Source organism: Pseudoalteromonas sp. XMcav11-Q (assembly GCF_040104525.1).
Taxonomy (GTDB): Bacteria; Pseudomonadota; Gammaproteobacteria; order Enterobacterales; family Alteromonadaceae; genus Pseudoalteromonas.
Map to the genome: position 1 here is coordinate 461,371 of NZ_JBECOX010000001.1, position 115,343 is coordinate 576,713.

Here is a 115,343-nt window from a genome sequence, read left to right on the forward strand (position 1 = left end):
TCATATAAGTCACCGGCATACTCAAAGGCGAAGTCGTAGGTATCCGAGGTATCTTTTTCTACCGTATAACTACCAATGATCCAAGGAAATTCAAGATTCCCTTCAGTGCCACCTGCGCCACTGGTAAAGTCCATGCCAGTCACAATCGTACCGGTTTCGTCTAGAGTAATACCGGTAAGATAATCTGGGTTGTACTTCCATTCTGGGATCCACATTTGTGACGTGGTGCGATTTTGCCCAAGCTCAAAATGAAAATGATTGAATGTTAAAGATAAATCATCTATTGGACGCCATTGAATGGTGGCTTGTAACCCCTGACGTTCACGTTTTTCTTTGGTTACCCCAATACCTGCAACTTGCGGTGCCCAAACACCATCATAAACGTTACCATATGCATCTTCTAACGCTGCAAATCGACGTGTACTATCGGCAATCACATTGCCCGCCGTGTCCGTTGCTGGCAAGTCTGAACTCGTTGCCCAACGCCAACCGCCACCGCCCGACATATCACCGCCTAAAGAGCGGTTGGTACGGTCTTGTTTGGTATAACCAACTAGCAAGCCAAAGGTTTCTTCTTCGTTCTTCCAAGAATAAACGCCGCTAAAATTAGGCTCGTACTCTTCAGTCACATCAGCGTAGGTATATTCAACATTCAACGCCCCAGAATTTGCCTCCATATCCAGCGGTTTCCGGCTGTGTAGAATAACCGTGCCGCCAACCCCACCTTCATCTAAACGCGCCTCAGAAGACTTAAACACCTCAACCGATTGCACCATGGTAGAAGGCAACAAAGAGTAACTAAAAGAGCGCGACGGCGAGCCCGGAGAAGACGCGATAAAGTTGCCGTTTAACTGCGTAAAAGTAAGATCAGAGGAAAGACCACGAATACTGACGTTTTCCCCTTCCCCGCCACTACGAGAAATCACCACACCGGGTACGCGTTGCAGTGAATCCGCCACATTTTTATCGGGAAACTTGCCAATGTCTTCTGCTGTAATGGCATCCACAATCGCGTTTGATAAACGCTTAATCGCCAAGTTTTCGGCCATAGATGCGCGGATCCCACGCACCTCAATCGTTTCGATTTCCTGCGCTTCCTCTTTTTCGGTTTCTTCAGCCATTGCCCAGTTAGTAGCTGATAACATAGCGAGGACCAGTGCAGACTTGCTAAATTGCCGTGACCTTCCTGTCACATGGCGTCTGTTATTATTATTGGCCATTCCTATCTCCAAGTTTTTTATAATTTGTAAAGCCACGACGTCCCTTGCTGCTCCATGACGCATGACTTTGTGACGACCCTTTTTTGTTTCCCTATAGGGGTTAATGGTTTGTGAAACACTCGTTCAGAATAGGAGCGCTCTACAAAAAGTGATAATAGAATTTCGGTTTGCACTAAGACAAAATCGGCGTTTAGGTCAAAAAAAGATCCAATTTCAATTTCCTTGGTTTATAGTCTGATTAACATAAAAACTCATTATTAGTTTCTATATTAGGCAATTTAAAAACGTTCCAAACACGTGTAACTAAATGTTTTTATTGAACTAATTAAATATTCAAAACCAAGCATTTTAAACTTTAAAATTATTCAACTTCAAGAGTGAAATATGAATTCGGCAAACTATTCAGGTAAAAACTTGGAAATATGCCTCAGCAGCGATAATCCTCATTTGTTGCAGCGAAATGCACAAATTGCTTTTGCATCAGGTGCAACAAGGATAGAGCTCTGTGGTGTTCTGAGTTGCGGTGGCTTGACCCCAAACCCGACGGCGATAGCGGCAGTTGCCCAGTATTTACCAAGCTTTGGCGAATGTATTGTGATGTTACGCCAAGCACCGCATTTTTTTATTGATGACACCATGCTCTATCAGTTACAAAAAGAGATAGATGGCATTGCTTGCGCGGGTGCAACCGGTATTGCGCTTGGTTTTATCGACGACAATCAGGAGATAGCGGCTGACCACTGTAGCGCACTCATTGCCACGGCAAAATCCTTAGGCCTTTCTGTCACCTTTCATCGCGCCTTTGATGCCGCTGCAAACTGGCAGCAGGCAGCCGAGACGCTGCTAGAGTTAGGCGTTGAGCGGGTCTTAAGCGCCGGCAATACATGGCAAAGTGGTAAAGGCGCAGCGTTTGGTACCAGTCAGCTCATTGTCTTACTGAAAAAACTCAATGCTGAAATCGAAGTGGTGATCGGTGGAGGGGTCAACACGAAAAACGCCGCGGATCTTTGGCTTTTAAGTGAATTTGGTCCACTCTCTCTACATACTCACTCTGGCGTGCATCATGGCGATGAAGTTTGCCCAAGGCTAGTTAATGCAATACTCACCGGATCAGAAAAGGCAATACAATGACAGCATCGAAGCTATTTTTAGGGATTGATGGTGGCGGTACGAAATGTAAAGTCCGCCTCGAGGATCAACATGGACAGCTCCTTGCCGAGGCCACCAGCGGCCCTGCAAACATAGCAACATCAATACATCAGGCCCAAGAGTCAATGTTGAGCGCAACAATGACAGCGCTGACAAACGCAAAAATCCCCCACCACGATATTGCCAACATCAGTGCTTTTGCAGGACTTGCCGGCGCGAATGTCACGACGGCTTGTGAGGCGATGCAGCAATGGCGTTCCCCTTTTGCACGTTTTCAATTTTCAACCGATGCACACATAGCTTGCCTTGGTGCGCATCAACACGAAGATGGCGGTGTAATCATTCTTGGCACCGGATTTTGCGCGGGTCTGGTGACGCATGGACAATTTAGGGAGTTCGGTGGCCACGGATTATTACTCAGTGATGGTGCAAGTGGCAGTTGGATCGGTTTGAGTTTAGTGAAGCATGCCATCGAGGTGCTTGATACACTATCCCCTAGCAGTCTGATGATTGAGTCGTTTTTGGCTGCCATGAATTGCCACAGTACCGAACAGCTAGTCAAACTCACGCTAAACGCCACTCCCCAGTATTTTGCCCAGTTTGCTCAACATGTTTTTGCTACGCCAAACGATCCCTATGCTGAGCAAATCTTAAGTAGCGCGGCACGGTTTATTGAGCGTTATGTCCGTCATTTGCAGAGCTTAGGGGCACAGAAAGTCGCGCTAGTTGGGGGCATTGCTATGCCTATACGCCCATGGTTAGCTGCCGAGTACGCAAATGCGCTGGTGACACCAGCATTACCACCAGAAGTCGCAGCGTTAACGCTCGCTCGACGTTAATTCCTTACGTAATTGCGACGGGATTTCACCAAATAAACGACGAAACTGCTTGCTAAAATAACTTGGCTCTGAAAAGCCACACTGATAAGCGACTTGTGATACTGGTAAACGTGTTTCGACCAATAATTTACGGGCATTTTCCAATCTCACTTCGTTGATAAATTGATTGGGAGTTTTGGCTAAATGCTTTTTAAATCTACGCTCCAGTGCGCTTACCGACAGGTGAGCAAGTTCCGCCAATTCTTCGATACAAATATGACGATGGTAATGTGCCCGAATAAATTCAACGGGCGCTTCAATGGCTCTTACGTGAGACAACGCCTTTGACGTTTTCGCTAGATGTCGTGTAACACCATAAGTGCCCATAATCGCATTTTCGCCATCAAGTAACACTTTTTTTGACGTGGAAAACCATGCCAATTCCCCATTTGCGGTTTGATTGAGTTCTAATCTATCCGTCACGATAAAGCCTTCCATCACTCGTTTATCATCGTTAACGTATTGGAATGCCAAGTGTTGCGGTGAAAAGTCAAAATCGGTTTTCAGTAAGATTTGATCTAGGGTTTTATAGCCCTGATGTTCAACAAAGTGTTGGTTCGCATGCACTATTCTACTTTTTGTGTCTTTGACCCAAAAGAGGATGTCTGGGATCAGATCAAATGCTGCAATCAATTGATTTACGCCAGCTTTATTCAATATTGTTTGCTCTTCCATTGCCCTACTTACCGCCTTTTTATAATTATAATAATTTATTTTAAACGCCGATTTTGTTGCATTGTCAACCGAATTTTTATTATCACTTTGGCGCCTCTGTTACCTATTATCAATAACATCAGATTAACTTACCTCGATAACTCGACGGAGACGGAGCTAAACGATGGATAATAACAAAATCCGCATGGCCATGATCGGTGGTGGAGAAGGCGCTTTCATAGGTGCTGTGCACCGCATAGCCGCGCGTTTAGATGGTCAAATTGAACTTGTTGCAGGCGCATTTAGCGCCGATCCAAACAAAAGCCTAGCAATGGGCCAGCAACTCGGGCTTAACCCAGCACGTTGCTATACCAGCTACCAAGCACTCTTACAACAAGAGGCGGAACTACCAGAGTCGGAGCGCATCCACTTTGTTGCCATCGTGACCCCAAACCATTTGCATTTTCCGATTGCCACAGCCGCTATCGAACACGGCTTTCACGTCTTGAGTGATAAACCTGCAACGCTCAATTTATCTGAGGCTCTGCGTCTACAAACACAGCTTCAGAAGAGCAATTGCTTGTACGGATTAACACACACCTATACCGGCTACCCAATGGTGAAAGAAGCACGCCACCGCATCGCAAATGGCGAACTTGGCAAAATACGCAAAGTCGTCGTTGAATATAGTCAAGGATGGCTTGCAAGTGCTGATGACGAAAACAGCAAGCAAGCCAGCTGGCGACTAGATGCAAGTAAGTCTGGCGTGAGTTGTTGTATGGGCGATATCGGTGTGCACGCAGCGAACCTCGCCGAATATGTGAGTGGCTTGGAGATAGAGGCGCTTTGTGCGGATTTAAACACGGTTGTGTCCGGCCGACAGCTCGACGATGACGGCACCGTGTTACTGCGCTTTGGCAACGGTGCAAAGGGCGTGTTGATGGCAAGCCAAATAGCCCTTGGCGAAGAAAATAATCTCACCTTAAAAATCTATGGTGACAAAGCCAGTATCGAATGGTCGCAAATGGAGCCTAATAGTTTGTGGTTACGTGCGGCAAATGCTCCAGCTCAGTTGATCCGCACAGGAGTGGGTTCACTTAGCCAAGCAGCCATTAGCGCAACTCGTGTGCCAGCCGGTCACCCTGAGGGATATCTGGAAGCATTTGCAAATATCTACCTTAACTTCGCCAGCCTTATTCGTGCACACCAACAGCAACTCAATGTGCAGCACGAAGAATTTGACGTGCCAAGTATTAACGCTGCAGTCCGTGGCATGGCATTTATTGAAAACGCGGTCGCTGCTAGTGCAAAAGACACTAAGTGGCACCCCTTTACCATTGGATAAAATAAGAATGAAGCAAATTAAAGGACCCGCTATTTTTCTCGCGCAGTTTGTCTCGGACGAGGTGCCATTTAACAATTTTAATAGTATTTGCCAGTGGGCAAGTAGCCTAGGTTATAAAGGTATTCAGCTACCAAGTTGGGAACAACGACTGTTTGATCTGCAAAAAGCCGCTGAAAGCCAAGATTATTGCGACGAGATCACTGGTATTGCTGCAGAGCATGGCCTTACTATTTCAGAGCTATCAACCCATTTGCAGGGTCAACTAGTGGCGGTGCACCCAGCTTATGACCAAATGTTTGACGGCTTTGCACCAGCAAAAGTGCATGGCTCGCCTCAGGCTCGTATGGAGTGGGCAACCGAGCAGCTAATGCTAGCGGCCAGTGCCAGTGCTAAGCTTGGGCTAACCAGTCACGCAAGCTTTTCTGGCGCCTTGCTCTGGCATACCTTTTACCCATGGCCACAACGTCCAAATGGCTTGGTAGAACAAGGGTTTGAGGAGCTCGCAAAACGCTGGTTGCCTATTTTAAACCGCTTTGACGAGGTTGGAGTCGATGTGTGCTATGAGCTTCATCCAGGTGAAGATCTACACGATGGCGTGACTTTTGAACGCTTTTTAGCGGCGACGAATAATCACCCGCGAGCCAATATTCTTTACGATCCAAGTCACTTTGTCTTACAGCAATTGGACTACTTAGCGTTTATCGACATCTACCATGAACGTATCAAAGCGTTCCATGTAAAAGATGCCGAATTTATCCCCAATGGCCGCTGCGGTGTTTACGGCGGATACCAAGGATGGCAACAACGGCCAGGACGGTTCCGTTCATTAGGTGACGGACAGGTCGACTTTAAGAAAATATTTAGTAAGTTAACACAGTACGGTTTTGATGGTTGGGCTGTATTGGAATGGGAGTGCTGTATTAAGCACCCTGAAGATGGGGCCAAAGAAGGTGCCGAATTTATCAAACAGCACTTGATAAGACCAACCGAAAAAGCCTTCGATGATTTTGCAGGAAGTAGCACCGATACCGAACGCAATAATCAAATCCTCGGCATAAAATAAACAGGACTACGACCATGAATAATAATAATCATAATCGGACCGTGTTTCAGCTCTGTTGCCTAGCACTGGTCGTCACATCAATGACGTTCGCTATTCGCGCAGGCATTTTGGGGCAATTAGGTGAGCAGTTTGGACTCTCAGATACAGAACTTGGTTGGGTTAACGCCATGGCATTTCTGGGCTTTCCCGTTGCAACCATGTTAGGTGGCGCAATCTACAACGCCATTGGCGCCAAAAAGTTAGTTGCCCTCGCCTTTATTTGCCACTTTGCAGGGTTGGTTTTAACCATTACCGCTGATGGTTTTTGGTTACTGCTGATCTCGACGTTTTTAATCGGTTTTGCGAATGGTTCAGTGGAAGCTGGCTGTAATCCACTGATTGCCGAAATGTATCCGAAAAACACCACGACCATGCTCAACCGATTTCATGTCTGGTTTCCAGGCGGCATTGTGATTGGTGCACTGGCATCGAATGCCATGACTGCATCGGGCTTTAATTGGCAATGGCAAGTTGCTTTAATATTAATTCCAACGCTGATTTACGGAGCGATGATGGTCAAGTCACAGTTTCCTGAATTTGACCGCACAGATCATTCCACCACCAGCAATCTCAAGCACCTGTTTTCTCCGCTCTACCTATTTTTAATTTGCTGTATGACCTTAACAGCAACAACCGAACTTGGTACACAACAGTGGATTGAACGCATACTGGGAGCGTCAGGCGCCTCTCCTATGATGATCCTCGCACTGATCACAGGCTTGATGGCTTTAGGTCGCTTCTTTGCCGGCCCAATAGTCCACCGCTTTAATCCAACAGGCGTGTTACTCGGCTCTGCGGTATTGGCAACCGCGGGGATTTTCATGATGAGCCAAGCACAAGGGTCAGCAATCTACTTGGCCGCAATATTATTTGCCTTGGGTGTCACTTATTTTTGGCCAACCATGCTGGGCTGTGTTGCAGAATATACCCCAAAAACAGGCGCACTTGGTATGTCTTTAATGGGCGGTGCGGGGATGTTCGCTGTCAGCATGTGGAATCCAGTAATTGGTAGTTGGATTGATTCGGCGCGACTCGAAGCCCAAGCAGCAAACTTAACCGCGCAGCAATCAGAACTAGTTGCAGGTCAAGCGGTGCTTGAAAATATCCTGTTATTCCCAGCTATTCTCATAGCCGCTTTTATCGGCCTTTACCTTTATATCAATAAAAATAAACGCGTTGAGAAATACGCGTAATACCCTTTGTATTAAGTAGCAACAAGTAAAAAGTGAACAGACGAGGTTCCAATATGCTCAACTCTATAAAAATACTAACGCTGGCATTGGCTGTTAGTTGTGCGGCTTGCGCTAGTACAACTGACAACCAATTGAGCCCGCAAGAACAACAAGCCGGATGGCAACTGCTTTTCGATGGCAAAGATATGTCGCAATGGCGCAACTTTAAAAGTGACGGCCTAAGTAGCCAGTGGCAAGTTAAGGACGGCGCGATGACACTTACCCAAGGTGGTGGCGGCGATATTCTGACCAAAAAACAGTATCAGAATTTTGAGCTCCAGCTCGATTGGAAGATTTCTAAAAAAGGCAACAGTGGGATCTTTGTATTGGCGGATGAAAAAGGTGGAGCTATATACTCCCACGCCCCAGAAATCCAGATTCTAGATAACAAAGAACACCCAGACAATAAAATAGACTCTCACCTTGCAGGTTCTATTTATGACCTGTTCGCCGCACCAAGTACGGCACATAAAGCTGCCGAAGCTTGGAACCAAGTTCGTATTAAGCTACAAGATAGTCACCTACAAGTTTGGCAAAATGGTGTAAGCACGACGAGTATCGTGATTGGCAGCACCACTTGGAATGCTTTGGTTAAGAACAGTAAATTTGCGACATGGCAAGGGTTTGCTGAAGGTAAAAAAGGCCACATCGGCCTGCAAGATCACGGCGACAAAGTCTGGTTCAAAAACATTAAGATCAAGGAGCTGTAACTATGGCAACATTTGATCATAAAGTATTGGTCGTTGGCTCAGGTGCCGGTGGCGCAATGGCCGCTTATACACTCACTAAGCTAGGCCACAAAGTTTTATTGCTAGAAGCTGGCAGAAATTACGACCCAAAAACAGAAAGCCCGATGTTCCGCCGCAATAGCGAAGCCCCACTCATGGGCGCTGGTAATAAGGATAAGAACTTTGGTTTTTACGACGCGACGATTGATGGCGGTTGGCAGGTGCCAGATGAACCATACACGCGCGCTGAAAACACCGATTTTTATTGGTGGCGTGCACGTATGCTCGGTGGCCGAACCAATCACTGGGGTCGCTACTCGCTGCGTTTTAGTGAGCACGACTTTAAGGGCAAAAGCCGCGATGGACATGGCGCTGATTGGCCGTTTGAATATCAGGACATTGCACCTTGGTATGATAAAACAGAAGAAATAGTCGGGATCTGTGGTACTAATACCGGCTTGGATGACATGCCCCCTTCTGCGCCTGGCGTGTTACAGCCACCACCAACACCAAGAGTACCCGAATTATTGGTTGCAGCTGCCGCGAAAAAAATGGGGATCCCAGCGGTTCCTATGCACAGAGCTGTGCTGACTCGTAATAAAGACGACCGCTTAGCATGTTTTTACGCCACACCTTGTGGCCACGGTTGCTCAATTGGTGCAGCATTCCAAACTACAACCTCGCTTATTCCGATGGCCAAAGCGACAGGAAACCTTGAAGTGATCACCGATGCCATGGTGAAGTCGGTGGCGGTGAATGAAGATGGCAAAGTAACTGGTGTGACTTATGTCGATAAAAAGTCTGCACAAGAACATGCAGTCAATGCAGATGTGGTGATTTTGGCGGCCAGCGCTTGTGAATCTGCCCGTATTTTGCTTAATTCTAAACATGCAAAACATCCCAAGGGACTTGCAAACTCAAGTGGTCAGGTAGGTCGCAATCTAATGGACTCTACAGGTGCTTGGCTTGGTGCGCAAATCCCTGCGTTAAAAGGTCGCCCGCGTTATAACGAAGACGGCCATACCGGGAACCACCTTTTTATTCCTTGGTGGGGACACAAAGCCCATGAGAAAGGTGAGCTTAATTTCCCGCGCGGCTATCACTTTGAAATTAGCAGCGGCTTTAATCAACCGGGCTCTGGCGTATCTGGCAATAAACAAGGTTATGGCCCCAAGTTAAAGCAACAAGTGCGTGACGCTTATGGCTCCTATGTTGGATTTGCACTGCGTGGAGAAATGCTACCGAACAAAGATTCTTACATGGAAATTGACGAAAACGTCAAAGATAAATGGGGGATCCCGGTTGCTAAGTTCCATTTCAAATGGTCTGACAGAGAGCTCAAGCAAATCGAGCATGGTCTCAAAACCGCGAAACAGATCCTTGAGAACATGGGTGCCAAAGTGGGCGAGCTGCCGCCTGCAGAAAAAGCCATTTCAAAAGGCGGTGAGATCATTCATGAAGTCGGCACGACGAGAATGGGCAGCTCAGCAAAAGAATCGGTAACGAATCAGTGGGGCCAAACATGGGACTGTAACAATCTATTTGTGATGGATGCCGGTGTCTTTGCGTCTAACCCCCATAAAAATTGTACCTTAACCATAATGACCTTAGCGATGCGAAACTCAACTTGGTTGGCAGCACAAATTGATAAAGGAGCACTGTGATGAATACACCTGATCGCGTTGATTCTTATAAATATATTTCAGGCATGACACGTCGCGAGTCATTAAAGTGGTTAGGCTTGCTTGCTGCTGGATCTGCGGTGACACTCACCGCTGGTTGCAGTAAGGCCATTGAAGGTGAAACGGCTGCAGCTGGGCACTGGCCAGATATTGAAATAAAGCCAGTTAGCGCTCAAGGGTATGGCACCGATCCAAACATGATCATGCCGCCAGAATCACCTTGGCCGCTCACCCTCACCGAAGCGCAGCTCACGTTAGTTGCAGTACTAGCTGATTTTATTGTGCCAAAGGAAGGAAATCATCCATCGGCTTCTGAAGTACAAGTACCGAGTGTGATCGATGAATGGGTAAGCGCACCGTATCACGGACAACAAAAAGACAGAGTGACAATACTCCATGCGCTTGCTTGGATTGACGATGAGTCGACTTTGCGCTTTAAAAAGCCATTTATACAACTTAGCGCAACGCAGCAAAGTAAGATTATGGATGATATTGCTTATTTTAATGCACAAACACCAGAGCAATTTCAGCGTATAGGTAAAGCATTCTTGCGCTTTAAAGATCTCGTTCTCGGCGCTTACTTCTGCACACCTGAGGGCTGTCAAGACATAGGTTATCTGGGCAATATGCCAATTGCAGGTGATTATCCAGGGCCTACTGCCGAAGCCAAGGCGCATCTAGATGGCGTACTCGCAGAGCTTGGGCTAAGCCAGTATGCGTACCGCGACTAACCCTTGAGTCATTTTGTTATGACTAACCGAAGCAGAGTCTAGCTCTGCTTTTTCTTTAGGAGTAGATCATGTTTGTTGAAAACACCAACCGATTAAAGCAAGTAATGCTGTTCATTGCTTTAATTTTTATCTCGCCACTGTATGCACAGCCTTCCCTTCAACCTTTGCCCGTTAGCGTTCAACTGTGGTCGGTAAAAGATGAATTGGCAAGAGACTTCGACGGCACCTTGCAAGCACTCGCTAGTATGGGATTTGATGGCGTTGAGTTTGCGGGAAACTTTGGCAGCTATGCCAATAACCCAAGTAAATTAAAACAAAGGTTAGCCGAACTCGGCCTAGTTGCGAGCAGCGCCCACATCGGCTTTGACGCATTAGCTGAAGAAAAACGAGCAAGCACCCTACTCTTTTACAAAACCTTAGGCGTATCCACGCTCTTTATTCCTTGGGATGAAAGAGCATGGGATAAAAACCAAGTGCAAGCATTTGTAAAACAGCTTAACCAAGTGCACCAAATTGCCAAACGTTATGATATGAGGATCGGATTTCATAATCATGAGAAGGAATTTAACCCATACGCTAATAGCACGTTTTGGGATTATATCGCCACCAATACCCCTAGCGATTTCCCACTGCAGCTCGATGTCGGCTGGGTGATTTACGCAGGTAAATCACCCAGCGATTATGTTAAGCGATATGCAGGAAGAACCGTATCGACACATATTAAAATACGTACTCATCAAGGAGATGACAAAAGCCCAATCATTGGCGAAAACCACTACCCCTGGAAAGCGCTCATCCAAACCATGCAGCAACACGGCGGTACACAGTGGCTGGTAATCGAACAAGAAGAATACCCAAGCGGCCTAACGCCCCTAGAAAGCGTCGCCCGCTCAAAAGCGAATTTAGATAAGATACTGAGTGAGTAACAAGCGGGAATATGTTTATCTGAAATAGCTAATAGTCACTGTCAGGTTTGAGCTTTAGGGTTAATCAAACCTGACTGCTGTAATGGTGCGAGAGTGGAAAATGGTAACGGCGACCACAGCGGCTGGCAAAGCTGACGGTTTTTGTGCAGCGAAGCGCACAAAAAGTGACTGGTTTTATAGTACGTTACTGACCCTAGCACTGTTATTTACACGGTATAGCAAAGTCAACATGGTAGTGTTCATCATGCCTGACCCAAGACCGTTTTTTGGAAAATTGGATATTATCCTTCAAATACTGCGCATACTTAGTTTTGTATAAATTTGGCTGTAATTTCGGGTCAAAAATCACTCGCCATAAATCATGCCCATGCGCCTTGGCTTGTTTGTGCAAAGCTACAACATGAGCTGCAATCGCTTCGTAATCTATGTACATACCATCATAATGGTCGTTAACATCAAACTCGATGTTGTAACCCAACTTATTTAAGGCATTTGTGGGCAAATGAATAGATTTCCCATTCTTGTCCTTTACAGGTGTCATAAAATCAACCGAAAGTCCATTTCTATGAGTTTTATGAGGTTTGAATTGCCCTCCATCCTTAAATCCTGTTTCTGCGTATTTGTAGACTTTCGTTGGCTGTTCATTCTCCAAGTCTTTATATGCAGATACTATGATATTTCTTACTTCTGAATGAACGTAGGTACGACCAACCAATCTTGCCATTATGCTGTAGCTTACATAGTTTTTTCCTTCGGATGGAAGTTTCACTCCATTAGTAAGGCTGCCATTGGAAGTAGTCCCAAAGCATGTACTGCTTTGTGCCAAAGCCATCAGCGGAAATAAAAATGTAATTATTAGAAGATACTTCATGTTCATGTTCATGTGGTGCTAACAGCCTATTAGCGTAATTTCTTGAATATCTCACTTATTCACAAGTAAAAAACAATTATCAAGCTAACTTTATTTAGTAATTTTAGTAACTTATCAGTCAAAGGTTATCATTTCAACACGCAAATCACCGGCTACACGCAAGGAGTGACCTATCCGGGTCTTCTGCTAGCTCGCTAGGCACAAATTGCACTTAGCTAACGCATTAAAAATGCTCAACTTTAAATGTTGCAAGTGATATACCCGCGACTTTTTTACTTGTCGTTATTTTAATAGTACCAACGCCCAAAGGTTATTTGTCGCCATAAATGCAAACCAAGTAACGTTATCATCAATTTTGCAATGGCAGGTAAATATCGGTGATCAAGTCGCACTCATCCACTTGATGCACAAAATTATGATATTCAAAAAAGCAGCAATGCGCATCTGGCAATTCGCCACTGTCTGCTAGCCAGTTTTGATACAACCAGCGTATAGTTTGCTCCATATTGTCGTGACTCCCTAAATGCCTTACCTTGGCGCAACGCATTTGTGGAATAACACCATTTTCGACGCCAAACGCGTTATCTGGTACTTCAGTGTTTACTGAGCCACACAATTTAAAACGAAATGCGTCTTCAGCCATGGCTTCAGGGTCGCCATTTGGCATGCCAAATGTTCGACTCGTATTAATTGGTGAAAGCCCGCTATTTTGTCGCCAAGCGATAAACTTGCCGGCACTTTCAAATATCTGTTTTGCTGACCCTTTGTGCTCTAAAAAAGCAATTTGAGTCTGTTCAAAGTTAATAATATCGACCTGCATTGTCTGCACTCCTAAATTTTGCGGTGAAAAATTAAAAATGTCATACCAACTAGGCCAATTTGCAGCTTTTCTAAACTGTGAAGGACTTTGTTCAAAAGTACGTTTAAAAGCTCGAGAGAAGGCCTCAGCACTATCAAACTTTGCTTCAAGTGCAATATCAATAATTCTAATATCGCGCTCAAATGCTAGGCGAAAAGACGCCCGCTTTAATCGCGCCAGCAAAATATACTTACCCACATTCACGCCCATAAAAGCCACAAATACGCGATGAAAATGAAATTTAGATAAAGCAGCAACATCACTAAGCAAACTCACCGTTAATTCATCATCTAAATGTTGATTGATGTAATCGCAAACGAGCGAAATACGCTGCTGTAAAAGATTGCTTTGCATAAAGCGCCTATGTGTTAGTAGAACTGCAGACAAGCTTAATCATATCAAAAGCAAGATACTTGATTGAAATTGCTCGATGTAAGAGAGAATGAGGAAATATCCATCCACAAAGATGGAAATAGCGAGGGGTGTCACTATTTTACCATTTAATCGCGCTATCGGGCCAGCTCGTGGTCGAACGCGCTAAACGCCCGACTACAAGCCCAGGGGATCCCTCGCACTACTTATAAGCGCAGCGCGAGGGGTTAATATTCAGAGGGTTACCCTTGCGTCTTTCCAGCTGCGATTCAAACTTGCTGGCCAACTGGTGTCGCCAGTACGGTGCCATCATCTCTTTGTTCGGCGCTTTGGGGCCAAGCGTAACGTACTCAATCGGAGTCAGATGATCGTCTCTGTGCAGCTCCAGATATAAGCGCGGTGCTTTGCCATTTGCAAAGTCGGGATCTTCACTCTTTATTTCTTTTGCGCCATAGTCCAGATGCGTGACTATCACCCTGTGTTCCTGCTCATCCTTATAGTTGGCATCTTTTAGGAGATAAGGCAGCGGGCCGAGTAGCCAAGCAAGTGTTTGTAATTTTTCAGGCGTAGGTTTCTTGCCAACAAATTTATCAACTTCTTTTTTGAGGTTTTTAAAGTCATCTTGCAGCTTTTTGGCACCCTGGCCCAGTATCTTAAAATTACCCTTTAGATAAACAACCCGGTAAAAAGCAGCACTTTCCTGAGGAGATTGTCCGGTATTGGCAAATGAGGGCACTCGCAGCTCTTGCTCAGTGTGGTTGCTCTGATCTTTCATTAAACGATAGTCAAAAAAGCGCCCGGTATTAAAGGTAATGGCGCAGCCGCAGGCATCGTCATTTAAGTGGTTTTTACTGTAAAAGCGCCACATATTTAGGCTGTCGCTGTCTGGTAAAAAACAACCAATAAACACGGGGTTACCCTCTTCCGGCTCGTAACCTAATTCCTGCCAGAGTAATTTTCCCTCATTAGGATCATTTACTGCGTTAATGTGCCCCAGCCTAAAAGGGCTTTTTTCCAACAAAATTGCGTGGCCAACGTCGAAAGCGGTATAGTGGGTCATCGTACGATTTTTACTGACTGTCAAATGAGAGAGTATCTCCTCTCTTAAAGCGCTAATTGACTTTGATTGTTCAAAACGCTCAGCTCGATCGTGAAGCTCATAGGCTTCAAAGCTGAGTAGAGGATCTTTGAACACTTGTTCACACAGAGCTTTGGTCTCTGTAAAGCTTTGAGTGACCCCTTTTCCCCGAAAGTAGCAATAGGCCAGAATAAATATAGCCCGAGCGTTTTCTTGCTCCGCAGCCAACTGAAAATACTCAACCGCTTTCTCATCACTTTGCGCTACGCCTTTTCCTTGCCTATACATATTGCCCAAGTTGCACTGAGCGAGCGCATTTCCCTGCTCTGCGGCCAACTGGTAATACTTAACCGCTTCCTTATCACTTTGCACTACGCCTTGACCATATTCATACGTAACACCCAAGTTGCACTGAGCGCGCGCATTCCCCTGATCCGCGGCCAACCGGTAATACTCAACCGCTTTCTCATCACTTTGCGCTACGCATTGACCATATTCATACATAACACCCAGATTGCACTGAGCATCTGCATCTCCCTGCTCTGCGGCCAACTGATAATACTCAACTGCTTTCTCATCACTTTGCGCGACGCCTTTTCCTTGTCTATACATAACACCCAGATTGCACTGAGCATCTGCATCTCCCTGCTCTGCGGCCAACCGGTAATACTCAAACGCTTTCTCATCACTTTGCGCGACGCCTTGACCATATTCATACATAACACCCAGATTGCACTGAGCATCTGCATCTCCCTGCTCTGCGGCCAACTGGAAATATTCAACCGCTTTCTCATCACTTTGCGCGACGCCTTTTCCTTGTTTATACATAACACCCACGCAGAACTGACCGCGCGCATTTCCCTGCTCTGCGGCCAACCGGTAATACTCAACTGCTTTCTCATCGCTTTGCGCTACACCTTGACCAAATTCATACATAATACCCAAAGAGCACTGAGCATTTGCATCTCCCTGCTCTGCGGCTAACCGGTAATACTCAACCGCTTTCTCATCACTTTGCGCGACGCCTTTTCCTTGACTATACATAACACCCAAGTAGCACTGACCGCGCGCATTTCCCTGCTCTGCAGCCAACCGGTAATACTCAACTGCTTTCTCATCGCTTTGCGCTACGCCTTTTCCTTTCTCATACATAACACCCAGATTGCACTGAGCATCTGCATCTCCCTGCTCTGCGGCCAACTGGAAATATTCAACCGCTTTCTCATCGCTTTGCGCGACGCCTTTTCCTTGTCTATACATAACACCCAAGTTACGCTGACCACGCGCATTTCCCTGCTCTGCGGCCAACCGATAATACTCAACCGCTTTCTCATCGCTTTGCGCGACGCCTTGACCATATTCATACATAACACCCAGATTGCACTGAGCATCTGCATCTCCACTTTGAGCTTTTTCAATCAGAACTTGAGTCTCTGGGGTTAATTCGGGGTTCTGTTCTACCATCAATATTCCTTTTAAACTGCTTAACCCCGTAAACATCATGATTGGGGCTGAATGCCCTTATTAAACGATATTTTGTGATGACTGACAATGGGATAGATTTTAATCAGTAAGTGTAGGTTGTCTGTACTAAGAGGGAATGCTTTCACGTAGTTTGGGCACAAGCGTGAAAATCGAAGAAGTCTCTGACCCCCACCTCAAATTTGGAAATCTTGTTATTTGATACTTCGCTTCGTTAGGCTAGGGCTAAGAACAAATTTCTTTTGTATCAGCATCGAAGTTATTAGTCGCCATAAATGGCGACCTACACAAAATCGTGGCGTAAAGCCACTCCCGTAACACTATTTGCACTGTGATGTAGGAGACATACCTTGACGCTAAATACTTTCCTCATAATCCAACACTTTCGCGTCATTGGCTTTGTTAAGCAGGCCTCGGCTTTGTGATAGAAAGTGTTTTGCGCTTTCTGAGAAATAATGTTTGGCTTGTGAGAAAGATTGCATTAGGCCTTCTTTATCGCCTTGTTGTAGCTTGGTCAATGTCTGCTCAAAGGTATCTTGATAGCTTGCCAATAACCCTTCTACATCATTAAATTGCGCGAGCATAATATCTGAATAAAGTTCAGGGGATTGCGCAAACAGCCGTCCCACCATCATCAGCTCTAATTGGTAGATAGGCGATGAGCAGCTTCTTAGCTCTTTTAATGAATGGCACTGCTTAGATAAAAACTGCCCATACACAAACGTGGTTAAGTGGCGCATCACTTGGATGATCTGCATGGATTGGTCGTGTTTTTTAGCGTCCATGGGTACCAACTGGCTGCCCCAGATCTTTAGTTGCTTGATTAATCCTTCACATTGCTTTGGCATACGCCCTTCGCACACCACGACAGTTTGCTTAACCCAATGAGATATATCTGGACCAAACATAGGGTGTAGACCGACCACAGGGCCGTTGTGCTTATTCATTAGTACTTTGAGCGGGGCTTGCTTTACAGAGGTAATATCAGCAAGAATACAATCATCAGGTAGCGCTGGTAACTCGTTAACGACTTGCTCTAGCGCGTTAATTGGTACGCTCACCAGCACCAATTTTGCATCACTCAGTAGCTCAGTAGCCTGTGATTGATTGTCTTTGTCTAAAATGCGTACTTCGTAGCCTGAGCGTCTAAACTGTTTCGCAAACAATTTACCCATGGCACCTTGGCCGCCGACAATAACGACCGGCGACATTTTTGGTGCAGCACAGGCGAGTTCACTTTGCTGGTTTTCGTAGGCTTCTCGCATCATACGACGCAGAATATCTTCGACTAAATCAGGGTTTACCCCTTTGGCATCAGCTTCTGCGCGCCGGGCTTTGATCAGCTCAGCTTCGCGCTTCGGCACATGTAGCGGTGCGCCCTTTTGCTGTTTTATTTTTCCAACCTGTTCGGTCAATGCTTTGCGCTTTGCAAGTAGCGCGACAAGCTCGCTATCGCAATCATCTATTGCAACGCGTATTGCTTCTAAATCGTTAGCCCCATTCATGATGTAAACTTATATATACAGTAGTAAATTAAATAATACACCGAGTCTAACAAGAAGTACGCCGCTTTAAAAGTAAGCAACCATGAAAATATCGTGACAAGACGCCTGATATGTCAGTGAGTATTCACAGAATGGAAATAATGAGAGGAAATAAAACCAAAACAGGCCGCATAAAGCGGCCTGTTTTATCTGCATTTGATAAATGCGACGTATTAGTTAAGTTTTTCTTTAATACGTGCAGATTTACCAGAACGCTCACGTAGGTAGTAAAGCTTAGCGCGACGAACCGCACCACGACGCTTAACTGCTACGCTGCTGATAAGAGGGCTGTGCGTTTGGAATACACGCTCAACACCTTCACCGCTTGAAATCTTACGAACAGTGAAAGATGAGTGTAGACCACGGTTACGCTTAGCGATTACAACACCTTCAAAGGCCTGTAGACGCTCTTTGTTACCTTCTTTTACGCGTACCTGTACAACTACTGTATCACCAGCGCCGAACGCAGGTACGTCTTGCTTAAGCTGTTCAGCTTCAAGCTCTTTAATAATATTTTGGTTTACTTTTGCCATTTTATTTCTCACATTCCTAGGTGTAACTGTCTTCTAGCCACAAGCTTGGCCATTCTCTTGCTGAAATTCAGCAAGTAATGCCGCCTGCTCCTCAGTCAGAGCTAGGTTACGCAACAAGTCAGGACGACGTTGCCAAGTTCTACCCAAAGACTGCTTTAAGCGCCATTTGGCTATTTCTTGGTGGTTTCCGCTGAGTAATACAGCAGGCACCTGTTTATCATCCAATGTTTCCGGCCGAGTATAATGAGGACAATCCAACAAGCCATCCGAAAATGAATCTTGTTCTGCTGATTGGTTATGACCTAACACACCTGGCACTAATCGCGCGACTGCATCGATTAATGTCATGGCTGGTAACTCACCACCACTCAGTATAAAATCGCCGATGGACCACTCTTCGTCTATATAAGACTCGATGATCCGCTCATCAATACCTTCATAACGACCCGCTACTAAAATCAACTTTTCAGATTGCGCCAATTCAGTCGCACCTTGTTGATCTAGCTTTCGCCCTTGAGGGGACATATAAATTACTTTAGCGCCTTCTCCTGCTGCCGCTTTGGCATCAAGAATAGCTTTTTTCAGAGGCTCAACCATCATCAACATTCCCGGGCCACCACCATAAGGGCGGTCATCCACGGTTCTATGTTTATCAGTGGCGTAGTCTCTCGGATTCCAACAATTAAACTCAATCAAGCCGTTTTTCACAGCTCGACCCGTTACGCCTTGCTGAGTTATCGCATTAAACATGTCAGGAAAAAGTGAAACCACTCCAACCCATAGCTTTTGCTGATCGCTCATTAAAACGCTGGATCCCAATCTACCGTAATTTTTCTCTCGTCATGATTAATATCCAAAATAACAGAGTCTGTTAAGAATGGAATTAATCTTTCCGATTGGCCAAATGCATCTTTTTTGTTTGCTTTCACAACCAAAACGTCGTTTGAACCAGTCTCCATCAAGTCATCAACTATGCCTAAGTCGTAGCCTTTATCGGTTACTACTGACATGCCGATGAGATCTCGCCAATAAAACTCCCCTTCAGGTAATTCAGGAAGCTGCTCAGCATAAACAGCGATTTCAGCATTGGTATAAGCCACTGCTTCGTCTCTGTCGTTTACCTGTGCAAATTTAGCGATATATCCCTTGTTGTGACGACGCCAGTCGCTCACTTCAAGGTTTTGCCATTTACCTTGTTGCCCTATCAACCATGGGCTGAAATCGAAGATCCCTTGGGGATCGTCAGTAAATGAATGCACCTTAAGCCAACCCTTGATGCCATAAGGAGCACCAAGCTTACCAACAACGATTGTCGAGGTTTTACTTTGACTCATGGTTACACTTACGCCTATTAAGCCGCTTTACGAGCGTCTTTAACCAGCTTCGCAACACGATCTGAAAGAGCTGCACCTTGACCTACCCAGTGATCAACACGAGATAAATCTAAACGTACTTTTTCTTCCTGACCTGCAGCGATAGGGTTAAAGAAACCTACCTTCTCGATGAAACGACCGTCACGCGAGAAACGGCTATCCGCAACCACGATTTGATAGAATGGACGCTTTTTAGCGCCGCCACGTTGCAAACGAATAGTTACCATACCGTCCTCTACATAGATTGACTGTTTTCATTAATAAGTTTGTACTTCCCATTACGGGAAGCTCGGGCATTTTACGCATTTTCACGCGCAATGCAAGTTAATTCCAAAGTTGATGCTTTATTAGACCCTGCTACAAAGTTACCGCTGAAGTTTCGCACGGCACATTCGTCCCAATAGTGGTACAAAAAATTGGCTTTTTCAGCACTGCTGGAAAGTCGAAAATCCCTGTTGTTTCATTTATAAGGAAAGCACACATATGAACCAAATGCGCAAAGCAAAACGTTCAATTAAACATCTACTTCTAGGTATACCACTCTTTTCTTTTGCGCTCATTGCTACTTCAACACTTGCAGCAAACAATGAAGAAATAACGGCTTGTAAACTGTTACGTTTTGGTGACTTCTCGCAGCTAGAGCAAGGTAATGCTGCAATGAGTATCACCAACGCAGAATATGTACCAAGCCAAACCCTAGATGCCGGCACCGAACTCTGGACATATAAGTATAGTCGCCTATTGGGTGCACCTATACCAAAAGGAATAAACTCTTTACCTGAGCACTGTTTGGTTGAAGGCTATGCGGCACCGACGATACGTTTTCAGCTTAGGTTGCCAATGAATCAAGTTTGGAACCAACGTTTCTTGCTCAATGCCTGTATGGGCTTTTGTGGCGAAGTATCCAACTACCCAACGATGGCTGGCGTTATGCGTAATTACGCGACCATGTCTCATGATGGCGGCCATACTGCTGCCGGATTCGATGGTTTGTGGGCTAAAAACAATGTGCCATTAAGGGAGGACTTTGCCTACCGAGCGAATCATGTGGTTGCTGTTGCAGCAAAGGCGGTTATTGAGCGCTTTTATAGTAAACAACTTACGTACTCATTTATATCGGGTTGTTCGAAGGGAGGTCATGCAGGGATAATGGCCGCAAAGCGTTACCCAAATGATTTTGATGGCGTGATTGCCAGAGGACCGACGATTAATTACACCAAAGTCAACCTAATTAACTGCATGGATAACGCAAAAGCTATTTTGGATGAAAACGATAACGCACTGCTCGATGCAAGCTACACTGACTTTATTTCACAGGCCGTCATGCAAGCATGTGACCATAAAGATGGCTTAGTTGATGGATTAATAAGCGACCCAAGACGCTGCGATTTTGACCCGCAAACGCTCCTGTGCAGCAACAACACCACGGGTAAATGCCTGACACCTCGCCAAGTTAACGCAATTAAGGACATATATGCACCATCCTACGACCAACAAGGTAACGTTATTTATGGCGGCCTACCCTATGGCTCTGAACCTGAATGGACAGGTTGGTTGTTTCCTGAAGCACCGTTTATCAAGCCTTATCACTATTATGCTGCAACCGAGTACTTAAAGTACTTGGCTTTTCCTCGAGAAAGATACAATCAAGGCAACTGGAGAGACTTTTCTTATAACAATGAGGTTGGCGAGCTTTCACCTATCTCAAGCTTTATGGACGCCGATCACCCTGATCTCACTGGATTTAAAAATAGCGGTGGCAAAATGATTGTATTACATGGATGGTCAGACGCTGCAATACCCGCATATGCAACTATTGATTGGTATAAGTCAGTTATCAACTATATGGGTAAAGACAACACCTACGACTTTGCTCGGCTATTCTTGCCACCAGGATTGGTGCATTGTGGTATCGAGGGACCTGGCGCTGAAACCTTTGATGCTATCACAGCGTTAGTGCATTGGCTTGATACAGGCATAGCACCGGATGCGCTTATGACGCAAAAAGAAGATCCGCAGGGTAATATTCTTTTCACTCGCCCTGTTTACCCCTATCCACAAGAAGCCCAGTACATTGGTACAGGCGACCCTAAAAAAGCAGAAAACTTTAGGCCAATAGTGCCCAATTTTAAGAGTAACTAAGTAAACAAAAAGGCAAGCCCCATGGCTTGCCTTCACATTATACAGACTATAAAACGGTGTTAGAACTTAGGCCCACCGCCACCGAACATGCCCGGCGGCATCATGCCTTTCATGTTCTTCATCATTTTCATCATGCCGCCTTTGCCTTTCATCTTCTTCATCATCTTCTGCATTTGGGTAAATTGCTTCAGCAACTTATTAATGTCTTGTACTTGCGTACCAGAACCCGCAGCGATACGCTTTTTACGCGAGCCTTTGATGATTTCAGGACGTGCACGCTCTTTTGGCGTCATTGAGCTTATGATGGCTTCCATTTGGTTAAAGGTCTTATCATTTACTTGACCTTTTACTGCATCTGGCAAGTTCGACATACCAGGCAGCTTTTCCATCATCGACATCATACCGCCCATGTTTTTCATCTGGCGCAGCTGCTCAGCAAAATCTTCCAGTGTAAAACCGTCGCCTTTAAAGACTTTCTCAGCCACTTTTTGGGCTTTGTCTTTATCGACTTTCATTTCGACTTCTTCAATAAGCGACAGTACATCGCCCATACCTAGAATTCGAGATGCAACACGGTCAGGGTGGAATGGCTCTAGAGCATCAGTTCTTTCACCCACACCGATAAACTTAATGGGTTTACCGGTAATATGACGAATAGACAGAGCCGCACCGCCGCGCGCATCACCATCCGTCTTAGTTAAGATAACACCGCTAAGTGGCAGCGCTTCATCAAACGCCTTTGCTGTATTTGCAGCATCCTGACCTGTCATTGAGTCAACGACAAATAAGGTTTCAATCGGATCAATCGCCGCGTGTAAATCTTTGATTTCGTCCATCATGTCTGCATCTACGTGCAAACGACCTGCGGTATCCACAAGTACCACATCAATGAACTTTTTCTTCGCGTGAGAAATAGCACCCGTTGCGATATCTACCGGCTTTTGTGAAATATCACTGGGGAAGAACTCGACGTCAACTTCTGCTGCTAACGTTTCAAGCTGTTTGATAGCCGCTGGACGATAAACGTCAGCACTCACCACCAACACAGATTTCTTTTTGCGCTCTTTAAGGAATTTAGCCAGCTTACCAACACTGGTGGTTTTACCCGCACCTTGAAGACCTGCCATCATGACGACAGCTGGCGGCTGCGCGTTTAGGTTCAGCTCCTCGTTGGCCTCACCCATCGACTTTTCAAGTTCTTCGCGAACAATCTTGATGAAAACCTGGCCTGGGCTCAGACTCTTTGTGACTTCTACACCAACCGCGCGTTCTTTTACTTGTTTTACAAAGTCGCGCACAACCGGCAAGGCAACGTCAGCCTCAAGCAATGCCATGCGTACTTCACGGAGTGTTTCTTTAATATTGTCTTCAGTTAGTCGGCCACGGCCACTGATGTTTTTAAGCGTTTTTCCTAAACGCTCTTGGAGGTTTTCAAACATGTATCGGTTCCAAAATCTCGAAATTGTCGGGCATTATACTGATATGCGAGCCACTAATACAGTATTCAAGCCGATTGTTCTGCTTTTTACGCTTTCGTTGAACGAAAATAAGAATAAGTTAACGGATTGAAATAAAACCCTATGCAAGCGCAGAGGCTTTAAATACAATAGCTAAAAAAGGAAAGCAAAAATTAGGCACTTATTTTTATGTTGATTGTTAGCTTGTCATTAATCGCCTGTCTCTTTTACGTCATGGCCACTAGCCATGTTTTATCGCGCTTATTTGACAAACAAGGTCCAGATCAAAAGAAAACCTTAATATTAAGCACCGTCGCCATTTTGACTCATATGCTAGTGTTGGTGAATTCAGTGTTTACGCATCAAGGACAAGATCTCAGTACCGTCAACGTTGCCTTGTTAACCTGTTGGGTTATCGTCGTTTCTGTAACGACCGTATCTTTGCGCTTCCCTGCAACACTATTACTACCTGTGGTGTATGGCTTTGCCGCCATTTTGTTATTAGCAAGCCTGTTTATTCCGCACCATATTATTATGCATACAATAAACATAGATGTTGGTCTCGTTTTGCATATTTCACTTTCATTGTTGGCTTACTGCGTACTTATCATCGCCACGCTCTACGCCATTCAATTTATGTTTATTGATAAACGTCTAAAACAGCGGGATTTGGCGATTATGACCAGCCATCTACCGCCACTTATGCAAGTGGAAAGGCAGCTTTATCAACTGTTATTTGTAGGCACAGGTTTATTAACGCTGGCATTGGCATCCGGTTTTTACTTTTTAGACGGTATGTTCGCTAAAGAGACTATTCACAAAACCATTTTATCTATCGTTGCATGGCTTATTTATGTCGTCGTCGCATTTGGGCATAAGCAGTTCGGCTGGCGCGGTAAGTCTGTGGTGATTTCAATCATAGCGGCTTCTGGCATCGTAACTTTAGGTTACTTTGGTAGTCGCTTTATACAAGAAGTGATTTTAGGCAGGTTTTAAACTTTAACTTGACTATCGTAACTCACTAACGCTTAATACTCTTTCGTAAGTAAAAAAGGGATCCACTGTTGGAAGACATATCGACCAGCGCCTTGTTTATCATACTCGGCGTGCTCATTTTGATGTCGGCTTATTTTTCTAGTTCAGAAACCGGTATCATGTCAATCAACCGTATTCGTCTACGCCATCTTGAAAAAGAGAATCACCGTGGTGCGAAGCGTGTAAGTAACCTCCTTAACCGTCCTGACAGACTGATTGGTCTGATCCTGATTGGAAATAACCTCGTCAATATTGCCGCTGCGCAAGTGGCTACCATCATTGGATTACGCCTGTATGGCGATATGGGTATCGCAGTTGCTACTTTTGGTCTCACACTTGTGGTTCTTATCTTCGCTGAAGTTACACCTAAGACTCTCGCGGCTTTATACCCTGAGAAAGTCGCGTTCCCAAGCTCTGTTATCCTCAAAGTATTGTTGAAGGTCTTGTTCCCTTTGGTTGTGGCAACCAACTGGATCACCAATGGTATGTTGCGATTGGTCGGGATCACACCACAAGAGATTGAAGAGCACAGCCTAAGTAAAGAAGAATTAAAAACCGTGGTAAATGAGTCGAGCGCTATGTTGCCCTCAAACCACCAAAACATGCTCACTTCTATCTTAGACTTGGATCACGTGACCGTAGAAGACATTATGATCCCACGCAGTGAAATCAATGCGATAGATATCAATGACGAGTGGAAAGATATTGCTCGCCAGCTCACGAATGCGCAGCACACCCGAGTGCTACTTTACCGTGACCAAATTGATGATGCGGTTGGTTTTATTCACGCTCGTGATGCGCTACGCCTACTGACAAAAGAGCAGTTTGATAAGCCGTCACTACTACGTGCGGTAAGAGAGATTTACTATGTACCAGAGAATACCTCGCTCAATACACAGCTAATTAAATTCCAAGAAGCCAAAGAGCGTATTGGTCTTGTTGTTGATGAGTATGGTGACATTCAAGGTCTGGTTACGCTCGAAGATATTCTTGAAGAAGTTGTAGGTGACTTTACCACCACGCAGACGCGTGCGCCGAGCGAAGACGTAAACATGCAGCGTGATGGCTCAGTTATGGTTGACGGCAGTGTAAACGTGCGTGACTTAAATAAGGAAATGAGTTGGGACTTACCTACCGAAGGTCCTAAAACCCTGAGTGGCCTGATTGTAGAGCACCTTGAAGATATTCCAGATGCGCCTCTTGGCTTAACGATTTCTGGTTATAAGATGGAAGTCATTGAGATAAAAGAAAACATGATCAAGATGGTGAAAATTTCTTCTAATACCAATTAGCTTAATTAAGTGGTCTATGTTGAGGCAAGAAAATCTTGTCGATAACACCGCTACCGCGTCCTGCTATCGCCAAGGTACCTACATCCATATAGGCAAGGCAAAAATTTTACTATTTAACCTGAGGTTTGGATAAGGAATGTTCCAACTCATTGTTGCTAAAGCACAACTTAGTTTTCTCCTTATCTAGCCAGAGAGTTTTAGGGAAAACAAGGCGAATTTACGCACCAATAGCTGGCTATTGGAAGTGAATTCAACGCAGTTAGCGCTAAAACTGGCTGCTAGAAAGGCATTAATTATCCGCAGCTCAGGTTATTTAGTTGTTCTAAATGAGAAATTTTTAACGCAGTTAGCGTCAGATTTTATCCTTCAAATTGGGCAAGTATTAAGACTAATTGGTATAACTCTTAAGCGAGTAAAAGCTAAACTCTAAACTCAATTGCGGTGTTGAAAGTAACACCGCAATTTACTCAAGAAAAAATTCTCTCGAACCAGTTCTTATCTAAATCATCTTCACAGCGTTTAAGTTGAACGGCATAGCGCGCAGCACGATGCTTTACCTTATTTGCGACTTGCATTAACCATTTCTTATTCTTATATGTACCACGACGATAACCGCCCCAACCTTCATGATAATTGAGGTATTGTGCATAAGCGTCCCATTTTGACACGCCGTTTACTTTGTGAGTTTTGTATACGAACCAAGCCATAAAATCGATGGCGTCTTCAAAGTCATCGCGATCTGCACCAGAGTTTCCAGTTTCACGAATATAATCAGACCAGGTCGGAGTTTTGGCTTGAGAGTAGCCATAAGCAGAGCTCACTCTGCCAACAGGAATAAACCACAGGAAATATTCCATAGGAGGAGCCGCATCGTGACGAAAAGAGCTTTCTTGGTACATCATGCTCATCAGTACATGCTTTGGTGAGCCCCATTTTTCTTGGGCATCACGAGCATCATAATACCAATCTTCTTTTTCCTCAAAAATTTTACAAATATCATGAGGTTGTTTAGGTGGTGCAGTAGCACATCCGGATAAAACGGCGACGAGGCTAATTAAAATTAATTTTTTTTGCATTTTTTCGAAACCTAATGAACTTTTACAATTTGCATTGGTCTGAACTTATGAATGCAGCAGTTTAGCATTGTTTCATCCCTGAAATTTATTTGCGCAGCCTTATGGCTGCGCTTTTTTTTGCCTTGTGCATTATGCCCTTGAAAAATAATCGTCAAGGAAAGCCGTGAAGTCTACCGTATCCGCAGCTCTAACCGCAGCCTCATCTTCGAAAGACTGACGTGCAAATGACTTCAGCGTATCTTCATCGTAATAACCATATTTGATATCTTGATGAAGTTGCTTATATTTTTTCGCAAGTTCAATGCCCATTGAGCCTTGTTCTAAGGTACGACTCTTCAGTTGAGATAGCAACTGCCCAGAAAAAGTAAGTGCAGGCGTTTCAATTGACAACATTAATTTTTCCACCGTCGCCACATAGACTGATTGTTCAGTACTCGCATCTAACATTTTTGCGACTTTGAGTAAGTCTGTAAAAATCTCTGTGCCCCACTGTTTCACACTCACAGGCTCACCCGCTTTACTCAGTTCAAGTGCTGTGCAGCGACCTTGGTTAACCACCTGATGTAAATTCTTACCAGCGAGCTTCTGCGCTTCAAACGAAAGTTCAGGGCTTGGCTTTAACAAACAATAGGTTAAAAACACGTCTAGGAAGTGGATTTGCTCCAGACTCACACCGGTGTGCTCGAATGGGTTAACATCCAGCGCACGAATTTCGATATATTCGATACCACCACGTTCAAGTGCCTGAGTCGGCGTTTCACCAGACTTGGCATTGCGTTTTGGTCTAATTGGTGAGTAGAACTCATTTTCAATTTGTAAAATGTTGCGATTCAGCTGTTTTGGCTCTGCTGCTCGATAGTCTGGAATTTCATGATATAAGTCGGAGCGGCAACGAATGGCTTGTCGCAAGCCTGCAATATACTCATCCAGATCGTTATACATCACCTTAAGCGAGCTTTGTGCGCTATTGGTATAACCTAAATCACCCAATCTAAGTGCGGTGCCATATTCAAGATATATGGAGCCATTTTCTAGCTTACTAAATGGCAAGTCGCTCTTTTTGCCTTGCAAAAATGACGGACAAAGCGCAGGAGATGCGCCAAACAGGTAGCTTATCAGCCACATTTCACGCTTGAAGTTACGAATGAGGCCTAAATACTGCTGGGAGATAAATGATTGTTGAGGATTATCATCTTCAGACATCACTTGCAGGCTTTGCCATACGGTCTCTGGAAACGAAATATTGAAGTGCACACCCGCAATGGCCTGCATCATGCTGCCATAACGGTTTTTTAGCCCTTCACGATATAGCGTTTTCATTTTGCCGATATTAGAAGTGCCAAACTGTGCTAGGACAATATCTTCTTCATCCTCAATAAAGCACGGCATCGACAAAGGCCACAGTAACTCATCACCCATGTTAGCCAAAGTAAACTTCTGTAGATCAGAAAGTTGCGCTAATGTCTCTTGTGGGTCCTCACTCACTGGAGTGATAAATTCGAGTAGCGACTCAGAAAAATCAGTGGTGATATGACCATTGGTCAATGCATGGCCCGTCTTTTCTGGATGCGGTGTTTTCGCTATTTTTCCCGACCCTTGGATCCGCAATGCCTCACGTTCGATACCTCTTTTGATACCTTTGAAAACGCCGCGATGCGCGCCGTCAGACAATAAGTCCAGCTTAGTGTTTAAGTCTAATTGTTTCAAAAATTCTTCCTCGAACCTACAGGCCAATTTCAAGTTTATGGGGTCGAAACCAAATTATACCAAGTGTATTCATTAAATGAGTGATTTAAACCGAGCAATCAATTTAAATATGGTTACTTTTAGTACACTTAGGCCTTAATAATAACTTTGCCAACATGCTTACCACTTTCCATACAGTGATGAGCCAGCGCAATATCCGCCATAGCAAAGTAATGACTTACATTTATGCTGATTTTGCCAGCTTGGTACGCCTGATACAAATATTTAAGATCGTCTAAATTACTCGCAACCAACATCCCCTCAGCCCTTACACCCCTTGTCGTAGCTCGCTCACAGACCATTTCTTTGGTGACGCTGGGAATAGTCACTAGGTGCGAATCCGGCTTCATCGAGTCGACACACTGTAATGCAATATCGCCACCAATTAAGTCCAGTAAATCGCATTCAACTTGGTGCTGATAAAATTCGTCATAACTTATTGCCGTTACCTTAAGCTTTGACAACAATTCGTGCTCAGGGCGGGTCGAGACAGCAACTACCTTTCGACCTTCAAGCTGTGCTAGTTGAACTGCTAAATGCCCCACGCCACCGGTTGGTGCCAATACATATAGTGGACGATTATGATTCGAAAATTTATCTAGCGCTTGTTTTGCCGTAAGACCCGCAAGACAAAGACCTGCAATATCTGGATTTTCTTGCAAAGAAACCTTAATGAGCTCTGGCTCAAGCGCCACGACATAATCACTATAGGTTCCGGGGTTACTTGCAAACCCAATCATACCGATGACAAGGTCGCCTACTTTAAATTGGCTATCTGGGCCATAAACCTCAACCACCTCACCATACAGATCATATCCGAGCGGCAAAAAAGCATCTGCGCTTTTTTGCGCTGCAACATAACCAAGGCCTTGTCTGGTTTTCACTTCAATAGGATTTATGCTGGTACTGTTTACTTTTATGCGCACTTGGCCTGAACTAAGCGCTGGCAAAGAAATGGTGGTACTACACAGCTGATTGCTATCACCAAATTCGTAGATACCGTAAGTGGTTGACTTATTTATCATGTGCGGCTTTCTTAGAAGACAGTTTGTTATCTTTGTAGAATACGCGAAAGGGTAAAGAGTTTGAAGAAATTTACAGTATGGGAAAGAAAAACGCTCTTACTGTATGGCTGTAAGAGCGTTTAGCCATATTAGTGATTGAACACTATCTGGTCGTCGACAACCTCGACTTTAATGGTATCTCCAGTCACAAACTTCCCTTGTAACAAGTCCTGCGCCAACGGGTTTTCAATGTATTGTTGCACTGCTCGTTTTAGAGGACGGGCACCATATACAGGATCAAACCCGCTTGCAGCGATTTTATCAAGCGCGGCGTCACTGAGCTCAAGCGCAAAGCCTTTTTCAGTTAAGCGTTTACTCAATCTGTCTAACTGGATACTCGCAATTTCTTTAATATGCTCATTGATAAGCGGGTGGAACACCACAGTTTCATCAATGCGATTAATAAATTCAGGCCTAAACTGACTAGCAAGCACGCCCATAACACGCTCCTTGAGTGTCGCGTAGTCGTTATTTCCTGCTTGCTCTTGAATGACATCCGACCCCAAGTTCGAGGTCATGATGATCACCGCATTTTTAAAATCAACCGTGCGACCTTGACCATCGGTCAAGCGACCATCGTCCAAGACCTGCAATAAGATATTAAATACATCTGGATGCGCTTTTTCGACCTCATCAAGCAAAATCACAGAATAAGGACGACGCCTTACCGCTTCTGTCAAATAACCGCCTTCCTCGTAGCCAACATAGCCAGGAGGTGCACCAACCAAGCGCGCAACTGAGTGTTTTTCCATAAACTCGGACATATCAATGCGCACCATGGCGTCTTCTGTATCAAACATAAAGTTGGCTAACGCTTTGGTCAGCTCCGTTTTACCGACCCCTGTTGGACCTAAGAACAAAAACGAACCAATTGGGCGATTTGGGTCTGCAAGCCCGGCTCGTGAGCGACGGATAGCGTTGGCAACCGCATTAACGGCTTCGTCTTGCCCAATCACTTTTTTATGGAGCTCGTCTTCCATTTGCAGTAACTTTTCACGCTCACCTTGAAGCATTTTTGCTACCGGGATTCCAGTCCAGCGAGATAAAATTTCTGCAATTTCATCTTCACCCACCTGATTTTTTAAAAGGCTCATTTCCTGCATTTCAGCCTGAGAAGCAAGGTCTAGTTTTCGCTCAAGCTCAGGGATCCGACCGTATTGCAGTTCGGACATGCGTTGCAAGTCACTTGCTCGACGCGCGACTTCTAGATCTAAACGCGCTTGCTCAAGCTCAGCCTTAATCACTTGTGTGCCTTGTAGTGAGGCTTTTTCGGCATTCCACACCTCATCAAGCTCACGATACTCAGCTTCTAATTCATTGATGAGCGTTTGCATCTCAGTGCGACGCTTTTGACTCGCTTCATCTTTCTCTTTTGCCAGCGCGTTATCTTCCAATTTTAGTTGGATGATACGGCGCTCTAGTCTATCTAATTGCTCCGGCTTTGAGTCAATTTGCAGCCGAATTGAAGACCCTGCCTCGTCTATCAAATCGATAGCTTTATCTGGAAGCTGCCGATCTGAGATATAACGATGTGATAAATTAGCCGCAGCGACAATCGCGGGATCGGTAATATCCACTGAATGGTGCAATTCGTAACGCTCTTTTAAGCCACGTAGAATCGCGATGGTGTCCTCTACGGTTGGCTCTGCAACAAATACTTTTTGGAAACGACGCTCAAGTGCCGCGTCCTTTTCAATATACTGACGATATTCATCGAGCGTGGTCGCCCCCACACAGTGAAGCTCACCACGAGCAAGTGCGGGTTTTAGCATGTTACCTGCATCCATTGCACCGTCGGTCTTGCCAGCCCCTACCATAGTATGGATTTCATCAATAAAGAGAATAACTTGACCTTCTTCTTTAGCCAACTCGTTCAATACCGACTTTAGGCGCTCTTCAAATTCACCACGGTATTTGGCTCCTGCCACCAATGCGCCCATATCTAGCGATAGTACGCGCTTACTTTTCAAACCTTCAGGAACTTCACCGTTGATAATACGCTGCGCGAGCCCCTCAACGATGGCGGTTTTACCAACGCCCGGTTCACCGATAAGTACAGGGTTGTTTTTAGTACGGCGCTGTAGCACTTGAATAGTGCGGCGAATTTCGTCGTCACGGCCAATAACAGGATCAAGCTTACCTTGCTCAGCACGCTCAGTGAGATCGATGGTAAATTTCTCAAGAGCTTGGCGAGTGTCTTCGGCATTAGGGTCATCCACTTTTTGACCCCCTCGAATAGCCTTAATGGCTTGCTCAATCTTTGGCTGGGTGATGTTAAGCGCTTTGAAAATCTCGCCTAATGGGCCTTTATCTTCGCACGCAGCAAAAACAAATAGCTCGCTGGAGATATATTTATCTTTACGCTTTTGTGCATATTTATCACACAGATTGATCAGCGAAATAAGGTTATTTGAAAGCTGTACATCACCACCTACACCTTCTACTTTAAATAGCTTTTCAATGGCTTGTGACAACTTAGTATTAAGCTCGTCGGCGCTCACACCTGCTTGTGCTAATAATGCGCGCACACTCGATCCGCTCTGTTGGAGCAAAGCATACATTAAATGAACAGGTTCAATAAATTGGTGATCGCGCCCAAGCGCTAATGACTGCGCATCAGAAAGCGCAGCTTGGAATTTGCTTGTAAATCTATCTAAACGCATGATTTATTTACCCATATAAAATATCGAATTACCTTATTTATGGGTATTAACTGAACGAAGATCAAGCGTAAAAGTAATAATTTACCCTGATTATTTGCGCCAAATCAAAGTTGCCATACGGCCCGTTGTTTTGTCTCTACGATAGGAAAAATACTGCTCGGACATAGTTACTGTACAGTGTTTATCGCCGTAAAAATTTTTTACACCTTGCTCGCATAGTAACGATTGTGCAAGCTCGAAAATATCCGCAAGATATTTACCGTCTTTTTTGGCAACAAATGCCGTATTTCGTTGTGCCTCAAAAGCCTGTACTACGTCTTCGCCCACCTCGAAGGCGCTAGGGCCAATCGCAGGGCCAAACCATACACAGATCTCTTCTGGTGCACAGTTAAATTTAGCCAGAGTTTGCGAGATAATTCCAGCCGCAAGAGGCTTCCAACCACCATGGATAGCGGCCACCTCTTCACCATCTTTTGATGCAAGCAGAATGGGTAAGCAGTCTGCTGTCATGATAGCCAGTGGTGTTTGACGCAAGCGAGTGTATAATGCATCGGCTTGATGGACCTGCGCGATTTCAAACTGCTCGTCGACCACCACCACTTCTGCGCCATGTACTTGCTCAAGCCATACAATCGGGTTGGCCACATAACCATGTAAAATTCGACGGTTTTCGGCTACCTGTTCAGCATTATCACCAACATGAAAGGCTAGATTGAAGCTATCATACGGCGGTGCTGAAACACCGCCCTTGCGCGTTGTTGATAATGTCCCAACGAATTGGGTTAATGGCCACTGAGCGAGTTGCATCTTATAACGTTAAATCCGGGTTTTCTTTGGTATCTTCTCTAAGCGCTGCCACCAGTTTAATCATATCTTCAGGCACAGGCGCTTCCCATGTCATCTTCTCGCCAGTAATAGGGTGAGCGATACTCAATTTTATAGCATGCAATGCCTGACGTTTAAACTCTCTTAATTGCTCGGTTAATCCTTGAGTCGCATTTCTTGGTGGACGAGGACGGCCGCCATAGAGCTGATCGCCAATTAGTGGGTGATTCAAATACGCCATATGTACACGAATTTGGTGCGTTCTACCGGTTTCTAGGCGCAGGCGCAGGCGCGTGTGTGCTCGAAACTTTTCAGCAACACGGTAATGAGTGATAGCTGGCTTACCCATCTCATGTACTGCCATATGTGTACGCTTGGTTGCGTGACGACCGATTGGCTTTTCAATCATGCCACCCGCCGTCATCGTGCCATTACAGACAGCTTCGTATTCACGTGTGAAGTTTTCACGCGCTTGCAGATTCTTCACCAAGTGCGTTTGTGCTTGAATAGTTTTCGCCACGACCATTAGACCAGTCGTGTCTTTGTCTAGACGGTGTACGATGCCAGCACGTGGCACGTTAATGATTTCTGGGTGATGGTGCAGCAGAGCATTTAACACTGTGCCATCTGGGTTACCGGCACCGGGGTGAACCACCAGCCCCATCGGCTTGTTTATCACAAGAATGTCATCATCTTCGTAAACAATGTCTAACTCTATATCTTGCGCTTCGTATTCACGTTGTGCTTCGATAACCGTCTCGATAGCGACACTTTCACCACCAAGTAACTTTTCACGAGGGGTGTTGAATACTTCGCCATCTACGGTGACTTTATCTTCAAGGATCCAAGTTTTTATTCTTGAACGAGAAAAATCCGGGAACAATTGCGCCAATATTTGGTCTAGACGTTTACCACCGAGTTCGACTGGAACCTCCGCTTGGAGGGAAATTTGCTCTGACATCTGAAACTTTACCTAATTTACCAGTGCAAGCCGTGCTCGACTGGGTTAGAATCGTATTAATGCATAGTTTACTCGGTTTTGCCGAGTTGGCCTAGCCGAAGAAAACAAAGGTAGTAAAATAAAATGATTAAAAACTTAAGGACACACGCCTTTAGGCTGGCGTTAGCCGCGTCTGTTTTGGGTTTGGCAGCCTGTTCATCCGCACCAGAACAAGAAGATATTGAGCGCGTACCAAACAAATCCGCCCAAGCGCTTTATGAAGATGCTAAACAAACATTAGATTCAGGTTTATATGCCCGCGCCATTGAATTATTGGGCGCGATTAATGCTCGTTACCCGTTTGGCCCTTATGCAAGACAAGTTCAAATGGACTTAGTCTATGCATATTATCAAACAGGTAACACTGACCAAGCACTTGCCACTATTGATCGTTTTATTCGCTTAAATCCAAATCATAAAGACCTAGACTACATGTACTACATGCGAGGTCTGGTAAGTATTAAAGCTGACGAAAACGCATTCCAAGAATATTTCGGTGTAGACAGAGCCGACCGCGATGCCAATCGCACCCGCGTTGCTTTTCAGGATTTAACCACGCTGGTTAAAAACTACCCAAACAGTCCATATGCACCAGAGGCGAAAAAACGCTTAGTATGGTTACTAAACAAAATGGCTCGTTACGAACTGAGAGTCGCTGAATATTACTTCGAACGAGAAGCATATCTTGCCGCAGCAAACCGTGGCAAATATGTAGTAGAGCACTACTCTCAAAGTAGTTATCTGACCCAAGCTTTTGACATTATGGAAAAAAGCTACCGAAAGCTTGGTCTTCCTGACCTTGCAGATAACGTGAAAAAAGCCAAATCGGTTAACGCACGTAACAAATAAAAAGAGTGCTAAGTCACGATATCACCAATGTCGTGACGCCTCTTTCACCAGTACTCGCCTTCAAGCATTCTACAGCAGTAAAAAATACTTGTTTCCTGTACATAGACATCAGCCGTCAGCGTGTTTTTTTTGATTGTAGTTGTAATAAGGAAGGATTTAGGCTGCCCATAATAGAAGGTAAGCAGCCTTAAAAGGTAAGCATTTGACTGAGCAGCGTATTAAATTGCTTCTTCGTCCTCTTCACCTGTACGGATCCGAACCACACGCTCAACATCGGTCACAAAGATTTTACCGTCACCAATTTTGCCCGTTTGAGCGGTTTTTAGGATAACTTCAATGGCTCTGTCAACGTCTTCATCTGCGGTAACAATATCAAGTTTTACTTTAGGCAAGAAATCTACCATATATTCAGCACCGCGATATAACTCAGTATGACCTTTCTGACGACCAAAACCTTTTACCTCACATACCGTCATACCCGTGATCCCCACATCCGAAAGCGCTTCTCGGACATCATCAAGTTTAAACGGTTTAATTATTGCTTCTATTTTCTTCATGACTATCTCGATTCCTTTGGTATAGCGTCGATTTTAGACAATCCGCTTGCCCAAGGCAAACAAAGACATTGAAAGTTGAAGTGATTTCACGCAATAATATTAATCATAAATTATTACTTTTTGGTTGTGAGGCGGTAATGAAACAATCAGCAGGATTCAATCTACTAGAACTGATGATAACCATCGCTATATTGGCTATCGTGTTGGCCATTTCATTTAGCTTTGATGGCAACCTGCTGCAACGTAACCGAGCAGAGTCCTTCTTACAAGAATTACAACGCAATATCGCTTTTGCTCGTGTAAAAGCAACCGCTGCAGACGACATTGTCATTCTCTGCCCCGCGCCACCAGCCAATATTCAAGCTAGGACTGCATTTACTTGCCAAGATAATTGGGCAACAAACAGAATTAGCGTGTTTGTTGACAGAGATAAAAATGGCACATTTAGTAATGGAGATACTATCCATCGCACTATGGAGGTCGTAGACGATAACGACACTATGGTGTTTAAGAACAAAGACCAGCCTGCAGGCAATCTTCTAAGGTTTGATTCAAGCGGACTCTTAAGTGGTTCAAACGCTGGCAATTTCACCTATTGCCCAGGCGATGACAACAATAATCAGCAGCTGAGTGTTTCAACCGCTGGCACAGCATTATATCGAGGAAGTACGACAGAATCCTGTGAATAGACGCAAAACACCGATACGCAAATTATCTCGAAGTTCCAATCTTGCCTTTAACATATAAACGACTAGGCTTAAAGAAAATATAATACGAGGCAAAGGATATGCATCGTCATATGGGTTTTTCCCTATTGGAATCTTTAGTGTGTTTGGCGATTATCACCATCGTCAGTTTATTTTCTCTTCCCACTCTTACTGCTTTGTTTCAGTTTGATAAACCAAAAATAAAATTGGAAGCATTACGACGGGCCATTAATTTTGCTCGCATTCAAGCCGTTGCAAGCGGTGCAACCGTTACTTTGTGCCCATTGAAAAACAATCGCTGCGACGACAAAGAATGGCACACTCAGTTAACGGTTTTTATCGACTACCACCCTCAAGGTGAGTTTTCAGACGATGATTATAAGTTAGCGGTTGTGGACTCAGTAGACTCAGGTGACAAGCTCACCTACCCAAGAAACGCCATTATATTTCGTCATTTTGGTCATCTCGCAGGACTCTATAACGGTACTTTTGTCTACTGTAACGCAAGTTCTACTGTGGGATTGTCGTTGTCAGTTAGCTACACAGGGAAAAGCACTCTAAAAGATACTGATGAGTGTCAAAAGTAAATAACCTAAGCTTCGGATAATTAATGCCTTTCTAGCAGCCAGTTTTTGCGCTAACAGCGTTGAATTCACTTCCAATAGCCCGCTATTGGTACGTAAATTCGCCTTGCCTACAGGATGTAGGTACCTTAGCGAGAGCAGGACGCGGAAGCGGTGTTAATCCCAAAACTTTCTGGCTAGATAAGGAAATAATTTAATGTAATATTAAAAACAATGAATTAGCTCATTCCTTATCCAAACCTCAGGTTAAATAACCTAAGCTCGGGGATAGTTAGTATTAATAAAAAGGGAAGTTAACTACTTCCCCAGAAAACTAGCGCTCCCAACACCTGTCTATAGCGTCTTGATTCGTTGTCCCAGTAACACCACGAACCCCAAGTTCATCGATAGTTAAAGCAGGACACTGCTCATCACCTTGTACGGGCCCCGATGCAGCTGTTGCAACAATTCTGAAAGTATCATTGGTGACGTTTTCAAGTGTCACGTTGAAGTAGCCATTCTCTGTTGCTGTTGGTACACCGATTGCTTCAAGATCATTCGAATATGCTCTGTTGTCCACAAAAAATTGTTCTTGCTTATTCGCAGCGTCAAGTAACAAAGTCATAGCGTCTGCTCTTGCCCCCCTCCTAACGTATTCACTGTAATTAGGGTAAGCGATAGCTGATAGGATCCCGATAATCACCACCACTATCATTACTTCAATTAAGGTAAACCCTCTTTCGACTAAACAACCTACGGAGTTATTTCTATTCATCTTTCCCTTTCTCATCGCTATCTTCTCTCTTATAGATATAAAGCTGTTTAGTCTTTATCTTTGTACTTTTGGTTGTGAATATTTCAACCGGTTTTTTAACGGGTACCGGTTCACTAGGAATACTCGGTGGTGCAAATGGAGTACTTGCATCAGGTCCTGCTTCAATCCCTGGACCTGGAATATACACAATATTGTCTCTTACTATGATCGAGGGCTTATCTGGTAAGTCTTGTGATGTAATATAGGTTTTACCCGTACCATAGTGCAAGTGAAACATATAGAGCTGGCCTTTGCCGCCCGTGAGCGTACATTGCTGAGTAGTCTGGTCTGCTGGGGTAAATGACGTAAAATAAGCGACCCCACCAATCACTGTTGATTCTGCTAGCGACTTTTCTCCACCAGATAATTGATACTTCCAACCTTTAAATTGAGCCAGCTTAGCCTCTTGTTTAACGAATTTGTCCAAGTCATTTACCGCATTACCAAAAGGATCATCTTTCATTTCCATTAAATCACTGATGACTATCGGCTCTGGGATATCCTCGACAAATGACTGTGTTTTGGTATTCACATCCCTAACCATAAATAGATAATCCGTTACACTTGAGTCTGTTGGTTTTGCGCGGTTGCCGCTACCTATTACAATGGCATCAAACGGTGTATCTTTTCGCTCCATACGATAATCATTCGCTCCTGTACCGAAGATAGTTTTAGTTACCTCACTATAAAACGTTCTCGCAATCGTCGGTTTATAGAAAAAACGTCTATCCTGATCAGCGGCTGTACTACCCAGTTGTGCAAGCTCAAAGTGTGTCCACGGCTCCGTAGGATCATTAGGGTTTGGTCCAGGCATATCTATTCGCCATATACTGCCTGCGGTATCCGCTAAATATATTCGGTCGCTAAAGCCATCGTAGTCCGAATCCGTCAATGCAGGTTGCGCAACGATGCTATGCTCCCCCTTAAACGCATCCCCCGTAAGCGACCAAACGATATCAGCATTGTTTGACATAATATCGACCATGTAAATGCCAACACCTTTGTTATTCTCGTCGACTGAGCGCGATACATTATCTTTGTTGGTGTTGTAACCTGCAGCAAAAATCAATACGGGTCTATTCTTTTGCTTCTCAATAAAGCTGACGACAGGCTTAGACCACGTTTGTCCCAAATCTTTAAACTTATTTGAATCACCAGAAATAGGCCCACCCCAAAGTAATGATGGCGAATCAGGGTTAGTGATATCGAAACCATAGTACTTGTTTCCACCACGGCGCATACCAACAAAGGCCCACACCTTGTCACCAGACTCTACTTTTCGGTTTTTATTGATATCATGAAAATAGACAGTAATTGGGCCATCCATGCCATATAACTTGGTTTCTGCTTTTTCCGTTTTCACTGGGTTTAAGATAGATAAAAGTGACTTCGGAATAAATGCCCAACTTTCGCTTACACTGTTACCATTGTCTTTGAACATGTGTAACACACCAGCATTGGTGCCTACTAAGATGCGAACGTCACCATTCCCATAGTCAATTGATGCTGGCTTTGAATGAAGCGGATCTGCAAATATATCGGCTCTTCTATCCGAAGAAAAACCATCTCCATCGTCATCATCTACATCTTTGCCAATTACCCAGTTGAAGACTTCTTGTAACTGGCTTTTACTGGCACCACTTAGGCCCATCGCATCCGCTAATTGTGTTCGGCCACCGTATGCACTCTCTGCATTATCATAAGTAAATTCAACTAACGAGCCGCCGTCAAAATCCGACAGCACTTTTCTCGTTAGTTGATTTTCCAAAGCGTAGTTAACACCACCCTTTTCAATATTATTGCCATCCTTCGAGCCTCCAGCTGACCAAAAGGTGGTAATACTGTTTGAGATTGCGCCTTTTTCATCTATCGCGGGGGTACCTTCTTGGCCCACCACTTTTTTATTTTCAAATTTTAATTTTTTAAGGTTACCGCGCCAGCGAGTATGAGTTTCCGGCTTAAACTGAGTGTAGTATAAAGCATTTCCGGTTTGCGTCGGATCTTGTGCGTTGGCAGACACGGTTGGTGAACTAAAGCTTGCACTCACATTTCTGATATTGGTAATCGTGGTTTTGAGCACGTCCGATAAGTCGTTTGCGGTATGCGCATGAAGATATTGCCCACCACCTTGCGTCGCGGTTTCTTTAAGCAGATCTATGCCTGTACCCGACATACCATTACCAAAACCAATCGTGAAGACCCGTGCAAAATCGTGTTCATCAGGTGTAGAAGGATATAAGTCAACTTTAACTTGAGACGTACCGCGCATTGTTTTAGCTAATGCGGGTAAATAATTTTTAGTGACACCAGAACCTTCATTTATATCAAAGTAATTGGGATAAGAGCCATAGACTGAAAAATATTCATTCACTATGCTATTGTTAGAGCTAGTGTCACTGGTTGGATCTCCATCTGTCATTAAAATTAAATTAATTGAGGTATCGCAGCGTTCATCCGCGCCACGGGCTGGAGTAAACGCGGAGATATAATTACCACGACGCTCTATACTCTTATCTCTATCGTTTCCACCGTTTTCGCCCCAGTAGACATCTCCACCTTTAAGGTAGTTATACAACTCCCATAAGGTTTCAGATAACGGCGTTGAGCCAGAAGCAGGTAATGCATTTATTTTTTCTACAATGTCATCACTACTACTACCAATACCATTTAATATATAACCGCCACTTGAAGAATATAGGCGAGATAAACCAAATTGGATATCTGCGTTGTCTTTCACCAGTTTACGCATCGCGTTTTGCGCAACTTTGAGGCGGCTATCAGCACAGCCCTGTACAGCTTGATTGTACTCATTTGCTTGATAACAGTTACTACCGTTAAAGCACTCTGTTTCTTGGTATCCATAACGTGTTTCATAACGCCAGCCAGTCCACACGCGATATGAGTAACGCTCATAACACGCCTTACCATTTTGTGAGTCCCACGCCATACTGCCCGATGTATCAAATAACATTAATACTCTGGGCTGCTCACGGGTAGAGACATTATGTTTAACGTAAAGCTCGATATCTTCGGCCTGAACGATTTGTGTCAACGCGGACCAAGCAATTAAAATACAAAATAACTTTTTCATAATTTATATCCGAAGAAGTCTATAGTTAATTTGAAACACTGACTATTTCTTGCCCAACACCCATCACAATAGTTACATTGTGACGACCTCTATCGCCGTATTCCACCGTGGCCTGGACTTCCGTCATGTTACAGACGAACCCATCTGTGTAATCAAATTGTCGGGGACAAAATAGCTCAAGCTCTCCGTTATTTAAGTTTTTCACGGTCGCTTGTAAGCCATTGGGTGTTTGTACTGTCGCGCCACCATCTGCTAGCTGCTGTCGTGAGCGTAAAAACACATTATTGGGGGCTCGTTGCTCTTGCCTTATCAACCTTTGCATTTCACCAAACAGTAAACTCTCGGCTTCTTCTCGCTCCATCACCGCATGTGTCATTTTAATATCCAAGGTACTTGTGCTCATTAAAGTCACTGCAACCGCCATAACAGCAACCACCATCACCATCGCCATGATCAGCACCACACCTCGTTGCTTTACATTTCCCATGCTGAGCCTCCCATGTTGTACATCGAAATCGTAGTTGAGAAAACCGTTCTGCGAACGGCATCTGTATAAGTTAGCTCGCTTCTATTGGGATCATTTCCCAGATAGTAAGTCCGCTTTTGCACCCCGAAATCTGCATCAGGCTGTAGGACTCTAACTAAAACAAACAACTGCAAAGATAAAATCCCTCGCGTTCCGCTCCAATCGGCCTCAGACATATTCGCAGTGTGCCTATATCTATCTACGCGGCCGTCATAATCGGTATCTAAGCCAAACACAAACCGCATCCGTTCAACCCCTTCAATGACCAGCTCATCACTCATTCCACCACTTACCAGTAGACGTTTTCTTCTCAATACAGGGATGGTGATAGTGCGATTGTTAATCACCTGCTGCTCTTCACTTATGTAATAAACATGGTGACTATAAGGCCACAATGTGGCGTTTACACTTGGCATATTGCCAATGGTATTACCAGCAATAAACTCCGCCTGCTCTTGCTGCGCAATAAAGTAGTATCTTCCATTTTGGATTTGTGTCCCATCTGGAACTAGTCCTGTGATTTCCACTGGGTTACCTTCCAAAAACTTCACTTGCAACACTTCGGTCTCGGGTATCGCTTTGGTAATACACTCCATAGCATTAGCACCGTCGGAGAGTGTCGCTAAGATAGGTCTAAAATTTGTGGGGTCGTTGTTAGGGAAACTTCCATTATTAGGTCCATCGCTGCAATCATTACCCGGATTTGCTGGTGCACTTTGATTGGTACTTTTGAAGCCTTTGTCGTAAAAGGTTCCCCAAAAGCCAACTTGCTCGATATCGCGACGCATTATTGATAGAGACAAGCGTCCCTTTTCTTGTAATTCTCCAATTTGCATCGTGTCATTGGTGGTCGCCTTCATACCTATGTATGTTGCTATAACACCTGCTAATAACATCACACCAATGAACATGGCGATCATTATTTCCAATAAGGTAAACCCTAGCATCCTTTTCATGGCTCACTCCTAATTAAAACAAATGTTTCCATGACTACCGCTCTGCGTCTATCATCAACCGTACCACAATCCCCCGCGGGATTATCCTCAAGGGCAGTCATGGCCTGACGTCCTCGCCACGTGACAACAACCCTCACATTTACCCCGGAAGGATCGGTGGCACTCGAGGTGGGAGTAATACATACAACCGCATTATCCAACGAACCGGTATTTTCTCGTGCTCTTATGGCTCGACGCCAATTAGCAATATCCGTTTGCGCGATGCTAGCTGCACTACAATATCCGGTATAACAAGTGTCCGCTTTTGTAGTTCCGCTCTCACTATTAAACTTTACCTTATAAAGTGTCGTGATGTCGGTCGCATCATTACTACGAATACGATGCATGATGTCGCTGGCAAGCTCAACCGCTGCGGCTCGCTGCATAGAATCAAAACTTGCTTGTTTAGCTTTTGCTTGTAATGCCACAGCACCAAGCAGCCCAAAGCTCAAAATCATAAAAGCAATAAGCACTTCTAACAGTGTGAAGCCATGTTGCTTTAGCGAAAGATGCATATCTCAACCAGAATTCAATTATCCTAGTTTCAGTGTAAGCGGTCGTCTTTGAAACTCAATACGAGATAGTATGAAAGGTCTATTGAGGCGATAAACGGTTTATTCACCACTTAACACTCAAAACAATGTTTTTATTTGGGTATAAGCTCTACGGCTAACTTCATAGCGATTGGGCAGCGACTTGAGGCAAACATAGTGCTTTTGTTCATGTAGTTCTAAAGCAGAAATTTCTGTTCGCTTAACTAATGTACTGCGATGGATTTGAATAAAATGTGTTGGAAACTTATCTAACAGTGACTTGAGTGACATGTCAATTAATGCTTGTAGGCCGGAATTCAAGGTTACTCGCGTATATTTTTCATCCGCCTCGGCAACAATAACATCCGAAGCCTGAACGTAACGCAACTCACTGCCAACGTAATAGCTGAGCGTCTCCATACTCGGAAAGATAGTAGTCAATAAAGCATCAAGCTTATCACTATCTAGTGGCTTCACTAGATAACCATTGGCGTGCAGTTCAAATGCTTCTAACGCATATTCCGGATGCGCCGTTAGAAACACGATTTTCATCCTCGGAAATTGCAGGCGTAATTGACTCGCAAGCTCAACACCTGACTGACCTGGCATCGAAATATCAAGAAAAATTAGCTGTACAGGCTCCTGATTTAGTAGCGCTTCCACACCGTCAGCGCAGTCAACTTCACCGATACAACGAAAGCCCACGTGCTTTTGCATTAGTCGTTTAACGCGAGCTCTTGCCAACGGCTCATCATCCACAATAAGGTAAGATATTACTGTTTTCATAGCGGTAGCGAAAAACTGACGGTATAGCTATCTTGACTGGCTTCGGTTTTAAAATCAATGGGCTGATTGTAGTGTAAAGTCAAGCGGCGTCTGATGTTACTTATCCCAATGCCATGCCCTTGGTGCGTCGGCTTTAATTTTGCGTCATAGCTGTTAAAAATTACCACCGTTAAGGTGCGTTTACTACAGTGAATATGAATACGAATATCCGCTCCATTTGGGTTTGGCTCTACCCCATGGCTAACCGCGTTCTCCACCAATGGCTGCAATATCAACGCAGGGATAAAAACATCTCCCAAGACATTGTCTAATTCCCACTCTACCCTCAGACGCTCTGCAAAGCGCCACTGCTCAAGTGCTAAATACGCTTTGCATAAAGATATTTCACTTTCCAGCGGAACAATATTTTGTGTGGACATCGCAGCGCGAGATAAATCGGCAAGGGCTAATGCTGACTTTTCTGCTGCACTTGGATCGATATGAGTCAATTCGGCCACTGTATTGAGTGAGTTATATAAAAAGTGCGGCCGAATTCTCGCATGTAACGCTTCAAGTTCCGCTTGAGATAGCGCTTTCACCTTACGAATATTATCGGTAAAGATAGCTAAGAAATGCGCGAAAAGCGTGATAATGCAAAGACATATTGCGATGTTACGCCATAAGCTCAATTCAATTTTTGCCTCATCAATCCAACCGAGCAATGTAAAACCATAGGGAAAAGCCGTACTAGTGACAACAGTACAAAGCACGAAGACAGAAATGAGAATACCTGCTTCAACTAGATCTGAGCGCTTCTCAACAGCGTGGCGTACAATCGCTATCACGGCAAGTGATAAAAAGGCAGTGAAATGAATAAATAAGCTAGTTAACCCAAGGGATTGCCAAAACGCAGTCGCGGAAATCAGCGTGTATAAAAAGGCTAGGATTTGCGAGGCAACTAGCAATGCTAGCACACCTCGCTCACTCAATAGTGCAGACAACAACCTGATACGCGGTGTCATCGTGCTAACTCTCTTATCTGAGTTCTACAGGTACGGCAAACACGACATTTTCTTCTTGTCCTGGGTTCTCAACTACCGTTTTCCCACCAAGTTCTTTAAGTCGAGAGATAACCTGTTGAACCAACACTTCAGGTGCAGATGCGCCGGCAGTTACACCTACCTTTGCAACCCCATCGAACCAAGCTTCTTCGATGGAAGAGGCATCATCGATAAGAAATGCTTTAGTTCCCATTTTATCCGCAAGCTCTCTTAAACGGTTAGAGTTAGAACTATTTTTCGCACCCACCACAAGCAATAAATCAACTTTATCCGCTAAGTCGCGAACCGCATCTTGGCGGTTTTGCGTGGCATAACAGATATCATCTTTTCGAGGACCACTGATGTTCGGAAACTTGCTACGCAGTGCGTCAATTACATCCGCAGTGTCATCTACCGATAATGTTGTTTGACTGCAATAGAACACATTGTCAGCATCTTTCACTTCGAGTGCTGCTACATCCTCTGGTTTTTCAACGAGATAAATACCACCATTCGGATTGTCATACTGCCCCATAGTACCCTCAACTTCAGGGTGCCCCTGGTGCCCAATCAAAATACACTCAGTACCTCTGCGGCTAGCACGCGTCACTTCCATATGCACCTTTGTCACTAACGGACAAGTCGCATCAAAGACTTTTAGCTCTCGGCGCTTCGCTTCATTACGTACTTGCTGAGAAACACCATGCGCGCTGAAAATAACAATACTGTCGTCTGGCACTTCATTTAGCTCTTCAACGAATACCGCACCACGAGACTTCAGACCATCAACAACATATTTGTTATGAACAACTTCATGGCGAACATAAATAGGCGCTTCGAAAATATCGAGTGCACGCTCAACAATGCTGATCGCTCTATCTACACCTGCACAGAATCCTCTCGGGTTTGCCAGCAAGATATCCATCAGTTATTTACCTCAAGAATTTCAACTTCAAACGTTACTTTTTGGCCTGCAAGCGGGTGATTGAAATCGACAGTTACCGAGTCGCCGGCTACTTCTCGGATCAATCCAGGTAAGTCAGTACCATCAGGTTGCGTAAATGCAATGATGCTACCTACTTGAGCAGGGGTTTCTGCGCCAAATTTGCTTCTATCAACATAATAGATGTTATCAGGATTTGGTTGTCCAAACGCGTCTTCTGGCTCTAGCTCAAAAGATTTCTCATCGCCCGCTTTTAATCCAAGCAAGCACTTTTCAAAATTTTCCGTCAGGCTGCCATCACCCATAAACAACTTAGCGGGTTTATTATGAACTTTGGTAGAATCTGCTGCTGAACCGTCTGATAACTTGATTGAAAAATGGAACAAGACTTCAGACTTTGCTCCAATTAGTTGCTCACTCACGCATTTTTCTCCTGTGGTTTATCGCCACTGGTAAAGGCATCGAAAATTAATAGTGCAGCACCGCCGACAATCGCCATGTCTGCGACATTAAACGCTGGATAATGCCAGTCTTGATAATAGAAATGAAGGAAGTCAATCACATAACCATGAATAATGCGGTCGTATAAATTTCCTACCGCACCACCTAATACCAGCGCGTAGGCCAATCCCAACTTCCAATTTGATGCCGGCAACTTACGTAGCCAAAAAATCAATAAAGTGCTAATCGCCACGGCAATGCCACTTAAAAAGTAACGTTGCCAGCCACCTGCTTCACTTAGGAAGCTAAAAGCCGCACCATAGTTATGCATATAGGTGAGATTGAATATAGGCAAAATATCAATGGACTCATAGAGTTCCATTTCAGTCATAACCAGTGCTTTGGTGAAATAGTCTACTGCAAAAAGCAGTAGACTAAGCCACAACCACACCAGACCACTTTTCTGTGTAGTTTGTGTCACGTTTTACTCCTAGGCGAATTGACGCTGCTCGCCGTCACCTTCAACGTTACTAATACAACGGCCACAGATATCTGCATGTTGCTCATTCTTACCTACGTCGTCCGTATAGTGCCAACAACGATCACATTTTTTAGCCGATGTTGCCGCTACACTAATGTATAAACCATCAATTTCTGATGAAATTGCATTTTCTGGCTTGCGGTTGACTACTTCTACCGTTGCTTTCGAAGTCAGTAAAACAAAGCGCAATTCGTCGCCAATGGCGTTGAGCTGCTCAGCTAAGTCACCGCCAGTATATAGCGTTACTTCAGCCTGTAGCGTCGCACCGATCACTTCTTCTTTACGTGCATTCTCAAGCACACGGTTTACTTCATCACGTACCGCCAGTAGGTTTTGCCAGTACTCGTTATTCAACGAGCCTTCTGTCGCCCCTTCAATTGCATCATACCAAGTATCCGTGAATACAAACTGGCCACGCTCACCTGGTAATACTTCCCAGATTTCTTGCGCAGTAAAGCTCATGATTGGCGCCATCCAACGTGTCATCGCTTCGGCGATATGATAAAGCGCTGATTGACAAGAACGACGGGCATGGCTATCACTTTTCGCCGTGTACTGACGGTCTTTAATCACGTCTAGATAGAACGAACCCAATTCACCAGTACAGAAATTCATAAGCTTCTGTGTTACTTGAAGCATTTGATACTTGTCGTACGCTGTTTTGATCTCAGTTTGTAGCTGTGCAGCACGCGCAACAATCCAGCGATCTAGCTCAACCATATCTTCAATTGCTACTAAATTCGTTTTTGGATCAAAGCCGCTTAGGTTCGCAAGTAGATAACGACTTGTGTTACGAATACGACGATAACGGTCAGCTGAGCGCTTAAAGATTTCATCAGACACAGTCATTTCGGCCGTATAATCGGTAGAAGCTACCCATAAACGTAAAATATCTGCACCTAGTTTGTTCATGATGTCTTGCGGCGAGATCACGTTGCCTAATGACTTAGACATCTTATGGCCTTTTTCATCGACCGTGAAGCCATGCGTTAACACTTGCTTATAAGGTGCATGACCATTGATAGCAACTGAAGTCATCATTGATGACATAAACCAACCACGGTGCTGATCCGAGCCTTCAAGGTAAAGATCTGCAGGACCGGTTAAATCTTCACGCGCATCAACAACACACGCATGTGTTACACCTGAGTCAAACCATACGTCTAGTGTATCTTGTACTTTTACGTACTGTTGAGCATCTGCTTCACTTAATAGCGCGCTAAGCTCTAGGTCGTACCACGCCTGAATACCCTTTTCTTCCACTAATTTAGCAACGGCTTCAATAAGGGCTTCCGTTTCAGGATGTAGGCTACCGGTGTCTTTATCGACAAATAATGCGATTGGTACACCCCAAGTACGCTGACGTGAAATACACCAGTCAGGGCGACCTTCAACCATGTTTGCGATGCGGCTTTCACCCCACTCTGGTAACCACTCTGTCTTTTTGATTTCATTCAGTGAATCAGCACGTAGGTTAGCCTGATCCATGCTGACGAACCATTGTGGCGTCGCACGGAAAATAATAGGAGTTTTGTGACGCCAGCAATGTGGATAACTATGCGTTAGCGCCTTATGACGGAACAATACGCCTTTCTCAGTTAATAACTCAATGATGCTGTCATTTGCTTTAAATACGTGCTGACCTGCAAAAATCGGTGTATCTGGTAGATAAACACCATTTGCACCAACAGGGTTTGCAACTTCTAGACCGTAAGCCTGGCCCGCAGCAAAGTCTTCTTGACCGTGACCAGGTGCAGTGTGAACGATACCAGTACCTGAGTCTGTTGTTACGTGCTCACCTAAAATAACAGGCACATCGAAATCTAAGAATGGGTGTGCAACGCGCAGATTCTCAAGCGCAGCGCCTTTCGCGTAACCTAGTACGTGGAAGTGCTTGAATCCAAAACGATCAACAGCGTCTTTGACTAATTCAGAACCAAGTACAATACGCTGCTCTTGACCTTCATCTTCGATTTGTACCAGCGCATACTCTAGCGCGCCGTGTACTGCCACAGCGCGGTTTGCAGGCAATGTCCAAGGCGTTGTAGTCCAAATTGCGGTACTTACTTCGCCTTTGCCTTCGTGACCTTCGGCCAAGCCAAACGCACCAATGATTGCCGCTTGATCAGCAAACACAAATTTTACGTCGATTGCTGGCGATTGTTTGTCTTGGTATTCAACTTCCGCTTCTGCAAGTGCTGAACCACAATCCGTACACCAGTGAACTGGCTTTGCACCTTTGTGCAGGTGACCATTTTTGATAATACGACCAAGCACACGAATAGCATTGGCTTCAAAATCAAAGTTCATGGTTAGGTATGGCTTATCCCAGTCACCTAAAACACCAAGGCGTTTGAAATCTGTTTTTTGGCCATCAACTTGCTTTTTAGCATAGTCGCGGCACTTTTCACGGAATTCAGCAGCCGATACTTTCTTACCTGGTTTGCCTACTTTCTTTTCGACCTGTAGCTCAATTGGAAGACCATGACAGTCCCAACCAGGTACATAAGGTGCATCAAAATCAGAAAGCGTTTTTGACTTAATAATAATATCTTTTAGGATTTTGTTTACTGAGTGACCTAGGTGAATATCACCATTTGCATACGGAGGACCGTCATGCAAAATAAATGGCTTTTTACCTTTTTTCGCAATGCGAATTTGACCGTATAGGTCTTCTTCATACCATTTTTTCAGCATCTTTGGTTCGCGTTGCGCCAAATTACCACGCATCGGAAACTCAGTTTCCGGTAGATTTAAAGTATGTTTGTAGTCGCTCATTTATCCTACTTTCCGTATCGGCTACGTTAAAGAAAAACACTGTTTTGCATTGCTAACATCACGACTGATTTGTTCTGTTAACTGCGACAATGTTTCGAATTTTTGCTCATCGCGAAGCTTTTCAATTAGCTCCACTTTCATAAACTGACCGTAGATGGTCTCATTAAAATTAAACAGATGCACCTCTAAAAGGGCTTTCGTTCCGTTTAGGGTTGGCTTAGTGCCAACATTCGCTACGCCATAATGTGTTTTGTGATTCACAGTCGCTTTGACCGCATACACACCGCGCACAGGGCTCACTTGGCGTTTTAAGGCAATATTTGCAGTATGGAAACCAAGCTCTCTGCCTTTCTTCCAACCGTGAATAACACGGCCCGAAATGGCATAGGTATGGCCCAACATATCATGTGCTTGACGTAAATCACCAGCCGCAAGTGCCGTGCGGATCAACGTGCTACTTACACGACAATCTTGCTTGCGAAAACTTGCCGTGTCTTTTACTTGCATACCTAGCGGTTCGCCTACTTGCTTTAACATTGCAAAATCACCAGCACGTTCACGGCCAAAACGAAAGTCATCGCCGACCGTGAGCGCCTTGGTTCCAAGCTTTGTCACTAGGACTTCTTTGATAAACTGCTCTGCATCTTGCGAGGCAAATTTGCGATTAAAGTTGACGCAAATGACCCGCTCTATGCCAAGCTCTTGCAACAGGACTAGCTTATCACGTAATCGCGTCAGCCTAGCAGGTGCTTTATCTTTGGCAAAAAACTCCAAGGGCTGCGGCTCAAATAACATCACTGTGCTTGGAAGTTGATAGTGTTTTGCGTCGCTAATCAGCCCCTTCAAAACCTCTACATGTCCAAGATGAACCCCGTCAAAGTTTCCAATCGTCAACACACAACCAAAATGATGTGGTCGAATATTATGGATCCCTCGGATTAGTTGCATAGTGCCGTGCCTTTGTGCAGCAAATATCAAAGAGCCCGATTATACCCAAGTTGCTTAAAAATGCGAATCAAGCATCTCGGATTGTGCTCAATCTTACCCCTAGTATAAATAGTAAACTAAAATAGCTCACCATCGCAGTTACTAATAATCCGCAAAGTAATAGCACCTGCTCCATCAGTCCCCACTCTAGCCATTCAAAACGTGCGCCGAGAAAGTATACACATACAGCCATCACGACCGCTGCAACAAAGCATTTGGCAGTAAAACCAAGAGAAAATGCGCTTAGCTGATACACACCTTGATGTGACAGCTGACGATAAAGTAAAAACGCATTACAAGACGCTGATAATGAAGTTGCCAATGCAAGGCCGATATAGCCAATAAAAGGAGCTAAAAGCAGATTAAACACCATATTCAGTACCATCGAAATGATACCTATACGAACTGGCGTTTTTATGTCTTGTCTCGCATAAAACCCCGGAGCGAGCACTTTTATTAGCATAAAACTTAGCAAACCGACGGAATATGCAGCAACACCTAAGCTGACTTTTTCTATATTGTCTGCATTTTGAGAAACAAACTCACCGTGTCCAAACAATACTGAAATGATAAGTGGGCTTATTACCATCAACCCAAACATTGCGGGTAAACCTAAAAAAACAACGAAGCGCACCCCCCAATCCAGCGTCTTTTGGAAGTCTGAACTATTGTCTCCGGCATGCAACCTCGACAATGCAGGTAAGATGACCGTAGCAATTCCAACACCAAACAGACCTAGTGGAAACTCAATTAATCGATCTGAATAATACAACCAAGCAATTGAGCCTGTGACTAAAAACGAGGCGATAACGGTGTCTATTAATAAGTTAATTTGGCTAACAGAAACTCCAAATAATGCTGGGATCATCAAAGTTCTTACTTTGGTTACCTCGGGGCTTCGCCAAGCAAAGCGGGGGCGACTTAGCACGTTTAAACGCAGTAAAAACGGTATTTGGAATAGCAGTTGAACCATTCCCCCAATAAATACCCCTAGTGCCAATGCATATGCACCCTGCTCAAATTTATCATGAAGGAAAATAGCGCAAATAATAATCGCAACGTTCAATAATACAGGGGTAAAAGCAGCTGCGGCAAAACGATTATAAACATTCAGTACCGCGCCACTCAGAGCCACGAGAGAAACAAAGAACAAATAAGGAAAGGTCAGTTTTAATAGTGCACTTGCAAGCACAAACTTTTCACCATCTGCACCACCTTGCCACCAATCTATGAACCAACTCGTACCGAATAATGCCGCAATGACAGGCGAACCAACTACGCCCAAAATAGTGACAATAAGTAGCACCGTGCCAAGTGTACCTGCGGCTTGTGCAACAAATAACCTCACTTTATCATCGCCATGCTTTTCTCTAATTTCAGAAAGCACAGGTACAAATGCCTGAGCAAACGCGCCTTCAGCGAATAGTCTACGTAAAAAATTAGGGATCCGGTTGGCGAATAAAAAGACATCTGCGGCCAATCCAGCGCCTAATAAGTTTGCCACGACGGCATCTCGAACGAGGCCCAGAACCCGCGAAATCATAGTCATGGCACTGACAATCATACCCGATTTAAATAACCCTTTTGCCACCTTAACTCCTAAATTCAGTGAATCGCGGCAGATTATGCCACAGTCGTTGTGCATTTAGCACTAGGCGTGCCCTGTCAGCTTTGATACAATACGCGCCATTAACCTTGGTAGGCCTGTTTCACCTTGTGAAATTTGACTGTTTACTTTGGTTCAGACCTGAGATTTTCAAGGCACTTTGTGAAGCTGCGCTTTGCAAATTATTAGTGCAACTTGGGATATTACGGGTTTACTTGCCTGCTATAGAAGTAAAAATGTCGCATAGCAACGTTTTGATTTGTACAGGTTAAGAATTGAGAATAGCCCAAGTCGAGTCTTGGGTGTTGAACATTAGGCCGCGCTTGTTAATTTATATTGACTTTTGCGATTAAAACAGGCATATTCCTCGGCCTTTAAATTAAGCTTATTTTAAGATTGTTAGGAGCAAACCTTGGCTAACATCAAGTCTGCAAAAAAACGCGCTATCACTAGCGAAAAGCGTCGTAAGCACAACGCAAGCCGTCGTTCAATGATGCGTACATACTTCAAAAAAGTAATCGCTGCAATTGAAGCTGGTGATAAAGAAGCTGCAACTCAAGCATTCGCTGTTGCTGCACCTATCCTAGACCGTTACGCAACTAAAGGTCTAATCCACAAAAACAAAGCTGCTCGTCATAAGAGCCGTTTAGTTGCTAAGATCAAAGCACTTTAATTTGTTGCTGGATTGAAAAAACCGACACTATGTCGGTTTTTTTATGTCTGTAATTTATATACTTTGGTATCAAAAGATAAAATCAGTGCAGTTTTATACCAATTCTAGATCTGGGTAAAACTTCTTCAGCATAGCCGCGATTTTCTTTGGCGAAAATGGCTTAACAACAAAACCTTTAGCTCCGCGCTCAATCGCATCTTTAACATTGTCTACCGTTGAGTGGGCAGACACCATAACGACATTAATATTCGGGTTTATTTCATTTAGGGTTGCAATTAACTCTTTACCATCACCATCGGGCAGCTCAATATCTAAAAAGACAATATCAAAATGTTGCTCTTCACATGACTTTACGCATTGCGTTGCAGTGGAGGCTTCTCTTACATGATCAATGCCTAAGTGCATTAAGGTTTGATGTAAAAAGCTGCGAACTGTCCCTACATCATCGACGATTAAAATAGAGATGTTTTGATCCATAGTCCTTTCCCGTAGGCTGTAGTGTAAAAATAAGCTATTATACTTAGCATAGAAGCATTATAGAGACCTGCAACTAAAAGGCTACTTAAAGCATGGCAAAACCATCAAAAAAACAATCGCTTTTAGGTCAAGTACAGTCCAATCAAAAGAAACGCACTAGTACAACAAAAAACCGTCGACCATCGCCACAACAAATTGCAGCGATAAAGGCTCAACAAACCGCGCAAGCACGGCAAACAAATACACCTCAAACACAAGCCGCTACAGATAACGATAAACCCAAGGGTAAAGGTAAGTGGATAGTGTTTGCTGTGATTGGTGTTTTATTTATTATCCTGCCAAAACCACAACTGATTACTTATGAAAAATTAGGCCTTGTGGCTAGTAGTGTATATTGGTCTGGTCTTCCTGGTATAGATCCTGTGCTATTTGATTCAAACTTACATCCAAAGCCTGCGCTTGAGCGCAATACACTATATTTATGCCACGATTTGAAAAACCCTGACTCCTGTCAGAAGTACCAAATCGTTAAGCAAGAAGGGTTTATTGCAGCCATGATGAAGCTGCTCCAAGGCTAAAGCGAAAAAGCAACGAAAATGCCTCTCTATTGGGGCATTTAAACCTTATACGCATTTACGAAAGGCCGAACACCTCACAAGCAATTAATGAAAAGCGCGAGCCTTAATTGTCATCGCTGCTAGTAATTCACTTCTATCGATTAACCTACCAGCAATAACATGTACCACTTCACCCTCTTTCTCTACTATACCCTTTATTTCTAATAGCTGTGCGCCCATATAGGCTTGCTTTTGTGCTCGAGCAGTACCAGACCACACAATTACATTGATGTTGCCTGTTTCGTCTTCCAAAGTAAAAAAGGTCACGCCTTTTGCGGTACCCGGGGCTTGCTTTCCTGTCACCAATCCTATCACTGTTACTAACGATTTATGCGGTCGATAAAGCAGTTCATTAGCCTTAACCGTTCGGTCTATAAGCTTTGCTTGCTCAAGTTGCTTGATTGGGTGAGTGCGTAAAGAGACCTTAGTGCTATTATAATCTTCCTGTAAGTTTTCAAACTCTGTGGCGCTAAAGTGACTATATTGCGATTCTTTCTCTTCAATATCACTGAATAGTGGCAAGGTTTTACTTTGATCTGCAAGTGACCACCTAGCCGCATAACGGCTATCTACAAAGTGATGTAAAGCATCCGCGGAAATCAGCTTTTCAATAGTGCTGTTAGTAATACCAGCTTGCTGTAACTGCACGATATTCCCAAACCCCTCTTGAGGTCTGCATTGTAATAATTGCAGTGCTTCTTCTTCACTTAACCCTTTTATAAGCTGAAATCCTAACCGGATCGCAAACGTTGCTTGTCTTGGCTCTTGTACGACTTGATGTTCGTAATCGGACTGGTTAACACAGATAGGTAAAATGCTAACCTCATGCCTTGATGCATCTTGCAACAGCTGTGAAGCCGAATAAAACCCCATAGGAAAGCTATTGAGTAGAGCGGTATAAAACATTGCGGGGTAGTAGTATTTCAACCACGCAGAGGCATAAGCCAGCACTGCAAAAGAAGCTGAGTGACTTTCAGGAAAACCATATTCACCAAAGCCGCAGATCTGCTCAAAAATCCGCTCAGCAAATTGTGCTTCATAGCCCCGATCCAGCATGCCTCGAATAAGCTTTTCTCTAAACTGCATTAGCTCCCCGGTTTTTTTCCATGACGCCATGGCTCGGCGTAGGCTATCCGCTTCTCCTCCAGTGAACCCAGCAGCAACCATAGCCAGTTTTATCACTTGTTCTTGGAAAATAGGAACCCCCATTGTCCTCTCTAATACCGATTTAACCGCTTCGGATGGATAAGTCACTTGCTCTTCACCATCCCGTCGCTTTAAAAATGGATGCACCATATCCCCTTGAATAGGGCCGGGACGTACAATCGCTATTTGGATCACTAAGTCGTAGTAATTCGCGGGTTTCAGCCTTGGCAACATACTCATTTGTGCACGAGACTCTACTTGAAACACGCCAACACTATCCCCTTTTTGCAACATCTTATAGACCAAAGGGTCGTCTTGCATACGAGTCAATTGGGCAAGATCCAGATTTCGCTTCGTATGCGCTGCAATATAGCCAAAACACTTACGGATAGCGCTTAGCATACCCAAGGCCAAGATATCGACTTTGAGTAACTTAAGGGTTTCAAGGTCATCTTTATCCCATTGAATAATGGTGCGCTCTGGCATAGCTGCATTTTCTACGGGCACTAATTCATGTAATGGGCTTTCTGAGATAACAAAACCACCAACATGCTGCGATAAATGCCTTGGAAACCCCATAATGTCATTAACCAACTGAATAAAATGCTGACCTTTTAATGAGTTTGGCTCTAACCCTAACTCCACTAATTGGGCCTGCCAGTTAAGTCCTTTATCACGGCGGTTGAGATGCTTAATAAAGTACTCTATTTGCGCCATTTCAATGCCCAAGGCTTTGCCAACATCACGCATGGCACTTTTTAAACGATACGTGATCACCGTTGCTGCTAATGCTGCGCGTTTACGACCATATTTTTTGTAGATATATTGGATCACCTCTTCACGACGTTGGTGTTCAAAATCCACATCTATATCGGGTGGCTCATTACGCTCTTTACTAATAAAACGCTCGAACAATACACCCACTTGCCGAGGGTCAACCGCGGTTATCTCTAAGCAATAACAGACCACAGAGTTAGCGGCTGAGCCTCGCCCTTGGTATAAGATTTGATGCTGTTTGGCATACATCACAATGTCATGAATAGTGATAAAGAAAAACGGATAATCAAGCGCTTCGATAAGCGCTAGCTCTTTATCAATAATGGCTTCTATATCTGGCGGCACGCCATCAGGAAAGCGAACTTGTTTACCCTTTTCGACCAACGCGCGTAAATAAGTCATTGGAGTAAAACCTTTAGGCACTAACTCCTGAGGATATTGATAATGCAATGAGTCTAAATTAAATACACATCGCTTCGCGATATTGGCACTTTCTTCAAGAAAGGTAGGTGAAAACAACTTATTAAGCTTAGAGATAGATCTAAGTGCCGACTCGCTATTGCTAATCATTTTCTCAGGGATCTCGCTTATCACACGATTCTGTCGAATGGCTGTCAGTGTATGCTGTAGCGCAAGTCTAGACGAGCAGTGCATAAGCACCCCACCAACAGCGCAAATAGGTATTTGGTAAGCTTTTGACAGTTTTACACAATGGGTAAAATAATGTACATCTTTTGCACTCAAGTTACGTCGGTAGCCAATCCATATTCTATTTTGGTGGTATTTACACAGCCATTGCAATGACTGAACATCTTGACTGTTTCCCTTTGGCAACCACAACAATAAGACATGCTTAAGCGACATAATATCCCACTCACTAAGCTGATATTGTCCCTTCTCCATTCGCTGGCGAGCATTACTGATCACTCGACATAACTCTGTATAAGCGAGCTGGCAAGGACAAAGAGCAACCAACTCAATATTGTTGTACTTCAGTAAACTCCCAACTATCAGTTTTATCTTGAGTTTATGATCTCGAATATAAGCATGAGCACGGACAATACCAGCCAAAGAGCATTCGTCAGTAATGCCTATTGCGCTATAACCTAAAAAATCTGCTTGTTTGACCAACTCTTCTGGTCGCGATGCGCCAGTCAAAAATGAAAAGTTGCTCTGGCAAAAAAGCTCGGCATAAGACATTAGCTAAATACTCCATGAATATACCAATGATTATTTTGCTCTCGAAATACCCATAACCGCTGCGCTTGTTCATTTTGTACAATAAAATAATCTCGCTGGACCGGCTCACCGTCCCACCACCCCGAAGCGATACGCTCTGGACCAGAAATAATATTGACTCTTTCACATAACAGCTGTGGCTTCGAAAATAGGATAGTAGGTCTTAATTTACTCTTGAGTGTCGTGAAATGTGGCTCGTGGCTATAAGTGCTGGCCTTTTCAGGACGAGGATCGCCTGTAAGTTGTAAACCTTGCACTGCCTGCTCACCGAGCTTAGCACATAGAATAGCCCGCAGTCCTTGCGCAGACATCGCACTTTGCTGCGTTGAGAAGAGATCTTTTATTGTGGCATGCTGCGCTTCTAGTGCATCAGCTTTGAGTGAAACACTTTGTACGGGTGCATCTAAGGTTATGGATTCTAGCTTGAGGTTTAACAAGCGCTGCCAATTTGCCGCCTTATATTCAGGCTCCGCGCTGTTTAATGTGATCTCTAAAGCCTCTTTATCTCGAAGTGCTAAGGTAAAATAAAGCGTTCGAGTTACTAAGTTACGTTGCTGTAGGAATAACGCTAAACGCGATAGCAAATGCTCGATTGGCTTTTCTAACCAAGCCATTACTTCGACTTCGTAAAGTAAAGGTGCAGTAAGCTCAAAGGTTTCCGCAGGTTGGTAATAGTTAAGGGTTTCCTTTAGTTTTCCAAACAAGCAGCCTACATAATGTACGAGTTCAGTATCAAAACGTTTGGCCAGTTCACTGAGTGAAAACAGCTCTAACTGCGCCACGTTTTTAACTCCGGTGCGAGCAAGCAACTCAATCACTTGACTGTCTAGACTTGTACGTGTTAATCCTATCTTCCCCAAGTAATGACGCTTTTGGCACTGCGTTAACATAAGCGCATTGCAATGCTCTCGCGCTAAGAGCTTAGCCATTATTGTGGACTCACCCATGCCGTAATAATAACTCTTGCCAAGTTGCGCTAATTGTCCAGATATTACTTGCCAGTAACTTGGCAAATCATGATAGAGCGACAGCATAGAATCGACTTTAAGCACAAGGCCATTAGGTTCATCGATTACAATATCTGCACTTACTTGATAAAGCGTATTGGCAATTTCTAATAGCTGCTGTCTTTCTAGAAGGTCGTCGTAGGGCAAAACATGAAGCTGTGTACACAATGCACAAGCAGTCCCAAGGCCCATTCCTATTTTTATACCTCGCTGCTGCGCTGCATCATTGAGCTGCACTATCTGGTTTTTGCGGCCATCAATAATAACAACGGGTGTAACAAAATCACCAGAAACCGTTCGCTTTGTCATTCCCTCTAGTTGCAGCATAGGAAAATAGAGATATAACCACATAACTAGCTCGTTAAACGCCGCTCATAGCCTGTAAATGCAACTATATTATCGCTAACATGAGGTAGATTTGGCTTTTCAAGCTCTGGCCAATAGTGGGGGTTTTCTAGTTTAAGACTACGATGTGCCAAGTGCCCCTTGTGCTTCTTCACTATCACATCCAAGCCGCTGTGCTGTGCTTGTAAAGCCACTGAAAGCGTAAATGGTAGAGTTTGAGCGTACTGTGCTTGATGTAAAACAAATAACCTACAACCTCCCGTCTGTGCACCTAGCTGCAAACGCTTTACAGCGGCAATAGAAAGCGCTTCGTGCCAAAGTACAAGCGCACTACACGCACCACTTTTTACACACTGCTCCGCAGCCCACAGTGCTTCTTTTTCACTTGGTGGCTGCAATATCATAAATTCACTCAGGTCTAACGATAAATAATGCAATGCCGCGGCATGTATTTGTCCTGGTGGATTAATTAATACCTTCAAACGGTTATCATCCGCAAAGTGGGGCAATATCAACCTTAACTCCCCTATTCCCATTGCAGTTTTTACACCAATCACACCTTGTTGCGGCCAACCACCACACAGCACATCATCAAGTGCAGCAAAGCGAGTACTGACGACATCATGCTGCACGGCCTTTCCACGCCCACGCCAAAGCAAGTTTTTACGCTCAAGAAGATCTATATAATTCGCCATACATCACCAAACACTGTTTATACATACAGTATATTTAAATAAAGACAGATCGCAAGTAGATCGCTAGAAAAGAGACGAGTTAAAAAGTAACCATGGTTTACGCTTTAAGTTAATCGTGTTTTGCTTAGAGGATATGAAAGTTGCAATGAGTACGGCGCGTAGATAATCGTCTTAGGCCTAGTTATCTAAGACAAGAGCTAACCAACTGAGCCTGCCACTTTGCCACAACAGGCAAAGTTATGTCGACATTATTATAAGCTTATGTTGAAAAGTGAGCTGTTTGATTGCGATGACAAAGGAAGGGCTAAAGTAAATGAGCTTTTTGGATTTTTGTAAAGGAAGCTCGCTTAGAAGAGAAAATGCAAGCAAGCCCAGTGGTCGGGATTCGAATCGAAGCGTCGAACCGCCGCAACCCCGGCGTGACAGGCCATGCCCACTTCATATTGTTAATCGGGCTTAATAGGTACAACCCATAACTCATTGGTTTAATTTAATTTAATTTAATGCGTAACACCGAATAAAAACTTTTATTTGACCACGAGTTTTGTAAAGTTTTATTTATCAGATTTTGAAAGGAATAATATTACAGTTATCAATTATTATCTGAATTCGGGTATACTTACTGCGAAATTAAATTTTCACTTATAATATTTGGTAAGTTTTTTGACTAATATTTTTTCAATCTTTTAAATATTTTACGACTAGCTTTTACCAATTTCCCAACTTTTTTCGTTCTCGGTGAATATACTGGCAACGGTTTTGAATAGTCCAATACCACAGCTTGCGCCATTAAATCTAAATCATTGTTTTGCATATACCATTTCTTCTCAAAACGATAAAAACCCAAAATACCATTATTAACCAAGTAGCAGTCAGTTAACTGTCTAAGTTCCCTGATTACTTGTGAGCCACCAGTACCTCCCTTATTCGCACTATTATGCATTAATTGTGTATTAGCATTAAGTAATTGAGCAGCAATAATGCTATCTTTTTCACCATACAAACCAATTCTTTGTAAATCCAACATATGGGCCGCTGCCATTATATCACCCATCACATGAGGCTCAGCAAGATAATCACAAGCAGCAGTCAAAGCGTTGGCAAAATCATCTATTTGTAGTTGATCATCAAATAAACTTGAATATCGTGCAGCCTGACGAAAAAAGCCAACATCAGCACGGGCATAAGCTTGATAGTTTTCAGCAACATTCCCCTCACTTTCGCGTCCCGAGCGCTGAAATGCCCCCGTAAATTGCATTTGGCGGATAAACTTACACAGGTCTGTTTGAGCCGCAACCAATTGAACAATATCTTGTCGGAACTCATCAGGGTACTTACCCACCAAGCGAATAATATCTCCAGACAAACGACCTTGGCGAATACCGTGATCTAATGGATGATTAGGCCTAAAAACTTCTACACCATACGCTTTGATTTTGTCATTAGGTTTTAGCAAATAAGGCCGACCAAAATGAAACTTAATCAAACCCAGTAACGTTCGAACAAACTCCCATTCAGTCTTAGCTCTGCCCGTTTGTTCAGCGTAGAGTTTCATCTTCTGCAATTGTTCAGGGCTATAACGACTGGTAACGGTCACTGCATTGCGATCAGGCTCTATTGAATGGAACTCATACAAATAGCCAGAGCCGAATGTACGACGGAAAAACAGCTCAAAATCAGTCTTATTAATATTACCAATTTGTTCTGTCAATTGCGGATGAGCCTGCTCAATTAAATGCAACTCAAGTCGCGACCAATTCAATTGAGTACCTAAACGCTGTGTAAGCTGTTTAAGTAATCGACTCTGTTTGACTTGGACAACAGAGCCTCGCAGCCTATACCACCAGCTAAAAATAAATAGCGATACCAGCACAATAACCAATAACACAATGGATTGACTCTCGTTCATTACAATAATATCCATAGCAAATAAAACTTAAGTGGGCCGCCTTTTACCAGAATGACCATACCACCCAACTTGCCGAATTGGTTTTTTCAACCAATATCTTACAGTGATCTCGGCTAGAAACAGCCCATATAAACCATATAAGCAACGTTTTATCAAACGAGTTTTAGCAGTGCTATGATGGGATTTATCCATCAATTCTTTAAAAATAATCTGATTAAATGCGTATTTTGCAGAGCTTTCATCCACTCTAGATAACACAATAAAATTGCTCAGAACCAAACGACGCAAGCGTTTTAGATTAGACAAGGGTGTCGCCCCCGATTGAAACTCCCCCACAGCCTGCTCAACAATAGCAATTTTATTCATAGGTTCGGCATCAATAAAAATATTAGCGAATGTAAGATAGGTATCATCACTAATAACCCCTGAATCGAATTGGTGATCAATTTTATCTAATTTAAACGCTAAATATGCTTGCGGATATTTATTAACCTTATTATGTGAATTTCGGATGCTACTCCATAGGGTTTGGCCTTTTTGCTCAATCAACACCTTACGGCAGCCTGCAAGATGGCAATCATCCGACTTAATTTTGTCCACCAACATACCCAAGCTTCCAGAAGACACTTTAATATCATCGTCACACCAACAGAAAAACAATGAGCCAGCTTGACGTGCCAATTCCACAGCAGTATTTATCGCATCAATTTTATTTGGATAATCCATACTAATGAGTAATGTAGTTAGGCCTACAATCGACTTCGATGCCAATAACCCTTGCAACAATTCAATGTAAATATCACTTTCATGCTGATGAGCAGGATGATATTGTGCAGCCACGACCAGCTGCACATCTGAGCAAATTTTCTTTTCTAGCACCAACTCGACTTCTGCAAACAAACTTTCAAGCGTTTTATACAAATCAATAAGACTATCGCTAGTAAGTAAACAAGGCACTAAAACAGTTAACTGTGCAGACTCAGCAACTCCTCCCCACTCTATTTGATAACCATTTTTCGGCGCATCATATTGATAAACTTCACCAATGACACGTCTAATTGTGTTTAACATGGCGATAACTCACCGAATAATTGTTGTTTAATAGCCTCAAGATGATGAACTTGCAAATAAGCCCATTCCATCTTAAACCAAGGAGTCACTTGCTGTTCATTAGCAGCAATAAAATCGGCGACACCATCAATATCAATATACTGATATGCAGCCACTTCATCGGTATTTGGTTTGGGCAAATCATCGCAAATAGCCCAAAACACGTGACACAACTCATGCTCATGACCAACATCCAAATATTTAGCGCGATACAAGAACTTATACAAGTATTCCACTGATGCCTCTAAGCCTAACTCCATTTGAACACGGCACTGAGCAGAATCTTTAATAGCAACACCCACTGACGGATGAGAACAACAAGAATTAGACCAACTTCCCGGCCAAAGTGGTTTTGGCGCAGCCCTTTGTTGCAATAACAACTGCCCTTGACGATTAAAAATAAATACCGAGTAAGCCCGATGTAATTGACCTTCACCCAAATGGGCCGCCAATTTACTCTGATGACCAATAACTTGATCATTTTCATCTACTAAAAGTAACTGAGGATTAATATCACTCATATTGATATTCTCCATAATCCTGAGTATAGAGGTTCTTGATAAACACACTCACACGCTCCTCAAGCTCAACTTGAGTATTTACTTTCGATTGATTGTGTATCACTCCGACATCAACACCAAGCGGCGTCAACTCCTTGGACAATTGTTCACTATCTTCCATCTTTACCACACGATAATTGTTATCATTCAAAGCCTCTCGAATTTCTTCAGGCAAAATCGCATATTGTGGAGTTAAGTGTTTAGTATGAGGATACAAATGAGGTAACATTTTTAAAGCAAAAACATCAAAACGCACCGCCCGCAATCCAGCCAAAATATCGGCTACTGTGGTTTCTAAACTAAGTTCCATTTGCATCATGGCCAACAACATATATTGGCAATTTTGAATTTGAATTTTGCCATTATCATTACGTCTACCAGCATCGATAATTTTATCTTTATAAAAAGAAACGACCCTATCCACCGGATTTCTAACCAGTTGCAATATAGGCCAACCTTCATCGAACAGCGCCTTAAATTGGGCCAAGTCAATCTCTTCAAGAGTTTGCGCGCACGTTAAGCTGGTATACATCACCTTTTTATTGGTCACCAACAATTGCCGTTGCTTTATACTTTTAAAAAAAGCCATCACATCATCCCTTAATTTTCAATGGTATTGATCACCTGTTCAACGCCCATAGACAGCACCGACTCTTTCACTGCCACCACACCGCCAAGAGCATCAATCACCAAATGATACAAGGCATCAATGTTTTCCATTCTCAGCTCTTGAGGATTAGGTGCCATAGCAGATTCAAATTGCTGGTGCACTTTAGGATCTATCGCTTTGAGTTGTCTTGCTGATTCGCGAAAGCCCTGTAGCCCCCAATGACAATGCAGACGAATAAAAGCGTCAGCCAAATTAAGCAATAGTTTTGAACAAGCAAATTCAAAAAAGCCGGGATGATCTTTAACCTGATGGATTTTGCGATGCAGGCTTTCAATCACCAGCGCTTTTTCCCGTCTGGCATCATGAGGAAAGGTCTCATCAATAGACTTGGCAGTAATATCTATAGCGTATTGCTTTAGTTTTTCAGCTATACCGTTTGGATCTGACACAATAGTGGCTTCCAACATATGTTTGATGGTAGGACCATGTCTTCGGCTAAGCAGTTCAAGTAAGAAATCTTCAGTCACATAACGAAATTCAAATTCCAACCCTTCATTAAACACTTTCTTTTTATATGAAATATCTTCGCCATCGCGTATCAAAATCAAATCAATATCGCTGCCAGATTTAAATCTGCCTTTAAAATATGAGCCGTAGCCCATCACAGCAAGCACTTCATCGTCTTGTTTAAGTTTTTCGATTTCTGCATCGAATTTTTGATTCACTAATTCTAAACCCATCTTCATTTTCCCTAAAGTTGGTTACTCGATGTTATTGCTTCTATAGTTACCACTTCGACCAATGAGTCGAGTATGGGCCTGCCGAACATGGCAATATTCTCTACCACCTTCGAATTATTTTGTTGTTTAGCCTTAGGATCGATTTTTGCCAGAATAGTAGATGTAGCCGGATAGATAATGCCATCAAAACCAGCCTGTTTAGCCAACACCGCAATTCTGCGAGTCAGAGGATAAGAAAAACGACTAAACATAAATACCATATGCAAAGCTTTTTGCAGCGGTTCGGCTGCAATACAAGTCAAATCCAGCAATTTTAAATGTGACGTCGGGCGCAATGTCGCAACAAAAAGGCTATCATTTGCCGCCGCCCGGCACTCATGAATACATATCTGAAGATTTTGCGATGCATACATGACAGGCATGTTATCCGAATCAAGTCGTCCCGAACCCAACAATTCATCTGGAGGGCTATCATATTCTGCTGAATTTTGTGGCTGCTCTGGCGATACTCTTATACGGTAAAATTGATCTGATGGGGTTAAAACCCGAACCGGATAACTCTCTAACGCTCGCAGTAGTATCTGGGAATCAGTATTCTCCAAATAGGCATCATTAATGGCATTTTCAATGCACAATATATCCTGTTTCAGGGTTTTCCCCAGACTGCTTGACAACTTTTGCTGTTTATTGCGCTCTATATTCTTATCATTGTAATAAGCAGCCTTAGCTATTTCCCCGTGCAAAAAGCACTTATCAGCCAATTCAATAACCATAGCGCCACTTAAACAATGGCCTTCAGTCGAATCGCAATGAGGGCACCCAGCTAAATCAGCGACAAACAATTCCTCAACATATCTTTTCAAACCCGGATTGTTAAAACAATCAGAACACAATACAACAGCAGACATCCGCTATACCTTATAGCCTTGGCTCAACTGCCAATATTGATTCAACATGATCAGCACCTGAGCACTACAAAAAACGTCTTCATTTTTCTTGATTTTGACATTCGGATGAGGAAATACCCCACCATGCCAGCAACCGTTTTCACTTTGTTGGCTAAGCAACCATTTAAGGGCTTTTTGAACGTTAGGATCATCTAATTGAATGCCCGTCGCCAATAAAGTTTTTAGCCCCAATACCGTATGCAAAGACTCACTGATCTGATTTTCACCATCAGTTTGGCCACTAACCAGACGTCCATCACTTTGTTGCTCAGATAAAACAAAACGTTGCGCTTTAGCAAGATAACTATCAAAACGGCCATTATCATTTAAGCGCTGCAACAACTCGCAAATTGGAGCCATCAGATAAAACGGCGTTTCATAATATTGCCAATGTTGACCCCAAGTACCATTAGCCAACTGTCCTTCAGTTAAAAATGTCAGTGCTTGTAAAAAATATTTAGGCTCAGTATCAACCCTAAGCAAAGCCAACATGGCAAAAGCGGTGACACTAGGCAAGTGCTGTACATCTTCGCTTACCGCCGGATTTTCGATTCTCCAACGACCATCATTAAGTTGTTTCTCACAGATATATTGCGCTTGATTTATCACATCGGTGCGCTGAGGAAATTGGCGTTCTAGCAAGGTCTTTAATAATTGCAGATATTCACTGGAAGTCTCAATGCAATATAAATCCGTACGTTTTGCTGAGTCTGGCACCATACCATCATCAGTTTCGCTACTGGCCAAAAACGCCATAGCGGCACTTAGCACTGCATCATTTTGCAAACTTTCCTGCTCAGTCCACAAAGTGATAGCCATAGCCGCTTCAATAGTTTCCCAAACATCAAAAGTGCCGTAATTAGCAGCTGTAATTGCTCCATTGGCTTTTTGTTGCTGACGCAAATAAGCCAACCCTTGTTCGCAGGCATCTTTGAGTTGTGTTGTAGAAATTCCTGTTGTCATATGTATCCCTTTTAAAATTCCTTCAAACTAAAATCTTCATCATTAGGCGTATTGCGATAACACTCTTGGCTTAAGCCCGTTTTAATTTTCTTACGCAAATCGGCCATTTTCTGTTTATAAGCTGCACGTATAGGCGATTGATAGCCAGTCGTCTCATCGGTAGTCAACGACTTAGCTTGTTCTATTTTTACATAGAGAGGCTCACTTAAATTACGCACCTTTTTGCAATGTACAGCACGTAAGGTAAACTCATCGTCCGCACCAATTCGAGTAGAACCATCAAATCCACCTAAAGTGTCAAAACAGCTAAAGCGCACTAATTGAGAGGGTTGATAACTGATGTATTTAATCCCCACTTTATGGGCAAGATAAGGCATCTTATAAAACCGTTTAATGTAATAACTATCGCCTTTATCTAAATCCGACATGACTTCCATATAAGCAGAGCCCAGTATATCGATATTGCTGTCTCTCATCCCATCATATAAACGGTCTAAACGCATAGCCACACTGAAGTCATCAGCATCGTGAAAGGCCAAATATTCAGTATCCAACTGCTGGATAATGGCATTTTTCATCCGATAAGTACCAACATTTTTACTGGCACGAAACAAACGAATAGGATGTTTGCTTAGTTGTTTAGTTTTATCTAACTGCTGTTGCAACTGAGCAAAGACATCATCTGATGAGGCATCGTCCATTACCAATAATTGAATATCTTTAAGACACGTCAAAGACAATGACTCAATAGCCCTACTAATCAAATGAGGTTGATTATAATGAGGAATAGCAATACTGATACGGCTCATTCGTCACCACCAGATGAAGCAGACCACACAATTCGTTTTAACGGTTTGTCTATCAGCACTCTTAAAAGCAATTCAAAAGTCACTAACAAATAACCAAAATAGAGTAAAGACTTTACAACCAGTTGACGATTAAACTTCAAAGGCCGTGCAAACAATGGTGCAAACATAATATTGTGATAAATATATTTAGCTTTAGTCTTATCGAACTTATGCAATAAGATCATATGACTAAGACTGATACGGCGAAAACGAATTAACTTTTGTTTAAGATTCAAATCGGTCAAATAATAAATTTTGGCCGCTTCAATAACCTGTATTCCATTCATAGGTTGACCATCCAAACACAGATTGGCAAATGTTAGATAGCCATCATCACTGATATCTCTTTCATCAAAGTCATGCTCAACAGCATTGAGCTTAAACAGCACACAGCCTTGGGGATATTTATTTGGTTTAGTCCTTGGAAGTTTTAAGTAACGCTGCTCAATAAAATCTTGCGGATTTTTAACTTGAACATGCACTGGACCTACGATGCAATTGTGTCGCACATAAATACTACCAATTAATGTTTCCATAATATTGTCAGACAACAGCAAATCACCATCACACCAACCAAATAATTCACTTTGTTTTTCTTTAGCACATTTAATTGCTCTTTTGATCATAGCGATTTTATTGGCTTTATTTTGCTTTATCAGTGCCACATGTACATTAGATTTAGCCAATTTAGCGCATAAATCAGCAATGATTTGCTGGTATACACTTTGTTGCCAATTTCCCTGAATGCCTAAAATCAACTGAGCACTAGAGATCAACCCACTTTCAAGCTGTGAATTCAATTGTTCACACACTTGACAAACACAACGATAAAACGCGGCAATATTATCATTTGGCAATACCAAAGGTAGTAAAAAACTCAATTGGGCAGTATCACCTTCGCGGATGAATTCAACTTGAGCATCAAAACGGCTAAAATCAGCTTGCCAAGTTTTCCCAATGAGCTTACGCATTTGATTAAATAAAAAAGACATTGATTAGCTACTTCCACAGGCGGCCAGCAACATCCCCCACTGGCGGCAAATTTTCATTTGATAACGGATAGAGTGTGCAGGATGCCAACACAGCAGCGCCAATCTAACTAAATTAACCAAAAATCTGGCGAAAATTTTTAAGCTAAAAATGAAGCCACTGCGATTTTGATGAAAAATTTTGACATTAGTTTGGCCGACTCTAAAACTACGCTTACGCACCCAACTTTTAGTTGCTCTTAGTTGATCATAATCTTCATAAGCCAAAGCCTTACCCTCATAGGCAAACTTAGCACCTAAAGCTTTAGCCCGATGGAAAAAGTCGGTATCCTCACCACCTGAAATGCCAAATTGCAGATCGAACAATTGCCCGTGCATCTTTTGATAAATAGCCTTAGTTATCAAAATATTGCAAGAACTCAACGCCATTGAATCATGACTGCTCATCAATTGATGGCGATAGAAAAAAGGCACTTGACTCATCCAAGGTTCAACCTTAACTAAAAAGTTAGGAAGTGTATTACCCTGGACAATATCCGCTTCGCTTTGCAATTGACAATTAACCAACTGGTTAAGCCAATCACAATCTACTATTTCATCATCATCTACCATAGCAATGACACTAAAGTCATGTTCTTCAAATACCATCTGCAACAACATATTGCGAGCTACAGAAATATTGGCAGGCGCAACGGCACGGGTATGCAAAGTAAAACGATAATCGGCTAACCTGCTAGCCAACAAATTAACTGCTGATTGACTGTGATTATCATTGTCCACGACAAAAACACAAAATTGTGCAGAAAATTTCAGTTGATTAATTGAATCAAGCAAACGTAACAACGACTTTGGCCGTTGATAAGTTGGAATTCCTATGGCTACCTTATGCATCACAATACAACTAGCTATAAACTACCTTGGGACAAAGCAGCAGGCGCGTTGCCACTAATTAAACCAATACCATGCAGCAACAAATTATCACTGTGTTGATAGCTTTGATGTTTAGTCCATAAATAAACTCGGCTACCATGCTGTTGCGCTCTGGCAGCAAACTGTTCAGGCCATCCCCACAAGTATTCAGCAAATTCAGGTGACACAATAATGATGCGGTTTTTACACGAATTAGGATAAGACTCACTCCAACCAACCAGCGCGTAATCAATCAGACAAGTCTTTAAATCCCGTTGGGTAATACTGTTCACTTGCGGATTGAGGCTATGAATATAATCCACAACCTGAGCATTGCCGATATGTACAATTTGTTGCTGCATTTGAGGCTCTAAAGTATCGATAAACTCCAACAAAATACGCGATGCACGTTTAGCGGTGGTTTTTAGATTCAACCAGTAAGTAACATCTGGATCTGTAACTAAAGTCTCTAACAAAGCTATTCTTAATCCTTGATTGCGATAAGGAAAAGTTTTGCCGCCATCTAGGGTATAACCGTAGCCAGCATCTAAATCTTTTATTTGCTCCCAAGTCAATTGGTGAACTTTACCTTCACCATCAGTAGCACAGCTCAAGTCATTATCATGAAACGCCACCAAACGGTTATCACGAGTTAACTGCACATTCAAATGAATATTACGTACACCGTTTTTGATTTGTTGCTCAACCGCCGCCAGCGTGTTTTCGATTAAACCACTTTCACTTGCCGTAATACTTTGAGCCATACAACCAGTTTGCTTGAGTTTAAGATAGTCCACTACCAAACCACCGCCACGATAAGCAACAACATCACCTTGGTGGCGCAATTGAAACTCAGGGCTTTTAAAAAAACCAACAATGACTGTACCAACCAATGCCAATATCAGCAGTATGTTAGCAAGCTTCTTCATCTTTGATCCTCGGAATATTTTTCATTAAAGCGCTGTTGCAACCAATTAAAGTTGTTAATGAAGCTAGCGTGATCTTCTCCTGTTGCACTACATTGACGATAAAACTCTATACCTTCAACACAACCCCGTGCAACCCATTGCGCATATTCAACATCCTCTTTAACATTGGACCACTGTCCTAAGCGTTGTTGACGTATAAATTCTTCCCGCACTCGCTTTCGCGGCACACTCAATTTAACCGACTCGCGAAACGCTGCACGCCACGCATGAAAAGCGCTAGCATTAATAATAGTGGTAGAAGCAACCACATCCACTGGCTTGTATCGCTTACTTAGCGACATTGTCATATCGCCCCAAAACTCATCGACCGTAGCAAAAACTCGTTTATTAAACAGTTTTACCCCACCATTGCCATAACACAACCCATTGACCGAATTGATACAACGCCAAACATAAGTGGTGTCGTCACACAACTGTGATTCAGGTAAGGCAAAATCAAACTCAGAATGAATTTTATTATCACCATCAACAACAAAAAACCACTCACCACTAACCGCTTGAGCTGCTAATTTATGCGCATTGAGAATACCATCAACACCATGAACCCGCTTAACTTTTGGAAAACGTCTGCGTAAATTTAGCCAGTTATCCTCAGCACACAGCTCATCATATGAAATAAAAACAATATCGTACTGCATCATAATTCTCGCAATAAACTAGCCAAGGCATGAGATTGCTTGCCTTGGTTAAATAATTGACTAACTTTAGCTACAGCCTGTTGCCCAATATGAAGACGCATATCAGATGTAAAATTAGCTATTAGTTCAATCTTCAACGAAAGCCCTTCAATATCACCTTCTGCAACCAAAAAACCATTCTCACCATCATCGACCAACTCACCAATCCCCGAATGAAAACTCGACAACACAACTTTTTTCATGGCCATAGCTTCCATCAACACTACTGGCACCCCTTCCATATCACCGTTATCCGCAGTCTTAGAAGGCAACAACAAAACATCAGTTTGCGCCATAAGCTGCAAAGTTTTGTGATGGGCCAAAGCACCGTGTAATGTCACTCGATCCTCAAGTTCTAGTTCTCTAACCGAATTTTCACAAATTAGGTTTAACTCGCCATCACCGACAATATCAAAATGAAAATTGACTCGATTAGAAACTCTGGCCAAAGCTTCAAGAGCATCCAGTATCCCCTTCTTTTGAGTCAGGCGACCAACAAACAGGACACGCAATAACCCCGCATCCATTTTATGGTACTCAGCCAATTGAGCTAGTTGTTCAATATTCACTCCCATATGCATAACATCAACTTTCTCTCGCGCACAGCCCAAAGACGTGATCTTATCTTGCATAAAACGGCAGACCGATAACACCTTATCCGCTTGAGTAAATAACTTATGATAATGTGGTGTTAAATCTTTAAACGCTGGAAGCTTAGTAAGTTCATAGGCATGTAAAACACTAACTAACGGCCCTTGTATATAGCCAAACTGCTTTAACTGTGCCGCCATAACGCCTGCTCCCCCAAAATGAGTGATGACAATCTCATCAGCTGCAATACGCTTAGGACCTGAAACAATTTTATACAGTAACTTAGTGCGGTAATGTTTAGCATTTAAATTATCCCAGCGCTGTTTAAACTTACCTTGAGAATAAGGGTGTAATAACCAACGAAGCATACGCCCTTTTGAATAAACTAAATCTTGCTCACCAATAACATCGACTTCACACCGAGCCAACAGCGGATGCTCGTTAGCCAAATCCACATGATTACTCTGTTCTGAACAAGCTACTGTGACCACTCGAACGCTAATCCCCTGCTGCAACAAACCCAATATTTCTTGGCGAATAAAGGTTTCACTCAGCTCCGGAAATCTTTCGAGAAAATAGACTATTTTCATCCGTTTAAACCAAATTTATCCAGCCTTTAACCGACGCTCTGGTAAATCTGTCGCAACACCGTGTAAAACTGGACACATGATCGAATCGGCTATATCAACATAAAAATTCGGTTGTGGCGGCTCGTTTGTAACATGAATAGGATCGCTAAACAGCAACTTGTTATGCTCAAAACGCAAATGCAATACAAAAGTTTTACGGGTACGACCTGAGAGTAAATTATCAGTGGCATGGATCAAACGACTATCATGAAAAGTCACATCACCACGCTTAGATAGATATTCCACCACATTCCACTTAATACCTGTCTTTTGGGCAAACTGCTGTCCCAATTCATCCAACGGTTTACGGAAACTGAATCCAGACACTTCGCGCTTATTCAGCGGCTCAAGTCGGTGAGAATTTTCAACATAAAGAATTGGCGCATCATCACTGTTAACATCTTCAAGAGCGATATGAGCTGTAATCCAGTGACCACTAAACAAATGTTTACCGTATTGACCGTCTTGATGCCAACTTATGTTGTACTCTAAACCTTCACCGGGCACTTTGTTAACCAAGTGAATAAAAAATGCCTGAGCAAAATCACTATTCATCAAGCGACTAGACAATACCCCAATCCCAGCTTCCATCAATAAACCAACCAAAGCAGGATCTGCCACAGTAGGATAAGAAACACGAGTAAGGTATTTTTCTGAATCTTTCGGAGGGTGAGTACGACGAGGTGGCGGATTACCACTAACATATTCACCAGCCATAATACGGTCATAACAAGCCTCTAGCTTATCTAGCATTTGCTCGTTAAGTAGCCCTTCAAATTTTACCAAGCCAGTATCATTCAATTGCTTTTGATGAGCAGACATATCATAGTATTTATCAAACACGGTTTAGTTCCTCAAATGTTTGTTTAGGCGCAGCAAAACCGACCAAATCAGTAGCAACACCATGAATTACCGGACACATCAATTGATCGGCAAAGTCCAAGTAATAACTAGTTTGTGGCGGATTATTCCGAATTAAAAACGGTTCGTTGATCACCAACGGGTTATGGCTAGTACGCATATGAATACTAAAGGTCTTACGGGTTTTACCACTGCGTAGATTGTCCGAAGCGTGAATTAAACGACTGTGATGAAAATTAACATCACCGCGCTTAGAAGTATGATACTTAACCTTCCAAGGTACATTTAAACGCTCAGCTAATACCAAGCCATGCTCATACAAATCAGCCTTAAAGGCCTGCCCAGTAATTTGTCCTTTATGTAAACCTTGTTTGAAAGTCGGCAAATGATGTGAATCTTCAATATACAATACTGGCGCATCATCTTCATTAACATCAGATAAAGTAATGTGAGCGGTGATCCAATCTCCTTCAAATAACCAAGGAGAATATTGTCCATCTTGATGCCAGCCGATATTAAACTCAGGCCCCTCGCCGGGCACCTTATTAATCAATTGAATACCCCAAGCCTGAACAAAATCACTCTCGCTTAATGCATTGGCCACAACCCCAATTCCAGCTTCCATTAATAAGCTGACCATTTGCGGATCTGCAATTGCCGGACAAGAAATTCTGGTCAAATTATCGTATGAGTCATTTGGCATATGAGTGCGATTAGTCGGTGGCGCACCTGTTAGATAATTACCTTCAATAATACGGTCAAAACAAGCTTCAAGTCTTTCAAGCAAATCTTCACCTATTAATTTTTCGAAACCAACAACACCATTATCTAGATAATGTTGCCGCTTTTGATTAAAATCATATTCGCACTCAAACAAAATGCCCCCTCCTTGCAATCAAATCACCAAATACATAAACATCAACATCTCTGTCGGCAAAATCATTGATTACATCTTCTGGTGTCAAACAAATTGGCTTGCCACGACCATTAAGAGAAGTATTAATCAACGCCCCAACACCACTAAACTTTTCATATGCTAGTAATAACTCATGAACTTTAGCATTATCTGTTGAGCTAACGATTTGCAAACGCGACGTGCCGTCAACATGAGTAGCCTCTGGGATTAAGTCCGAGTCAATATCATAATTAAACAACATATATTTTGACGGAAATATATCATTGGTGATTTTAGCCAAAGACTCTTCAGCAACTATCGCCGCTAAAGGGCGATACCATTCACGAGACTTAACCATATGATTGAGTCTATCTTTCATTCCATGAGCCTGACAACTTGCAAATAATGAACGATTACCCAAAGCTCTTGGTCCCATCTCAGATTTACCCTGATACCAAGCAACAACCTCATGATTGTGTAGATATTTTGCTAATTTTTGCGCTGTATAGTCCTCGACAATAAAACCTTGCTTTTCAAGCCAGTCACGCTCAACTGTATAGCTTTCACCACAGCTATATACAGACACAGGCTCAAGTAAATGACCTTTCAATTGTAACTGGGCAAATATCGCCGCTCCCAAACTTTGACCTGAGTCATTGCAAACAGGAGGTACAGAATAACGTTCACCATAGCGCTGCCACAGCAGAGTATTCACCATAAGATTCAATGCGCAACCACCAGACATGGAAACTGAGAGGTCCTCATCAGTAACAATGTGACTAACATGCTCAACCACTGTCTGAGCGAACAATTGTTGTAAAGTCGCCGCCAAATTAGCCTTAACTTTAAACGTCGGTTGCCCTATATATTGTTTAAACAACTTAGCTAAAAACTTAGGTCTTTCAACTACTGAATAATCATAAAGATTATGTGGTGCAGCCAAAATCATCTCAGCATATCTCGGTTCATATTCACCATATGCCGCCATACCCATCACTTTGCCTGCAGCTGAAGGAGATTTTTCTATGCCCATCATAACCGCAAGAGAAGTCCAACCCATACCAGAGCCAAACCAAGGCAATTCATTGCAATGAGTAATAGTTAATTGTTTGCCATCACGACGAACCACACAATTACGTGAAAAATGCCCCCGCCCTTCATTAACAAAACACAGCTGTTTTTCCGCAGGTTTAGCATATTGAAAGCCAACCATTGCATGGCACATTTCATGGGCAACAACAAAACATTTAACTGACTTTCCTGTAATCAGAGTTTTAGACTCAAAATAGAAGTTATGCTGGTCAATACCTTGATTCAACGTTTCAAAATCATCGATTTTTGCGACCTTATTGCTAACGTGAGTACTAAAAGAAACCACATCGACCCTTTGCAACAAATCGGCCTTATGCTCTTTTAGATAATCCAGGGTAGTTTGAATTTTTCCATCGTGTTTGACCCGAGATAATCGCTCGGTTTCAATCGACCAAATCAATTCTCCATTTTCAACAAAGCTAACAGCCGAGTCATGACCTATTGAGTGAACCCCCATAATCAACATGATGCTGCTTCCTGCGCTTGTTTGGCCGCAACCCATTGTTCATGCATCATTGCTAATAAACGCACAGTCCGATTAGTGGTCAGGCGCAAAGCTCCAAACTCCTCAATATACATTTGACTAATCTGTTCGATATTGAGCTTTTGCAACAGCAACACCAAATCCTCTGGTGAAGTAACAACTTTGTCAGTCAACTGAGCATCAACAAACATATTCATCATTGCCTTAGCGCTATCTGTCATCTCAACTTGATGCTCAGACATTTTAGCTTCAAGACCAGCAATCAGTTGAACCTTGCACTGACCTATTTGCCCGAGAACTTTTTGCTCTTCGGTAGGTGGTTGTAACCACGCTAAGTTAGGCCTTAAATTAATCGAATCACCAGCCAAATACTTCAATACATTGGTTCTTAGTTCACAATAAGCCTGTGGCGAGTCAACCAACTCAGCAATCTTGTTGTAAATATCTTTCCAATCATCTCTGATACAACCAAGTTGATGCTGCTCAAGGTACTGTGCTCCCCACTCTTCCATTGGCAATCCAGAACGCAAACCCAACACAGGTTGCTTACCAAGTACAGCTTCGATCAATGTATTAATACTACCTTTACCAACATACACAGTGCCTTTTTTACCAAGTTCGGCCACTAAAGCTAAAAAATCCTTTTGTTGCAGACCATCAAGGACTTTTGCACGGCCCGGATAATCACGGGCGCTTTGTTCAGCTACCGCCAGCTCTTCAGCATCATTGATCACAATATAATGAAGGTTTAAATTGGTGTTTTTCAACAACTCTTGATACAACAATGTATATTTACGCCCACCGCGATTACTTACCAAAATCACATCTGTCAATTCACTAACTTGCTGCGTATCAGCTAAATTTTCCATTTGCACCGAAGAGATATAACCAAAATCATGAATTTGTGTTGCAGGCACTTTCACTATATCGCGCAGATATTCAGTTGCAGCAGGTAAACGAGTCAGATATTTCATACCGCTATCAATTGCACTACGGTGAACATCCATACTAAAGTGACCGTGATTAGTCACATAGTTATATAATTGTTCCGGCATTTTCTTAATTTTCTGGGCTGCTAACATACGAGCCACCACACCTTTAGTGCAGATAACGGTCGTAGGTTTACGCTGTTCAATCGCCTCAAGCAAAGGCAAATATTCAGAAAAATCTTGCTCTTCGGTTTGCTTAGCCACCCTATGATCTAAACGGGTAACAATATTCAAATAATTATCAAATACTTCATCACTATTAGCGGCACTCTTTACCGCCATCTTAATGTCTTGACCCACTTGAACAAAATTGTCAATATAATCATCACCAGCAATCAAATCCACAAGCTGACCCGAGGTCTTAGTCAAAAACGCCTGCAACTGTTTAGCAGCCAGAAAATTCCCAAATTCTCCCCAGGACTTCATACATACAATTAAAATCATCCTCAAGTCCTCTTATTGTGCATTCATAGTAGTAGTAATGTAATCAACTATATCCAAACGAATTTGAGCAAATTGCTGCTGACAATCTTGACTCCATATGCTTTCAAGCAGTTTGCTCAAAGTACTGTATTCCCTATCAAGAACTTGCAAAGCAGCATTAATGCGGATTTGAACGTCAGATTTAGATTGCTCAAAAGTCGCCTTATCCATAACTTCAAAAATAATATTCTCACCTTGGATTTCGACATCTTTAGTAAAATCAATGGCATCATCAATCAAACAACAAATACGACCGAAATAACGGGTCGCTTCAATGAGGTTATGGTCATTTTGTTGTGGTAAAGCATCAACAAAATCTCTGGCAATCATCGCGAAGAAACTACCGATGCGGTCAGTAGAAACATATTCGTCACCATTTTCCCCCTTTGCTTGGGCTATTTTACTTTGAATAATGGAGTCGTAGAGTCCTTTACAAGTCTGCTTAATATTATCTAAACGACTTTTCTCACCGCAGCTTCTTTCAGCAATTGCTAACATCATGATGTAAAAGACATACATATCTTTATCGCCGACCCTTTCGTCGCCATCAATAAAGTCGTCGGCGATACTAGTAGACAAGCTAAACAGTAAACTTTGCATCACACTTTCAATGCGCTCAGGCCATTGCTCTTGAGGAATATCGCAAACACGAAATAAAAACCAAATTGATGGGTATCCCATGCACTTTGACGAAAAGTATTGAGCCGACTGACCCAATACAGAACTAATAAGAGGGCCGTATTCTTGCAAATGCTCACAAACCTGTTGAGATACTTGATTGCGGACAGGTGTCGCATCCAAGATGCGCTCAAGCGCATCAGAAACATATTTATCCATGGACTATTCCTTATTATCAATGACAAATTAAACGATATACGGGAAGAAAATCCCAAACACATACTCATAGAGTTTTACCCCTTCAAGGGTAATAAAGGCTTGAGTTGAATTACCATGAACTAACTTAAAGTCTTTCATATCCACAATATCAATAATCACTTCAGCACGACCATCCTTTACTCCCATAATGGTTTTAACCTTTCCTTTAATAGAACCATACTTAAGATAATTATATGCGCTGAGTTTAACTTCAACCTCTTTACCCAAGGCGATATCGAGAATGTGCTTTTCATCGACATAACCTTTGGTAACAAAGTGCTGTCCTTCAGGGTAGATGGTGTAAACCAATTCGCCTTTTCTATATTGGGTTTTGCGAATGCCATTGAGACTTTCAAACTCAACTCGGCCATCAACTTCAGCCTTGCCCTGCAAGCGGTTATGATTTTTTTCCAATTGCGCTAACTCTAATTCTTTAAGTTTTAGGCTATCGGCAAACACTTTAGCTTCGTTTTCCAATACAGATAAAGTCACCGCCATATCGCGCTGACGGGTTAAACCTATCTGTTGTTGGCTTTGTTGATTTTTTAATTGCGCCAATTTCAGCTGTTGTTGATGAATATCTTGCTCCATCTCAATGATTTCCGCTCGCTTATGGAATAAATCCTGTTGATAGCGGATTTTGCGGTCTTTAGAGATATGACTTAAATTAGTAACTCCTTCGACAAAGGTCGATTGCTTAAGATAATCCTTATTAAGTAAAGTCAATTCTTGCTTCAACCTAACCAGCAGGTCTTCGATCATGATAATCTCAGCCTTTATACTTTTGACTTCAACCTCTTCAAACTGACTGAGCATAGCCACCGAACTTCGAGTTTGCTCTATTTTCTGCTTTAAAGCCTGCGCTTGCACTTGATCGCGGATCTCTTCTTGCCGAAGCAAAACCAACTGATCCTTAAGCTGAATATTTTCCGCTTGGTACATAGACATATCGGACACCACTTTACTCCCATCAGGCACCTGATATTGATCAATAATAATATCTCGCTCAGCATAATGAAGGACAGGTTCGGGAACGATATAAATAAACGCTTCTTCCAGCACCACTCGCAATTGAATCGTTACCGCCAATGACGCCACTAATGCAATAGAAAATAACCAAAAAGTCACTTTTAACAACTTAGAGCGAGCTTTTCTCAATTCACCGTGAATATTGTCATTGACCTCATGCATATGCCACATCCTTGCGTTTATCAGTCTGTTTACTATCCGACAGACGTTTAGTTAACGTCAGAAGTTCACTGCGTTCACTATCAATAGTAAAATCATGGGCAACATAAAGAATGATACAGTTTGTTTTCTGATTAATAAGCTCACCAACAATCTTACTAGTGTGCTTATCTAAACCACGAAACACCTCATCAAACACCAATATAGGCTTATTCGACAAATACACCCTCAAAAACAAGATAATCTGTCTTTGTCCCTCAGAAAAAGGATTCACCCTATCACTAATTTGCGTATGCAATTGCTCCGGCAAAGCTGCAATTACAGACCATAGACCTATTTTCTTAAGTAAATCAACGACCGTTTCTTGTTCGATTGCTTGGCCTAAAGTAATGTTTTCCCACAGCGTAGTAGTAAACAGAATGTCATGGGGAAAGTACGCCGCACAATGGTTAATACGACGGTTTGAGTTAACCAAACGCTCGCCAATTTTAAAAGAAAATTCGCCATCAATGGGGTCAAACAAACCGACCAACGACTTACAAAAAGTCGTTTTACCTGCACCATTAGCACCAACCAATTTATAAATTCGATTAAGTTTAAAGGTAGTATCAGGTACATCACAAACAGCCTTACCATTAACCCCAACCTTAAGACCACAAACACTTACTTGCTCAATTGGCTGACATTCAACAGGTTTATCATTCAACTCCTTTTCATTGATACTGACACTATCCAAAAACTCCCGATAACGCTTTAGAGTTATACTAGTGCGCTTCAATTGCATAAAAGACATCAATATTTGCATTGTGGTTTTCATCGAAATTTCAGAAAATGCCATTAAAGTCAACATTTCACCTAAAGTGAACTTATTTAAAGACAAAATACTTATCACCACAATTGCTCGGATAGCAATACTGCTAACAGTACGGACGACAGAAGTACTAGTTTGAATTTTTTGCTGTAAAAATGACACATCCCGCTCACGATTGAGAAAATCCTCCATACGAGCAGTACATCGTTTAAAGACTTGACTTTTATAATTATTAGCGCGGATAGTTTCCCGCCCATCAACAATATCATCGACTACAGACAAAAAATCTGATTTAATTTGAAAACGCTGGGTTTCATACTCAACAGTCTTAGGAACGGCTTTAAGGTAGATCACCACCAACAACCCCAAACTGATAGCCATCACCAAACCTATCAGAGGGCTCATATACAAAATAATCGAACTAAGAACAAAGATGGTCAAAAAGCTAACGGCGATATCAACTTGCAAAGTTAAATAATACTTTTTGATATTCTGAGCATCATAAATCCTCTGAATCAAACTGCCCTTCTTATAACTGTTTAATTCAGGGATTTTGGCCGTAAGTAAGGCCACCAAATACTTATCTAAATGATGGTAATCGAGAAATTTTTCTAACACCACTCGATAACTTCTAGACAAATACCCGATAGTCAAATTTAGAGTTTCGTAGCAAGCATAAAACATTAAGAAGATTAGCAAAAATCGCATATCCCCCGACGGAATAACGCTATCGATAAGATACTGGGTAAAAAACGCCGTAAACGAGCCAATTAAACTAATTAGCAAAGCGAAAACAAACAATACCCGAATATGTTTGGAGTAAGAAAAACTAAGTTTTAAACGTTTAAAAAGCATAGACAAAACCAGATATAATACTCACAAACTAAATCGTATACTTAGTCAACATATGCCAAACGTAAGCATCTAAGTCACTCAGCGCTTGAGTATTTGGAGTATCGATTCGAGCAAGAAGAGCATGTGCCGCCTCTCGATGTTCAGCAAGAGTCACTTGAATCGCCTTTTTCACTTGTGTTCTGGTCATTGATTTTAAGTCATCTTTGTTACTGACCAAATCCACAATAGTCTTTTTACCATTTAACCGATCAAGCCCCGGCGTTTTACTTGTTTTCTCATCACCAATAAAGGCATCATAAAAATCATCTAGAATCTGCAAAATACGAGCAACTTCTCGGGCGTAATCAAACAAATGCTGACTAAGCTGTTCATTTTCATTAATCACACCAAGAATTTTCATCGGAAGAGAGATAATCGAGGAAGTTTTACCATCAATGAGTTTATAATAACTATCGAGATCTTCGGTATCAAAAGAATTAATATCCAATAGCTGACCATCAACTAATTCCATGCAAATATCACACAAATACAAACTGCAACCTGCAGCATATTTTGCCTTAACGGAATTAGCCAATTTAAATGCCAGACTAATAAGAAAGTTACCAGCCAAAATGGCAGTATCGGTACCATATTTTTTGTAAATTGTTGGCTCATTACGACGATAATCAGAATTATCCATAATATCATCATGTACTAACGCTGCCGCGTGTAACATTTCAATAGCAACAGCAACTTTCATTGCATCAGAAGCAGATTCTTGAGGTTCGTCATATACTTGGTTGGCCATGAGAACCAAAATCGCTCGAATACGTTTACCACCTTGAAGAGCATCACAAATCGGTTGATAGATATTTAAAAAACGAACCTTGTCCATTTCTTTTAAGATTTCATCATCAATTCTTTTTCTAAAAGATAACCAAGATTTCCCTTCCAAAACATCATTTGGTTGCTTAACTACGTCCATATCATCCATCATGCTTGCATATCCTTTTAATTTTCGAGACGCGGAATTATACCCAACTTTCTAAGTTTTACTACTAAAAAATCACATTTTACTTTCAGTTCACCCCTCATGCTTAACATAAAAACAACAACCAACCAAACTAAATAAACAGTCAAACAATCAAGAGTTCAAGGTAAAACAAAATTGAGCTTACTGCGCCTCTTCGCCATGTAGTGGGCTTTCCCCACCTCGCACTACTACGAGCGCTCCGGCCAATATATTAATCGATTTCAGACAGGTTCGTGGTTCAATTTAAAACATCCTTGTTAGCCCTGAACTCCGGGCACACGGTAAGTTATATCCCATGACCAAACTTCATTCGGTGTAGCAGCTGTAAAACTCGTGGGTTTAGCCACTTTTCTCAGTGCTTTGCTGCGACCACGATGATGTAATTGGTTTTCAGCCTTAAGCACACGATAGAAGCTTGACACTGAGCCAAGATAGATATTGTTATCTAACAACCTAGGCACTATCTGTGAAGGCGGTAAGCTAGCAAATTCAGGCTCATTACAAACATCAACAATGGCTTGTTGCTCATGCACGGTTAGTTTATTACTTGGCACTGGACGCTCTGCCTCTGAGCGTTTGTCTGTTTGTACTATGCCTTGCTGATACCATCGTCTATACGTTCTCAAGCTGATATCCATTTCTCTGCAAGCTTTCTCTACAGCGCAACCCGATTGTTTTGCTTCTTGAATTAAATCAATGTATTGCTGCCTATGGTCAAGCTCTGTTAATCGCCCCCTGAGTCCTCCCCGAATAAGGGCACAGACGTTATCGTAAAGGTTGCCGAAGCAAACGTGTCATCATCCTAAATCGGGTTGGCATTGAGCATAAACCTGCGATTGTTGACATTAAAACACGGTTTGGTGATTGGGAAGTGGATACTGTACTTGGCAAGCATGGCACGGGTGCAATCGTTAGTTTGGGCGAACGTACAAGTAAGTTTTACCTGATACGCAAAGTTCCAGCAAAAAGTGCAGCGCAAGTGAGCAGAGCGATGAGAGGCATGCTGTGGCGCTATCGACGTCATGTTCATACGATAACCGCAGATAATGGGAGTGAGTTTTGCGAGCATGAATATGTCTCAGATAAGCTAAAAACCGATATCTATTTTGCTAACCCCTACTCCTCATGGGAGAGAGGGTTGAATGAAAACTTTAATGGTCTGCTGCGTCAATATATTTGCAAAGGAACAGATTTACGAACGGTGACAGATAAGCAAATTGCGCATATAGAGCGGGCGATCAATGCGAGGCCGAGAAAATGTATAGGGTTTAGGCAACCTGTGGTGATATTCAATGAATTACGCAAAGCAGCCTAATTTAGCGAGTGGTGCACTTCGGACTTGAATTCGCGAGTAACAATGAAGAGAAATAAAACAAAGATAAAAGATAGATATGCTAAGAAAAAACAAAGTTGATCATGAAAACCAAACCGCATTCTCGTGACCAATGAATACCATTTTTAAACGCCCACGGTCACCAAATGGTGATCATCTGATCACAGGATCAAATAACAATACAATAGAAAAAGAAAATTAGGAGATAAGTAATTGAAATATGAGAAGAGAAATTGCAAACTGGCGGAGTGGACGGGACTCGAACCCGCGACCCCCGGCGTGACAGGCCGGTATTCTAACCAACTGAACTACCACTCCGCAGTGATAGATTTGCAAGATATCTTAAATGGCGGAGTGGACGGGACTCGAACCCGCGACCCCCGGCGTGACAGGCCGGTATTCTAACCAACTGAACTACCACTCCGCAGAGATATCTTAATGACATTATTTTACTCGTTTTAGTGTTGGCGGAGTGGACGGGACTCGAACCCGCGACCCCCGGCGTGACAGGCCGGTATTCTAACCAACTGAACTACCACTCCAGCGAGTAAACAAGCTGTCATAAAGCTTGAATATAGTTATGCGATACATTGGCGGAGTGGACGGGACTCGAACCCGCGACCCCCGGCGTGACAGGCCGGTATTCTAACCAACTGAACTACCACTCCACTGAGTATTCGCATTTTTTGCTTCGAAGTGTTGGCGGAGTGGACGGGACTCGAACCCGCGACCCCCGGCGTGACAGGCCGGTATTCTAACCAACTGAACTACCACTCCATAAGAAGCAAATGCACGTTTGTAATAAGTATTGGCGGAGTGGACGGGACTCGAACCCGCGACCCCCGGCGTGACAGGCCGGTATTCTAACCAACTGAACTACCACTCCAGCGCGACTTATTGATACCACGAAGAAATTTGGCGGAGTGGACGGGACTCGAACCCGCGACCCCCGGCGTGACAGGCCGGTATTCTAACCAACTGAACTACCACTCCGCGTCATATTCTTGCAGTGTTTGCTGTAAGGTGTGCTCCCTGACAGCGGCGTGAATAATACGAATGACCCCCTCATGAGTCAACCGTTTTTTGAAAAAAAACCGTGTTTTTTAGTTATCTTTCATTGAAAGGTTCAAAATATCACCTGATTTATCATTTTTTGAACCATTCCCTGCTGCGTTATTTTCAGATGGTCCTAAATCATCAAGATCAATGACTTCTTCGGTTTTCTTAAATGGATTCTTTGGCATTGGTACTTTTAGTCTAATTGGCTTTTTTTGCACCAGAACACGAATGGCTAACCAACCGAGCAATAATACAACTAAGTTACCAGCAACAATAATACTGACTAATAGCGCTGTACTTATAGTCGGCTCTGGTTCTGGCTCGGGTTGTATCACTGCCGGTAACGCAGCGGCTTCCAATTCAGGCACTTTTTCAATGGGTCTTTCAATTTCAAAATTGTAGTTTGGCAACGTTGCCATAAACTCACGGCCATTGATATTTTCACCAAATACGGAGATTTCTACACTATAACGCCCCCAATCATAATTCTTGATTGGCAGCTGACGATAAAGCCGTTCTTCTGCATCTAAGGTAAACATCTGCTCTTCACCATTAGGGTAAAAGATTTTACCCTGTAGCAATATGGTCTCAGGTTTCACAACCGTGTCGTCTATCGTAATAGTAAGGCCATGTTCAAGCTCGTTTTCACCCGCTAGCATCAATTCAAAGTTGAATGGCGGCTCAGCGATAACAATAGGTGATTTGATCACTCTTCTTTTTAGAATGGGCGTTTCTATGAAAAATTCAGGCTGCCACTCTCCCGCAGGAAAGTTTAATTTAAACTCACCAGTAAAAATTCCATCCAAGGGTCTTTCATCAAACTCTCGGCCATCATCTTTAAAGTCGGTCACGCTTTGCGTACCTGCACCAAAGTTGGCATATTCATCGTTATTGGTACTAGAGAACTCCACATACAAAGTCACGACATCCCGGAAGTAACCCACATCTATCTGTTTGCCATCATTAGTCACGCGCCCTGTTACCTTCAGCACTTCACCACGGAATAATAGCGGGGGCAAAGCTTCAACTTCGAGTTCAATGTCACCAAGCACCATTATGCGGCTGTTTTTTTGGATCTGTCCGATGACTTGCCAAGGGCCTGGCGTTGGGTTCTTTAGAATGATCAAGTCATAACTGACTTCGTCATACCATCGTAGTGCATCATTATCCAGTGAACTGGTCGCATAATATTTACTACCATCAGGCTTCACAAGTACCACAGCGGGAGCGCCTGGGGCGCGAAAAAACAGTAAAGTGATCTCTTCAATATTATAATCAATACGAAAACGGTTATCTAAAAGAGGGATTTCATTTACCTTACCGTCCCGCTGCAACATCGTTATCTGTGGTGTTTGAGCGCCAACAACCGTACTTACTAGCAGTACAAACCCCAAGATAAGCTGTTTTAGATTCATGTATTAACCCTACATTGCGTTGATGGCCTGAGTGATCTTTTTTTGGGACAAAGCCCCTAGTTAAGCGTCTACTCCACCCCAACGATACCGATTATATTCATAATTGTTGCCACAGACTTTGTCCACAAGCTTTGTTTACAAGCTCTAAACGTTCTGTATGTGCTTGTTCTTCATCGGCAGAAGCACGTAAAACTTTAAGTGCAGGACGATTGCTGTCTAAACGAATAATGCCACCGGCTGAGTTAGCCTGATCACCTTTATTTTGATTTGCCAAATTCAGCTTTTTTTGGCCTCCCGTCATCGACAGGTAAACATCAGCAAGGATCTCGGAATCCAGCAAAGCGCCGTGCAGCGTACGCTTTGAGTTATCGATATCGTAGCGACGGCAAAGCGCATCTAAGCTGTTCTTCTGGCCCGGATGAAGATCCCTTGCCATCGCCAAAGTATCTAGCACTTGACAATAGTCATGGGTTGCCGGAAAGCCTTGATTTAACTTAGCAAACTCGTGATCCATAAAGCCGACGTCGAACGGCGCGTTATGAATGACAAGCTCAGCTCCTTTAATATAGTCAAAAAACTCTTGCGCAATTTGATGGAAAAAAGGTTTATCACGTAAAAATTCGTTGGTGATACCGTGAACATCAATGGCTTCTTCTTCAATGTCGCGCTGAGGGTTGATATATACGTGGAAGTTATTCCCCGTTAGTCTGCGATTGACTAGCTCAACACAACCAATTTCAATGATCCTGTGCCCTGCTTTAGGATCAATACCTGTGGTTTCTGTATCCAGTACTATTTGCCGTGTGTGCATATCGTTGCTCGCTTAACTTTGCTATTATTTTGCCCTATTCGCACATTTTACATAAAAATAGGCAATTCAGTGCAAAAAACCGTAGAGATTTATACCGATGGCTCGTGTTTAGGCAATCCAGGTCCAGGTGGTTATGGTGTTTACCTTTCCTATCAAGGACATGAAAAAGAAATGAGTGCAGGGTATAAACTCACAACCAATAATAGAATGGAAATGCTTGCGGCTATTGTTGCACTCGAAACATTAAAGCGCCCCTGCGATATCATTCTGTATACCGACAGCCAATATGTTAAGCAAGGCATTGAGTCTTGGCTTGAAAACTGGAAAAAGCGCAATTGGAAAACCGCAGCCAAACAACCAGTAAAAAATGTCGATTTATGGCAAAGACTGGACGCTGCCACCAGCCGACACACGATCCAATGGCGCTGGGTAAAAGGCCACGCTGGAAATAAATATAATGAGCTTGTTGATGACTTAGCGCGTGAAGCGGCTTCAGGTCCAAACCTACTTGTAGATGAAGGCTACGAAGCCAGCGTCTAACTAAGGGATCATTCAATAACAAATAACAGCTCCCTTAAGATTTATATTAAGTAATAATACTCGTTATTCTTTATCTTGGCAGGTTTGTCTGAGTCCAGCCCCTTTCACAGCGGGTGTCCACTTAGGCTTTACATGCCACTTAGGTTTGATTGGAGTGAGCGGCATCACCCGCTTTCTTGCCACCAACATATACACGCTTCCCATCGGCTTTAAGTAATGACGGCAAAAACGACGCCATGGCGCAAAACGAGAAAGCCTCGAGCCTCGCGCTAAAGACGCATAAATAAAGCGCTCGTCACCAACAATTTCAAACCCGAGTAAATCTAGCCAATCCTTCACCCGCGATGGAGTAAAGAAGCGCCCTGACCAAGGTAGTTTTTCTTTACTAAAGGGAAGCATTTGCGCCACACCACATAAACTAAACGGATTAAAACCTGAGATCACAATATAACCTCCAGGAATAAGCGTTCGGTGGGCTTCGCGTAGAATATGATGCGGATCAGAATGATATTCTAAGCACTGGCTTAAAATACAAGCATCGACTGAGTTTTCGTAAAAAGGTAGCTCGTCAATTTCAGCAAATACTCCGACATGTTTGCCTTGTGGGGCAACACAAACTTGATGCTTAATCGGGCTGGCAGAGGTATTCATTTGACCGCTCAAACAGCCGAGTTTTAGCATGTGGTAACCAAACATTCTTGGTAGCCATTCATCCAGTCGTTTTTGGATCCCCACCTTTAAATATTCACCGTGAGGAAAGTCTTGCCACTCATCGGGTTTGGGTCCTTGTAAAAAACTTAACGCTGGTTTCATTTACTAAGCTCGTTATACTGGTGTTATTAATCACTTTATAGAGCATTGCGTTATGGTGCAAGTCGATGCAATCAAAGCATTTGATGACAATTATATCTGGGTGATAAAAGACCCTCGACGTTCAAACTGTTGGGTGGTTGACCCAGGTGACGAACAACCTGTTTTAGATTACCTCGCCAAGTTTGATTTAACACTCCAAGGCATATTAGTCACCCATCACCATTGGGATCATACTGATGGCATTGCCCCGCTTTTATCACATTTTCCCAGCTTAACAGTCTACGGGCCTAAAAATGGTAAATATAAAGGCATTACTCATGGCCTTAGTGAACACGATAAGATCACACTTTTTGATACCACGCTGAACATTATTGCCACCCCAGGTCACACGTTAGACCATATCTGTTATGTAAATGATGAACTGGCTTTTACGGGTGATACATTATTCAATGCTGGCTGCGGCAGACTTTTTGAGGGAACACCTAGCCAAATGTGGCACTCCTTTGAAAAGCTACTCACACTACCTGACACATGTAAAGTGTATTGCACGCACGAGTACACACTCGCGAACCTTGCTTTTGCTGAGGCCGTTGAGCCCACTAACCAAGCACTGATCCAGTATCACCAACAAGCAAAGTCATTACGTGCCAGTAACGAGCGCACGGTACCTACGACAATTGAACAACAAAAAGCAATCAATCCTTTTGTACGTGCCGCAAATGATGCCATTCTCACCCATGTTCCAACGCAATTTATCGCGTCAGAAAATACACCTGAAGCTCGCTTTAGTGCACTGAGAAAATGGAAGGATAACTTCTAAAATATTCAATAGTGACCTAATGTAACGCCAAAATGACGCTTTTTTGGCGGACTTACATGGGAAGTATTGAATAAATTATCCATTTTCTTTGCAATACCGCCAAAGATAAGCATTTCTAACGATTTTTAGGAAGTCGAAATAAAATAATAAAGAAGCTTTAAATGCTGATACAAACTCGGTAATATTGCCGAGTTTTTGTCCGAACCCCCAAGCAAAAGAACGCATTTATGAAAAAGCTCGCCTTTATTGTTGCTTCATTAGCAATGTTAAGTGGTTGTGAAATCACGCAAGAAACCCCGTTGGAAACTGCAACTGAACAAGTGAAGCAGGCCAACTTAGATCACGCGAGCCCTTATGATATCTCCCAAACACTCAGTACCTCATGGCAAGACGAAGATGAAGAGGCTGTGCCTGTATTTGACGACGTATGGGAGCGGATCCGTTATCAGTTATCTATCGAAGTGCCACAAAATAGACCTGTGGTCGCCGAACGTAATTACTATCAACGTCACCAAGCCTATTTAGACCGTATCGCAAAACGTGCAGAACCTTACCTCTACTACATTGTTGAAGAAGTAGAAAAGCGCAATATGCCGGTAGAAATCGCGTTGTTACCTATTGTGGAAAGCGCATTCGATCCATTTGGCTATTCACACCGCACCGCTTCCGGTATTTGGCAATTTATGCCTCAAACCGGTGAACGCTTTAACCTCAAACAAAATTGGTGGTATGACGGCCGTCGCGATATTATTGCATCAACGCAGGCAGCATTAGATTACCTCACCTATCTCCATAAAACACTGGAAGGCGATTGGTTAAACGCAATTGCCGCTTACAATTCAGGTGAAGGTCGATTGCTCAGAGCAATCCGAAAAAATCGTAAAAAGCATTTGCCTACCGATTTTTGGTCTCTCGATTTACCTCGCGAAACCACCGCGTATGTGCCTAAATTACTTGCCTTATCCGACCTCTTAAAACGCTCAGATGAGTTTAAGGTCGCGTGGCAACCTATAATCAATGCCCAAGTTGTTGATACCGTTGAGGTAGGGTCACAAATTGATTTAGCGCTTGCCGCTGAAATGGCCGATATTTCTTTAACTGAACTCTATCGCTTAAATCCAGGTTTTAATCGTTGGGCCACCGATCCAGATGGCCCACACCAGTTATTATTACCCATGGAAAAAGTTGACGCTTTTCAAGAGAAATTAGCTAAAACTGAAGTAAAAGATCGACTTCGTTGGCAATATTATACAGTGCAAAAAGGAGATAGCCTGTCGGTCGTTGCGACTAAGTTTAATACTAGTATCGGCGCCATTCGCTCACTCAATAGCATCGATGGCAATATGATCCGTGTTGGCCAGAAGTTATTGGTGCCACTCAGTGATGGCGAATTGCAAAGTGAGCATTTACCACCAGAAGTGCGCCTTGCCGCCAACAAAGTAACTAAGAACAAACTCAGCCACACAGTAAAATCAGGTGATACATTGTGGGATATCAGCCGCGAATATGATGTTACCGTTAAGCAATTAGCTAGCTGGAATAAGTTAAAAACCAATGCCGTTTTGCGCCTTGGACAAAAGCTTACTGTCTTTAAAGATGAAAAAGCAGCAAATCAAACCGTCCTCGTCAACACCGAGCGCACAATCACTTACAAAGTGCGTAAAGGCGACTCATTGGCACGTATCGCCACTAAGTTTAACGTCAGCGTGAATGAAATCGTCAAATGGAACAACCTGACTGGACAGAAGTACCTCCAGCCTGGTCAAAAGTTAAAACTGAAAGTTCAGACGAAACGTGTTTAGCGCTAAGAACCAGGGTTTAAAAATAAAAATCCAATATCAGTGATGATATTGGATTTTTACATATTAAAGCAGCACTTTTGACTCACTTTTCCTTAAAGATTACGACAGTTCTATCGTTTAAATACACAGTTTTTCAACGTCGCTTACAGCTGATTTAAACCCAAAAATTTGGTTAGGCTTCAATGCTGATTAATATTATCTAAAGGAAGTTTCATAAAGAACTGATATCGTTAGTACATTATTGGCGTACCACCAATCCTCCTGCAAATTCTCGATGCGTTATCCGCATCTCGATAATCAGAAAAAGAGTCAGCCCATAACAACTCACCATTTTTGTAACATTCAAGGTAAATTTCTTCGAATGCGGTAGTATTAGACGACATTGCGGTGGCGAAAATAGCAGATACAGCAAATAGAATCGGTTTAATCATTGTCTTTTCCTTTTCATTATTTTGAACTTTATAATATCGGTCACTTTTCATACAACCAAGACCAATGTCACACAACGTAACCGAAATGTAAATATTTATATTTTTCCGTTACTATAACTATGCTGATGAGTTTGCTATTTGAGCTGGCAACGCGGCCTATTAAGCCGCGTAAATTGAAAGGTAATGCTTGAACAGAAGATAAAACCTAAAGGTTTTTTGCCAATGATTGAAGCCAAGCCTCTGCCGGCTCCCAAGGCTCAAAATATTCACAGGCATCGATGTCTAGACGCGGTTGTGCTCGAGTGGCGTTCAACTCTTCAATCAGGGCATCAATTTGCTTTCCAGCACCACAATAAGTATCGCCATAACTAGAATCCCCCAATGCGATGACCGCTACTTTCTTGCCCGTTAGCATCGGAAATTCGCTTTGCATTTGCAAAAATAAAGGCAGCAAGTTATCGGGAATATCACCAGATCCGGTAGTAGAAGAAATAAATAAAATGTTTTCAGCTTGCGTTACATCAACGATGGAAGCAGGCTCAATAACACTTGCCTCATGACCCGATTTATTCAAAAACTCAGCACTGTCGTTTGCTAAGTTTTCAGCATTGCCGTACATACTTCCCACAAAAATGGAAACTTTTGCCATTATTTATAATCCTTCTCGTTGTCTGACCAGCCGAGCTGAGCGAAGACAGCCAATGCTTCTTCTCCCAAATCCGCGGTAATTGAAATCGTCGTGTTGGTATAAGGATGTACAAATTCCAATTTAGTTGCAAATAACATCAACCGACGTAAGCCAAAATGATCGACAAAAAAGTGGTTGTGTTTATTATCACCGTGATTGACATCACCAATAATCGGATGTGCTAAATAGTTAAGGTGGCGCCTGATTTGGTGTTTTCTACCCGTTTTAGGAAAACACTCCACCAATGAGTAGCGAATACTTGGATACTTACCAAAAGGAATTGGCAAGCTACCCTGCAATAAACAATTTATCTGTGTTTGCGCCTCCTGCGGAGCTTTATCCTGACAGGCAAACTTATCAGCAATTTTATCAAGTTCTTCTTTGAGTGGTCTGTCGATGAATCTAGATTCCGGAGCAAATCCGCGAACAAGCGCTAAATAGCGTTTTTGAATATTACCGCTAATAAAGATTTCATTCATGTCTCGCGCGGCCTCAGAGCTTAGTGCAAACAGTAGCACGCCTGACGTTGGCCTATCTAAACGGTGAACGGGGAAAACATGTTGACCAAGTTGATCACGTAGCATTTGCATCGCAAATTGTGTTTCTCGCTTATCCAAAAATGAGCGATGAACCAATAACCCTGACGGCTTATTTATCGCAACATAATGTGCATCTTGATATAAAATCTCAAGCATTACGCGCTCTTTGCAATTGTATTATCGAGGTTTTTTAAACACTGATGCACCGCATTAAAATAAAGATGTTCACTCAGCACCATTTCAGCCATTGGCGCAATCGCCATATTTTCCGGTAATGCTTCACCACTTTCTACCATTGTTCGCATTTTGCCCAAGAATACAAATTGCAACCACTGCGCGAAGGTCATCGTATCGCAGCAAAATGGCTCCGTAGAGGTAAGTGCCTTAGCCGAAATTGGCTCGTCTTGCCAAAGACCCGTCGCCTTTAAACAAGTCTCAAGTTCGTCTAACTGAATCAATAATTCCGAGTTCATCGGTCCTGTCTCTTTCTCAATTTTTTACATTATAGCAATTTGCATTATTTAGGAGCTAGCCAATTCTCTCAAGTGCACCTTTTTCATAGGCTTATCAGCGCTCCCAAAAGTAGCTATAATTGCCGCTATTGAAAATATAAGTAACATATAGAGCATTCATGACAGCGCAAATTTCAACTTTAGGTGAATTACTAACAAACGCCGGAACGCAGTGGCGGGCCTATGATCTGGGTCGACGTATCACAAAAATAGATAAGAAGCAGTTTGCGCAAATCGAGAGTACTCAAGTCCCTTATCCTTACCCGCTTGGCGGCCATGCCATCATGGCGATTCAATTTTGGGATAATGAGGCGACCGCTGATCCTTATGTGTGGTTTTTAAAGTTTCCACTGGATGAGCAAAGCAAGCTCATTATCGCCAGCCGTGACCACTTTGCCTCCATGGTACTCGAAGCATTAGGTACTCAACTCACGGGCGAAGCCGCTCAAGGGAAACTTGATAACAACCCTTATGTCTTCACGCCAAACGCGAACAAACTCGCGGCATTCAATGCGCTATTAAAGCGTGAGCTTAATCGCCCGGCTTCTCAATATTACGAGCACGCCGAACTCTATTTTTCTGGCAAGCTTGGGTTTGAACGCTGGCAAGAAATAGCGCTACAAGGTATTGCAGACTTTGCCCTACGTCTAGACCATGGTCATAACGCGAGCAACCTGCAACAGGCGTGGTCTTTTTTGCCAGCAGAAGTTAAGACACCATTAGCCGCAATGCTTGAACACGTTACGGTCTCAACATCACAAACCGAAGACTTTTTAGCCGCTTTAAACCGCGCATGCCAACAGCAAAATAAGGACGCCGTAGTCACTAATTTGCGTGCGATGTCGGGAAGTCACGCGCTTGGTCTCATCGCCCATGCAGTAGACGCCATTTTAGCATCTGAGTTGGGATCAGATGCCGATTGCTTACTCACTATTGCAGGGCGTGCTTGGGAGACACTAACCGACCAGAAAAGGCTTTTTATCTATATGGAAAAAGCCGCTGAGAATAATCAAATCGATGGACTTTTCGGCAGTATTTTCGCAGACTTAGTTGCAATACCTATGTTACGCCCACATGTTTTAGGGATTATTAGAGCAGAAAATCGCAGTGAAACTCTGTCTCGTGCAATTGGAAGGTTATTTTCTTAAATGACAACACTTTGGCTTTTTATCATCGTATCATCTGGTATCGCGCTATTTTGGTATAGCCGCCAGATCGCAGAAGCGGCAAATAGACATGCACAACATCAAACTGAAAGTTTGCAAGTGCAACTGTTAAGTGTTGCCTGTATTAAGCGCCGTTTCGGGGTATTAAAGGACGGTAAGCTTGGAATAAAAAGCCAATTTATGTTTGAGTTTAGTTCAGATGGCGAGTCAGCCTATCAAGGTAAGCTTTACTTAGAAAATGAACGATTAGTCAAAAAAGAATTGCCCGCTTATAAAATCGCAAGTTAATCCGATGGGTGCAAAAGTAGGCACTTAAATTCATATAAATACAAGTGCCTGCTCTGAATTTATAATAGTACAACTATTTTAAACATACCCTTTGACGCTTGGCCCGTAGTCGTTTTCACCAACCTCACTATCCATGGTGGTGAAATATATAATCACTAATAAACCGACGATAGGCACAAAGCTCACTAGAAGCCACCAGCCCGAGCGTCCAGTGTCGTGAAGACGACGAATAGATACTGCAACTATCGGTACTAGAACCACCAAATAATAGATACCTGTCAAAAACAGAGTGCCAAAAAGCCCGTCGACAATACCAATTGCAAAGCCTATCAACGCATTTATTAAGATAAACATCCAGTATTCTTTGCGTCTTGAACGTCCACTAAAATCGGAATATCTTTTTAATACTGTTAGATACCATTCCATTTCTTTTTCCTTAACTATTGCGCCAACATCGCGCACTAAAAAACAATACCAATTCGCTTAATTAAGTGATCTATTTTGAGGCGGGAGAATCTTAGCGATAACACCACTACCGCGTCCTGCTATCGCCAAGGTACCTACATCCATGCAGGCAAGGCAAGGCAAGGCAAGGCAAGGCAAGGCAAGGCAAAAATTTTGCTATTTAGTTGTTCTAAATGAGAAATTTTTAACGCGGTTAGCGTCAGATTTGCTCCTTAAAATTGAGCAAGTATTAAGACTAATCAGTATAAGACTAAAATGAGAGTGGAATAATCTAGCAAGGAGATCGAAAGATAAGAATGAAACTGCAAGCGGAGAGTTTTGAGAACTTCAACTAAGTTACTAGGAAAATATACATCAAATTTACAACCGTCACAAAAAACTAAGGCGCTAGCCTATCTGCTGCGCCTCAATCCTGACGATTATCCCAAGAGGTATCCAATTCCTCTGCTTTACAACCCAAAAGCCATCCGCCAATTCTTCTTCCCCTGAACGGGTATGTACTCCGACCTACCCGAATCCCATCCTTGTGTCATCCATTAGCACTTCCAATGCATCTCCATTTTAGCCACCTTGGCCTCCTCTTCGCTTCCCGCGCTCCAATGCCACCTTGGCTCCGCTTCACATAATCCCTATGTGCTCCCTATACATTGTTACGTCCAGTGTAACCCATCCACTTCGCAATCATCCAGATTGCGCTCCCTCATCCTAGAGTCTTGCTCGTCCTTATCTGCTCTTCCTTGCTCCACTACGCTTCCCGCGCTCCTTGACACTCCATGTGTCTCCTTATCCCTAGTGAAGCTCCGCTTCACACTCGCTTCCTCGAGTTCCTGATCTTCCTTGCCCTATGCAATACATCCTTCTCTTGTTGTCAAATTCCTTATCCTTTGACGCTGAGCTCCTGCTCTTGTGTTTCCTTACATTGTTAAGTTTACGGGGATTGAGCACTTTTGTTAGATAGCTCCGAACAATCTTTTTGCTGTCATTTAAAAGAAAAACAAAGTAACTTCTTTAAAAACAGAAGGGTAACTAAAAATCACACTACAAATTCGGTACTACAAAGCGCCTTAACCCACATTCTCGTACGAGATCTCTTACATGGTAATTTCCATTGTTGCTATTTGCTCTTAAATAGTAATGTGCCCTCTACTGAGCTAAACGCCATCTTTTGCAGAACTTGATAACCGTGACCCGCAAAAAACTGCGCTTGTTCTGGCTTAGTAATAAATACTGCCATCCCTTTCGTTTCTTCACTTTGTGCAATTAAATCATCCAACGCAGTGAGTAAATAGTGGCCATAGCCAAGCCCTTGAACATGTGGGTCAACGGCAATTAGAGATAAAAAGTGACACGGCTCTTGCGTTTGCAACGCTTGTCTAATCGACTTTTCTTTATCGATAAGCTGCTGCGTTTGCAAATATCCCGCACTCATCATGAGTCGTAATCGCCAATGCCACTGCCGATTTGCGTCCAATTCATCGCCATTTGCAATAACGCATGCTACCGCGACCAATCTATCTTGATGATATAACCCCACCATCGGCTGCCCCGTTTGACCAAATGCCGACAGCTCTTCTCGTATTAAGGCTCTGAGTTTTTTTTCAAAAATTGCTTCTTGTTTTGCCTCCAATACCTGCTTGAGTAACGGATCATCATGGTAAGCCTGATACAACACACTCGCGGCTACGTTGATATCTTCTGGATTTAAATATCTAACGATTAATTCATGTTGAGAAGTTTCTACTGACATCATGGTTCCTTATTGTTATTGCCCCAAGCTTCTGATAATCATGCCGAAATACTACTTAATATCAAAACCTCAGAATTTTTTCTGTGTACTTTAATAATGTACGGCTACTCGCTAGTGATAGATATTGATACAAGTCACAATTTATTCAGTCGTGGACAGGTATATTTATCCTCGCATTAGTCATTATGGTTTTTATCGATGATGACTTGCTAAAGGTTTTACAACCACCTTTACTATAGTTAGTGAGTAAAATTCAAGCAAACGAGGGAGAACGAAATGGATACTAGTCGCCACACTATGAGTACTTTATTTGCCCAACTTGGGCTCGACAACAATCCCAAGGCGATCGAAGGGTTTGTCAAACAACACCGCCTTCCTGACGATATGCTGTTAAGCCAAGCACCATTTTGGAATGAAGGGCAACGTCACTTTATTGAAGAATCGCTAAAAGAAGACGCCGATTGGAGTGAAATCATTGACGAACTAGATGCGATGTTAAGATAGCTAAAGCAATCGCTCCTTACGTAACTTGGTGCTATGATCCACTCCTATGATTAAGGCGTTTAGGAACCTCTATGCATCCTGCCGTTGCCAGAGCTATCAAAAAATTAGTCGATAGTGGGAAGACTCCAACTGTCGCGCTAACAAAAAGCAAATTAACTCAAAGCGTCGCAATGCCAGACGTTATCTCAGGCATTGCTGCGTACAAACAAGACCCTACCTGTATTGAGCACTATCAAGAGGTTGAAGAGGTCGTCAAAACAAGTTCACAAAGCCAATTAGATAGAATTGAAGCTAAGCTTGATAAGCTCATTGCCTTATTGGAGAAGTCGTAGTGTTTGTTGTCGACTTAACTTTTGATTGCTATGAGGAAACCACCTTAGATGCTGCCGAGCAGGCCATTAACCGGGTGGTCAATGCGCTTCGCTTTAATGGTCAAATCATTGGTGACGAATTTCCAACTGTACTTAAAGATGGCTATTTCGTCACTCGTGTGATGTGTCCAGAAGAAGACGCTTTGCATCCATTAAACCATAGTCCTTTTGTGAAGTTTGCGATTGACCAGCTACAGCAATCAGGCTTGCTTGCACCTAAGGTCAAAGTTTTTGGGCAAGATATACATGCCAACAGCGCTGATGCCTGTCATGAGCCGTCAAGCTACATTCTCTACACCACATACGTACACACTTGTAGTCCACTGTATTGTGGCGACGACTTTTTACCAGTGCCTTTATATAAAATCCCAGCTATTGCCAATGGTGATTACAAAACACTGATCAAATGGAAAGAAGATTGGCAAGCCTGCGATCAAATACAGATCAATGGTGCGACTCGCTGCGAATTTGCTGCACTGGAGGAAATTTCCAGTACGGGTAGTGATTTGTTTAGACGTGGCATGGATTTGAGCAAACGTATTCGCTATCTCACGAAAAAACCGGTTTACTATTATCTGTATCGTGTTGGCGGCGAAAACCTCGCCGCAGAAAAAGCAAGAAAATGCCCAAGCTGTCAGGGAGACTGGTTACTCGAGGAGCCTTGGTTCGGCCTTTTCGACTTTCGCTGCGAAACTTGCCAATTGGTCTCGAATATTTCGTGGGACTTTCAATAAGGAGCGCAAGCTCCTTGATACCAACTAGCTATATTGGATAGTTGACTGTCAGTTTTTCTACAAACTCCGCGATAGAATCAGCCAAAACATGATGCTGTTTCTTACCGACAAACTCTAACCCAACTTGACCCGTAGCGACATCGACCGACACCAATAAGTCGTCTGCTTCTGTTAAGCCAATAAATACGGTTTCAGGTTGTTTGAGCCTGCGCTTCATTAAAATATGGCCGGTGATATTTTGCTGCAAGCGCTCGAAGTCATCTTCGTTCCATGCTTGCAGTAGCTCAATTTGCTTACCCTCAATAAATGCCACGATATTGCCAGCAAAGAAATCACCATACAGTCCGTTCAATCCCTCAGGAAATTGTGTTTCCAACGCTCTGGCTAAATCATTTAGATGTCCCGCTGGCGAGCGCGCTACCGCTAGCCATTTTATCTCGTTAAGCTTGTTCGGTTCACCCTGCTCACATGGGCTCGGCCAACTTTCATCATGCTCGGTACTCGGTAAATCTTTGAAGGTCTGTTGATGATAGTCTGCATAGGCTTGATGCAAGCGCGCCATATTTACGGGCTGAGTCATATATAAAGCTCTCTTTATTTTTCTCACCTCGGGCTGAATACTTGTTTCGTGTAATTAAGCAAATTGCTATTAATCCCGAGGTGAACATTCGTTATAATGACCGCATTGTAACGAGATTTGAATTAACATGACAGACTACAGTAACTCGCCAGAGCTGCAATCTTCTGTGCTTGGTAAAACCACAGAATATGCCAGTGTTTATACTCCAAGCCTGCTGCACCCCATTGCACGTAAACTCAATCGTGACCAAATCAATGTTGATGAGTCCGCTTTACCATTCAAAGGTGAAGATACTTGGACAGGCTACGAATTGTCTTGGCTCAATAACAAAGGTAAGCCTCAAGTTGCGGTTGCCACTTTTGTGTTTCCTTGCCAAAGCTCGCATATCATTGAGTCAAAATCGTTCAAACTTTACTTGAATAGCTTTAACCAAAGTCGCTTTGATACGATGGAAACCGTGCGCCAAACGCTAGCTGCGGATCTTTCCACGGCATCAAATAGCCAAGTTAGCGTGACACTATTTGGCGCAGACGAATTCGATTGTATTCCTTTCTCGCGTCTCCCTGGTGAGTGTATCGACGAGCTGGATATTGAAGTTGATAGCTACACACCAAATAGTAACTTACTACAACTTGCCTCTGAGGATGTGGTCGACGAGACGCTTCACAGCCACTTACTCAAGTCAAATTGCTTGATCACCTCACAGCCAGACTGGGCAAGCGTGGTGATAAGTTACCGTGGTAAGCAAATCGACCGAGAAGCGCTGCTTAAGTACCTAATCTCATTCCGTGACCACAACGAGTTCCATGAGCAATGTGTGGAGCGCATTTACTGCGAGCTTTGGCGCACCTTTAACCCTGAAAAATTATCGGTTTATGCACGCTATACTCGCCGTGGCGGGTTAGATATCAATCCATATCGTTCGAGTGAACAAGATCAGACTCCGTATACGGTAAGAACTAACCGACAGTAAAACGTAAAAAAGCCATGTTCTCACATGGCTTGGCTTTTTATCACATCTAAGTATTGCTATTTAACCTGAGGTTTGGATAAGGAATGTTCCAACTCATTGTTGCTAAAGCAAAACTTAGTTTTTTCCTTGTCTAGCCAGAGAGTTTTAGGGAAAACACCGCTTCCGCGTCCTGCTCTCGCTAAGGTACCTACATCCTGTAGGCAAGGCGAATTTACGCACCAATAGCTGGCTATTGGAAGTGAATTCAACGCAGTTAGCGCTAAAACTAGCTGCTAGAAAGGCATTAATTATCCGCAGCTCAGGTTATTTATTCCCCTGTCGTGTCTTCCATTTCAACAGGGACGGGGACCGAACATATATCGGTGTGATTTGGCGTATCAACAAACCAATCTCCCGCTCTATTTTTACGTGCAGCAATTAGCGACTCAAAAACCGGCGTATTTGTCTTTAGCCTTTTAAAAGAAGGTGCACCTTTTACATCAGCAAGTACCGTAACGCCTTTGATAACATTATACGCTTGCCCAGCAACTGGTTTACGATCTAGATGCTGAACATGCTCCATTCCCGATAACAACTGCCCAAACACGGTGGTGTTTTTGTCTAGGTACCGCTGCGGCGTCAACGTGATGTAAAACTCGGTACCACCACTATTAACATCGTTGGTTCTGGCCATGGCAAACGAACCAACGCAGTGTGTCATCCAGGTTTTAGTTCCAGCTTCATTTTGTCCTACGGCAAAACCATTTAAAAACCCGGTACGCGGCGCGTAGCCGTCTACAGCAGCAAGAAGTGTGATCTTCAAGGTTGATTCTGTGCTATGAAAAAACTCAGCGGCAATCGCTTTTTTTCCTTTTTGCGGCATTTTATTGTCCGACATATCGCCGCCTTGGGCCACAAAGTTTTCCACGAACCGATACATACTCAAGTTTGTGTAAAACCCCTCTCGCGCTAACGCTTTAATATTTGCCACATGATTGGGCGCAAGTTCAGGGTTAAGCGCGATATAGACCGATCCTGTTTGTAATTCTATTTTAAGAATATTTTCAGGGTCCAGCTGCTGCCAGTCGCTGCTTTTGGCCTCAGCAACGACTTCCGATGGTGACTTTGTATAAGGTTTTGCAAAGACAAGAGATGAACTTATGCCAAGCGCAATAAGTAGTAAGGTTTTTTTCATTATTATTTTCCTTGTTTATACCAATAAAATGGCACCTCCAACGGCGCACTGGGTGGCAGGTTTGGGTTGTCTAATTCTATGACTGTTTTGTTTTTAAGATCTAGCTTTTCAAGACGAGCGGAAAAGTGTTTTAAAAATAACGCCTCGAATCGGCCATCTTGCAGTGCGCTTTTAAGGCCTTTCTCAATTTGGCTATGGAGCAACGGGTTGTCGTGAGAAACAAAAAAATATACCGCCGAAGGATAGTAAAACACCACATGCTGATCTGCTACCAAATCCGTGTCACTCAGGGCAGCTTCAATACTCACTAAATCGCTTGGTAGCACATCAAAACGTTTTTTCAACAGCATGTCGTAACCACTGTCTTCTTGTGAGAAAGAAGTCACACTGAGGCCATTACGCTCAAAAATCTGATGGTCTGGCCAATCTCTGCGTAAACCAAAAGTAACTCGGCGCAAGTCGCCAATGTAGCGTACTCCGCTCAGTAAGGCTTGATTATGTTTGTGCACTAAAGGAATGCGATAACCCAAAATCCCTTTCACTAGGGGAATGCGAATTGCACTCGCGGCCTTTTCGCGCTGTGAGTTAGTCACTAACCAACTGACATCCAGCCCCCCTTTTTCTCCAAGTAGGCGCACCGCTCTGTCTTGAGAAGGAATACTTCTCACTGATACGAGCCTCGCTGACTCTACCTGGTAGGATAAACTCAAAGTAAGCAGCTCTATAATGTACGGATCGGCACCAGCGCTGATTCTAATTTCCGTTGTTTCTTGTGCTTTGAGAGGAAATATCACAAAACCTAGAACGAGCCAAAGCAGTTTCATTTATCATCCCAATCAAATTTGTATAAGAAGTCTATACTGTTGTACAAACCGCTCGTGGCTTCAACATAAAACTTCGAAAAAACACGATAACGCAGCGCAATTTCATTAATAGACTCAAATACCCCAACACGATAACTGACCTGAACATTGGGGGTGATGTAACCTGACACCTCGACCTGCGTATCGTCACCACTGCCTTTTGCTGATAGGTTAACATCCGAAAGTCCAAGCGATTCCCCCGCCTTACTAAAGAATCCTTCACTGCGGTCAATTCCCTGTGAGAGTAAAAACTGCGTGAGTAGCGCATTATTAGAGGTTTCAGACTCCCCTAAAGGCTGACCGTTAAGTAGGTATGACAGTGCCTTGGCTTGGTCCATTGCAGGCTCTGAAAATACAGTCAAACGCGGCTTAGCAATATTGCCAGTGAGCTCAACACCGGCTATCACATCATTGGCGGTTGTCGCTGGATTTCGAATAGCTCGAATGTTCAAATATGGCTTATCTAATGCGCCATTGAAGCCAATTTGTCCTGTACGGATCAACAAGTCTTGGCCAAATGCACGATATTTCCCCTCTCGCAATTGCAACTCTCCCGTTGCTAACATTGGCGACTCAACTTGCTTGTCAATTTCGATTGCACCGGTAACAAAGCTATCTAGCCCAAGCGCCTTCACCCTAAAGTTATCTTTAACGGTCAGTTTTAAATCTATTTCGTGTTGAACTGGCACCGACATCTGCTTTTTCACTTTGGCATCAACAATGACCTCATCATCGCTTGGAGATGTGACTCCCTCAGGCAGAGATTCAATGTTTACTCGGCCAAACGGCACCACAATTTCTCCAAGTACTCGCGCAATCTTATCTTTATAGGCAAATGTTAGATCCGGGCTTGCGGTTAGTTCAATCTGTGAGTCTGGTTGCACATAAATATTTTCGCCCTTTATTTTTACTTCAGCAGAGAGCTCGGGCGACCAATAGGCTTCGCCAGTTAGTGCTACCTTGCCGCCTTTTGCTGCTGTTAACTCAGCCTCAAGTTGAGCGGAAGTGGCATTAAAATCAAGATTGATGTGACCTTTATCAATTTCAACAGGCAAAGAGTCAGAAGACATAAATAAGCGCTGAGCAGTTAGTTTACCGTTCACTTCAGGGGCCGCGAGGCTACCTGAAATATTTATATCCCCTAACACTTCCCCTTGCAGGTCAAAACTTTGTTCCGTTACTCGGTTTAGTAGCGCTGACAACTTAGCCAGCTCAATTGACTCTATTTTTACGTTACCAGCTAATTGGGGGGATTGTTTATCTAGCGGCACACGCGTATCACCACTGAACTTACCTAAGATTTCGGAGGTCATGCGCCAATCAGCGTGGATTTGTTTGTTATTGGTTTTTAGTAACGCTTTAAATTCAGAAATTGAAAATGTTTGCCCATGAGTCGTAACGCCGGCATCAACAATGTTCAGCTCGCCATCGGCTCGCGTTACTTGGCCATTTTGCCACGCAAGTTTAGCCACGGCCTGAGTTTCACCAGTTACTTTGAGCTCTGCTGGCAACCAAGTTTGTAGTTTAGCAAGTGCCAATTTCTCCAGTTTAACATCGGCTTGCCCTTGTGTGCCTTGTTGCTCGGCTGCAAAACACAAATCAGTATCATCCATCCGCCAACACTGCTTTGCAATGCGTTGACTGACTTCACTGATCACGATTGCGGCAGGACTTTGCAATGCTATCGTTTGCCCTTGAGAAGTTACCTCTCCAGACGATAATTCTCCCTGCCAAGTGGACTGTTGCAACTTGCCATTGACTTCAAAGCTTGCAACCACTCGCTTATCACGAATATCCAATGTCGCGTTATGTTGCTGCTGATTGCCTTTCACAGCTAAACGAATGTCTTCAACCATTTCAGAGTCAACAATCAAACGGTCTAATGCCAGTTTAATTTGCCCAGTCACTTCATTGGCAATATCAACCGTGCCTTTCGTCGTTAAGCCATGTAGTGCTATATTCTGGTAACGCACAGAGTCAAACTTAATATCGGTCTGAATCCTTGGCTTGAGGTGGTCGCCCTGAACAAAGATTTCACCACTGCCCTTTAAGTCAGCTGGAATAAGCGTATTTGCCGCCTGCTCAAACTGAAAGTCAATATCGAGATCTAACTGCTGACCAAGCTCACCGCTTACCGTCAGGCTATTTTTGCCATAATTCAGGCGTGCATGGCTAAACTCACCTAGCAGGCTTTCATCCACAACGACCTTAACGTCCGCATTAAGTGGTGTACCCGCTACTTTACCATCGAGCTTAAAGCGCTCAACATTAACCTGCCACTGTTCACCTTGACTCATAAAATCAAACGCGAATTGCCCTGCCAGCATATCGTTTTTCGTCAGGCCTGCATCGTATTGCACTAGCCCTAGTAATCTATCGACTGGTAGCTGAGAAAAGTCCCCGTTCACTTTACCCTTCACCCCTTGCGACCAGTTCACTTGTCCCGCGATTTGCGCTTGCGCTTTTTCAAGCTGAAGCTTTGCTTTAGCTAATGTAAACGCTTGTAGTCCACCTTGCCCTTCAAGTGTCGCGGTAACATCACCAAACTGCACAGTATTAACAGCGATTGAGCCTGACAAATTGTATTTTGAGGCATCCCCGCTCAAGCCGAGTGTCGCACCTTTTAAAGTCGTGGGCTCTGAAGGAATAACTAATTTATCTATTTGACCCTGTAAATCAAAAGGCCAGTTTGTCGCTGTCAAATCCGCATGGGCTTGCAGTTTTGCAAACGCCATTCCCTCGCTATTCAAAGTAAGCGTGAGATCGTGAGGGCGACCCGCCAGTGTTAAACTGGCTAACCCCTGTGGCGCACTCAAGGTTGACCTCAGATCAATAGTCCAGTCATTAAGCAAGATTTTTGCCGCTGCTGATATAAACCATTCTTGATAGTTAAGCTGAACCTGCTCCACGTCCACATTTTCAGCCACTACAACTTGAGAAAGCTTGATATTCTCAAGTGTTTGCTCATCTACCGCGAGATTGTTAATCTTTAACTCGCCGAGCTCAGCGGTTAGCGGCAGATCTATCTTAGGCAGTTGGAGTGGCGCTATTGCATTAAATGGTGCTGGCGATTTTGCAGGCACAGGCTGTTCAGTTGCCTTTGTGGTCAACTTCACACTGTCTAACAGCAAAAAAGGGACATTAAAATGTGAGCCAGAACCTGAAAACTGCGTGTCTAAGCCTTGCAATCGCACAGTAATTTCCGGCGTGTCCAACGAGAATTGCTGAACTTGAGCACGTTTTATTGCAATTGGCAGTGGTAACTCAACTTGGCCACTTTCAGTAGTTTCCGCTTCGCTGACACTTTTCTGCTTTTGTACGATCGCTATCGTTTTTGCGTCTAGCGCAATGCAAACGCTGGCACAGGTCAACCACTCAACAGTGACTTTGGTGTCTCTAAGACGAATATCTATATTGTCATTGTGATAACGCAACGTAAGATTGGCGCCAGATAACAAGCGCTTATCTAAGCCATCGATTTCTAACCCTGAAACCGTTTTATTCGCTGTCCAAACCAGTAACTTTTGCCCAGGCAAGGTAAAGCATAAACAAACCAAAAGTAAAAATAAGCTAATAATGGCAGTAATGATTTTGATTCTTAAGCTTCTGAACTGCATTAGATTTCAGGTCCTATAACAATACTGAGACGGGTGCTTTTACTTTCTTTGGTCAGCCCCCAAGCATGATCGAGCCGGATTGGACCAACGGGGGTTAAATAACGAAAACCAAACCCAGCTCCAACTTCCCAAGCGTCCGAGAAATCGTTCGTTGCAGTACCCGCATCAACAAACAAAGCAGCTCGCCAACTTGGATGGAATTGATAGTTATATTCCACTGTACCAGTGGCTAAATATCTGCCGCCAAGTATGCGCCCTTCGTCATCGCGAGGGCCGATAGATTCATAGGCAAAACCACGGATACTCTGATCCCCCCCAGCAAGAAAACGATGGGTAAACGGAATTTGGTCAATATCCTTTGTCACAATCGCCCCTAAGTCTAAACGACCAAAAAACAAGTGCTTGGTTTCAAAGCTTCTTAACCATTCATTGTTCCATCTCACTTTCAACATATTTGCAGACGATAGTACAGAATCTGCTGCAGCTTCAATGGAGATCAGGCGCTCGTTCCCCCAATAAGGTAGCGCGCCACCTTTACTTTCTTTCTTTAAGTAGCTAATACCTGGGATCAACATTTCCGTCCGTTGTTTTTCGCCTAGCTGTTCCGTAGTTTCGTGTTCACGTTTCAAAAACGCCGTCCTCACCCACTCGTCATCCGTTAGCCATTGTCGCTGTACTTGTACGTTCCAAATCCGGCTGTTGATCCCTTCAGTTACTTCATCCTGCACCTTATAACCGCCTAACACACGCCATAAATCGTCGTTAGGATTGTCTACTGGAATGGTATAACTGGCAGTGATATCTTGTTGCTTTTGCGACAGCCTCAGATTGGATTCAAAGGAATGGCCATCCTCGGTGATCCAAGGTTTAGTCCACTTAAAACGGGTTTTTGCACCCACATCATCACTGTAGCCAGCACCCACTTCAAAGCTATTTGCGGGTTTGTCTTCAACACTCACTCGAACGGGGATCTGATCGCTCGTCCGGTCCTTTAACAGCGGATAAACCTTTATCGCACTAAAATAAGGTGTGGCATTTAAAGACAGATTAAAATCAGACAAGAGGCTAGCTTCAAACGGCTGCCCTTTCGAAAATGGGCTTAGCGAACGTATATAGTTAGCCGCTTTGGTGTTTCCCTCAATAGCAAGGTCGCCAAATTGATAACGTTTACCTGTGTTGAGAAGTAGTCGCACGCCAGCATAGCGATTCGCTTTGTGAACAAGCAACTTGGACTCCTGCCATTGATAATCAAAATATCCAAGTTCTAGTAGCTCGCTTTCAAAGCGGCTTTTCGTTGCCTGATAATCACTATGATTAACTTGCTTGCCAACTTGGATTGGTACATCTTTGATAAGCGAAACTAAATCCGCATTGTCCTTCCCCGTGCCCACAAGCTCAATATTAATATCTTTCCATTTCAGTGGTGCTTCAAGTTTGACTTCGGCTATGACGTTTTGCCCTGCTCCACTGAGTTGAATATCAAAATGATAATAACCTAAAGCATGCAAAGCGCGACGTATGTCCGCACGTACCTCTTTCATCACCCGAGGGACTTTTGGCTTACCTTTGTAAGATTTTAAAAAACCAGTGATGTTGTCTTCTACGTCGCCGTTTTCGACTTTGACTTCAATGTTGGAGATTTTTACTGATGCAGGGCGAGACTCCGCACCTGCGTTAAACGAGGAAAAGCAGCACAAAAAAAGCGCTAGTGTTAAACAAGAGAAATACGGCTTCATTAAAATAAAACGACCTAAATATCGCGACTTATGGGCATCGATAACGCCATTGTGCTTGTGAAAATGGATACTGTAAAACGACTTTTCAGAGAAAGTGCAATTTTACTGAGCTTAAGCTGAACATAGGGTGTATTTTGATGTAACGCAGTGGCTTTATCGCACATTTATTTACATTCATCCTTTTTATTTTCTTGCAGATGACGGACAATAGCAGCAATTGAACCTGCAGAGTGAAATTATGCAATTCCCAAATGATGATAACGGTGAACTTTTAGCTGAGATTGCCGCTGCTGGCGTTGATCTGACGCAAATGCAGAATATCGATTTTTATATTCTTTTCGAGCAAGCTGATGATGCTAAGCGCTTCAGTAGCGCGATTGAGAAAGATGAATTAGCACCTAAAACCCAGTTACAACAATGTCCTGATACTGGCGTTTGGGAAGTGATCACCACAGTGACTATGGTCCCTATGCACGAGCTGCTGAGTCAGACAGAGCAATACCTAGAAAGCATAGCCAATGGCTATGAAGGATATGGTGATGGCTGGGGCTTAATGGCCTCGGAAGAATAAACTTGCTACAGAAAAGCTAACTTTTGTCGGCCTTTCTGTAGCTTCCTTGATAATCAAACAGCTTTTCAGAAACCTGCCAACCAAACTTCTTGTGTAATTTAGCAATCACAAAATCCGGTGCAATTAAGTCAGTATCTATCACTTCTTCAGCTGACTGCCATTGCGCAGGTGCCGATGTTGACTTTCTCCGCTTTGCAAATTGCTGGTGGAATATAAATAGGCTCTTTTGATTAGAAAAGTCATAGACTTCACTGCAACTTGCCCCATCCTCATCAAAGTAAGTAATTTTTAATTTATTGCCACCGAGTACTTCGCTACATAGCCCGCTACAGCGTAATACCATTGCATGTTTTAAATTCAGTGCCGCGCGCAGCTTATCATCTGGGTCTGCCATTATTCCGCCGCACTGATGACATTGCCTTGCAGCAATATCATTTTCTGCACCGCACTGCTCACATTCTTTAAACTTAAAACGATAATCACATTGCTGTGAGTGACCTTCATCGTCTTCAAGCAACCCCTGACAGCGCCTACCAAAATGCTCAATAAGCTTGCCTTGCTCGTCTACCTTGCCCCAGAAAATATTGGCAAAGCCACAACCAGGACACAGCACCTGTACGGGCTCATTGTCTGAATCTGGCTTTTTACTTCCCACTTCAGGTGCAAATAAGTCAAAGTCATTGCCAGCATAATCAATGACAAAGCAAGCTTCTTTATTTTCGTCTAACCTAAGTCCTCTGCCTACAATCTGCTGATAGAGGCTCACGGACTCCGTGGGTCTCAAGATAGCGATAACATCAACATGGGGCGCGTCAAACCCGGTAGTCAGCACAGAAACATTCACTAAATACTTAATTTCTCTATTTTTGAACTGGACGATAAGTGCATCTCTCACGGCAGATTTGGTTTCACCCGTTATTAGCGCACTATATTGCTCAGGTAAATAGCCGAGAATTTCTTTTGCATGCATAACCGTCGCGGCAAAAATCATTACGCCGACCCTATTCTCACTTAGCGCTAGTAAGTGCGAGATAATGCTTTTTGTTGCACGGGTCTGAGCCTGTAATAATGTATTCATATCAGATTCTGAATAACGCCCAAATGAATCTGTACTTAAACTAGAAAAGTCATAATTTTCAACCGCTGGATCAATTTTTTTAGGTGGCGTTAGGTACGAGTTTTTTATCATATGTCTGAGCGGCAGCTCATAAATACACCGCTTAAATGGTGATTCTGCTTTCCCCCTCACAAAACCGTGATAATGCTTATGATATATCCATCCCATACCCAAGCGATAAGGTGTTGCTGTTAAGCCCAGTAACTTTAATTCAGGATTAAATTCAGTCAGCTGGTTTAAAATTTGCTGATACTGACTATTATCATCACCACTTACTCGGTGACATTCATCAATGATAACTAATGAATAGAATTGATTAAGTTGTGACAAATTTCGAGACAACGACTGCACACTGGCAAAAGTCACCTGATGCTGTAACGACTTTTCTTTTAATCCAGCAGAAAAAATGCTCGCTTGTAATCCATAGCTTTTATATTTTTGTGCATTTTGTTCTACAAGCTCTTTAACATGAGTCAACACTAATATTTTGTGCCTAGCAAGCCGTGCAAGCTCCGCAATAACTAAACTCTTTCCGGCGCCAGTAGGCAAAACAATTACTGCAGACTCGCTAGATTTACGAAAGTGGAGCAGTGTATTTTGTACCGCTTCCTGCTGATAAGGTCTTAAAACGTAAATAAGCGCCTCAGGGGATATATAATTAAGTCAAAAAAGGCGTACCTACTAAGGTACGCCTTTTATTTAAGCAATTTAAACAAAGGTTGTTCAATACCGAACCACCTTCATAATAAAGCATTATTAGATTAGATAATCATCTAGGTTAACACCTTGGAATACTTTAGGTGTTTTACCACGGCCAGTCCACTCGATTACCTCACCGTCTTTTTCAATACGGTATTTTGCTTTTACTTTAGAACGACGGTCAGCTGACGTAGTGCCCACTAAATCATCAAGCGTAAGTCCTTTTTCTTTCAGCATAGCCAATACCTCTTCTTTAGCTTGCTGTTGTTCCTTTTGCTCGTCCAGTGCTTTTTGGATAAGCTCTAACGCTTTTTCTAAATCACCGTAGCTTGCATTTTTAATAAAAGACTTGATCTCACGCATTGATACTCTCTCAATTAAGCTTAGTTTTAATATTTATATTGAATACTATATTAAAATTAATAAAAAACAAATTGTATTCTGTGAATTTTAATTTTGTTACGAAAAAAGCGCCATAATAGCGCTTTCTAGTTAGGATTAAGAAGATTTAATTACATTTTGTTTAAATCTCATTCAACTTTCCAGTCAATAGTTGTACCCGCTTTAATAGGAACAACAGATCCTTCACCTAATTTGTATGCATCAGGCACTTGCCAAGGAGACTTAGTCAGCGTAATGGTATCTGTATTGCGTGGTAAGTCATAAAAGTCCGGACCAAAGTGACTCGCAAAGCCTTCTAATTTATCAAGCTCTCCCGCGTCTTCAAATGCTTCGGCGTATAGCTCTATTGCGGCATGTGCAGTGTATGCACCGGCACAGCCACATGCGGCTTCTTTTTTATCTTTCGCATGAGGGGCTGAATCAGTGCCCAAAAAGAATTTCTTACTTCCGCTTGTCGCCGCTTCAATTAGCGCTTGTTGATGTGTATTACGTTTTAAGATAGGTAAGCAATAATAGTGAGGGCGAATACCACCAGCCAACATATGATTGCGGTTATAAAGCAAGTGATGAGCAGTGATAGTTGCTGCAACGTTGTCAGGTGCTTGATTGACAAAATCAACGGCATCTTTTGTTGTGATATGTTCGAGTACGATTTTTAGCGCTGGAAAGTTATCAACGACTTTAGATAGCTTCGTCTCAAGGAATACTTTTTCTCTATCAAAAATATCAATAGATGAGTCCGTCACTTCACCGTGCACAAGCAGCAACATGCCAACTTCTTGCATCGCTTCAAGTGCTGGATACACGTTTTCAATATCCGTTACCCCCGACGCTGAGTTTGTCGTCGCACCGGCTGGATACAACTTAGCAGCAACGATATGACCGGTTGCTTTCGCTTTTTTTATTTCTTCAGGAGTAGTGTTATCCGTAAGGTACAACACCATTAGAGGCTGAAAGTTACCTTGAGGATTAGCGGCCATTATGCGGTCACGATAAGCCAAAGCAGTCTCTGTGCAAGTTGCTGGTGGGACCAGATTTGGCATGATAATCGCGCGGCCCATATAGCGACTAATATCTCTTACCGTATCGACCAATACATCACCATCACGTAGGTGCACATGCCAATCATCTGGTCGTGTAATCGTTAGCGTTTGTTTGCTCGTCATTGCTCTCTTCCACTGCTGAATTTGCCCGATCATAGGCTGCACATGGGTGTTAGTAAAGTTTTTCAGGCCAACCGCAGATTATTTCACTTTGTGAGTTTACTTTAGCGCGTTTTCATTTTTCACAATATTGGTAAATATGTACAATTTAAGTTAACTTAGTAGCATCTTTTCATGAGAAATATGTATGCTATCTGAGAACCAAAAATTAGAATCAAAAACTGAGCAGCTTAGCATCATTAACCAGTTTTCTTCGTCGCTGCTGCATCTAACCAAACTTGACGAATTATTTGAATACGTTACGACACAGGTTGTCAACCGACTGGGGTTTGTAGATTGTGTTATCTATCTCGCTGATCCTTACCAAGAATATCTAGAAGTCGCTGCAAGTATGGGCGTTTCCCATGCTAATGGTGATTATCGTGTTGAACAAACCAAGATAAAGATTGGTTTAGGTATTACTGGTCAAGTAGCAACTACTAGAGCGCCCTTTATTTCTGGAAACGTCGCCGCTCACCCTATGTACATTGCTGACTTACGACCCGCCATGTCAGAGCTTTGTGTACCACTTGAGTATGACGGTCATTTAATCGGTGTGATTGACTGTGAGCATCCAGAGGCCGATTATTTTACCTCCGCACATTTACAGATATTATCGACGGTCGCACATCTGCTCAGTGCCAAAATCCATCAGTTACGTACCTTAGAAAACCTCCAAACCACGATTGCCCAGTTACACCAAGCACAGAATTTAGAAAAGTCCCTGCTTAAAATTGCAAACATCACTTACCGCTTTGAGAACCTTGAAGCTTTTTATGATGACTTATATAAAATCATTGCCTCTCAGCTTTGCGCCGAGAACTTCTTTATCGGCCTTTATGATACTCAACAGGATATTTTAGAAATCGATTATTTGATTGAGGGAGGCGAAAAATGTAATGCACATCAAAAAGTATCAAAAGATCAGATTAAGCATACTGCATCCTACTATATTCTGAAGAACCAACGACCACTGCTGTGTGATAACAATCAATTTAGAATGCACATTACGCGGGGTGATTTTAAAATGGTGGGCCGCTCGCCGCGCTCTTGGTTAGGCGTACCATTTTTGGTTAATGATCAATATCAGGGCGTGATTGTACTGCAAAGCTACAATAACGACCAAGCTTTCGTAAATCATGATTTATCTATTTTGACTTATATAAGTCGTCAAGTCAGCATGGCCATAGACCGGCAGCTTTCACGGCAAGCGTTAGAGCATAGAGCCTTACATGACGATTTAACTGGTCTTGCCAATCGCTATTTATTGTTAGAGCGGATCAAGCATGCCATTTTGAGGCTTGCACGAATCGAGTCCTCTAATTTGCACTGCCTAATTTATCTGGATTTAGACAGATTTAAGAGCATTAATGACTCACTTGGCCACGATGTTGGTGACCATTTCTTGATTGCTATTGTCGAGATGATAAATGGCTGTATTCGCAAAACCGATACATTCGCGCGGCTCGGGGGTGATGAGTTTGCAATTTTTATGGAAAATGTCCAAGACAGGCAACAAGTCACTCTGCTGCTTGATAGGATCACCACAGCAATAACCAAGCCCCTTCATATAGATGGTCATGTTCTGCAAGCTTCTGGCAGTATTGGCGTTGCGTTCACTGATAATGAGTCCGATAGCGCAATTAATTTACTGCAGCAAGCAGATGCCGCCATGTACGAAGCAAAATCTTCGGGTCGGGGTCAGGTCTGCTATTTTAATAATGCCATGCGCAAGCGCCTAAAACAGCAAGCCGATATTGAAAATGATCTGCAACATGGCATAAAAAACAATGAATTTGCGCTGTACTATCAGCCGATATTTTCTCTCACGACTGGCGCTATTGTGAGCTTTGAAGCCCTCGTCCGTTGGTTTCACCCCAAAAATGGTCTCGTCTCTCCAGATGCTTTTATTCCAATTGCAGAGCAAACCGGACAGATCATTGAACTTGACTTACATTTGTTGGAATTAGCAGCCAAACAACTCAAACGTTGGAAAGCGCAAAAGCTGCCGAAAACTCGTGTTACGGTAAATGTTTCATCGCGACATTTCGCAAGCTTAGAGTTCGTAGATACGATCCAGCAACTTTATCATCATTATGAGCTTACACCTGGCTCTTTATGTTTGGAAATCACAGAATCTGGATTAATAGCAAACTTAGCTCTCGCAACCAAAATTATTCAAGGATTAGAATCCCTTGGAGTGAAGCTTTATCTTGACGACTTTGGCACCGGTTACTCTGCTTTAGGTTATTTGCACCAGCTCCCCATTCATGTGCTTAAAATTGATAAGAGCTTTATTGACCAACTAACTGAAAGAGAAAACCCCCTAGTTGATGCGATTTTGAAGCTTGCACAATCACTTAACCTGACCGTTGTCGCTGAAGGTATCGAGCTCGAAACCCAGTGGCAGCTATTAAAGCAAAAAGGCTGTCAGTTTGGCCAAGGTTATATTGTTTCTAAACCATTAGCCGCAGATCAAGCGATGGCATTTTTACTGAGTAGAAACTAGGGCCTGTTGATCTTTCAAGTTTGTTTTTGCAGCAGTTTGATTGGTATTTATACAAGACAGAGCCAGCGTAGCATAGTCATTCTATGTAAGTCTGGCGATAACACAGTAGAAATGCTAATCAAGCGCTGCCCTTTGGGTTCATCTGAGTGCACTTTGTTCATTGTTGCTCAACTTTTGCCTAGATTACTAGGCGGCAAGTCGAGCGTCGCGACCAAAACACACTCAGAAGAACAAAAATCAAACAGCAAAGGTCAACAGGCCCTAGCAAATCCCTCATTGTTTATAAACAATGAGGTGTTTGAACCGGTTTAGTTTAACTTCTACCTAATTCGCTTCTAAGCTCTTTGGTTGCTGCCACCATATTCTCAAGTGCAGCCCGGGTTTCTGTCCATGCTCGAGTTTTAAGCCCACAATCAGGGTTCACCCATAATCTTTCTACTGGGATTTTCTTCGCTGCTTTGTGAATTAAATCTTTTATCCATACCACCTCAGGTACGTTTGGCGTGTGAATATCATAAACGCCAGGCCCGATGTCATTGGGGTAGTCAAAATCTTCAAAGGCGTCGAGTAAGGTCATATTTGAACGTGACGTTTCAATTGTGATCACGTCCGCATCCATATCCGCTATGGCGGCGATAATATCGTTAAACTCCGAATAACACATATGCGTATGGATCTGTGTTTCGTCATTCACACCACTTGCAGATACCCTAAACGCATATGCCGCCCACGCTAAGTAAGTTTTCCACTGACTGGCTTTGAGTGGCATCCCTTCTCTAAATGCAGGCTCATCGATTTGGATCACCTTAATCCCTGCATTTTGCAAATCCACTACTTCATCTCTCAGTGCTAATGCGATTTGATTCGCGATGCTCGGCTTATCTAAGTCATCTCTGACAAACGACCAAAATAAAATAGTCACCGGCCCTGTTAGCATGCCCTTCATCGGTTTTTTGGTTAAGCTCTGTGCATAACTCGTCCACTTCACTGTCATTGGTGCTGCACGCGAGACATCTCCCCAGATCACAGGGGGTTTAACACAGCGCGACCCATAACTTTGCACCCAACCAAACTGCGTAAAGGCAAAGCCTTCGAGTAATTCACCAAAATACTCAACCATATCATTGCGCTCTGCTTCGCCATGTACAAGCACATCTAAGTTAAGCGCTTCTTGTTCTTCAACGGCATAACGGATCTCCGCTTCCATCTGGCTTTGATAAGCATCAGTACTCAACGTACCCGCTTTATAATCACGTCGCGCCTTACGAATAGCTTGGGTTTGTGGGAAAGAGCCTATCGTTGTGGTTGGCAATAAGGGTAAATTTAGCGATTGTGCTTGTTTTTTAATTCTGGTTGCGAATTCACTCGTGCGTTGACCGTCTTTTGCTGTAAGCGCTGAAACACGCTGCTGCACCTCATTATTATTCACTCGAGTAGAAGTCAAACGCGCTTTTACAGGCTTAGAATATTCGACCAACTGGGTAATATCACGCTGCTCCAATGCATTTTTCAATAATGCCAGCTCTTGCCCTTTTTGTTTGGCAAATGCGAGCCAAGACTTTAACTCACTATCAAGCTTTTGCTCTTGCTCTAAGTCCACTGGCGTATGTAATAATGAGCACGAAGGAGCGAGCCAGAGATTATCACCGCGACGTTCATGAACCAGAGCAAGTTGCTGATATACACCTTCGAGATCCGAGCGCCAAATGTTACGACCATTCACAATCCCGAGAGACAGTACGCTATCTTGCCCAACTACTTTCTCTAACGCAGCCAAGTCGTAGTTTGCCGTTACGCAGTCAAAATGCACGCCTTCTACGGGGTAAGATTGAATATCTTCAACATGCGCTTGTACGGAGTCAAAATAACTGGCTAACAACACTTTTACTCCTTGGCCACTCAACGCATCAAAACTCCGGCGCAGCGCGCTGCGATAAGCATCGTCGATTTCCAATGCTAAAATAGGTTCATCAATTTGTACCCACTCAACACCTTGCTGTGCAAGCTTGCCGAGTACCTGCTGATATACAGCCAATAACTTATCTAATAAAACTAATTTATCAAACTCTTGACCAACGCATTTAGCTAAGTAGAGATAGGTTACCGGGCCGACCAATACGGGTTTTGCTCGGTAGCCAAGTAATTGTGCTTCTTCTACTTGAGTAAACAACTCCGTCCAAGTTAGGGAAAATTCCTGCGTTTGAGTTAACTCGGGGACAATGTAATGATAATTGGTGTTGAACCATTTCGTCATTTCACTTGCAGCACACGCACAGCCGCTTGGTGCTCGCCCTCTGCCAATCCGAAACAAAGTATCGAGATTTACAGACTCATCATTTTTGTGACGACTAGGAATAGCGCCGACAAGTAATGAAATATTCAACACGTGATCATACCAAGCAAAATCGCCGACAGGGAGAAGGTCAACACCAGCATCAGCTTGCAATGCCCAATTTTCTGCACGAATGCGCTTTCCTTCCGCGATTAAGTCGTCTTGCGTTAAGTCGCCTGACCAATAGCGCTCTACTGCAAATTTAAGTTCACGTTTTTTGCCTACGCGTGGAAAACCCAAATTATGTGTTAATGCCATGATTTTAATTCCGTCTAGGTGTATGGATGTCTAAATTTAATTATCATAATCAAAAACAACAATTGATGCTTTTTCAGATTTCATATGAATAAAATTAATTTGTAATTTTTTGCAAAATTTTTACAGAAGTAGTGACAACGCTGTCATTTTTAGTGTTATAGTGGATTTGTGAATTTTTGAACAATTCACCGTAGGTATTTAGACGTCTAGACATTGATAATAACTAAATAGAATCGTAATATTGAGTAATGCTGAGATTTGCTCACTTCAAATATGAGAATTGTTGATAATGATTGATATAAAGCACCTAAAGACTATCTCCACCTTGAAAGAAACTGGTTCTCTTGTGAATACAGCACGAGAGCTATTCCTGACTCAATCCGCTTTATCTCATCAGATCAAAGATCTAGAGAACAAACTCGACTGCCAACTATTCGAGCGCAAGACCCAACCGGTACGCTTTACCCCTCAAGGCATGTTGCTA

General features: G+C 43.1%; 104 protein-coding genes, 7 tRNA genes and 2 pseudogenes (2 of these 113 only partly in view). 31 read left to right on the forward strand and 82 right to left on the reverse strand.

Features of this window, described 5'->3' with window-relative positions; all coding sequences use genetic code 11:
• A protein-coding gene (locus ABMY45_RS02220) for a TonB-dependent receptor (RefSeq protein WP_349288336.1) crosses the window boundary here: on the reverse strand, window positions 1-1,220 show its 5' portion. The gene continues 1,765 nt to the left of window position 1, outside the view; the window shows 1,220 of its 2,985 coding nt (coding positions 1-1,220); the start codon lies at window positions 1,218-1,220; its stop codon lies off the left edge, out of view.
• A gap of 384 nt (window positions 1,221-1,604) precedes the next feature.
• On the opposite strand from ABMY45_RS02220, the gene ABMY45_RS02225 reads away from it, so the two are divergent.
• Both ABMY45_RS02225 and ABMY45_RS02230 read left to right on the forward strand, forming a co-directional pair.
• The gene (locus ABMY45_RS02225; RefSeq protein ID WP_349288337.1) at window positions 1,605-2,351 is read left to right on the forward strand and encodes a copper homeostasis protein CutC; all 747 of its coding nucleotides are present in this window, start codon (window positions 1,605-1,607) and stop codon (window positions 2,349-2,351) included.
• Window positions 2,348-3,208 carry a BadF/BadG/BcrA/BcrD ATPase family protein gene (locus ABMY45_RS02230; protein WP_211858013.1) on the forward strand — a complete coding sequence of 287 codons (861 nt, stop codon included), beginning with the start codon at window positions 2,348-2,350 and terminating at the stop codon, window positions 3,206-3,208. The genes ABMY45_RS02225 and ABMY45_RS02230 overlap by 4 nt, the downstream gene beginning before the upstream one ends.
• Here the strand turns inward: ABMY45_RS02230 and ABMY45_RS02235 are convergent.
• Entirely contained in the window at window positions 3,188-3,922 is a 735-nt protein-coding gene (locus tag ABMY45_RS02235; protein WP_010606702.1) for an AraC family transcriptional regulator, read from the reverse strand. The two genes, ABMY45_RS02230 and ABMY45_RS02235, sit on opposite strands and share 21 nt — an antisense overlap.
• A gap of 163 nt (window positions 3,923-4,085) precedes the next feature.
• On the opposite strand from ABMY45_RS02235, the gene ABMY45_RS02240 reads away from it, so the two are divergent.
• The 7 genes from ABMY45_RS02240 to ABMY45_RS02270 all read left to right on the forward strand — a co-directional run bounded on the left by ABMY45_RS02240 (window position 4,086) and on the right by ABMY45_RS02270 (window position 11,647).
• On the forward strand, window positions 4,086-5,246 hold the full coding sequence (locus ABMY45_RS02240) for a Gfo/Idh/MocA family oxidoreductase (protein WP_349288338.1): 1,161 nt from the start codon (window positions 4,086-4,088) through the stop codon (window positions 5,244-5,246).
• Window positions 5,247-5,253: 7 nt separating this feature from the next.
• The gene (locus ABMY45_RS02245; RefSeq protein WP_095727397.1) at window positions 5,254-6,309 is read left to right on the forward strand and encodes a sugar phosphate isomerase/epimerase; all 1,056 of its coding nucleotides are present in this window, start codon (window positions 5,254-5,256) and stop codon (window positions 6,307-6,309) included.
• 14 nt (window positions 6,310-6,323) lie between these two features.
• Complete coding sequence (locus ABMY45_RS02250) at window positions 6,324-7,541, forward strand: MFS transporter (RefSeq protein ID WP_045964393.1); 1,218 nt, start codon at window positions 6,324-6,326, stop codon at window positions 7,539-7,541.
• 53 nt (window positions 7,542-7,594) lie between these two features.
• Window positions 7,595-8,290 carry a DUF1080 domain-containing protein gene (locus ABMY45_RS02255; protein WP_349288339.1) on the forward strand — a complete coding sequence of 232 codons (696 nt, stop codon included), beginning with the start codon at window positions 7,595-7,597 and terminating at the stop codon, window positions 8,288-8,290.
• A 2-nt stretch (window positions 8,291-8,292) separates the two neighbouring features.
• A complete protein-coding gene (locus tag ABMY45_RS02260; RefSeq protein ID WP_017216155.1) occupies window positions 8,293-9,972 on the forward strand; it encodes a GMC family oxidoreductase in 1,680 nt (559 codons plus the stop codon).
• Window positions 9,972-10,721 (forward strand): gluconate 2-dehydrogenase subunit 3 family protein, encoded by a 750-nt coding sequence (locus tag ABMY45_RS02265; protein WP_349288340.1) that lies wholly within the window; start codon window positions 9,972-9,974, stop codon window positions 10,719-10,721. Before ABMY45_RS02260 ends, ABMY45_RS02265 begins: the two co-directional genes overlap by 1 nt.
• A gap of 68 nt (window positions 10,722-10,789) precedes the next feature.
• Window positions 10,790-11,647, forward strand: a complete 858-nt coding sequence (locus ABMY45_RS02270; protein WP_206471083.1) for a TIM barrel protein — start codon at window positions 10,790-10,792, stop codon at window positions 11,645-11,647.
• 202 nt (window positions 11,648-11,849) lie between these two features.
• Here the strand turns inward: ABMY45_RS02270 and ABMY45_RS02275 are convergent, their stop codons facing one another.
• The 8 genes from ABMY45_RS02275 to rpsP form a co-directional block, all read right to left on the reverse strand.
• On the reverse strand, window positions 11,850-12,518 hold the full coding sequence (locus ABMY45_RS02275) for a penicillin-insensitive murein endopeptidase (protein WP_349288341.1): 669 nt from the start codon (window positions 12,516-12,518) through the stop codon (window positions 11,850-11,852).
• A gap of 349 nt (window positions 12,519-12,867) precedes the next feature.
• Window positions 12,868-13,731 (reverse strand): AraC family transcriptional regulator, encoded by an 864-nt coding sequence (locus ABMY45_RS02280; protein ID WP_227386985.1) that lies wholly within the window; start codon window positions 13,729-13,731, stop codon window positions 12,868-12,870.
• Window positions 13,732-13,951: 220 nt separating this feature from the next.
• Window positions 13,952-16,291 (reverse strand): tetratricopeptide repeat protein, encoded by a 2,340-nt coding sequence (locus ABMY45_RS02285; protein WP_349288342.1) that lies wholly within the window; start codon window positions 16,289-16,291, stop codon window positions 13,952-13,954.
• A gap of 374 nt (window positions 16,292-16,665) precedes the next feature.
• Window positions 16,666-17,814 carry a bifunctional chorismate mutase/prephenate dehydrogenase gene (tyrA, locus tag ABMY45_RS02290; protein WP_010606690.1) on the reverse strand — a complete coding sequence of 383 codons (1,149 nt, stop codon included), beginning with the start codon at window positions 17,812-17,814 and terminating at the stop codon, window positions 16,666-16,668.
• 212 nt (window positions 17,815-18,026) lie between these two features.
• The gene (gene rplS / locus ABMY45_RS02295) at window positions 18,027-18,386 is read right to left on the reverse strand and encodes a 50S ribosomal protein L19 (RefSeq protein ID WP_017216162.1); all 360 of its coding nucleotides are present in this window, start codon (window positions 18,384-18,386) and stop codon (window positions 18,027-18,029) included.
• Between the two features lie 33 nt (window positions 18,387-18,419).
• On the reverse strand, window positions 18,420-19,187 hold the full coding sequence (gene trmD / locus ABMY45_RS02300) for a tRNA (guanosine(37)-N1)-methyltransferase TrmD (RefSeq protein WP_237115899.1): 768 nt from the start codon (window positions 19,185-19,187) through the stop codon (window positions 18,420-18,422).
• Window positions 19,187-19,720 carry a ribosome maturation factor RimM gene (rimM, locus tag ABMY45_RS02305; protein ID WP_010606688.1) on the reverse strand — a complete coding sequence of 178 codons (534 nt, stop codon included), beginning with the start codon at window positions 19,718-19,720 and terminating at the stop codon, window positions 19,187-19,189. Before rimM ends, trmD begins: the two co-directional genes overlap by 1 nt.
• A gap of 17 nt (window positions 19,721-19,737) precedes the next feature.
• Window positions 19,738-19,986 carry a 30S ribosomal protein S16 gene (rpsP, locus tag ABMY45_RS02310; protein ID WP_010371051.1) on the reverse strand — a complete coding sequence of 83 codons (249 nt, stop codon included), beginning with the start codon at window positions 19,984-19,986 and terminating at the stop codon, window positions 19,738-19,740.
• Window positions 19,987-20,242: 256 nt separating this feature from the next.
• Here rpsP and ABMY45_RS02315 point away from each other — a divergent pair, with 256 nt between their 5' ends.
• Window positions 20,243-21,901 carry a tannase/feruloyl esterase family alpha/beta hydrolase gene (locus tag ABMY45_RS02315; protein ID WP_349288343.1) on the forward strand — a complete coding sequence of 553 codons (1,659 nt, stop codon included), beginning with the start codon at window positions 20,243-20,245 and terminating at the stop codon, window positions 21,899-21,901.
• A 59-nt stretch (window positions 21,902-21,960) separates the two neighbouring features.
• Here ABMY45_RS02315 and ffh read toward each other — a convergent pair whose 3' ends face one another.
• A complete protein-coding gene (gene ffh / locus ABMY45_RS02320; RefSeq protein WP_010606686.1) occupies window positions 21,961-23,340 on the reverse strand; it encodes a signal recognition particle protein in 1,380 nt (459 codons plus the stop codon).
• A gap of 207 nt (window positions 23,341-23,547) precedes the next feature.
• Between ffh and ccsA the strand changes: the two genes are divergently transcribed.
• Together ccsA and ABMY45_RS02330 are read left to right on the forward strand one after the other, a co-directional pair.
• On the forward strand, window positions 23,548-24,354 hold the full coding sequence (gene ccsA / locus ABMY45_RS02325; protein WP_174169988.1) for a cytochrome c biogenesis protein CcsA: 807 nt from the start codon (window positions 23,548-23,550) through the stop codon (window positions 24,352-24,354).
• Window positions 24,355-24,422: 68 nt separating this feature from the next.
• Window positions 24,423-25,685, forward strand: a complete 1,263-nt coding sequence (locus ABMY45_RS02330) for an HlyC/CorC family transporter (RefSeq protein ID WP_010606684.1) — start codon at window positions 24,423-24,425, stop codon at window positions 25,683-25,685.
• Between the two features lie 467 nt (window positions 25,686-26,152).
• Here ABMY45_RS02330 and ABMY45_RS02335 read toward each other — a convergent pair whose 3' ends face one another.
• The 6 genes from ABMY45_RS02335 to rluD all read right to left on the reverse strand — a co-directional run bounded on the left by ABMY45_RS02335 (window position 26,153) and on the right by rluD (window position 34,020).
• Entirely contained in the window at window positions 26,153-26,761 is a 609-nt protein-coding gene (locus ABMY45_RS02335) for a transglycosylase SLT domain-containing protein (RefSeq protein WP_010606683.1), read from the reverse strand.
• A gap of 129 nt (window positions 26,762-26,890) precedes the next feature.
• Window positions 26,891-28,468 carry a glutamate--cysteine ligase gene (gene gshA / locus ABMY45_RS02340; RefSeq protein WP_174169987.1) on the reverse strand — a complete coding sequence of 526 codons (1,578 nt, stop codon included), beginning with the start codon at window positions 28,466-28,468 and terminating at the stop codon, window positions 26,891-26,893.
• Between the two features lie 128 nt (window positions 28,469-28,596).
• A complete protein-coding gene (locus tag ABMY45_RS02345; RefSeq protein WP_010606681.1) occupies window positions 28,597-29,532 on the reverse strand; it encodes an NADP-dependent oxidoreductase in 936 nt (311 codons plus the stop codon).
• Window positions 29,533-29,660: 128 nt separating this feature from the next.
• Window positions 29,661-32,234, reverse strand: a complete 2,574-nt coding sequence (clpB, locus tag ABMY45_RS02350) for an ATP-dependent chaperone ClpB (RefSeq protein WP_130163731.1) — start codon at window positions 32,232-32,234, stop codon at window positions 29,661-29,663.
• Between the two features lie 90 nt (window positions 32,235-32,324).
• Window positions 32,325-33,041: a peptidoglycan editing factor PgeF gene (gene pgeF / locus ABMY45_RS02355; protein WP_349288344.1), complete on the reverse strand. Its 717-nt coding sequence runs from the start codon at window positions 33,039-33,041 to the stop codon at window positions 32,325-32,327.
• A 1-nt stretch (window position 33,042) separates the two neighbouring features.
• A complete protein-coding gene (rluD, locus tag ABMY45_RS02360; RefSeq protein ID WP_010371027.1) occupies window positions 33,043-34,020 on the reverse strand; it encodes a 23S rRNA pseudouridine(1911/1915/1917) synthase RluD in 978 nt (325 codons plus the stop codon).
• Between the two features lie 123 nt (window positions 34,021-34,143).
• Here rluD and ABMY45_RS02365 point away from each other — a divergent pair, with 123 nt between their 5' ends.
• Entirely contained in the window at window positions 34,144-34,908 is a 765-nt protein-coding gene (locus ABMY45_RS02365; protein WP_010371025.1) for an outer membrane protein assembly factor BamD, read from the forward strand.
• 218 nt (window positions 34,909-35,126) lie between these two features.
• Here the strand turns inward: ABMY45_RS02365 and glnB are convergent, their stop codons facing one another.
• On the reverse strand, window positions 35,127-35,465 hold the full coding sequence (glnB, locus tag ABMY45_RS02370; protein ID WP_010371023.1) for a nitrogen regulatory protein P-II: 339 nt from the start codon (window positions 35,463-35,465) through the stop codon (window positions 35,127-35,129).
• Between the two features lie 137 nt (window positions 35,466-35,602).
• Here glnB and ABMY45_RS02375 point away from each other — a divergent pair, with 137 nt between their 5' ends.
• Both ABMY45_RS02375 and ABMY45_RS02380 read left to right on the forward strand, forming a co-directional pair.
• Window positions 35,603-36,154: a GspH/FimT family pseudopilin gene (locus ABMY45_RS02375; protein ID WP_238536745.1), complete on the forward strand. Its 552-nt coding sequence runs from the start codon at window positions 35,603-35,605 to the stop codon at window positions 36,152-36,154.
• A gap of 98 nt (window positions 36,155-36,252) precedes the next feature.
• On the forward strand, window positions 36,253-36,759 hold the full coding sequence (locus tag ABMY45_RS02380; RefSeq protein WP_238536744.1) for a GspH/FimT family pseudopilin: 507 nt from the start codon (window positions 36,253-36,255) through the stop codon (window positions 36,757-36,759).
• Between the two features lie 310 nt (window positions 36,760-37,069).
• Here the strand turns inward: ABMY45_RS02380 and ABMY45_RS02385 are convergent, their stop codons facing one another.
• The 13 genes from ABMY45_RS02385 to murJ all read right to left on the reverse strand — a co-directional run bounded on the left by ABMY45_RS02385 (window position 37,070) and on the right by murJ (window position 51,780).
• Window positions 37,070-37,510: a type IV pilin protein gene (locus tag ABMY45_RS02385; RefSeq protein WP_349288345.1), complete on the reverse strand. Its 441-nt coding sequence runs from the start codon at window positions 37,508-37,510 to the stop codon at window positions 37,070-37,072.
• Window positions 37,503-40,640, reverse strand: a complete 3,138-nt coding sequence (locus ABMY45_RS02390; protein WP_206473400.1) for a PilC/PilY family type IV pilus protein — start codon at window positions 40,638-40,640, stop codon at window positions 37,503-37,505. The genes ABMY45_RS02385 and ABMY45_RS02390 overlap by 8 nt, the downstream gene beginning before the upstream one ends.
• Window positions 40,641-40,665: 25 nt before the next feature.
• Window positions 40,666-41,127 (reverse strand): pilus assembly protein PilX, encoded by a 462-nt coding sequence (locus ABMY45_RS02395; RefSeq protein ID WP_095727498.1) that lies wholly within the window; start codon window positions 41,125-41,127, stop codon window positions 40,666-40,668.
• A complete protein-coding gene (locus tag ABMY45_RS02400) occupies window positions 41,115-42,122 on the reverse strand; it encodes a PilW family protein (protein WP_095727497.1) in 1,008 nt (335 codons plus the stop codon). The genes ABMY45_RS02395 and ABMY45_RS02400 overlap by 13 nt, the downstream gene beginning before the upstream one ends.
• Entirely contained in the window at window positions 42,119-42,676 is a 558-nt protein-coding gene (gene pilV / locus ABMY45_RS02405) for a type IV pilus modification protein PilV (protein ID WP_174169983.1), read from the reverse strand. The genes ABMY45_RS02400 and pilV overlap by 4 nt, the downstream gene beginning before the upstream one ends.
• Before the next feature lie 117 nt (window positions 42,677-42,793).
• Window positions 42,794-43,480, reverse strand: coding sequence for a LytTR family DNA-binding domain-containing protein (locus ABMY45_RS02410; RefSeq protein ID WP_174169982.1), 687 nt, complete (start codon window positions 43,478-43,480; stop codon window positions 42,794-42,796).
• Entirely contained in the window at window positions 43,477-44,481 is a 1,005-nt protein-coding gene (locus ABMY45_RS02415; protein WP_174169981.1) for a histidine kinase, read from the reverse strand. Before ABMY45_RS02415 ends, ABMY45_RS02410 begins: the two co-directional genes overlap by 4 nt.
• 13 nt (window positions 44,482-44,494) lie before the next feature.
• The gene (ispH, locus tag ABMY45_RS02420; RefSeq protein WP_174169980.1) at window positions 44,495-45,424 is read right to left on the reverse strand and encodes a 4-hydroxy-3-methylbut-2-enyl diphosphate reductase; all 930 of its coding nucleotides are present in this window, start codon (window positions 45,422-45,424) and stop codon (window positions 44,495-44,497) included.
• Window positions 45,424-45,864, reverse strand: a complete 441-nt coding sequence (gene fkpB, locus ABMY45_RS02425; RefSeq protein ID WP_010370993.1) for an FKBP-type peptidyl-prolyl cis-trans isomerase — start codon at window positions 45,862-45,864, stop codon at window positions 45,424-45,426. The genes ispH and fkpB overlap by 1 nt, the downstream gene beginning before the upstream one ends.
• Entirely contained in the window at window positions 45,861-46,364 is a 504-nt protein-coding gene (gene lspA, locus ABMY45_RS02430) for a signal peptidase II (protein WP_174169979.1), read from the reverse strand. Before lspA ends, fkpB begins: the two co-directional genes overlap by 4 nt.
• 9 nt (window positions 46,365-46,373) lie before the next feature.
• Window positions 46,374-49,202: an isoleucine--tRNA ligase gene (ileS, locus tag ABMY45_RS02435; protein WP_206473398.1), complete on the reverse strand. Its 2,829-nt coding sequence runs from the start codon at window positions 49,200-49,202 to the stop codon at window positions 46,374-46,376.
• A gap of 21 nt (window positions 49,203-49,223) precedes the next feature.
• The gene (gene ribF, locus ABMY45_RS02440; protein WP_174169977.1) at window positions 49,224-50,150 is read right to left on the reverse strand and encodes a bifunctional riboflavin kinase/FAD synthetase; all 927 of its coding nucleotides are present in this window, start codon (window positions 50,148-50,150) and stop codon (window positions 49,224-49,226) included.
• Between the two features lie 67 nt (window positions 50,151-50,217).
• Window positions 50,218-51,780 (reverse strand): murein biosynthesis integral membrane protein MurJ, encoded by a 1,563-nt coding sequence (gene murJ, locus ABMY45_RS02445; RefSeq protein ID WP_349237920.1) that lies wholly within the window; start codon window positions 51,778-51,780, stop codon window positions 50,218-50,220.
• Between the two features lie 427 nt (window positions 51,781-52,207).
• Between murJ and rpsT the strand changes: the two genes are divergently transcribed.
• A complete protein-coding gene (gene rpsT / locus ABMY45_RS02450) occupies window positions 52,208-52,468 on the forward strand; it encodes a 30S ribosomal protein S20 (RefSeq protein ID WP_010370978.1) in 261 nt (86 codons plus the stop codon).
• A 93-nt stretch (window positions 52,469-52,561) separates the two neighbouring features.
• Here the strand turns inward: rpsT and ABMY45_RS02455 are convergent, their stop codons facing one another.
• Window positions 52,562-52,945: a response regulator gene (locus ABMY45_RS02455; protein ID WP_010370975.1), complete on the reverse strand. Its 384-nt coding sequence runs from the start codon at window positions 52,943-52,945 to the stop codon at window positions 52,562-52,564.
• 92 nt (window positions 52,946-53,037) lie between these two features.
• Here ABMY45_RS02455 and ABMY45_RS02460 point away from each other — a divergent pair, with 92 nt between their 5' ends.
• Window positions 53,038-53,523: a hypothetical protein gene (locus tag ABMY45_RS02460; protein ID WP_102057192.1), complete on the forward strand. Its 486-nt coding sequence runs from the start codon at window positions 53,038-53,040 to the stop codon at window positions 53,521-53,523.
• An 84-nt stretch (window positions 53,524-53,607) separates the two neighbouring features.
• On the opposite strand, the gene ABMY45_RS02465 is transcribed toward ABMY45_RS02460, so the two are convergent.
• From ABMY45_RS02465 to ABMY45_RS02585, 25 genes and pseudogenes are all read right to left on the reverse strand, one after another.
• Window positions 53,608-56,685, reverse strand: a complete 3,078-nt coding sequence (locus ABMY45_RS02465) for an error-prone DNA polymerase (RefSeq protein WP_349288346.1) — start codon at window positions 56,683-56,685, stop codon at window positions 53,608-53,610.
• Window positions 56,685-58,082 (reverse strand): DNA polymerase Y family protein, encoded by a 1,398-nt coding sequence (locus ABMY45_RS02470; protein ID WP_174169975.1) that lies wholly within the window; start codon window positions 58,080-58,082, stop codon window positions 56,685-56,687. Before ABMY45_RS02470 ends, ABMY45_RS02465 begins: the two co-directional genes overlap by 1 nt.
• 2 nt (window positions 58,083-58,084) lie before the next feature.
• The gene (gene imuA / locus ABMY45_RS02475; protein WP_174169974.1) at window positions 58,085-58,771 is read right to left on the reverse strand and encodes a translesion DNA synthesis-associated protein ImuA; all 687 of its coding nucleotides are present in this window, start codon (window positions 58,769-58,771) and stop codon (window positions 58,085-58,087) included.
• Between the two features lie 667 nt (window positions 58,772-59,438).
• The gene (locus tag ABMY45_RS02480; protein ID WP_349288347.1) at window positions 59,439-60,482 is read right to left on the reverse strand and encodes a SidE phosphodiesterase domain-containing protein; all 1,044 of its coding nucleotides are present in this window, start codon (window positions 60,480-60,482) and stop codon (window positions 59,439-59,441) included.
• A gap of 225 nt (window positions 60,483-60,707) precedes the next feature.
• Window positions 60,708-61,751 (reverse strand): hypothetical protein, encoded by a 1,044-nt coding sequence (locus ABMY45_RS02485; RefSeq protein WP_206473388.1) that lies wholly within the window; start codon window positions 61,749-61,751, stop codon window positions 60,708-60,710.
• Window positions 61,745-62,311, reverse strand: coding sequence for an isopentenyl-diphosphate Delta-isomerase (gene idi, locus ABMY45_RS02490; protein ID WP_010606658.1), 567 nt, complete (start codon window positions 62,309-62,311; stop codon window positions 61,745-61,747). The genes ABMY45_RS02485 and idi overlap by 7 nt, the downstream gene beginning before the upstream one ends.
• Window positions 62,304-62,939 carry a sulfotransferase family 2 domain-containing protein gene (locus tag ABMY45_RS02495; protein WP_102057198.1) on the reverse strand — a complete coding sequence of 212 codons (636 nt, stop codon included), beginning with the start codon at window positions 62,937-62,939 and terminating at the stop codon, window positions 62,304-62,306. The genes idi and ABMY45_RS02495 overlap by 8 nt, the downstream gene beginning before the upstream one ends.
• An 11-nt stretch (window positions 62,940-62,950) precedes the next feature.
• Window positions 62,951-63,700 (reverse strand): nucleotidyltransferase domain-containing protein, encoded by a 750-nt coding sequence (locus ABMY45_RS02500; protein WP_010606656.1) that lies wholly within the window; start codon window positions 63,698-63,700, stop codon window positions 62,951-62,953.
• 11 nt (window positions 63,701-63,711) lie between these two features.
• A complete protein-coding gene (locus ABMY45_RS02505; RefSeq protein WP_010606655.1) occupies window positions 63,712-64,608 on the reverse strand; it encodes an RES family NAD+ phosphorylase in 897 nt (298 codons plus the stop codon).
• 3 nt (window positions 64,609-64,611) lie between these two features.
• Entirely contained in the window at window positions 64,612-65,610 is a 999-nt protein-coding gene (locus tag ABMY45_RS02510; protein WP_206473381.1) for a terpene cyclase/mutase family protein, read from the reverse strand.
• A gap of 11 nt (window positions 65,611-65,621) precedes the next feature.
• Window positions 65,622-66,419, reverse strand: coding sequence for a glycosyltransferase family A protein (locus ABMY45_RS02515; RefSeq protein WP_010606653.1), 798 nt, complete (start codon window positions 66,417-66,419; stop codon window positions 65,622-65,624).
• Window positions 66,416-67,450, reverse strand: coding sequence for a hypothetical protein (locus ABMY45_RS02520; protein ID WP_349288348.1), 1,035 nt, complete (start codon window positions 67,448-67,450; stop codon window positions 66,416-66,418). The genes ABMY45_RS02515 and ABMY45_RS02520 overlap by 4 nt, the downstream gene beginning before the upstream one ends.
• 3 nt (window positions 67,451-67,453) lie before the next feature.
• Window positions 67,454-68,338 (reverse strand): glycosyltransferase, encoded by an 885-nt coding sequence (locus ABMY45_RS02525; protein WP_010606651.1) that lies wholly within the window; start codon window positions 68,336-68,338, stop codon window positions 67,454-67,456.
• A 14-nt stretch (window positions 68,339-68,352) separates the two neighbouring features.
• Window positions 68,353-69,285, reverse strand: coding sequence for a glycerophosphodiester phosphodiesterase family protein (locus tag ABMY45_RS02530; RefSeq protein ID WP_010606650.1), 933 nt, complete (start codon window positions 69,283-69,285; stop codon window positions 68,353-68,355).
• The gene (locus tag ABMY45_RS02535) at window positions 69,282-69,986 is read right to left on the reverse strand and encodes a hypothetical protein (RefSeq protein ID WP_010606649.1); all 705 of its coding nucleotides are present in this window, start codon (window positions 69,984-69,986) and stop codon (window positions 69,282-69,284) included. Before ABMY45_RS02535 ends, ABMY45_RS02530 begins: the two co-directional genes overlap by 4 nt.
• Window positions 69,983-71,203, reverse strand: coding sequence for a glycosyltransferase (locus ABMY45_RS02540; RefSeq protein ID WP_102057203.1), 1,221 nt, complete (start codon window positions 71,201-71,203; stop codon window positions 69,983-69,985). Before ABMY45_RS02540 ends, ABMY45_RS02535 begins: the two co-directional genes overlap by 4 nt.
• Before the next feature lie 15 nt (window positions 71,204-71,218).
• Complete coding sequence (locus tag ABMY45_RS02545) at window positions 71,219-72,085, reverse strand: phytanoyl-CoA dioxygenase family protein (protein ID WP_102057204.1); 867 nt, start codon at window positions 72,083-72,085, stop codon at window positions 71,219-71,221.
• Window positions 72,078-72,980, reverse strand: coding sequence for a phytanoyl-CoA dioxygenase family protein (locus tag ABMY45_RS02550; protein WP_349288349.1), 903 nt, complete (start codon window positions 72,978-72,980; stop codon window positions 72,078-72,080). Before ABMY45_RS02550 ends, ABMY45_RS02545 begins: the two co-directional genes overlap by 8 nt.
• Window positions 72,973-74,556, reverse strand: coding sequence for a carbamoyltransferase C-terminal domain-containing protein (locus tag ABMY45_RS02555; protein ID WP_158299122.1), 1,584 nt, complete (start codon window positions 74,554-74,556; stop codon window positions 72,973-72,975). The genes ABMY45_RS02550 and ABMY45_RS02555 overlap by 8 nt, the downstream gene beginning before the upstream one ends.
• Window positions 74,550-76,007 (reverse strand): hypothetical protein, encoded by a 1,458-nt coding sequence (locus tag ABMY45_RS02560; RefSeq protein ID WP_029215871.1) that lies wholly within the window; start codon window positions 76,005-76,007, stop codon window positions 74,550-74,552. The genes ABMY45_RS02555 and ABMY45_RS02560 overlap by 7 nt, the downstream gene beginning before the upstream one ends.
• Window positions 76,008-76,019: 12 nt before the next feature.
• Window positions 76,020-76,883, reverse strand: a complete 864-nt coding sequence (locus tag ABMY45_RS02565; protein ID WP_102057208.1) for a hypothetical protein — start codon at window positions 76,881-76,883, stop codon at window positions 76,020-76,022.
• Window positions 76,884-76,910: 27 nt separating this feature from the next.
• Window positions 76,911-78,113 carry a hypothetical protein gene (locus ABMY45_RS02570; protein ID WP_010606642.1) on the reverse strand — a complete coding sequence of 401 codons (1,203 nt, stop codon included), beginning with the start codon at window positions 78,111-78,113 and terminating at the stop codon, window positions 76,911-76,913.
• Window positions 78,106-79,776, reverse strand: a complete 1,671-nt coding sequence (locus tag ABMY45_RS02575) for an ABC transporter ATP-binding protein (RefSeq protein WP_102057209.1) — start codon at window positions 79,774-79,776, stop codon at window positions 78,106-78,108. The genes ABMY45_RS02570 and ABMY45_RS02575 overlap by 8 nt, the downstream gene beginning before the upstream one ends.
• 28 nt (window positions 79,777-79,804) lie before the next feature.
• A complete protein-coding gene (locus ABMY45_RS02580) occupies window positions 79,805-80,752 on the reverse strand; it encodes a polyprenyl synthetase family protein (RefSeq protein ID WP_010606640.1) in 948 nt (315 codons plus the stop codon).
• A 317-nt stretch (window positions 80,753-81,069) separates the two neighbouring features.
• Window positions 81,070-81,486: pseudogene (locus tag ABMY45_RS02585) on the reverse strand (IS3 family transposase); the annotation flags it as partial.
• 56 nt (window positions 81,487-81,542) lie between these two features.
• Between ABMY45_RS02585 and ABMY45_RS02590 the strand changes: the two are divergent.
• Window positions 81,543-82,103 (forward strand): annotated as a pseudogene (locus tag ABMY45_RS02590) (IS30 family transposase); the annotation flags it as partial.
• A 259-nt stretch (window positions 82,104-82,362) separates the two neighbouring features.
• Here ABMY45_RS02590 and ABMY45_RS02595 read toward each other — a convergent pair.
• The 9 genes from ABMY45_RS02595 to dnaQ form a co-directional block, all read right to left on the reverse strand.
• Window positions 82,363-82,439: transfer RNA gene (locus ABMY45_RS02595), tRNA-Asp, on the reverse strand.
• 29 nt (window positions 82,440-82,468) lie between these two features.
• A tRNA-Asp gene (locus ABMY45_RS02600) sits at window positions 82,469-82,545 on the reverse strand.
• Between the two features lie 41 nt (window positions 82,546-82,586).
• Window positions 82,587-82,663 (reverse strand) — tRNA-Asp (locus tag ABMY45_RS02605).
• Window positions 82,664-82,712: 49 nt separating this feature from the next.
• Window positions 82,713-82,789, reverse strand: a tRNA-Asp gene (locus ABMY45_RS02610).
• Window positions 82,790-82,821: 32 nt separating this feature from the next.
• Window positions 82,822-82,898, reverse strand: a tRNA-Asp gene (locus tag ABMY45_RS02615).
• A 32-nt stretch (window positions 82,899-82,930) separates the two neighbouring features.
• A tRNA-Asp gene (locus ABMY45_RS02620) sits at window positions 82,931-83,007 on the reverse strand.
• A gap of 30 nt (window positions 83,008-83,037) precedes the next feature.
• Window positions 83,038-83,114 (reverse strand) — tRNA-Asp (locus ABMY45_RS02625).
• Between the two features lie 110 nt (window positions 83,115-83,224).
• The gene (locus ABMY45_RS02630; RefSeq protein WP_102057212.1) at window positions 83,225-84,595 is read right to left on the reverse strand and encodes a TIGR03503 family protein; all 1,371 of its coding nucleotides are present in this window, start codon (window positions 84,593-84,595) and stop codon (window positions 83,225-83,227) included.
• Window positions 84,596-84,692: 97 nt separating this feature from the next.
• Window positions 84,693-85,406: a DNA polymerase III subunit epsilon gene (gene dnaQ, locus ABMY45_RS02635; RefSeq protein WP_237115879.1), complete on the reverse strand. Its 714-nt coding sequence runs from the start codon at window positions 85,404-85,406 to the stop codon at window positions 84,693-84,695.
• A 69-nt stretch (window positions 85,407-85,475) separates the two neighbouring features.
• Here dnaQ and rnhA point away from each other — a divergent pair, with 69 nt between their 5' ends.
• A complete protein-coding gene (gene rnhA, locus ABMY45_RS02640) occupies window positions 85,476-85,946 on the forward strand; it encodes a ribonuclease HI (RefSeq protein ID WP_010606636.1) in 471 nt (156 codons plus the stop codon).
• A 63-nt stretch (window positions 85,947-86,009) separates the two neighbouring features.
• Here the strand turns inward: rnhA and ABMY45_RS02645 are convergent, their stop codons facing one another.
• Window positions 86,010-86,759 (reverse strand): methyltransferase domain-containing protein, encoded by a 750-nt coding sequence (locus ABMY45_RS02645; protein WP_010370946.1) that lies wholly within the window; start codon window positions 86,757-86,759, stop codon window positions 86,010-86,012.
• Between the two features lie 52 nt (window positions 86,760-86,811).
• Here ABMY45_RS02645 and gloB point away from each other — a divergent pair, with 52 nt between their 5' ends.
• Window positions 86,812-87,579 carry a hydroxyacylglutathione hydrolase gene (gene gloB, locus ABMY45_RS02650; RefSeq protein WP_211866629.1) on the forward strand — a complete coding sequence of 256 codons (768 nt, stop codon included), beginning with the start codon at window positions 86,812-86,814 and terminating at the stop codon, window positions 87,577-87,579.
• Between the two features lie 227 nt (window positions 87,580-87,806).
• Window positions 87,807-89,381 (forward strand): LysM peptidoglycan-binding domain-containing protein, encoded by a 1,575-nt coding sequence (locus tag ABMY45_RS02655; RefSeq protein WP_349288350.1) that lies wholly within the window; start codon window positions 87,807-87,809, stop codon window positions 89,379-89,381.
• 230 nt (window positions 89,382-89,611) lie between these two features.
• Here the strand turns inward: ABMY45_RS02655 and ABMY45_RS02660 are convergent, their stop codons facing one another.
• The 4 genes from ABMY45_RS02660 to ABMY45_RS02675 all read right to left on the reverse strand — a co-directional run bounded on the left by ABMY45_RS02660 (window position 89,612) and on the right by ABMY45_RS02675 (window position 91,512).
• A complete protein-coding gene (locus ABMY45_RS02660) occupies window positions 89,612-89,812 on the reverse strand; it encodes a hypothetical protein (RefSeq protein ID WP_010606633.1) in 201 nt (66 codons plus the stop codon).
• A gap of 205 nt (window positions 89,813-90,017) precedes the next feature.
• Complete coding sequence (locus ABMY45_RS02665) at window positions 90,018-90,461, reverse strand: flavodoxin (protein WP_010606632.1); 444 nt, start codon at window positions 90,459-90,461, stop codon at window positions 90,018-90,020.
• The gene (truC, locus tag ABMY45_RS02670) at window positions 90,461-91,195 is read right to left on the reverse strand and encodes a tRNA pseudouridine(65) synthase TruC (RefSeq protein WP_102057217.1); all 735 of its coding nucleotides are present in this window, start codon (window positions 91,193-91,195) and stop codon (window positions 90,461-90,463) included. The genes ABMY45_RS02665 and truC overlap by 1 nt, the downstream gene beginning before the upstream one ends.
• Entirely contained in the window at window positions 91,195-91,512 is a 318-nt protein-coding gene (locus ABMY45_RS02675; protein WP_010370929.1) for a YqcC family protein, read from the reverse strand. The genes truC and ABMY45_RS02675 overlap by 1 nt, the downstream gene beginning before the upstream one ends.
• Window positions 91,513-91,670: 158 nt before the next feature.
• On the opposite strand from ABMY45_RS02675, the gene ABMY45_RS02680 reads away from it, so the two are divergent.
• Together ABMY45_RS02680 and ABMY45_RS02685 are read left to right on the forward strand one after the other, a co-directional pair.
• Window positions 91,671-92,699, forward strand: a complete 1,029-nt coding sequence (locus tag ABMY45_RS02680) for a DUF3549 family protein (protein ID WP_349288351.1) — start codon at window positions 91,671-91,673, stop codon at window positions 92,697-92,699.
• Window positions 92,700-93,005 carry a DUF3301 domain-containing protein gene (locus ABMY45_RS02685; RefSeq protein ID WP_235366639.1) on the forward strand — a complete coding sequence of 102 codons (306 nt, stop codon included), beginning with the start codon at window positions 92,700-92,702 and terminating at the stop codon, window positions 93,003-93,005.
• A 78-nt stretch (window positions 93,006-93,083) separates the two neighbouring features.
• Here ABMY45_RS02685 and ABMY45_RS02690 read toward each other — a convergent pair whose 3' ends face one another.
• Window positions 93,084-93,431 (reverse strand): DUF805 domain-containing protein, encoded by a 348-nt coding sequence (locus ABMY45_RS02690; protein ID WP_102057220.1) that lies wholly within the window; start codon window positions 93,429-93,431, stop codon window positions 93,084-93,086.
• A 1,153-nt stretch (window positions 93,432-94,584) separates the two neighbouring features.
• Window positions 94,585-95,217: a GNAT family N-acetyltransferase gene (locus tag ABMY45_RS02695; RefSeq protein WP_010606625.1), complete on the reverse strand. Its 633-nt coding sequence runs from the start codon at window positions 95,215-95,217 to the stop codon at window positions 94,585-94,587.
• A gap of 276 nt (window positions 95,218-95,493) precedes the next feature.
• Here ABMY45_RS02695 and ABMY45_RS02700 point away from each other — a divergent pair, with 276 nt between their 5' ends.
• From ABMY45_RS02700 to ABMY45_RS02710, 3 genes are all read left to right on the forward strand, one after another.
• Window positions 95,494-95,721 (forward strand): DUF2789 domain-containing protein, encoded by a 228-nt coding sequence (locus ABMY45_RS02700; protein ID WP_010370914.1) that lies wholly within the window; start codon window positions 95,494-95,496, stop codon window positions 95,719-95,721.
• A 71-nt stretch (window positions 95,722-95,792) separates the two neighbouring features.
• Window positions 95,793-96,053, forward strand: coding sequence for a hypothetical protein (locus ABMY45_RS02705; RefSeq protein WP_010606623.1), 261 nt, complete (start codon window positions 95,793-95,795; stop codon window positions 96,051-96,053).
• Entirely contained in the window at window positions 96,053-96,826 is a 774-nt protein-coding gene (locus tag ABMY45_RS02710) for a Zn-ribbon-containing protein (protein ID WP_102057222.1), read from the forward strand. Before ABMY45_RS02705 ends, ABMY45_RS02710 begins: the two co-directional genes overlap by 1 nt.
• A gap of 28 nt (window positions 96,827-96,854) precedes the next feature.
• Here the strand turns inward: ABMY45_RS02710 and syd are convergent, their stop codons facing one another.
• The gene (gene syd / locus ABMY45_RS02715) at window positions 96,855-97,406 is read right to left on the reverse strand and encodes a SecY-interacting protein (RefSeq protein WP_235366637.1); all 552 of its coding nucleotides are present in this window, start codon (window positions 97,404-97,406) and stop codon (window positions 96,855-96,857) included.
• A 127-nt stretch (window positions 97,407-97,533) separates the two neighbouring features.
• Here syd and queF point away from each other — a divergent pair, with 127 nt between their 5' ends.
• Window positions 97,534-98,379, forward strand: a complete 846-nt coding sequence (gene queF / locus ABMY45_RS02720) for an NADPH-dependent 7-cyano-7-deazaguanine reductase QueF (RefSeq protein ID WP_102057224.1) — start codon at window positions 97,534-97,536, stop codon at window positions 98,377-98,379.
• Window positions 98,380-98,686: 307 nt separating this feature from the next.
• Here the strand turns inward: queF and ABMY45_RS02725 are convergent, their stop codons facing one another.
• Genes ABMY45_RS02725 through ABMY45_RS02740 form a run of 4 tightly spaced genes read right to left on the reverse strand, consistent with a single transcriptional unit; the run spans window position 98,687 to window position 105,769 of the window.
• Entirely contained in the window at window positions 98,687-99,553 is an 867-nt protein-coding gene (locus ABMY45_RS02725; RefSeq protein WP_349288352.1) for a peptidylprolyl isomerase, read from the reverse strand.
• A gap of 2 nt (window positions 99,554-99,555) precedes the next feature.
• Window positions 99,556-100,377 carry a transporter substrate-binding domain-containing protein gene (locus tag ABMY45_RS02730; RefSeq protein WP_010606618.1) on the reverse strand — a complete coding sequence of 274 codons (822 nt, stop codon included), beginning with the start codon at window positions 100,375-100,377 and terminating at the stop codon, window positions 99,556-99,558.
• The gene (locus tag ABMY45_RS02735; protein WP_349288353.1) at window positions 100,374-104,033 is read right to left on the reverse strand and encodes a translocation/assembly module TamB domain-containing protein; all 3,660 of its coding nucleotides are present in this window, start codon (window positions 104,031-104,033) and stop codon (window positions 100,374-100,376) included. The genes ABMY45_RS02730 and ABMY45_RS02735 overlap by 4 nt, the downstream gene beginning before the upstream one ends.
• Window positions 104,033-105,769, reverse strand: a complete 1,737-nt coding sequence (locus ABMY45_RS02740; RefSeq protein ID WP_102057228.1) for an outer membrane protein assembly factor — start codon at window positions 105,767-105,769, stop codon at window positions 104,033-104,035. Before ABMY45_RS02740 ends, ABMY45_RS02735 begins: the two co-directional genes overlap by 1 nt.
• Before the next feature lie 238 nt (window positions 105,770-106,007).
• On the opposite strand from ABMY45_RS02740, the gene ABMY45_RS02745 reads away from it, so the two are divergent.
• Entirely contained in the window at window positions 106,008-106,340 is a 333-nt protein-coding gene (locus ABMY45_RS02745) for a ribonuclease E inhibitor RraB (RefSeq protein ID WP_010606615.1), read from the forward strand.
• A gap of 16 nt (window positions 106,341-106,356) precedes the next feature.
• Here ABMY45_RS02745 and ABMY45_RS02750 read toward each other — a convergent pair whose 3' ends face one another.
• The 3 genes from ABMY45_RS02750 to pyrC form a co-directional block, all read right to left on the reverse strand.
• The gene (locus ABMY45_RS02750; RefSeq protein ID WP_349288398.1) at window positions 106,357-108,111 is read right to left on the reverse strand and encodes a DEAD/DEAH box helicase family protein; all 1,755 of its coding nucleotides are present in this window, start codon (window positions 108,109-108,111) and stop codon (window positions 106,357-106,359) included.
• 102 nt (window positions 108,112-108,213) lie between these two features.
• Window positions 108,214-108,519, reverse strand: coding sequence for an H-NS histone family protein (locus tag ABMY45_RS02755; protein WP_010606613.1), 306 nt, complete (start codon window positions 108,517-108,519; stop codon window positions 108,214-108,216).
• 167 nt (window positions 108,520-108,686) lie between these two features.
• A complete protein-coding gene (gene pyrC, locus ABMY45_RS02760) occupies window positions 108,687-109,724 on the reverse strand; it encodes a dihydroorotase (protein ID WP_174169966.1) in 1,038 nt (345 codons plus the stop codon).
• Window positions 109,725-109,908: 184 nt separating this feature from the next.
• On the opposite strand from pyrC, the gene ABMY45_RS02765 reads away from it, so the two are divergent.
• On the forward strand, window positions 109,909-112,269 hold the full coding sequence (locus ABMY45_RS02765) for an EAL domain-containing protein (RefSeq protein WP_010606611.1): 2,361 nt from the start codon (window positions 109,909-109,911) through the stop codon (window positions 112,267-112,269).
• A 111-nt stretch (window positions 112,270-112,380) separates the two neighbouring features.
• Window positions 112,381-112,581 carry a hypothetical protein gene (locus ABMY45_RS02770; RefSeq protein WP_349288399.1) on the forward strand — a complete coding sequence of 67 codons (201 nt, stop codon included), beginning with the start codon at window positions 112,381-112,383 and terminating at the stop codon, window positions 112,579-112,581.
• A 1-nt stretch (window position 112,582) separates the two neighbouring features.
• On the opposite strand, the gene metE is transcribed toward ABMY45_RS02770, so the two are convergent.
• Complete coding sequence (gene metE, locus ABMY45_RS02775) at window positions 112,583-114,859, reverse strand: 5-methyltetrahydropteroyltriglutamate--homocysteine S-methyltransferase (RefSeq protein ID WP_349288354.1); 2,277 nt, start codon at window positions 114,857-114,859, stop codon at window positions 112,583-112,585.
• A gap of 289 nt (window positions 114,860-115,148) precedes the next feature.
• On the opposite strand from metE, the gene ABMY45_RS02780 reads away from it, so the two are divergent.
• A protein-coding gene (locus ABMY45_RS02780) for a LysR substrate-binding domain-containing protein (RefSeq protein ID WP_010606609.1) crosses the window boundary here: on the forward strand, window positions 115,149-115,343 show its 5' portion. Its footprint extends 693 nt past the window's final position; the window shows 195 of its 888 coding nt (coding positions 1-195); the start codon lies at window positions 115,149-115,151; its stop codon lies off the right edge, out of view.

Bases quoted from the DNA above. Each gene is read 5' to 3' on its own strand.
- ABMY45_RS02225 (WP_349288337.1), top strand. From the start codon at position 1,605: ATGAATTCGGCAAACTATTCAGGTAAAAACTTGGAAATATGCCTCAGC.
- ABMY45_RS02230 (WP_211858013.1), top strand. From the start codon at position 2,348: ATGACAGCATCGAAGCTATTTTTAGGGATTGATGGTGGCGGTACGAAA.
- ABMY45_RS02235 (WP_010606702.1), bottom strand. From the start codon at position 3,922: ATGGAAGAGCAAACAATATTGAATAAAGCTGGCGTAAATCAATTGATT.
- ABMY45_RS02240 (WP_349288338.1), top strand. From the start codon at position 4,086: ATGGATAATAACAAAATCCGCATGGCCATGATCGGTGGTGGAGAAGGC.
- ABMY45_RS02245 (WP_095727397.1), top strand. From the start codon at position 5,254: ATGAAGCAAATTAAAGGACCCGCTATTTTTCTCGCGCAGTTTGTCTCG.
- ABMY45_RS02250 (WP_045964393.1), top strand. From the start codon at position 6,324: ATGAATAATAATAATCATAATCGGACCGTGTTTCAGCTCTGTTGCCTA.
- ABMY45_RS02255 (WP_349288339.1), top strand. From the start codon at position 7,595: ATGCTCAACTCTATAAAAATACTAACGCTGGCATTGGCTGTTAGTTGT.
- ABMY45_RS02260 (WP_017216155.1), top strand. From the start codon at position 8,293: ATGGCAACATTTGATCATAAAGTATTGGTCGTTGGCTCAGGTGCCGGT.
- ABMY45_RS02265 (WP_349288340.1), top strand. From the start codon at position 9,972: ATGAATACACCTGATCGCGTTGATTCTTATAAATATATTTCAGGCATG.
- ABMY45_RS02270 (WP_206471083.1), top strand. From the start codon at position 10,790: ATGTTTGTTGAAAACACCAACCGATTAAAGCAAGTAATGCTGTTCATT.
- ABMY45_RS02275 (WP_349288341.1), bottom strand. From the start codon at position 12,518: ATGAAGTATCTTCTAATAATTACATTTTTATTTCCGCTGATGGCTTTG.
- ABMY45_RS02280 (WP_227386985.1), bottom strand. From the start codon at position 13,731: ATGCAAAGCAATCTTTTACAGCAGCGTATTTCGCTCGTTTGCGATTAC.
- ABMY45_RS02285 (WP_349288342.1), bottom strand. From the start codon at position 16,291: ATGGTAGAACAGAACCCCGAATTAACCCCAGAGACTCAAGTTCTGATT.
- tyrA (WP_010606690.1), bottom strand. From the start codon at position 17,814: ATGAATGGGGCTAACGATTTAGAAGCAATACGCGTTGCAATAGATGAT.
- rplS (WP_017216162.1), bottom strand. From the start codon at position 18,386: ATGGCAAAAGTAAACCAAAATATTATTAAAGAGCTTGAAGCTGAACAG.
- trmD (WP_237115899.1), bottom strand. From the start codon at position 19,187: ATGAGCGATCAGCAAAAGCTATGGGTTGGAGTGGTTTCACTTTTTCCT.
- rimM (WP_010606688.1), bottom strand. From the start codon at position 19,720: ATGAGTCAAAGTAAAACCTCGACAATCGTTGTTGGTAAGCTTGGTGCT.
- rpsP (WP_010371051.1), bottom strand. From the start codon at position 19,986: ATGGTAACTATTCGTTTGCAACGTGGCGGCGCTAAAAAGCGTCCATTC.
- ABMY45_RS02315 (WP_349288343.1), top strand. From the start codon at position 20,243: ATGAACCAAATGCGCAAAGCAAAACGTTCAATTAAACATCTACTTCTA.
- ffh (WP_010606686.1), bottom strand. From the start codon at position 23,340: ATGTTTGAAAACCTCCAAGAGCGTTTAGGAAAAACGCTTAAAAACATC.
- ccsA (WP_174169988.1), top strand. From the start codon at position 23,548: ATGTTGATTGTTAGCTTGTCATTAATCGCCTGTCTCTTTTACGTCATG.
- ABMY45_RS02335 (WP_010606683.1), bottom strand. From the start codon at position 26,761: ATGCAAAAAAAATTAATTTTAATTAGCCTCGTCGCCGTTTTATCCGGA.
- ABMY45_RS02345 (WP_010606681.1), bottom strand. From the start codon at position 29,532: ATGATAAATAAGTCAACCACTTACGGTATCTACGAATTTGGTGATAGC.
- clpB (WP_130163731.1), bottom strand. From the start codon at position 32,234: ATGCGTTTAGATAGATTTACAAGCAAATTCCAAGCTGCGCTTTCTGAT.
- pgeF (WP_349288344.1), bottom strand. From the start codon at position 33,041: ATGCAACTCGCTCAGTGGCCATTAACCCAATTCGTTGGGACATTATCA.
- rluD (WP_010371027.1), bottom strand. From the start codon at position 34,020: ATGTCAGAGCAAATTTCCCTCCAAGCGGAGGTTCCAGTCGAACTCGGT.
- ABMY45_RS02365 (WP_010371025.1), top strand. From the start codon at position 34,144: ATGATTAAAAACTTAAGGACACACGCCTTTAGGCTGGCGTTAGCCGCG.
- glnB (WP_010371023.1), bottom strand. From the start codon at position 35,465: ATGAAGAAAATAGAAGCAATAATTAAACCGTTTAAACTTGATGATGTC.
- ABMY45_RS02375 (WP_238536745.1), top strand. From the start codon at position 35,603: ATGAAACAATCAGCAGGATTCAATCTACTAGAACTGATGATAACCATC.
- ABMY45_RS02380 (WP_238536744.1), top strand. From the start codon at position 36,253: ATGCATCGTCATATGGGTTTTTCCCTATTGGAATCTTTAGTGTGTTTG.
- ABMY45_RS02385 (WP_349288345.1), bottom strand. From the start codon at position 37,510: ATGAATAGAAATAACTCCGTAGGTTGTTTAGTCGAAAGAGGGTTTACC.
- ABMY45_RS02390 (WP_206473400.1), bottom strand. From the start codon at position 40,640: ATGAAAAAGTTATTTTGTATTTTAATTGCTTGGTCCGCGTTGACACAA.
- ABMY45_RS02395 (WP_095727498.1), bottom strand. From the start codon at position 41,127: ATGGGAAATGTAAAGCAACGAGGTGTGGTGCTGATCATGGCGATGGTG.
- ABMY45_RS02400 (WP_095727497.1), bottom strand. From the start codon at position 42,122: ATGAAAAGGATGCTAGGGTTTACCTTATTGGAAATAATGATCGCCATG.
- pilV (WP_174169983.1), bottom strand. From the start codon at position 42,676: ATGCATCTTTCGCTAAAGCAACATGGCTTCACACTGTTAGAAGTGCTT.
- ABMY45_RS02410 (WP_174169982.1), bottom strand. From the start codon at position 43,480: ATGAAAACAGTAATATCTTACCTTATTGTGGATGATGAGCCGTTGGCA.
- ABMY45_RS02415 (WP_174169981.1), bottom strand. From the start codon at position 44,481: ATGACACCGCGTATCAGGTTGTTGTCTGCACTATTGAGTGAGCGAGGT.
- ispH (WP_174169980.1), bottom strand. From the start codon at position 45,424: ATGGATATCTTGCTGGCAAACCCGAGAGGATTCTGTGCAGGTGTAGAT.
- ileS (WP_206473398.1), bottom strand. From the start codon at position 49,202: ATGAGCGACTACAAACATACTTTAAATCTACCGGAAACTGAGTTTCCG.
- ribF (WP_174169977.1), bottom strand. From the start codon at position 50,150: ATGCAACTAATCCGAGGGATCCATAATATTCGACCACATCATTTTGGT.
- ABMY45_RS02455 (WP_010370975.1), bottom strand. From the start codon at position 52,945: ATGGATCAAAACATCTCTATTTTAATCGTCGATGATGTAGGGACAGTT.
- ABMY45_RS02460 (WP_102057192.1), top strand. From the start codon at position 53,038: ATGGCAAAACCATCAAAAAAACAATCGCTTTTAGGTCAAGTACAGTCC.
- ABMY45_RS02465 (WP_349288346.1), bottom strand. From the start codon at position 56,685: ATGTCTTATGCCGAGCTTTTTTGCCAGAGCAACTTTTCATTTTTGACT.
- ABMY45_RS02470 (WP_174169975.1), bottom strand. From the start codon at position 58,082: ATGTGGTTATATCTCTATTTTCCTATGCTGCAACTAGAGGGAATGACA.
- imuA (WP_174169974.1), bottom strand. From the start codon at position 58,771: ATGGCGAATTATATAGATCTTCTTGAGCGTAAAAACTTGCTTTGGCGT.
- ABMY45_RS02485 (WP_206473388.1), bottom strand. From the start codon at position 61,751: ATGTTAAACACAATTAGACGTGTCATTGGTGAAGTTTATCAATATGAT.
- idi (WP_010606658.1), bottom strand. From the start codon at position 62,311: ATGAGTGATATTAATCCTCAGTTACTTTTAGTAGATGAAAATGATCAA.
- ABMY45_RS02495 (WP_102057198.1), bottom strand. From the start codon at position 62,939: ATGGCTTTTTTTAAAAGTATAAAGCAACGGCAATTGTTGGTGACCAAT.
- ABMY45_RS02500 (WP_010606656.1), bottom strand. From the start codon at position 63,700: ATGGGTTTAGAATTAGTGAATCAAAAATTCGATGCAGAAATCGAAAAA.
- ABMY45_RS02505 (WP_010606655.1), bottom strand. From the start codon at position 64,608: ATGTCTGCTGTTGTATTGTGTTCTGATTGTTTTAACAATCCGGGTTTG.
- ABMY45_RS02510 (WP_206473381.1), bottom strand. From the start codon at position 65,610: ATGACAACAGGAATTTCTACAACACAACTCAAAGATGCCTGCGAACAA.
- ABMY45_RS02515 (WP_010606653.1), bottom strand. From the start codon at position 66,419: ATGAGCCGTATCAGTATTGCTATTCCTCATTATAATCAACCTCATTTG.
- ABMY45_RS02520 (WP_349288348.1), bottom strand. From the start codon at position 67,450: ATGTCTTTTTTATTTAATCAAATGCGTAAGCTCATTGGGAAAACTTGG.
- ABMY45_RS02525 (WP_010606651.1), bottom strand. From the start codon at position 68,338: ATGCATAAGGTAGCCATAGGAATTCCAACTTATCAACGGCCAAAGTCG.
- ABMY45_RS02530 (WP_010606650.1), bottom strand. From the start codon at position 69,285: ATGAAGAAGCTTGCTAACATACTGCTGATATTGGCATTGGTTGGTACA.
- ABMY45_RS02535 (WP_010606649.1), bottom strand. From the start codon at position 69,986: ATGATGCAGTACGATATTGTTTTTATTTCATATGATGAGCTGTGTGCT.
- ABMY45_RS02540 (WP_102057203.1), bottom strand. From the start codon at position 71,203: ATGAAAATAGTCTATTTTCTCGAAAGATTTCCGGAGCTGAGTGAAACC.
- ABMY45_RS02555 (WP_158299122.1), bottom strand. From the start codon at position 74,556: ATGTTGATTATGGGGGTTCACTCAATAGGTCATGACTCGGCTGTTAGC.
- ABMY45_RS02560 (WP_029215871.1), bottom strand. From the start codon at position 76,007: ATGATTTTAATTGTATGTATGAAGTCCTGGGGAGAATTTGGGAATTTT.
- ABMY45_RS02565 (WP_102057208.1), bottom strand. From the start codon at position 76,883: ATGGATAAATATGTTTCTGATGCGCTTGAGCGCATCTTGGATGCGACA.
- ABMY45_RS02570 (WP_010606642.1), bottom strand. From the start codon at position 78,113: ATGCATGAGGTCAATGACAATATTCACGGTGAATTGAGAAAAGCTCGC.
- ABMY45_RS02575 (WP_102057209.1), bottom strand. From the start codon at position 79,776: ATGCTTTTTAAACGTTTAAAACTTAGTTTTTCTTACTCCAAACATATT.
- ABMY45_RS02580 (WP_010606640.1), bottom strand. From the start codon at position 80,752: ATGATGGATGATATGGACGTAGTTAAGCAACCAAATGATGTTTTGGAA.
- ABMY45_RS02630 (WP_102057212.1), bottom strand. From the start codon at position 84,595: ATGAATCTAAAACAGCTTATCTTGGGGTTTGTACTGCTAGTAAGTACG.
- dnaQ (WP_237115879.1), bottom strand. From the start codon at position 85,406: ATGCACACACGGCAAATAGTACTGGATACAGAAACCACAGGTATTGAT.
- ABMY45_RS02645 (WP_010370946.1), bottom strand. From the start codon at position 86,759: ATGAAACCAGCGTTAAGTTTTTTACAAGGACCCAAACCCGATGAGTGG.
- gloB (WP_211866629.1), top strand. From the start codon at position 86,812: ATGGTGCAAGTCGATGCAATCAAAGCATTTGATGACAATTATATCTGG.
- ABMY45_RS02655 (WP_349288350.1), top strand. From the start codon at position 87,807: ATGAAAAAGCTCGCCTTTATTGTTGCTTCATTAGCAATGTTAAGTGGT.
- ABMY45_RS02660 (WP_010606633.1), bottom strand. From the start codon at position 89,812: ATGATTAAACCGATTCTATTTGCTGTATCTGCTATTTTCGCCACCGCA.
- ABMY45_RS02665 (WP_010606632.1), bottom strand. From the start codon at position 90,461: ATGGCAAAAGTTTCCATTTTTGTGGGAAGTATGTACGGCAATGCTGAA.
- truC (WP_102057217.1), bottom strand. From the start codon at position 91,195: ATGCTTGAGATTTTATATCAAGATGCACATTATGTTGCGATAAATAAG.
- ABMY45_RS02675 (WP_010370929.1), bottom strand. From the start codon at position 91,512: ATGAACTCGGAATTATTGATTCAGTTAGACGAACTTGAGACTTGTTTA.
- ABMY45_RS02680 (WP_349288351.1), top strand. From the start codon at position 91,671: ATGACAGCGCAAATTTCAACTTTAGGTGAATTACTAACAAACGCCGGA.
- ABMY45_RS02685 (WP_235366639.1), top strand. From the start codon at position 92,700: ATGACAACACTTTGGCTTTTTATCATCGTATCATCTGGTATCGCGCTA.
- ABMY45_RS02690 (WP_102057220.1), bottom strand. From the start codon at position 93,431: ATGGAATGGTATCTAACAGTATTAAAAAGATATTCCGATTTTAGTGGA.
- ABMY45_RS02695 (WP_010606625.1), bottom strand. From the start codon at position 95,217: ATGTCAGTAGAAACTTCTCAACATGAATTAATCGTTAGATATTTAAAT.
- ABMY45_RS02700 (WP_010370914.1), top strand. From the start codon at position 95,494: ATGGATACTAGTCGCCACACTATGAGTACTTTATTTGCCCAACTTGGG.
- ABMY45_RS02705 (WP_010606623.1), top strand. From the start codon at position 95,793: ATGCATCCTGCCGTTGCCAGAGCTATCAAAAAATTAGTCGATAGTGGG.
- syd (WP_235366637.1), bottom strand. From the start codon at position 97,406: ATGACTCAGCCCGTAAATATGGCGCGCTTGCATCAAGCCTATGCAGAC.
- queF (WP_102057224.1), top strand. From the start codon at position 97,534: ATGACAGACTACAGTAACTCGCCAGAGCTGCAATCTTCTGTGCTTGGT.
- ABMY45_RS02725 (WP_349288352.1), bottom strand. From the start codon at position 99,553: ATGAAAAAAACCTTACTACTTATTGCGCTTGGCATAAGTTCATCTCTT.
- ABMY45_RS02730 (WP_010606618.1), bottom strand. From the start codon at position 100,377: ATGAAACTGCTTTGGCTCGTTCTAGGTTTTGTGATATTTCCTCTCAAA.
- ABMY45_RS02735 (WP_349288353.1), bottom strand. From the start codon at position 104,033: ATGCAGTTCAGAAGCTTAAGAATCAAAATCATTACTGCCATTATTAGC.
- ABMY45_RS02740 (WP_102057228.1), bottom strand. From the start codon at position 105,769: ATGAAGCCGTATTTCTCTTGTTTAACACTAGCGCTTTTTTTGTGCTGC.
- ABMY45_RS02745 (WP_010606615.1), top strand. From the start codon at position 106,008: ATGCAATTCCCAAATGATGATAACGGTGAACTTTTAGCTGAGATTGCC.
- ABMY45_RS02755 (WP_010606613.1), bottom strand. From the start codon at position 108,519: ATGCGTGAGATCAAGTCTTTTATTAAAAATGCAAGCTACGGTGATTTA.
- pyrC (WP_174169966.1), bottom strand. From the start codon at position 109,724: ATGACGAGCAAACAAACGCTAACGATTACACGACCAGATGATTGGCAT.
- ABMY45_RS02765 (WP_010606611.1), top strand. From the start codon at position 109,909: ATGCTATCTGAGAACCAAAAATTAGAATCAAAAACTGAGCAGCTTAGC.
- ABMY45_RS02770 (WP_349288399.1), top strand. From the start codon at position 112,381: ATGCTAATCAAGCGCTGCCCTTTGGGTTCATCTGAGTGCACTTTGTTC.
- metE (WP_349288354.1), bottom strand. From the start codon at position 114,859: ATGGCATTAACACATAATTTGGGTTTTCCACGCGTAGGCAAAAAACGT.